The following is a 102,211-nucleotide window of genomic DNA, read 5'->3' on the forward strand; positions in this document are numbered from 1 at the left end:
GAGCTTGTCGACAGTGTTGGTGAAACGCTGGAATCCGTTACCGACCTGGCCGGCGATCTGCTTGGGGAAGGCGGCGTGGTGTTGGAGCTTGTCGACAATGTCGGTGAAACGCTGGAAACGATCACCGACCCGGTTGTCGAAACCGCCTCCACTGTTCTGACCGGTGTTACCGATGCCGTTCTGGGTGATGACGGCGTGGTGGACGGGGTTGTCGAAACGGTGGGCGATACGGTCGAAACGGTTTCCGACACCGTGGTGGATATCGCAGATGGTCTCCTTGGCCAGGGCGGGCTTCTCGGGGGGCTGACCAGCACGCTGGGTGCGCTTGCCGGGGGGCCTTCAGATGATGATGCCAACGAGGCGCCGGTCGATGCCGTCGAGACCGCTTCCACGGCCTTGACCGGCGCAGCGGAGACTGTGGCGGATAACCTGCAAACCGATGTCATGACAGAGGCCGGTAGCAGCGAAGGCCCGGATATCTTCGCCGCGATCGGTCAGACCCTGGAAGCGGGCGAGGGGCTGCTTGGCGGTCTTCTACCCAATATCACATTCATCGGGCAGCCGGAGACGAATGACGATTCCGGGCCTCACGCGGATGACGCAAACGGCTCTCTGCTGCACGGTCTGATCTAGGCGGTTTCCGAATGATGCGACCCATCGGGCCGGTTCACCGTTTCCCGGACGATGTCATCGATCGATCCAAATGACGGTTTCTGGCGGAGTGCCGGGGGCTTTCGCCATGTACCGTGCAACTGAATTGTCGTTGGCACGCCGCATGGCCGAGCCCGGCCCCGGCATCACGGTTCCGCTCTCCTGACTGATTGCGGTCTCGTTACCCTCCTGTCCCGGGGGCATCGTGCTTTCCTGGCCCGCGGCGGTTGGCAATTACATGAATGGTCAGGCCGCGCTCAAGGCCGCGCATGCGCGCGAAGCGGTGCTGGCCGGGCGGAAAGGCTGCCGCTTCGCATCGTAGCGATTGCCGGGATCCGGCGGAAACAGCGGGTGCGCCACATGCTGAAGCGCACCCAGCATCCGCCCGGTCGGTCGGTCGGGGCTGCGTCCTATTCCGCCTCGTCGGCGGGTTTCGCGTTGAGCAGACCGTATTTCTCGGCGCCTATCGTGCCGTGAAGCTCGATCTGGGTTTCGAGGAAGTCGATATGGCCTTCCTCATCGGCGATCAGATCCTCGAAGAGCTGCTTGCTGACGTAATCACCGACCTTTTCGCAATGATCCCGCGCCTCGATATAGAGGGTGCGCGCGTCATGCTCCCCCGCCAGGTCCGATTCGAGCGTTTCCTTGAGGTTCTGACCGATCCTGAGCGGATCCAGCTTTTGCAGATTCGGATGGCCTTCGAGAAAGATGATTCGCTGGATCAGCCGGTCGGCGTGATGCATTTCCTCGATCGATTCGGCCCGCGACTTGTCCGCGATCCGTCCGTAACCCCAGTCTTCTTGCAGGCGATAATGCAGCCAGTACTGGCTGACAGCCGTCAATTCAGACCGCAGTGCGGCGTTGAGATATTCGATGACCTTCTTGTCGCCCTTCATTTCGGGAGCCCTCCATGCTGCCTGTTCTTGCCCGCAAAATCGGCGGGGCTACACCCAGACTATCGCAGTGGCGCATGGTGTCCAGAAACAGCGGCATGCAACTGCCGCAATCTGCACGTTTACCGAGGGCGTGATAGACCTTGCCCGGCGTGATGATCGTCTGCGGATCGGCGGCACGCATCCAGTCGACCGCGGCGTGGATGTCGTGATCCGAGATTTGCATGCAGTGGCAGACGATCATGGGCAAGCTCCTGTCCGGCAACTCCTACCAAAATTGTCGGCCATGTAAAGACCAAGTTTTTCACTTTGGCTTTATGGCGATGGAATCTCCCGTGATTTGATCGACGTCAACTTGACCGGAGAGGTGGGCCAGCGCAAAAGCGCTGCCATGAAACTCTCCGATTTCGATTTCGACCTGCCCGAGCATCTGATCGCGACCCGTCCCGCGCGGCCGCGCAGTTCCGCGCGCCTGCTGCTGGCCGAAGGGCAGGGGATCGTGGACCGGCATGTCTACGATCTGCCACAGATCCTGCGTCCCGGCGATCTTCTGGTGCTGAACGACACCAAGGTGATCCCGGCGCGGCTGACCGGAACCCGGACAAGGCAAACCGGGCAGGGCGAAGCGGTGGCGAAGATAGAGGTGACGCTGCTTGAACCCGCTGCGGATGGCTGGCAGGCGCTGGCCAAACCGCTGCGCAAGCTGCGCGAGGGCGAGGTGATCCGTTTCGGCGAGGCGCTGTCCGCCGAGGTCGCCGCGATCACGGATGGCGGCCTGCGGTTGCGCTTCGATGCCGAGGGTGACGCGTTCGACGCGGCGCTGGCGCAGGTCGGGGCGATGCCGCTGCCGCCCTATATCGCTTCGCTGCGTGCGCCCGACGAACAGGACCGCAAGGATTACCAGACCGTATGGGCCGCCAGGCAGGGCGCCGTCGCCGCCCCGACCGCCAGCCTGCATTTCGACACCCCCTTGTTGGAGGCGCTGGAGGCGCGCGGCGTTGAATTCGTCCATGTCACCCTGCATGTCGGCGCGGGAACCTTCCTGCCGGTCAAGGTCGAGAACGTCGCCACCCACAGGATGCATGCCGAATGGGGCGAGGTGAGCGAAGAGGCCGCCACCCGGATCAACGCTGCGAAGGAGCAGGGGCGCCGGGTCATCCCGGTCGGCACCACGGCGCTGCGGCTGATCGAATCGGCGGCGACGGAAGAGGCGCGGATTCAGCCTTTTGCCGGTACGACCGAGATCTTCATCTATCCCGGCTATCACTTCCGGGTGAGTGACGGGCTGATGACCAATTTCCACTTGCCGAAATCGACCCTGCTCATGCTGGTTTCGGCGCTTATGGGAATGGATAAAATCCAACGCATTTATGCACATGCCGTCGCGGAAGAGTATCGATTCTTCAGTTATGGAGACGCGTCGCTTCTGTTACCCTGAGATCCTATCGGCACTGGAAAGCATCAGTGATCGGGTTTAGGGCAGAACGCTTGACCAAATCTGGTGCAAGAGGACGAAGGACGGGTTTCGATATGAGTTCGGTGATGCGCAGCACATGGCCGCTGTTGCTTGGCGTTCTGTTGCTGATGGTCGGCAACGGGATGCATGGGACGCTGCTGGGTATCCGCGGCGGGATCGAACATATCGCGACCTTCCAGATGTCGGTCGTCATGGCCGGCTATTACGGCGGCTTCCTGCTGGGCAGCCTGACGGTGCCGGGCATCATCCAGAATGTCGGTCATGTCCGCGTCTTCGCGGCGCTCGGCTCGATGATCTCGGCGATCCTGGTGCTGTTCGCCATCGGGCCGAACTGGATTTCCTGGACCATCCTGCGTTTCCTGATCGGTTTCTGCTTTTGCGGCGTCTATGTGACGGCGGAAAGCTGGCTGAACGAGGCCTCGACCAACGAGAACCGCGGCAAGACGCTGGCCGCCTATATGGTCGTGCAGCTTCTGGGCATCGTTTCGGCACAGGCCCTGTTGAATGTCGGCGATCCGGCGGGGTTCCTGCTATTCGCCATCCCCTCGGTGCTGGTCTCGCTGGCCTTCACGCCGATCCTCCTGTCGGCCCGTCCCGCACCGTCATTCGAAACGATCAAGCGGATGTCCTTCCGCCAGCTTTACCTGGCCTCGCCCCTTGGCTGCGTGGGCATCTTCCTGATGGGCGGCGTGTTCGCGGCGCTGTCGGGAATGTCCTCGGTCTGGGGGGCCGAGATCGGGCTGTCCGTGGCCGAGATCTCGTTCTTCGTGGCGGCGATCTATACCGGGGGGCTGGTGCTGCAATACCCGCTTGGCTGGGTGTCGGACCGCATCGACCGGCGCAAGCTGGTGCTGATGTTGGCAGCGATCGGGGCGCTGACGACATTGATCGTGGTGGTGGCGCAACCGGGCTCGCTCGGGCTGGCGCTTGCCGGTGCTGTGCTGGGCGGCGTGTCGCATCCGATCTATGCGATGCTGCTGGCCTATACCAATGATTACCTGGACCAGTCGGACATGGCCGCCGCCTCGGCGGGGCTGCTGTTCATCTATGGCGTCGGCTCGCTTGGCGGTCCGCTGATCACCGGTTGGCTGATGGGTGTGATCGGCCCGGATGGATACTGGATCTATATGGGCGCATTGCTGGCATCGGTGACGCTTTACGCTGGCTGGCGGATGACGCGCCGCCCCGCATTGTCTCCGGAGGAACAGGGCAGCTATGCCGCCATCGGGACCAATGTCACCGCACTGGCGCTTGAGACCGCGCTGGACGAGGCGCAGGCCGACGACATCCCTCCGACCGAAGAGGAGAGGGATGAGGACCGCCCCGACGATGACGAAAAGGCATCGCCGACCGGCTGAGCGCGGGTTGTCGCCCCGGTGCTTGCTGACCTCCGAATAATGGTTTAACGCTGAACTATCTTCAGCAATCGGGGGACCGGATGGCTCAGAATTTCGATATGGTGGTGGTCGGCGCAGGACCGGGCGGTTATGTGGCGGCGATCCGGGGGGCGCAGCTTGGCCTGAAAGTGGCCTGTGTCGAGCGCGAACATCTGGGCGGCATCTGTCTCAACTGGGGCTGTATTCCCACCAAGGCGCTGTTGCGCAGCGCAGAGGTGTTCCACCTGATGGAGCGGGCCAAGGATTTCGGCCTTTCCGCCGACAAGGTGGGTTTTGACCTGGACAAGGTGGTCGACCGCTCCCGCGGGGTGGCCAAGCAATTGTCGGGCGGCATCGGCCATCTGTTCAAGAAGAACAAGGTCACCGTCATCATGGGCGAGGCCAAGCTGACCGGAAAGGGCAAGCTGAGCGTCAAGACCGACAAGGGAACCGAAGAGGTCACCGCGAAATCCATCGTGCTGGCCACCGGCGCGCGGGCGCGGGAATTGCCGGGGCTGGAACCGGACGGCAAGCTGGTCTGGAACTACAAGCACGCGCTGAAACCGCCGCATATGCCCAAGAAGCTGCTGGTGATCGGATCGGGCGCGATCGGCATCGAATTCGCCAGTTTCTTCAACACGCTCGGTGCCGATACCACGGTGGTCGAGGTGATGGACCGGGTGCTGCCCGTCGAGGATGCCGAGATCAGCGCCTTTGCCAAGAAGCAATTCGTCAAGCAGGGCATGAAGATCATGGAGAAGGCGACGGTCAAGAAGCTGGATCGCGCCGGTTCCAAGGTGACCGCCCATGTCGAGACCGGCGGCAAGACCGAGAAGATGGAATTCGACACGGTGATCTCGGCCGTCGGCATCGTCGGCAATGTCGAGGGGCTGGGGCTGGAAGAGATGGGCGTCAAGATCGACCGCACCCATGTCGTGACCGATGAATATTGCCACACCGGGGTCGAGGGGCTTTACGCCATAGGCGATCTCGCCGGGGCGCCCTGGCTGGCGCATAAGGCCAGCCACGAGGGTGTCATGGTGGCCGAGCTGATCGCGGGCCAGCATCCGCATCCGGTCAAGCCGAACTCGATCGCGGGCTGCACCTATTGCCAGCCGCAGGTCGCCAGCGTCGGCTTTACTGAGGCGCAGGCCAAGGAGCAGGGATACGAGATCAAGGTCGGCCGTTTCCCCTTTATCGGCAATGGCAAGGCGATTGCCCTGGGCGAACCCGAGGGGATGATCAAGACCGTGTTCGATGCCAAGACCGGTGAATTGCTGGGCGCGCATATGGTTGGCGCCGAGGTGACCGAACTGATCCAGGGCTATGTCGTGGGCCGCACGCTGGAAACGACAGAGGCCGAGCTGATGGAGACGGTCTTCCCGCATCCGACCCTGTCCGAGATGATGCATGAGGCGGTTCTGGACGCCTATGGACGGGCGATCCATTTCTGATTGCGCTTTGGGCGTGACGGAACTGGTTGGGGGGCTTTGCGCCCCCCATCGTCGTTTTCACGACGATCCCCCCGCAGGATATTGATCTGAAGAAGAAGCCGCGATGTGACGCAAGCCGGGCAGGTCCTTTCTTTCCGGGCGCACCAAAATGAAAGGCCGGGCGAATGCCCGGCCTTTGCCGATTTCGTCGGATGGGCTGCGATTACTCGCGGTTGCCCAGGAACGAGAGCAGGAACATGAACAGGTTCAGGAAGTCCAGGTATAGCTGCAAGGCCCCCATGATCGCGGTCTTGCCCAGGAATTCGCTGTCCGACCCGGCCAGTTGCAGATAGGTATTCTTGATCTTCTGCGTGTCATAGGCGGTCAGACCGGCAAAGATCAGCACCCCGAGGAGCGAGATCGCGAATTGCAGGCCGCTGGACTGGAGGAAGATGTTCACGATCGAGGCGACGATCAGGCCGATCACGCCCATGATCAGGAAGCTGCCCCAGCCCGAGATGTCCTTCTTGGTGGTATAGCCCCACAGCGACAGGCCGGCGAATGCGATGGCCGTCACGAGGAAGGTCTGCACGATCGAGAAGGCCGTGTAGACGAGGAAGATCGAGCTGATCGACAGGCCGATCAGGGCGGCGAAGCCGTAGAAGACCATGGTGGCTCCCTGAACCGACAGGCGGTTCAGCGCGGCGCCGAAGCCGAAGACGACCAGCAGCGGGGCGAACATGATCACCCATTTCAGCGGCGACATGTAGATCGCCGAACCAAGCGCGGTCAGTTGACCGCTGGCATCGACGGCGAGCGTGCTGATACCCCAGGCAAAGACGGCGGTCACAAGCATTCCGACCGACATCAGCCCATATACACGGTTCATATAGGCCCGCAGCCCTTCATCGATCACCGCCGAGCGGGTGCCGACGCCCTGCGCGGTACGGTAAGAGTTGTATTCTGCCATCAATGTCTCCCCTGTAGGAATGGCGTTGCTGTCATGGCCATTATATTGGCGAGAACCCGCAATGTTTCAACTGTCGTTAAGGTCAAATACGCGTGGATCAGAGGGAAATGAGGATCTTTCCGACCGCGCGGCGGCTGCGCAGCATTTCATAGCCCTCGGCAAGGCGCGACAGGGGCAGGGGAGAACTAGCCTCCGGGTTGAGCCTGCCGCTCTCGAACATGCGGAACAGGTCCGACAGGCTGTTGCGGAGGGCGGCGGGCTCCAATTGGTCATAGCCGCCCCAGTAAAGCCCGTGAATGGCGATATTCTTGACCAATGCGTGGTTGAGGGGCAGTTCGGGCCTGCGGCCAGCCGCGAAACCGATGACCAGAAATCGCCCGCCCCGGCGCAGCGCGCCGAATGCCGCCGCGCCCGGCGCGCCGCCCACCGGGTCATATACCACGTCCACCCCACCCAGATCACGCAATGCCGCCTTGAGATCGGGGCAATCGGCGCTGTCAATCACCTCTTCGGCGCCAGCCTCGCGAATGGTCCGCAACTTTTCGGCACCGCGGGCGATTCCGATCACGCGGGCGCCCAGGGCCCGCCCGATCTCGACCGCCGTCAACCCGACGCCGCCCGCCGCGCCAAGAACGGCAAGGGTCTCTCCGGGCCGCAGACCGCGCGCAGGGTGAGTGCAAGGTGACTGGTGCCATAGGCGATCTGGAAGCCCGCCGCCTGCTCGAAGCTCATCCGGTCGGGGATCTTCAGGCAGCTTCCCTGCGGGACCTCGATCACCTGCACCATCGTGCCGGGATGGCGGACCGCTACCCGGTCGCCGCGCGCGAATCCGCTACCCGGCACTGTCTCCAATACCTCGCCGGCACCTTCGAGGCCGGGGATGAATGGCGGCTCCTCCCGTTCCTGGTATTCGCCTCTCGCCTTCAGCAGGTCGGCGAAATTCAGGGCCGCGCAGCGCATGCGCAGCAGCAGGCCAGCCCCGGAATACGGGGGGGCGGGCGATTCGACCACGACGGGATCCTCGCCATATGCGTTCACTTTTGCGAGCCTGATTCTGTCTGGCATTGAACATTCATCTAAAAGGTGAAATTATCCCGCCGGTTTGTAACAGTTTCTCCGGTTTCCACCACCCTTTGAACTTTGTCTGTATTTTTACTCTGGGTTTGGTATGCTTGCGGTGTTGTCACCCGCTGATTGTGAGGCGGAGATAGGTTCAATTTATAATTGTGTAACGAGGTTTGGTATGAAGCACAGTGTGGATGTACATGTCGGGAAGCGGATTCGCCATCGTCGCTGGATGATCGGCGTGACTCAGCAACAGCTTGCCGACAAGGTCGGGATCAAGTTTCAGCAGATCCAGAAATACGAGACCGGGATGAACCGGGTTTCGGCATCGCGCCTGTGGGATATTGCTCATGCTCTTGATGTCCCGGTGAATTTCTTTTTCGAAGGCCTGCATGAACAGGCCATGGGCGAGATCGAGGGGGATATCCTCGCCGACAAGGAGGCCCTGCAATTGGTGCGGGCATATTATGCCATCCCCGAAACGCAACGCCGCCAGATCTTCGAACTCGCGCGTGTCCTGTCGAATGTCGCCTGACATGTGACGCCGACGCGCGGCCTGCTGCGCCGCGCGCGGCCATGGGGGCTGGAAGCTCGCGGCGGTCGGCGCTAGACCTGTCCCTGGCGGACAGGATGGGGGCGGCCATGCGAGACGCGCAGGATATCATCGACACGGCGCATGAGATGGCGGATGCCGCCCGGCGGGCAATTCTGCCGCTGTTTCGCGATGTCTCGCTTGCCACCGACAACAAGCGGCCCGCGGATTTCGACCCGGTGACCGAGGCCGATCGCGCCGCCGAAATGGCGATGCGGGAGGTCCTGGCGCGCCGCCGCCCAAAGGACGCGATCTTCGGCGAGGAATATGGCCGCCAGGAAGGCAGCAGCGGGCTGACCTGGATTCTCGATCCCATCGACGGGACGCGCGCCTTCATCTGCGGCGCCCCGAGCTGGGGTGTGCTGATCGGGCTTGGGGACGGGCAGGGGATACGCTACGGCCTGATCGATCAGCCCTATATCGGCGAGCGTTTCGAAGGTGGGCTCGGCCTGTCCCGGCTGACCGGCCCGATGGGGCAAAGGCCACTGGCAGTGCGAAATGGCGTGGCGCTGGAACAGGCGGTGCTGATGACGACCTTTCCCGAACTTGGCACCGAGGCCGAGGCGGCGGCGTTCCGGCGCGTGGCGGCAAAGGTCCGGTTGACCCGCTACGGGCTGGATTGCTACGCCTATGCCTTGCTGGCCCTGGGGCAGGTGGACCTGGTGATCGAGGCCGGGCTGCAATCCTATGACATCGCCGGACCGCTGGCGGTGATCGAGGCCGCCGGCGGCATCGTGACCGATTGGCAGGGCGGTTCCGCGGCGCAGGGTGGACAGGTCGTCGCCGCGGCCACCGAGCTTCTGCACCGGCAGGCGCTTGATCTGTTGAACGCCTGACCGGCGCGGTCTATTCAGCCCAGATAACCAGTATCGCAGGACAGGAGATCCCGGATGAGTGACGACGAGCGCCCCGAGGCCGAGGATCAGATTGCCGAGATGCCGCCGGAGCGCGAGGAGGACGAGTTCCTGCCGCGGCGTGAATTGCTGGAACAGATCGACACGGCGATCGAGGCCGGGGATGCGGCCCGGCTGAATGAACTTCTCGAACCGATGCATGCCGCCGATATCGCCGACATCATCGAGCGGCTCGACGCTTCCGGACGGCGGGATTTCCTGGCGCTCTATTCCGGCGAGATCGATGGCGAGATCCTTTCGGAGATCGACGAATCGATCCGCGAAGAGGTGCTCGAACAGCTTCCGCCCGAGGTGCTGGCCGAAGCCGTCCGCGAGATGGACAGCGATGATGTCGTCGACCTGGTCGAGGACCTGGACGAGCCCGAGCGCGCCGAGATCCTTGCCGCGCTGGATGATTCCGACCGCGCGGCGGTCCAGCAATCGCTGACCTATCCCGAATATTCGGCCGGCCGGCTGATGCAGTCCGAGGTCGTGACGGCGCCCGAGCACTGGACCGTGGGCGACATGATCGATTTCCTGCGGGCCGAGGAATGGCTGCCCGAGCAGTTCTATCACGTCATCCTCGTCGATCCGCGCCGTCATCCGGTCGGCTATGTCCAGCTTGGGCGGATGCTGGCATCGCGCCGCGATGTCACCCTGAACGAGCTGTCCGAGGAAAGCTTCCGCACCATCAGCGCCTATGCCGACGAGGGCGATGTCGCCTATGCCTTCAACCAGTATCACCTGATCTCCGCCCCGGTCGTGGACAAGGATGACCGGCTGGTGGGGGTGATCACCATCGACGACGCCATGTCGGTCCTGGACGAGGAGCATGAAGAGGACATCCTGCGCCTCGCCGGGGTCGGCGAGGAATCGGCGATCACCGACACGGTGATCGAGACCCTGCGCCAGCGCCTGCCATGGCTGATGGTGAACCTGGTGACCGCGATCGTCGCCTCGCTGGTGATCGCGGTTTTCGAGACGACGATCCAGCAGATCGTGGCGCTGGCGGTGCTGATGCCCATCGTAGCCTCGATGGGCGGCAATGCCGGAACGCAGACCCTGACTGTCGCGGTCAGGGCGCTTGCGACCAAGAGCCTGACCGGCGGCAATGTCTGGCGTGTCGTCAAGCGGGAAGCAGCGGTAGGCGTGCTGAACGGGCTGGCATTCGCCGTTGTCATGGGGGTGGTCGCGTGGATCTGGTTCGACGGCATGTCGCTCGCCGCCGTGATCGGGATCGCGATGATCATCAACCTGGCCATCGCCGCGCTCGCCGGAATTCTGATCCCGCTGACACTGGAGAAGCTGGGGGCCGATCCGGCGCTGGCATCGGGCACTTTCGTGACCACGGTGACCGATGTCGTCGGCTTCTTCGCCTTTCTCGGCCTTGCCTCGGCGGTACTGCTATGAGCGCCGCCGAGAAATCCGCCCTGCGTCAGCAGGCGCTGGCAGCACGGGAAAGGCAGGGGGGCGATCAGGCCGGGATTACCCGGCATCTGGGGGCGGCGCTGGAACCCCATGCCGGAAAGATCCTCTCGGGTTACTGGCCGATGCGGGGGGAGGCCGATCCGATTCCCGCCATGCGGGCGCATTCCGGCCCGCTCTGCCTGCCCGTCGTGACCGGCAAGGCGGTGGCGCTGGTCTTTCGGGCATGGGACGGCGATTCCCTGGAGCCGGGTCCCTTCGGAACCTCGCATCCGCCCGAATCATCGTCGGTGCTATCCCCCCAGATATTGATCGTGCCGCTGGCGGCTTTCGACCGGGCGGGGAATCGCATCGGCTATGGCGGGGGATATTATGACAGAACGCTGGAATTGCTGCGCGGACAGGGGCCTGTGACCGCCATCGGGCTGGCCTTCGCAAGCCAGGAACTGCCCTCGATCCCGGCGGAAGGTTTCGATCAGCCGCTGGATCTGATCGTGACATGCCGCGAAATCATCCGCCCGGTGTCCCCAACGCCTCGATAATCGGTCATTGTGGCTTAACTGCACCAGCTGTGCACAGCTTGTGGATGAGCCAGGGATAACCCTGTGGAAGAAGGCTGAACTTCCATGCGTTTCTTTCTGTATTCATTGTTATAAATTTACATATGGCCGCATTTCCGGTGTTTTCGGGTTCCGGATTGTGTGCGAATCCCGCCAAACGGGTTCACGCGGATGTCAACGGCAATCTGTCCCCAGATTCTCAAAAAAATAAGTTGAAACGATGACAATAACGCGTCACTTTGTGTGATGTGGCCATGGCGGCACAAGATGTGGTGGGGCGACCCGGAAACAGCATCGCGGCCAGGCCCGGAATTTGGTTCATCTCGATTTGGCGGCGATCTGCCTGCCGGGCCCGGTTGTGCGACCGGGTGGCGGCGTCGGCTTGCCTGTCGTGACAGGGCGCAGTTCCGGACGAGGGACAGTAACAAGGCACCAGAGGGGCAGGACATGAAGATCGAACGGCGCTTTACCACCGAAAAGAGTGGCGCATATGGCGAGATCGAATTCACCACCACGGTCAGCGAGATCCGCAATCCGGACGGCAAGATCGTCTTCCGCAATGACAGCGTCGAGATCCCCAAGGGCTGGAGCCAGGTCGCAAGCGACGTGATCGCCCAGAAATATTTCCGCAAGGCCGGCGTTCCCGCAGCGCTGAAGCGGGTAAAGGAAAAGGGCGTGCCCGAATTCCTGTGGCGCAGCGTGGCCGACGAAAAGGCGCTGGAGGGCCTGCCCGAAGAGGCGCGCTATACCGGCGAGACCAGCGCCCGGCAGGTCTTTGACCGGCTGGCGGGTGCCTGGGCCTATTGGGGCTGGAAGGGCGGCTATTTCACCGATGAATCGGATGCCCGCGCCTATTACGACGAGATGCGCCACATGCTGGCCCGGCAGATGGCCGCGCCGAATTCCCCGCAATGGTTCAATACCGGGCTGCACTGGGCTTACGGCATCGACGGGCCGTCGCAGGGGCATTTCTATGTCGATTACAGGACCGGCAAGCTGGTCAAATCCGACAGCGCCTATGAGCATCCGCAGCCGCATGCCTGTTTCATCCAATCCGTCGCCGACGACCTGGTGAATGACGGCGGCATCATGGATTTGTGGGTGCGCGAGGCGCGGCTGTTCAAATACGGCTCGGGCACCGGCACCAATTTCAGCTCGCTGCGCGGCGAGGGAGAGAACCTCTCGGGCGGCGGCAAATCCAGCGGGCTGATGGGTTTCCTCAAGATCGGCGACCGCGCGGCGGGGGCGATCAAGTCGGGCGGCACCACGCGCCGTGCGGCCAAGATGGTGATCTGCGACATGGATCACCCTGATATCGAGCAGTTCATCAACTGGAAGGTGATCGAGGAACAGAAGGTCGCCAGCCTCGTCGCCGGCTCCAAGGCGCATGAGGCGAAGCTGAACGAGATCTTCGCCGCCATCGGCGAATGGGACGGCAGCATCGAGGACGCGACCGACCCCGCGAAGAACGACGCCCTGAAATCCGCGATCCGCGGCGCCAAGAAGGTGATGATCCCGGAAACCTATATCAACCGCGTGCTGCAATATGCGCGGCAGGGCTTCGACAGCATCGAATTCCCGACCTATGACACCGATTGGGATTCCGAGCCTATGTCAGTGTCTCGGGCCAGAACTCGAACAACTCGGTGCGGGTGACGGATGCCTTCCTGCAGGCGGTGCGCGATGACGCCCCCTGGGAATTGCTGCGCCGCACGGATGGCAAGACCGCCAAGACCATATCCGCCCGCGAGCTGTGGGACCAGGTCGGCCATGCCGCATGGGCCTGCGCCGATCCGGGCATCCAGTTCCACGACACGGTGAACGCCTGGCATACCTGCCCTGCGGACGGCCCGATCCGGGGCAGCAACCCGTGCAGCGAATACATGTTCCTCGACGATACCGCCTGCAACCTGGCGTCGATGAACCTGCTGAAATTCTACCACGACGGCCGTTTCGACGCCGATGCCTATGTCCATGCCACCCGGCTGTGGACCGTGACGCTGGAAATCAGCGTGCTGATGGCGCAGTTCCCCTCGAAGGAGATCGCGCAGCGGTCCTATGATTACCGCACGCTCGGGCTTGGCTATGCCAATATCGGCGGCCTGGTGATGAATATGGGCCTTGGCTATGACAGCGACGAGGGCCGGGCGCTTTGCGGTGCGCTGACCGCGATCATGACCGGCGTAGGCTATGCCACCTCGGCCGAGATGGCCTCGGAACTGGGCACATTCCCCGGCTACAAGCGCAATGCCGAGCACATGCTGCGGGTGATCCGCAACCACCGCGCCGCGGCCTTCGGCACCGACGCCTATCACGGGGTCAACGTCAAGCCGGTCGCGCTCGACGCCGACAACTGCCCCGATCAGCGGTTGGTCGCCGTTGCCCGCGAGGCCTGGGACGAGGCGCTGACCCTGGGCGAGGATCACGGTTTCCGCAACGCGCAGGCCACGGTGATCGCGCCGACCGGCACCATCGGACTGGTCATGGATTGCGACACGACCGGGATCGAGCCCGATTTCGCCCTGGTCAAGTTCAAGAAACTGGCCGGTGGCGGTTATTTCAAGATCATCAACCAGTCGGTTCCGGCGGCGCTGGAAATGCTGGGTTATCCCTCTTCGCAGATCGAGGAGATCATCGCCTATGCGGTCGGTCACGGCTCGCTTGGCAATTGCCCCGGCATCAACCACACCGCGCTGACCGGCCACGGTTTCGGCCCGCGCGAAATCGAGAAACTCGAGGCCGCGCTGGCCACTGCATTCGATATCCGCTTCGTCTTCAACCAGTGGACGCTCGGCGAGGAATTCTGCCGCGAAACCCTTGGCATCCCCGCCGACAAGCTGAACGATCCGACCTTCGACCTGCTGCGCCATCTGGGCTTTACCCGTGCGCAGATCGAGGCCGCCAATGACCATGTCTGCGGCACCATGACGCTGGAGGGCGCGCCCTTCCTGAAGGACGAGCATCTGTCGGTCTTCGATTGCGCCAATGCCTGCGGCAAGAAGGGCAAGCGTTACCTCTCGGTCGATAGCCATATCCGGATGATGGCGGCGGCGCAGAGCTTCATCTCGGGCGCGATCAGCAAGACGATCAACATGCCCAACACCGCCACGATTGCCGACGCGCTGGCCGCCTATGAGCTGTCATGGTCGCTCGGCATCAAGGCCAATGCGCTTTACCGCGACGGCTCCAAACTGTCGCAACCGCTGGCCTCGGCGCTGGTCGAGGATGACGAGGAGGCCGAAGAGGTGCTGGCCAATGGCAGCGCGCAGGAAAAGGCCACGGTCATCGCCGAGAAGATCGTCGAGAGGATCATCGTCAAGGAGGCCGTGCGCAGCCATCGAGAGAAACTGCCGCAGCGCCGCAAGGGCTACACCCAGAAGGCCATCGTCGGCGGGCACAAGGTCTATCTGCGCACCGGCGAATATGACGACGGCGCCCTGGGCGAGATCTTCATCGACATGCACAAGGAAGGCGCGGGCTTCCGGGCGATGATGAACAATTTCGCCATCGCGGTCTCGGTCGGCCTGCAATATGGCGTGCCGCTGGAAGAGTTCGTGGACGCCTTCACCTTCACGCGCTTCGAACCGGCAGGCATGGTGCAGGGCAATGACAGCATCAAGAACGCGACCTCGATCCTCGATTACGTGTTCCGGGAACTGGCAGTCTCCTATCTCGACCGCACGGATCTGGCGCATGTGAAACCCGAGGGCGCGAGCTTCGACGATCTCGGCGGCGGCGAGGGCGAGGGCAAGAGCAATGTCGCCCCGGTCAGCGACCAGGGCGAGCTGAAATCCCTGACCATGCTGAAACAGATCAGCAGCGCGGGCTACCTGCGCAAGCGCCTGCCGCAAGAGCTGATGGTGCTGCAGGGCGGGGCCTCGCCCCGGGCGGTCGCCAGCGGCATGACCGAGACCGCGGCATCGTATCAAGTAGCTCCGGTCGCGATTGCGACGAGTGAACCCGACCCCCGCACCAAGGCCCGGATGCAGGGATACGAGGGCGATCCCTGTGGCGAATGCGGCAATTACACGCTGGTGCGCAACGGCACCTGCATGAAGTGCAACACCTGCGGCGGCACCAGCGGGTGTAGTTGATGAAAGGACGGGGCCGGGAGACCGGCCCCTTTCAGTTAAGTCAGGCGAAGGTTGCGGGTTCCACGGTTGCCCGCGCGCCTATCGAAGCAGCCAGCCGCCCGGCAAGAGGCGCAGCCTGACAACAGCCCCCGCGCCGCTGAAACCCGGTGCGGGGGCATTTCCTTGTGCCATGGGCGATAGAAGCGCGCGGGTTTCGCCCAAGCGGCGTTGCGCGCTTCATCACCCGCGTGTATCAGGTCCGGAACGAGGATTTGCTTGAAGGATACGCGCATGCGCAGGGTTGTTGTCACCGGTCTGGGGATGGTCACGCCGCTCGCCTCGGGCGCGAGGCGACATGGGAGCGGCTTTTGGCCGGCAAGTCGGGGGCGGGGCCGATCACGCGCTTCGATCCCAAGGATGTCGTGACGCAATATGCCTGCGAGATCCCCTTTGGCGACGGCAGCGACGGCAGCTTCAATCCCGATGACTGGATGGCGCCCAAGGATCGCCGCAAGGTCGATGACTTCATCCTTTACGGCATGGCCGCTGCCGAACAGGCGGTGAAGGATGCCGGATGGGAGCCCGAGGGTGAAGAGGAACGGCTGCGCACCGGCGTGATGATCGGCTCGGGAATCGGCGGGCTGACCTCGATCGCCGAGACGGCGGTGCTGATCAAGGAGCGTGGGCCGAAGCGGGTCTCGCCCTTCTTCATCCCCGGTGCGCTGATCAACCTGATATCGGGTCAGGTCTCGATCCGCTATGGTTTCAAGGGGCCCAACCATGCGGTGGTCACGGCCTGTTCGACCGGGGCGCACGCGATCGGCGACGCCTCGCGGTTGATCATGCTGGGCGACGCCGATGTGATGGTCGCCGGCGGGGCCGAGGCGCCGATCAGCGAGATCGGAATCGCCGGCTTCAACGCCTGCAAAGCGCTCTCGACCAAGCGTGCCGATGATCCGCAGGCCGCCAGCCGCCCCTATGACGAGGATCGCGACGGTTTCGTGATGGGTGAGGGCGCGGGCGTCGTGGTGCTGGAGGAATATGAACACGCCAAGGCGCGCGGCGCGAAAATCTATGCCGAGGTGATCGGTTACGGCCTGTCGGGCGACGCCTATCACATCACCGCACCGGCCGAGGATGGCGATGGCGGCTACCGGGCGATGCAGAACGCGCTACGCTCTGCCGGGATCGGGCCGGAACAGATCGACTATATCAACGCGCATGGCACCTCGACCATGGCCGACACGATTGAACTCGGCGCGGTCGAGCGGCTGATGGGGGAAAGCGCGAAAGATGCCGTGATGTCCTCGACCAAGTCGAGCATCGGTCATCTGCTGGGTGCGGCGGGCGCGGTCGAGGCGATCTTCTGCGTGCTGGCGATCCGCGACCAGATCTGCCCGCCGACGATCAACCTGGACAACCCGGCCGTCCAGCCGAAGCTGGATCTTGCCGCCAATGCCGCCGTTCGCCGCAAAGTGAACGTGGCCTTGTCGAATTCCTTCGGATTCGGCGGTACCAATGCCAGTCTCGTGCTGCGAAAGGTTGATGGATGATCTGGCGCAATATCGCCTCGAATTTCTTCACGCTGCTGGTCGTGTTGCTGATCGCCGCTGCCGGGGCGGTGGCCTGGGCCAAGCAGCAATTCACCGGGCCGGGCCCAAGCGAGATCGCGCAATGCGTGCAGGTCGCGCCCGGCGCCAGCCTGAACGCGGTCAGCAAGCAACTGGCCGAGCAGGGGGCGATATCGAACGCTTACATCTTCCGTGCAGGTGCCGATTACATGGACGAGGCGCGCAACCTGCGGTTCGGCAGCTACCTGATGCCTCCTCGTGCCAGCATGGAGGATATCGTGGGCGTGATCACCAAGGGCGGGCCTTCGACCTGCGGGACCGAGGTGATCCTGCGCATCGGGGTGCGCGAAAACACGCTGCTGCTGCGCGACATCAATCCCGAGACCGGCACCTACGAGGAGCGCGCACGCTATAATCCGGCGGTCGAGGACGCGCCCGAGGCGATTGCCGCGGCCGAGGAAAAGAAAGACGCCCGGCTGCGCCTGACCATGGCCGAGGGGGTGACGAGCTGGCAGGTGGTCGAAGGACTGAAAGCCGCCGATTTCCTGACCGGCGAGATTAGTGAGCTGCCCGAGGAAGGCAGCCTCGCCCCCGATACCTACGAGGTCGAGAAGGGCGAGGATCGCGGGACCATCCTGACCCGGATGGCCGAACGGCAGGCGGCGATCCTGGCCGAGGAATGGGAGGCGCGGCCCTTCGGTCTGCCCTACGAGACCCCGGAGGAGGCGCTGATCATGGCCTCTATCGTCGAGAAGGAGACCGGGATCGCCGGTGAGCGGCCACAGGTGGCCAGCGTCTTCGTCAACCGGCTGGAGCAGGGCATGCGGCTGGAGACCGACCCGACGGTGATCTATGGCATCACCGATGGGCAGGGGGTTCTGGATCGCGGGCTGCGCCGGTCGGAGCTGAACGAGACCACGCCCTACAACACCTATCGCATCGACGGTCTGCCGCCGACGCCGATCGCCAATCCGGGCCGTGCGGCGATCCGGGCGGCGTTGAACCCGGCACAGACGGATTACCTGTTCTTCGTGGCCGACGGCTCTGGCGGGCATGCCTTCGCACGGACGCTGGACGAGCATAACGCCAATGTCGCCCGCTGGCGCGAGATCGAGCGACAAAGGGGCGAGGCGGCGGACAGTCCGGTGCAGGACGGCGGCTGAGACCGGCCCAGGACCTCGCCATCCGGTTGATCCATATTTGACAAAGCCCGCCTCTCGCAGCAGGCTGAAATCCGAGGGGCGGGCTTTGTCATGGGCGTCTGTCACGCCGGGCCTTTGCTCCGCAGGGAGAAGCGCAATGAAATTGTCCGACATGTTTTCCAGCCTGGCCGAGAATGCCCGCAGTTTCGAGGAACGGGTCAGCGAGTGGCAGGAGCAGATGAATGCCCAGGGCGATGACATGATGGCCAGCGCCCGCAAGTGGCAGGAAGCCGCCATGCAGCGCCAGGAAGAGCTGAACAAGCAGATGCAGGGCTATTTCGAGGAAGCGGGCGAGAATGTGCGCGCGCAATGGGAGACCATGCAGAGCGCTTGGGAAGAGCAGTTCCAGAGCATGCAGAAAAAGGGCGAGGAGATGCGGGCCTCGGCCATGCAAAGCGGCAATTTCGCCGATTGGGCAGAGGCCTATGCGGCGCAGATGGTGTCCTTCGCGCAGAAAATGCAGGATGAGGCCGCCAATGCCATCGCCGCCGCGACCGAGGCGCGTGGCAAGTCGGGGGGCAAGAAAAAGGGCTGAGCGCGGGTTCCGCTACGGCTGCGCCAAGGCGTCGCGATTTCGCGGCTCTCGCCTTGGCGCGTGTGCGGCGACGGCGATACCCGGTTCGAGCGGGGCTGTCATCTTCGCATGACCCGCACCCGGTGGAGCCGGGGTTGTTTTTCTTTGAACAGGGGCATTTCCAATCCCGCGCGTCCGGTCTAGCGTGCCGCCCATGTTCGGCATCGAGGCTTGGCAATTCTGGGGAGCAATCGCGATCACGGCCTTTGCGGGTTTCGTGAAAGGCGCGGTCGGCTTCGCCATGCCGATGATCATGCTCTCGGCCTTCGGCTCGATCCTGCCCGCCACCACGGCGCTGGCGGCGCTGATCCTGCCCACCTTGCTGACCAATATCCAGCAGGCATTCCGGCAGGGTCCGCAAGAGGCCTGGGGATCGATCTGGCGCTTCCGGTTGCATATCTCGATGGTGGTGATCTTCATCTGCGTGTCGGCGGGCTTTGCGCGGGCTCTTCCGCAGCCGGTAATGTATATCCTGCTGGGGGTGCCGATCGTCGGTTTCGCATTGTGGCAACTGGCGGGACGGTCGCTGGCATTGCCCCTGCATCACCGCCGCCGGGCAGAGGCCGTCACCGGAATCGTCGGCGGCCTATATGGCGGCATCTCGGGTATCTGGGGACCGCCACTGATCGTCTACCTGCTGTCCGTCGGGGTGGAAAAGCGCGAGCAGGTGCGGGTGCAGGGCGTGGTGTTCCTGTTGGGGGCAATCGTGCTGACGGCGGCACATCTGACCTCGGGGATACTGAATGCGCAGACCCTGCCGCTGTCGCTGGTCTTATGCGTTCCGGCTTTCGCGGGGATGATGGCCGGCTTTGCCTTGCAGGACCGGCTCGATGTGGTGCAGTTTCGGCGCTGGACATTGGTGCTTCTGGTTCTGACCGGGCTCAACCTTGTCCGCCGTGCATTTGAATTCTGGATCTGAACATATGACCGACGCCGCCGACCTGACCGCCCGATTGATTCGCTGCCCTTCCGTGACGCCCGAAGAGGGCGGGGCGCTGGTGCTGCTTGGCGACATGCTGAGCACTGCGGGGTTCGAAGTTCACCGGGTGGACCGGAACGGCACGCCGAACCTGTTCGCGCGATGGGGTGCGAAGGGTGCGAAGAGCTTCGGCTTCAACGGCCATACGGATGTGGTTCCGCCCGGAGATCTGGGCTCCTGGACGCATCCGCCCTTCAGCGGTCATGTCGAGGATGGGTTCATCTGGGGCAGGGGCGCCACCGACATGAAATCTGGCGTTGCAGCATTTACTGCCGCCGCCATCGATTTCGTCACCCGCACCCCGCCCGATGGTGCCGTGACCCTGACCATCACCGGCGACGAGGAGGGAGCATCGAAGGACGGCACCTGCGCGATCCTGGACTGGATGGCCGCGAATGGCGAGCGGATGGATGTCTGCATCGTCGGCGAGCCCAGCAATCCCGACCAGATGGGCGAGATGATGAAGATCGGCCGCCGTGGTTCGGTCACCTTCCACATCAAAGCGAGGGGCGTGCAGGGGCACGCAGCCTATCCGCATCGCGCGAAGAACCCGCTGCATGCGCTGACCCGCTACCTGGACGGGCTGATCTCCGAGCCGCTCGATCAGGGAACCGATCACTTCGACCCCACCGGCCTGCAGATCACCAGCATCGATTGCGGCAATCCCGCCTCGAATGTCATTCCCGAGACGGCAACGGCGGTGGTCAATATCCGCTTCAACGACCTGCATACGGGCGAGTCTCTGACCCGCGACCTGACCACCCGCGCCGAGGCGATCAGCGCCGAAACCGGCGTTGCGCTGACAATCGAGGCCGACATCTCGGGCGAAGCCTTCCTGACCGAGCCCGGCCCCTTTGTCGATCTGGTCCGGGATGTCGTGGCCGGGGAATGCGGGCGGCAGCCGGAATTATCGACCTCGGGCGGGACTTCGGATGCGCGCTTCGTCAAGGACCATTGCCCGGTGGTCGAGTTCGGCCTTGTCGGCCATTTCATGCATCAGGTCGATGAACGCGTGCCCGCCGCGCAGGTCGAACAGCTCAAGGGAATCTACCAGCGCATCCTGGAGAGGTATTTCGCATGAGGATCGAAGAGACCGGTGATATCGACGCCTGCCGCGCATTGCGCCGCGCCGTGTTCATCGAGGAACAGGGCATTGCCGAGGCCGATGAGTGGGACGATCTGGACGGGCAGGCGATTCATCTTCTGGCCTGGGAAGAGGGCGAGCCGGTCGGCACCGCGCGCATCCTGCAATCCGGCTCGACCGGCAAGATCGGGCGGGTCTGCGTGTTGGCCCAGGCACGCGGCACCGGGCTTGGCACCAAGCTGATCCGGGCGGCGGTGGACGTGCTGCGGGCGCGCCCCGGCGTGACCCATGCCAGGCTTGGCGCACAGGTGCATGCCATCGGGTTCTACGAGAAACTGGGTTTTACGGTGGCGGGCGAGGTTTACGATGACGCGGGCATCCCGCATCGTGACATGATACGCGAGCTTTGAACCCCTGTCGCTCCTTGCCCTTTCCCTGTTAGGCTCATCCCATGACCCAGATTCCCAACAAGCAACAGATCATGGACTGGGTTGCCGAACATCCCGACGCCAGCTCCAAGCGCGACATCGCCAAGCTTTCGGCATCAAGGGCGCGGATAGGATCGAACTCAAGCGGGTGCTGAAGGAGCTTGAGGCCGAAGGCCAACTTGAACGCCGCCGCCGCCATTATCTCGACCCCGAGAAACTGCCCCCGGTCACGGTGCTGGAATTGCTGCCCCCGGACGGTTCCGGCGATCTTTTCGCCCGCCCGCTCGAATGGCGCGGCGAGGGGCCGATGCCGCGTATCCTGTTCACCCCGCGCGAATCCGATCCGGCATTGGGGCAGGGGGAACGCTTCCTCGCCCGGCTGGTCGAGGCGCATGGCGAGGATCATCAATACGAGGCGCGGCTCATGCGGCGTATCACCGCCGCGCCGAACCGGATCGTGGGCGTGTTCCGCAAGGAAACCGAGGGCGGGCGCATCGTGCCCATCGACAAGGGGCAGGACCGCGAATGGCGGGTCCGGCCGGACGCCACGCTCGGGGCGGAATCCGGTGAACTGGTGCAGGCCGAACAGGCGGGGCCGAAAAACCGGCTTGGTCTGCCTCTGGCGCGGATCGTGGAGCGGTTGGGCGATCCATCGGCCCCGCGTGCCGTCAGCCTGATCGCCATCCATCAGCATGGTATCCCCGACGAGTTTCCCGGCAAGGTCATCGCCGAGGCCGAGGCGCAGAAATCCGCGACCATGAAGGGGCGCGAGGATCTGTGCGACCTGCCGCTGGTCACGATCGACCCGGCGGATGCGCGCGACCATGACGACGCCGTGGCAGGCCTGATCGAGGAAGACGGCGGCGCCACCATCTGGGTCGCCATCGCCGATGTGGCGCATTACGTCCGCCCCGGCTCGGCACTGGACCGCGAGGCCTGGAACCGTGGCAACTCGACCTATTTCCCCGACCGCGTGGTGCCGATGCTGCCCGAGGCGCTCTCGGCCGATCTCTGTTCGCTGCACGAGGGCGAGGACCGCCCGGTGATCGCGGTGCGCATGCGGCTGGATGCGCAGGGCAACAAGGTCAGCCACACATTCCATCGCGGCATGATGAACAGCCGGGCCAGCCTGTCATATGGGCAAGCGCAGGCGGCAGCCGACGGCAAGCCCGACGAACAGACCGCCCCATTACTGGATTCGGTGATCAAGCCGCTCTGGCACGCTTATGGCCTGCTGAAATCGGCGCGTGACCGGCGTCAGCCGCTTGATCTGGACCTGCCCGAGCGCCGGATCGAACTGACCGAGGATGGCCGCGTCAAATCGGTGAATTTCCGCGAACGCCTGGACGCGCACCGGCTGATCGAGGAATTCATGGTGCTGGCCAATGTCGCCGCCGCCGAGGAATTGTCCCGCCGTCAGCGCCCGCTCCTGTTCCGGGTGCATGAGGAGCCCTCGCTCGACAAGATCGACGCGCTGCGCGAGGTGGCGCAGGCATCGGGCTTCACGCTGGCCAAGGGGCAGGTCTTGCAGACCAGCCATCTGAACCGGCTGCTGGCCCAATCCGAGGGCACCGATTTCGACGAGTTGATCAATATCACCACGCTGCGCTCGATGACGCAGGCCTATTACCACCCCGAGAATTTCGGCCATTTCGGGCTGGCGCTGAAAAGCTATGCGCATTTCACATCGCCCATCCGCCGCTATTCCGACCTGGTCGTGCATCGGGCGCTGATTACCGGGCATGGCTGGGGCAAGGATGGGCTGTCCGAGGGCGATATCGAGCGCATGCAGGAAACCGCCACCCATATCAGCGAGACCGAGCGCCGCTCGATGGCGGCCGAGCGCGACACGACCGACCGCTATCTTGCCGCCTATCTGGCCGACCGGGTAGGCACGGAAATGACCGGGCGCATCAGCGGCATCCAGCGTTTCGGTGCCTTCATCAAGCTGGACGAGACGGGGGCCGACGGCTTGCTGCCGATCCGCGATATCGGGCAGGAGTATTTCCATTTCGACCCCGACGCGCAGAAGCTGATCGGTGCCGATACCGGGATCGAGGTCGGCGTTGGCCAGCGTGTCACCGTGCGCCTGACCGAGGCGGTGCCTGTCACCGGCGGGCTTACGCTGGAACTGCTTGAACTCGAGGGGGAGGCGCTGCCGCACGTGCCGGGCAGGGGCAAGCGTGGCCGCAGCCCCCGCCGGGTCTCGACGAAATCCCGGCTGGCCGAGATCAAGCGTGCCCAAAAGCGCCGCCGCAAGAAATAGGGCGCTTCAGGACGGGGGCTGAGGCACTGCTTTGCTTTCCTCGAAGCGGCGCAGCTACAGGCTCAGATAATGTTCGGGCATGAAGGGAACATCGGTATCGCCGGGCTTGATCCCTGCCGCTGTCAGCATCGCGTGGATCTGGCCGCGATGATGGGTCTGGTGATTGAACATATGGAGCACCACCGTCGTCTTCGCTTTGCTCAGCTCGCACCCGATCGCGACCGAGAACCAGCTTAGCTCTCCCTCGAACCATTCGGGCGAAACCTCGTGCGCCCATTGCAGGATCCATTCGTCCAGAACCTGCCGCTTCTTGCGAAACGCGGTCCAGTCATCGGCAAGCAAGACCGATTCCGCGAGGCCTCCGGGGGGGCAGGGTGTCCCGGCGAAACGGCTCATCCATATCATGTCGCCCCACATGATATGGGAAAAGGTCTTCTGGATCGAACCGAAGAACGCGCCGCGATCCCGTGCGCGCTCTTCAGCAGAAAGATTATCCGCCGCATTCAGCAGGGTCTCGTTCTGCCAGAGATTGTATCTGGCCATGGTCAATGCATATTCCGGATTCGGCATCTGTCACCTTTGATCAATAGTCGGGATCGGAAATCAGGTCGAGGACCAGGGCAAGCCCCTATGTGTTCGTTTTGCCAGAACCCAGCCCAAGCCCCGCGCGCATCACCATCCGGCGGATCGGGCCGATGCCATAGAACCCGCCAAGCGCGGCAGCCCGCAGGTCGCGCAGCGGGCGGAGCTTGGCCTGGCTGGCCCGGTTCAGCGCGTCGATGCCCAGCAACCGGGCATGGGCATCCGGGCGGCGGCTGCGGTTATAGCGGTCGAGGCTTTCCGCGTTGCCGGGATCGTTCCGTGACAATTCGATCAGTGCGGCAAGATCGGCAAGACTCATGTTCAGGCCTTGCGCGCCGATGGGCGGGACGACATGAGCGGCCTCGGCGATCAGTGCGGTGCGGGGGCCGCTGAAGCGGTCGGCAATCTGGCTGATGATCGGCCATTGTGTCAGTGCGGTGGCCTGGGTCAGGCGGCCAAGAATCCCGGCCGAACGCGCGTTCAGCTCTGCGGCAAAATCCTCTCGCGACAGGGCGCTCAGCCGGGCGATCTCGCGGCCGTTCTCCATCCACACGACAGCCGAAGACGGCAAGCCGTCGCGGTCGGGCAGGGGAACCAGCGTGAAGGGACCGCCCGAGCGGTGGATCTCGGTCGAGATGTTCCCATGCGGGCGCTCATGGGTGACGGCGAAGGCCAGCGCCTTCTGGCCATAACGGAATGTCCGCACTCCGATCCCCAATGCCTGCCGGGTGGGCGAGTTGCGCCCGTCGGCGGCAACGACCAGCCGGGCGCGCAGGCGGCGGCCATCCGACAGGGTTACCGTGGCGCCTTCATCGCGGGGAATCAGGTCGGCGGTGCCGATGCCGGGCTGGAAGCGCACGGTTTGCAGATGTTCGAGCCGGGCGGATATCTCGCGACGCAAGAGCCAGTTCGGAAGGTTCCAGCCAAAGGGCGTATCGCCGATCTCGGCGGCATCGAAATCGCGGGTCAAACGGGCCTCGGGCTGTGCGCCGCCCGCATCGACAATGCGCATGATCTGCAAGGGCGTCGCAAAGGGCAAAAGGCGGTCCCACAACCCGATCCGTTCCAGCAGATCGACCGACGGGGCAAGAAAGGCGGTGCTGCGCAGATCGGCGCCGTGGGCGGCCTCCTCGGTCACCGGGGGGGCGGGATCGACGCAGAGGGTCGAGAACCCCTCGGAGCCGAAAGCCGCCGCTGCGATCAGCCCGGCGACTCCGCCGCCCGAGACCAGGATGTCGATATCTTCGATCTTGGCGGTCATGCTGGCCCTCTCGGCGCGTTTCGGTTCCGTCCTGTTCAGCGGGCGGTCATGATCCCTTGCAGGAATCCGGTCAGGTCCCCGGTGCGGTGCTGGACATGATTGCCGATTGTCCCGGGACCGGCAAGCGCGTTCGGCCCGTCGCGCCCCGGACCGACCAGCACGGTGCGCATCCCCAATTGATGCGGCACGGCAAGATTGCGGGGATCATCCTCGAAGAATGCCGCGCGGGCTGGATCGATGCCGGCCTGTTCGATGACCGCGTCATAGGCCTCGGGCCCCGGCTTGGGATGAAAGCCGGTCTCCTCGACGCCATAGATTGCCTCGAACTGATCGAGGCGCGTGCGGTCAGCACCTTGCGGGCATAGCGGGAATCGGCATTGGTATGGATCAGCTTGCGCCCCGGCAGGGCATCGATCGCGCGGGCCAGATCCGGGGCGGGGGTCAGTTCCGAGAAATCGATGTCATGGACCTCCGCCAGATAGGCGGAAGGATCGATCGCATGCTCGGCCATCAGCCCGGCCAGCGTGGTGCCATAGCGGTGCCAGTAATCGCGGCGCAGCCGGTCGGCATGATCCGGTTCGACCGAAAGCCTGCGCATGACATAGGCGTTCATGCGGGTCTCGATCTGCGGAAACAGCGCCGTCTCGGGCGGGTAGAGCGTATTGTCCAGATCGAAGATCCAGATATCGATATTCATGAAATCCATACTTGTCGCATATCCCGGCGACTGCGCGCTTGCAATTGCCGCGCGCCCGGCCAATCGTGTCGGTCATGAGAGATGATGCCTATTCCCTGATCCTCGCCGCCATCGAATCCGGCACCTATCGCCCCGGCGACCGGCTGGTCGAATCCGAACTGGCCGAGCGTTTCGGCGTGTCGCGGACCCCGGTGCGCGAGGCCTTGCAACGGCTTGAGACGCAGCAGATGCTGGTGCGCGACGGCCGCAGCCTGATCGTCGCTTCGCTCGATCACAATCAACTGGCCGAGCTTTACGTCGTGCGCGCCGAGTTGGAGGCGTTGGCGGCGCGGCTGGCCGCCCGACATGCCACGCCCGAAGAGGTACGGGTGCTGGCGCAGATGGTGGCCGAGGACCAGAAGGCGGTGGGCGATCCCGAGGCATTGGCGCGGGCGAACAAGCGCTTTCATCGGCAGATTCACCTGGCTTCGCATAACCGCTACCTGGTGCAGCAGCTTGACCTCGTGCATCGCAGCATGGCGCTGATGGCCCGCACCTCGCTGGCCGCCGAAGGCCGCAGCGAGACGGCGCTGGCCGAGCACAAGCGGATCGTCGATGCGATCGCGGCGGGCGATGGCGATGCGGCGGACCGGGCGTTGCGCCAGCATATCTCGATGGCCTGGGAGACGCGGCTGAAGCTCGAAGCACAGGCGGATCATGACTGAACGCCGGCCCGAGCCGTCGCGGGGGCCGGGACGGCTGATCGAAACCGAGGCCGATCTGGCCGAGGGCGCCGTGTATCTGGCCCGGATCTGCCCGGTCTGGGCGCGGGTGCTGCCGGAACTCGGCCCCTTGCCCTTGCGCCGCCGTCCTGACGGGTTCGAGGCGATCGCGAGCGCGGTCGTCTCGCAGCAGATATCGATCGCCGCAGCGGCGTCGATATGGGAGCGGATGGTGACGGCGGGCCTGACCTCGCCCGAAGGGATCGTGGCGGCAAGTGACGAGGATATGCGCGGGGCCGGGCTGTCACGGCCCAAGATCCGCTATCTGCGCGGGATTGCCGGGACGGGGCTGGACTGGTCCGGCCTGCGCGGCATGCCCGATGACGAGGCAATCGCCGCGCTGGTCGCACTGCCGGGGATCGGTCTCTGGACCGCCGAGATCTACCTGAAATTCGCGTTGGGGCGGGCGGATGTCCTTGCCGCTGGCGATCTGGCGCTGCAGGAGGCCGCGCGGATGTTGTATGGGCTGGAGGAACGCCCCGGCCCGGCAGCGCTGCGGAAAATGGCCGAGCCGTGGCGGCCATGGCGCTCGGTTGCGGCGCGGGGGCTGTGGGCCTATTACCGGCAGCTCAAGGGACGTGAAGGGATCAGGTGAACATGGAATTGAAATCCGCCCGAAAGGGACCCGAAAAGGCCGATGCGGTTGTCGTGTTCCTGCATGGCTATGGCGCCGATGGTGCCGATCTTCTGGGGCTGGCCGATCCCCTTGCGCCGCATCTGCCGGGCACGGTGTTCTACGCCCCGGACGCGCCCGAGCGCAGCGTCAACAATCCGATGGGTTACCAGTGGTTTCCGATCCCGTGGCTGGACGGCTCGACCGAAGAGCAGGCCAAGGAGGCGATGGCACGCTCGATCAAGGCGCTGAACGCCTATCTGGACAAGGTGCTTGCCGATGAGGGGCTGACGTCCGACCGGATGGTGGTCGTCGGCTTTTCGCAAGGCACGATGATGGCGCTGCATGTCCTGCCGCGCCGGGACCATGAGGTTGCCGGGATCGTCGGTTTCTCGGGCAGGCTTCTGCTGCCCGAGCGGCTGGAGGCCGAGGTGAAGGTGAAACCGCCGGTGCTGCTGATCCATGGCGATGCCGACCCGATGGTTCCCTTCGAGGATATGGGACTGGCCGGCGAGGCGTTGGAAGGCGCGGGTTTCACCGTCTATGGCCATGTGATGAAGGGAACCGGGCACGGCATCGCGCCCGACGGGCTGTCGGTGGCCCTGGGTTTCCTGAAGGACCGTTTGGGCAAGTAGCCGGGCAACCCGATCGAGCCCGGCCAAGGCCGGGCACGCGACAAGCCGGCCCGATCGGCCGGCGAAAGGGGCTGTCTGCCCCCGCCCAGCCTGTTCAGGCCGGGCTCCCCCGAAGATATTTTCATCAAGGAGAAATGATCAGGCCCAGAGTGCCGGATCGGCGAGTTCGATGGAATTTCCGGCCGGGTCGCGGAAATAGATCGAGCGGGCGCCGTTCGGCCAATGGAAGTCGGCCTCGATCCCGATATCATGCGCGGCGAGATGGTCGCGCCAGCCATCGAGCCGGTCCGGGGCCACCGCGAGGCAGACATGCCCGGGCCCGCGAGCGCCATGCGGCGGCACCGGGAGTCTCGCGTCGGGCGCAGGCGGTTTTTCGGTCGCTTCCGCGCGGAAGATCAGCAATACCTGTGGGCGTGGTGTATCGGTCACGCGGAAGAAGACATGGCGGCCGGGCACGGCCACGATTTGCGTGAGGCCCATGACATCCGTCCAGAAGCTGGCCGCGATATCCAGGTCATCCGCGTAAAGGGCGGTTTCCAATGTGCCGAGAACCGGCGGGGCTGATGTCGTCATGACCAACAGACTGCCATCCGGGCGGACCCTGGGCAAGTTGTCATGCTTTGTTCATTCTGATGCGCTATTTGATCCTTGCATCGGATACATCCGGGGGCTTGTCAGATGCGGGCCACGATATATAGTTGGTTCATGGAGTGATGAGCGCCTCGGTCAGGTCGAGACGGGGCAGGCGGGAAAGCGGAATGCTGGATAAATCTCATCAGGCGGAGTTTCGAACCCAGTTCGTGCGGGAACCGGGCAATCTGCGTCATCACCCGGCGCTGGTGCTGAACGCGGATTATCGGCCTCTCAGCTATTACCCGCTTTCGCTCTGGCCCTGGCAGGAGGCCATCAAGGCGGTGTTCCTGGACCGGGTCAGCATCATCGCCGAATATGACGAGGTCGTACGAAGTCAGCGGCAGGCCTTCCGGATACCCTCTGTCGTCGTCCTGAAAGAATATGTGAAACCCCAGAAGCGCGTGGCATTCACGCGCTTCAATCTTTTTCTGAGGGATGAATTCTGTTGCCAGTATTGCGGGGCGAAGGGCGAATTGACCTTCGACCATGTCGTACCGCGCTCGCGGGGCGGAATCACCAGTTGGGAAAATGTCGTCGCGGCCTGCTCGCCCTGCAACCTGCACAAGGCCAATCGCAGCCTGCGCCATTGCGGCATGAGCCTGCGCCGCAGACCGCACCAGCCCTCGCCCGAGGAAATGCACGCGATCGGGCGGCGCTTCCCGCCGAACCATCTGCATGAGAGCTGGATCGATTTTCTCTATTGGGATGCCGAGTTGGAGAGCTGATCCCCGGATCAACGGTCGTGATCGTGCCAGTTCCGCGTCGAGAAATGAAGCAGGGCCGCCCCGGTCAAGCCCACGAGAAGCAGGGCGAATAGCGGCACGCCAGCGGCGAGGCTGGCCCATAACGTGATGGCGGCGGCAAGGATCACCGCAGCGATCAGCAGCAGGAAATGCGGCAGGGGCATTGGGTATCTTCTCCTTGCCTACAATATGGGCCCTGTGGCGGCGGAAGAAAAGGATTCGTCGCAGGCCGGAAGGCAAATTCCCGGCACGGGCTTTGCATCGGTGGAAAATTTCCGATCGGGCAGGCCGGCGGCGGGAAAGCTGCGAGAGCAGGAGACCGGCAGGGCCAATCCGGCCGGTCTGGGATAGCGTCTGGATGAGCTGCCGTTTTTTTCAACCATGTCATGTTTGTTGTTTTGAATGATGGGATAAACCGCCATATCTAGAGGCCATGATCTACGTGTCCGAAAATATCGCGATTGAAGAGTGGGAATTGTCCGAGCATTTCACACGGGCCCAGGGACCGGGCGGCCAGAACGTGAACAAGGTCGAAACCGCGGTGGAGCTGCGTTTCGAGGCCGCGCGGTCACCCAATCTGTCCGATCCGGTCAAGCGGCGGCTGCAGCGGCTTGCGGGGCGGCGCTGGACGTCGGATGGCGCCGTGGTGATCCTGTCGCAGGAAACCCGCAGCCAGTCCCGCAACCGCGAGATTGCCCGCGACCGGCTGGCCGATCTGGTCCGGCGGGCATTGCTGGCGCCCAAGCGGCGGATCGCGACCCGTCCCACGCTTGGCAGCAAGAAACGGCGCCTGAAGGCCAAGGCGGTGCGGGGGCAGGTCAAGGCGCTGCGTGGCCGGGTGGAGTCCGACGAATGAACATGCTGCGCAGATCCATCCGGATGCTTCTGGGAAAGCGGCCCCTGTCCCTGCAGGTGGGGGCATTGTGCCTTGATCCCGGGACGGGGCGGGTGCTGCTGGTCACCAGCCGGGGGACCGGGCGGTGGGTGATTCCCAAGGGCTGGCCGATGGAGGGGCACAGCCTGCCCGGGGCCGCTGCGCGCGAAGCGTGGGAAGAGGCCGGGGTGGAAGGCCGCATCACCCACGAGGAGATTGGCCGCTATAGCTATGACAAGGAACAGGATAGCGGCTTTTCGGTGCCCGTCGAAGTCGCGGTCTTTCCGTTGCATGTCGAAAAATGCAGAAAAAGCTTTCCCGAAGCCGCGGAACGTGAACGTCGCTGGTTCACTCCTGAAGAGGCGATACCTATGGTTGCCGAACCGGGTCTGAAGACTATCTTGCGGGGATTGTCCCAGACACGGGGCTAAGGCACGGGCACCGGCGGAGGGGCATCGGTATGAGGCTTGGCAAACGCGGCTTTCATGTCCTTGACAAGGATCTGGGTCGGATCACCCATGTCGAGACGGCGCAGATCCATGCGTTTCGGCCGGTGCTGCGATTGGGGCTTGCGATCCTGCTATGCGTTGCCGTGCTGATCCTGTCGATGGGGATGATGGGGCGCGATCCGGGCTTTGTCGGCGTGGGGGCGGGTTTGATCGTCGCCTGCTGGCTGGGGCTTGCGATCGGATCGAACGATGTGGCCAATTCCCTGGGGCCGGCCGTGGGCGCGGGGGCCATCGGCCTGCTGCCGGGATTGGCGCTGGTGGCATTGGCCGAGATCGCCGGAGCCAGCCTGGCCGGCGGCGCCGTCACTCATCGCCTTGCCGGGGGGATCTTCGATGCGGGGTTCATTGCATCGGCGGGTCAGGAACAGATGCTGATGCTGGCGGCCCTGATCGGTGCCGCAAGCTGGATCACGCTTGCAAGCGGGGCCGGGCTGCCGGTCAGCACCTCGCATTCCATCGTCGGCGCCATCGCGGGGGCCAGCATGGCGGCGCTCGGAGCCGGGGCCGTGCATTGGAACAGCTTGCTGACCATCGCATCGGCCTGGATCATCTCGCCGTTGTTTGCCGGGGCACTGGCGGCGGTGATCCTTGCCTTCGTCACCGTCTATGTGCGCGAGGCGCCCGATCGTGCGGCAGCGGCGCAACGCTGGCTCCCCGTGCTGATCGGCGCGATGGCGGGGTTGTTCCTGGCTTACCTGGCATTGCTGGTCGCGCGCCGCCTGGATATCTGGCCGCTGCCACCTGTTCTGCTGGCCTTGCTGACGGGTTTTCCGGTGGGGTGGATGATACGCCGGCGTCTTGAGGCCGAGTTTTCCGGGGGGCGGGAAAGGCCGCGCATGAAGCACCTGTTCCGCCCGCCCTTGCTGGCTTCGGTGGTGATCATGGCCTTTGCACATGGAGCCAATGATGTCGGCAATGTCGCCGGCCCGCTGTCGGTATTTCTTCCCCTGGCCGGTACGGGGACGGGGACCGGTTTGCAGGTTCCGCTGCTGGTGCTGCTGATGGCAGGACTGGCGATCGCCCTGGGGACATTGCTGTTCGGGCGGCGATTGGTGGCCATGGTCGGAACCGGGATCACGAGGCTGAACCCGGTGCGCGCCTTCTGCGTTTCGTTGGCGACGGCGGCAACGGTGCTGGGCGCGTCCGGAGCAGGGCTGCCGGTATCGACCACCCATGTCGCAGTAGGGGGAATTTTCGGAGTGGGTTTCATACGCGAGTGGCTTGATCGCCGTCGCAATCGCAACCGCGAGGCACTGCCCGCCGAAGAAACCCGCCGCCGCCTGCTGATCCGCCGCAGCCATGTTGCCACGATCACCGCCGCTTGGGTGGTGACGGTGCCGATGACGGCGGTTCTCGGGGCGGTCGGCTACCTGCTGATCAGGCTGGCGACCGGGATATGAAGTCTCAGACGATCACCTTCTCGGCGACCTGCTGGCCCACATCGAACACGCGCTTGTAACGCTTGATCTCATCGGCGGGACCCATCGCCTTGGCCGGGTTGTCAGACAGCTTGACCGTGGGGTTTCCATTCGCGGCGACCGCCTTGCAGACCAGGCTGAACGGGGCCAGCCCATCGCCCGGGACCAGCCCGCGAAAATCATTGGTCAACAGGGTGCCCCAACCGAAGCTGACCTTGACCCTGCCATGAAACTGCCGGTGCAGTTCGATGATCCTGGCGACATCCAGCCCGTCCGAAAAGATCACCAGCTTCTCGCGGGGATCCTCGCCCCTTTCGCGCCACCAGCTTATCGCGGCCTCGGCCCCCGTCGCCGGATCTCCGCTGTCGATACGGATCCCGGTCCAGCCCGCCAGCCAGTCCGGCGCATGTTCCAGAAATCCCGCGCTGCCATAGGTGTCGGGCAGGATGATGCGCAGATTGCCCTCATGCTCCTCGTGCCAATCGGCCAGGACGTCATAGGGCGCCCGGCGCAGGGCCTGATCGTCCTTGGCCAGCGCGGCATAAACCATGGGCAATTCATGTGCATTGGTGCCGATGGCCTCGATATCGCGATGCATGGCGATCAGGCAGTTCGAGGTGCCGGTAAAGCGTTCGCCCAGCCCTTCGATCATTGCCTGCACGCACCAATCCTGCCACAGGAAACTGTGCCGCCGCCGGGTGCCAAAATCGGCGATCAGCAGGTCGGGCAGTTCCCGAAGCGCCTCGATCTTCTCCCATACGCGGGTCATGGCGCGGGCATAGAGGACCTGCAGTTCGAACCTGCCCATATCCTTGAGCACGGCCCGCGAACGCAATTCCATCAGGATGGCCAGCGCGGGGATTTCCCACAGCATCACCTCGGGCCAGCTTCCCTCGAAGGTCAGCTCATATTGCCCGTCGCGTTTCTCCAGCTGATAGGGTGGCAGTCGCAGCCCTTCCAGGAAACTCATGAAATCGGAGCGGAACATCTGGCGCTTGCCGTAGAAGGTGTTGCCGCGCAGCCAGGTGCTTTCGCCCCGCGACAGGGACAATCCCCGCACATGGTCGAGTTGTTCGCGCAATTCGCCCTCGTCGATGATCTCGGCCAGGCGAATGGATTTGCTGCGGTTGATCAGGCTGAAAGTGACGGTGGTGTCGGGACGATTGCGGAATACCGACTGGCACATCAGCAGCTTGTAGAAATCGTCATCGATCAGCGACCGCACGATCGGGTCGATCTTCCATTTGTGATTATAGACGCGCGTGGCGATATCGGCCATGACCGGGCTCCTGAACAACGATCCTCTTGGTGCCTGTTGGCGGCGGGGCATGCAAGGGTATGCGATGGGCCGTCAACGCAGTGTGACCCCCGCGCCGCGCATCTCGGCCCGCGCCTTTTCAAGGCTGCCATCCAGATCGATGGCGCGCGTGGCCGCTTCGATGACGGTCACCTCAAAGCCCAGCTTCGCGGCGTCGATGGCGCTCCAGGCGACGCAGAAATCATGGGCAAGCCCGACAAGGCTCAGATCGGTCAGGCCGCGTTCGCGCAGATATCCCGCCAGCCCGGTCGGTGTCTCGTGATCATTCTCGAAGAAGGCGGAATAGCTGTCGATCCCTGGCCGAAAGCCCTTGCGCAGCACCAGGTCGGCCCGATCGGTATTCAACCCGGGATGAAATGCCGCCCCCTCGCTACCGATGACGCAATGGCGCGGCCACAGGACCTGCGGGCCATAGGGCATCTCGGTCAGGCTGAACGGGGGGGCGCCCGGATGGTTATCGGCAAAGCTGGCGTGATCGGCGGGGTGCCAGTCCTGGGTCAGCACGACTGCGTCGAATTCACCCATCAGCGCGTTGATAGGTCCGACGATTTGGTCGCCTTCTGCCACGGCCAGCGCGCCGTCGGGGCAGAAATCATTCTGCATGTCGATGACGATCAGGGCCCTGGGCATGATCACCTCCTTTTGCTTCAACCTATGGGTAGAAAGCGCTCACGGTCGCGTCAATGCCTTTGGGTGCGCCCGCAGCCTCTTGCCTTGCCGGGTACAGCTGGCTTATGCCCCGCCCATGCTGATCGTCGCCGCCCTTTACCACTTTACCCGGTTCACGAATCCCGCCGCCTTGCGGGACCCCTTGCTGACGGTTTGCGAGGCGCATGGCATTCGCGGAACGCTGCTTCTGGCAGGTGAGGGGATCAACGGCACCATCGCGGGCAATCGCGCTGGTATCGACAGGGTGCTGGCCCATATCCGGTCGCTGCCCGGCTGCACGGAGCTTGAATGGAAAGAGAGCTCCGCCGAGACCATGCCTTTCGGGCGCATGAAGATACGTCTCAAGCAAGAGATCGTGACCATGGGCCAGCCCGATGTCGATCCGGCCGCCTCCGTGGGGCATTATGTCGATCCGGCAGAGTGGAATGCGCTGATCACCGCGCCGGATGTTGCAGTGATCGATACCCGCAACGACTATGAAACCGGGATCGGCACATTCGAGGGCGCGGTCGATCCGGGTACGAAAACCTTCCGTGAATTCCCTGACTGGTGGCGGCAGAATGCGCATCGCTTTCACAACAAGCGCATTGCCATGTTCTGCACCGGCGGAATCCGTTGCGAGAAATCGACGAATTACCTGTTATCGCAAGGGGTGACAGAGGTCTTTCACCTCAAGGGCGGGATCCTGAAATATCTGGAAGAGATCCCCGAGGAGGAAAGTCTCTGGCAGGGGGAATGCTTTGTCTTCGACCAACGTGTCAGCCTGACCCACGGGCTTGGACAGGGGCGTCACATCCTCTGCCATGCCTGCCGCCGTCCCCTGGCCCCCGAGGATCGTGCCCGCCCGGAATTCGAAGAGGGCGTGAGCTGTCACCGTTGCCTGCACGAATATGACGCCCCGGATCGCGCCCGCTTTCGCGAACGCCAGCGCCAATTCGTCCTGGCCGAAAAACGCGCGGCACAGCGCGAAGACTGAGCCATATTCTCAGGCGTTGAAGAGCGCCCTTCGGCAGATGGCGATACGGCCGCCATCATGTCCTCAGTAACTGCGGATCAGGCCGACCAAGCGCCCCCGCACCTGCACCGCATGATCGGGCAGGACGCGTGTTTCATAGGCAGGGTTTGCAGCTTCCAGCGCGATCATCTTGCCCTTGCGGCGAAAGCGCTTCAGTGTCGCCTCGGTCCCTTCGATCAATGCCACGATGATGTCGCCATTCTCGGCAATGTCCTGGTGACGGATGATCACGACATCGCCGTCATGGATCCCGGCATCGATCATCGAATCGCCCCTCACCTCCAGCGCATAATGATCCCCGGGACCGGTCAGCATGCTGCCGGGAACCGAGACATGTTGCGCCACCTCCGATATCGCCTCGATCGGGACACCGGCTGCGATCCGGCCCATCAGGGGCAGATCGATCGCACCGCTATCGGTGAGCGGCATTGCACCGCGCGGTTGCTTTGGACGTGAATTTCCGACGACTCTGGGAGAAAAACCCGCAGGGGATTTTGCCGATCCGTCATTCGTCTTTGCCTGCGGTCTCGACAATGTGTCTGGCAGGCGAACGATCTCGAGCGCGCGGGCGCGGTGGGGAAGACGGCGGATGAAGCCACGTTCCTCCAGCGCCGTCACCAGCCGGTGAATCCCGGATTTGGATCGCAGATCCAGCGCATCCTTCATTTCGTCGAATGATGGGGGGACGCCATCCCGGTTCATTCTTTGACTAATGAATTCCAGCAGTTGTATCTGCTTTTTCGTCAGCATCTACCCGTCCTCATCCAGCAGGTGTTCTGCTAATGTTCTACCTCATGAATCGAATCGCGTCAATCGGCATACGCATTTGACCGGGTTTTAGATGAATCGTCAGGGGAACAGGGGCAGGTAATCCATGATCTCGCCCGCCTGTCTCGCCGGATCATGTGGCGGACGGATCAGCAGCGCATCCGCTTGCGACAGCACCGACAGGAGCGATGAATCCTGGCGATCGAACGGGCTGATGACGGGCAGATCCCCGCCCTCGGTAAGACGGGCGCGCAGATAGTGCTGGCGCCGTCCTTCCGGCGGCAGCGCATTGGCGAGCCTTGCGTGGAAACGGCGTTTCCCGGTGGGCAAGCCTTGCATCGCGTGAATGAGCGGTTGCATGAAGATCGTCGCGCAAACGATTGCGGATACGGGATTTCCCGGAAGGCCAAGCATCGCGCATTCGCCGATACGCCCGGCCATCAGCGGTTTGCCTGGACGCATCGCGATCTTGTAGAAGGCGCGCTCCATCCCCATGGATTCGGCCACTTTCCCGACCAGGTCGTGATCGCCCACCGAGGCCCCGCCGATGGTGACCAGCAGATCGGCACCCTGCGCACGGGCAAAGCTTTCGCGCAGGCTGTCCTGGCTGTCGCGGGCGATTGGCAGGATCTCGGCTTCGGCCCCGGCCGCGCGGGCAATCGCCGCAACGGCAAGATCGTTGGAGCTGATGATCTGGCCCTCGGACGGTGCTTCACCCGGGCGGACCAGTTCATCCCCGCCCGCCAGAACGGCGACTTTCGGGCGTTTCGCCACGGTCACCTGCGGCAGGTTCATCGCAGCCAGCAGGGCGATATCGGCGGGAGAGAGGCACCGCCCGGGCTCGATCCGGTCGCCTTCGCTGAAATCGCATCCACGGTTGCGGATATAACTGTCCTGCGAAGGGGCGGTCACGGTCAGCCATTCGCCGTCGCGCTGCGTGTTTTCCTGCATCTCGACACGGTCATAGCCGGGCGGGACGGCGCCGCCGGTAAAGATCCGGATCGCGGTTCCGGGCTCGGCCTTACCGGTCCAGGGGTGACCCGCTGCCGCTTCCCCGATCACCCGCAGCCGCTGCCCCAGATCGGCATGGCGCAGCGCATAGCCATCCATCGCCGCCGAGTCGAAGGGCGGTTGCGTCATGCGCGAGATCGCGGGTTCCAGCAATACCCGCCCGGCGGCCTGATCCAGCGCAAGCACCTCGCCCCGCGGAGCGCCCGCCAGTGACAGGACCCGGGCAAGCGCCTCTTCGACCGAAATCATGGCTTTGCCTCGTAATCACCTGACTTGCCGCCGCTTTTCCGCATCAGCCGGATGCCCTCGATCCTCATGCCCTTCTCGGCGCCTTGAGCATGTCATAGATGGTCAGGCAGGCGGTGGAAACGGCGGTCAGCGCCTCCATCTCGACACCGGTGCGGCCGGTCGTGCGCACGGTGGCGGTGACGCGGATCCCGGGCAGGCCGGGATCGGGCCGCAGATCCAGCGTGACCTTGGAGATCGGCAGCGGATGGCAGAGCGGGATCAGGTCAGAGGTGCGCTTGGCCCCCATGATCCCCGCCAGCCGGGCGACGCCCATGACATCGCCTTTCTTCGCCCCGCCCTCGGCCAGCGACAGCGTTTCGGGTGACATGACCACGCAGCCTTCCGCCACCGCCTCGCGCGCGCTTTCCGCCTTGCCCGAGACATCGACCATATGTGCCTGGCCGGATTTGTCGAAATGCGTCAGGCTCATGCGGCGGGCTCCAGGATGGCGCGGGTGGCGGCGGCGACATCGGGCTGCCGCATCAGGCTTTCCCCGATCAGGAAACGATGAGCGCCGACTTGCATCATCGCGGCCAGATCGGCGGGGGTGAAAAGGCCGCTTTCGCAGACTATATCACGATCCCCGGGGATACGCGGCGCAAGCTGTCGCGTGACATCAAGTGTCACGTCGAAGGTCTTGAGATTGCGATTGTTTATGCCGATCAATGGTGATTTCAGCCGCAAGGCGCGGTCCAGTTCCTCGGCGTCATGCACCTCGATCAGCGCATCCATGCCCCAGTGAATCGCGGCGTCCTCCAGTTCCGACGCCAGCATGTCATCGACCGAGGCCATGATGATCAGGATGCAATCGGCGCCCCATGCCCGCGCCTCGGCGACCTGGTAAGGGTCATAGAGGAAATCCTTGCGCAGGGCGGGCAGGTTGCAGGCATCGCGGGCGGCGCCCAGGAATTCGGGCGCGCCCTGGAAACTCGGCGCATCGGTCAGCACCGACAGGCAGGCAGCCCCCCCGGCCTCATAGGCGCGGGCCAGCGCGGGCGGATCGAAATCCTCCCGGATCAGGCCCTTGGACGGGCTGGCCTTCTTGATCTCGGCGATCAGGCCCGGACCGGTCGCGGCCTTGTCCGTCAATGCGCGGGCAAAGCCGCGAGGGGGCGTCGCCGCGCGCGCGGCCGCCTCGATATCGGCCAGCGGGTGCGCGGCCTTGGCGGCGGCGACTTCTTCCAGCTTGTAGGCCTTGATCTTGTCCAGAATATCCATGCCGAAGTTCTAGCGCCGCGCGGGCCGCGAGGGAAGGGGGAGGCTGTCATCCGCATATTTCGACTGGACCCGCAGGCAATGGCTGTGCAATGCCTTCGCCCGGCCCGCAGCAAGGTGAAGATCGGAAGCCCGAGATGGAAACAATAGCGCCAGCGACCGCCCCGGTCCTGCTCGAGAATGTGGGCTATCGCATCGGGGAGATCCCGGTGTTGTCCGGCATTTCGCTTTGCTCTGACGCGATGCGGATCGGTATCATCGGCCGGAACGGATCGGGAAAGAGCACGCTTGCACGCCTGATCGCCGGGCTGCTGGAGCCGGAGCCGGGCCGGATCCGCATCGAGGATGTCGATATGTTCAAGGACCGGCGCGCCGCCATCCGCACCGTGGGAATCCTGTTCCAGAACCCGGAACACCAGATCATTTTCCCCACAGTGGCGGAAGAGATCGGCTTTGGCCTGCGCCAGCTTGGTCAAAACAAGCAGGATGCCGAGACCGGGGCTCTGGCCATGCTGACCGGTTTCGGCAAGGCGCATTGGAAGGACGCACCGATCCACGCGCTGTCGCAGGGGCAGAAACATCTCGTCTGCATGATGTCGGTTCTCGCCATGCGGCCCCGGCTTCTGGTTCTGGACGAACCTTTTGCGGGGCTGGACATTCCGACGCGCATGCAACTGACGCGGCAGTTGAATGCAAGCGGGACGCGGCTCTTGCATATCTCGCATGACACGCGCGATCTTGAAGGTTACGATCAGGTCTACTGGCTCGATGCCGGAAGAATCCGTGCGAGCGGCCCGCCCGCGCAGCTTTTGCGCGATTTTACAAACGAGATGACCCGGATCGGGGGCGGCGATGATCTCTCTCACCTCGCCAGTTAGGACATGGGCGCATGGCTGGCCCGCCGGGGTCAAGCTGGCGGGGCTGTGCCTGGCCACGATGCTGTTATTCGCGATCCAGGACATGGCGATCCAGGTGGCGGCGCTTCTGCTGGTGGCGCTGCTCTATTGCCTGCCGGGACGGGTGTTCCTGCGCAGCGGGCTGACGCATCTGCGCGTCCTTGTCCCCTTTGTCGTCATCCTGCTGGTCTGGCATTCCGTGACGGACGATCTCGTGCTCGGGATCACGGTCATCCTGCGCATGGTGACCGCCGTCGCGCTGGCCAACCTGGTGACCATGACCACCCGGCTGACCGAGTTGATGGACGTGGTGCGCCGCCTGTTGTCCCCCCTGCGCAGAGCGGGAATATCCACCGCGCCGCTGGAGATCGCGATGCCGCTCTTGATCCGCTTTGCCCCGGTGCTGATCGAGCGGGCGGAACTGATGTTTCAATCATGGCGGGCGCGCTCGGTCCGCCGCCAGAACTGGCGGATCGTCCTGCCGATGATGCTCTTGGCGCTTGACGATGCGGATCGCGTCGGCGAAGCCTGAAGGCGCGCGGCGGCGCCCTGCCCAACAAGGAGAGATGAGATGGAAAAAGACCTCGCCCGTATCGCCCTGTTCGCGGCGCTGATCGCGATCCTTGGGGTAATCCCCAAGATCGCACTCGGTTTCGGCGTGCCGATCACCGCGCAGAGCCTTGGCGTGATGCTGGCCGGTGCCGTGCTGGGCGCGCGTCGCGGCGGGTTGGCCGTGTTGCTGTTCGTCTTTGCCGTGGCGCTTGGCCTGCCACTTCTTGCCGGAGGCCGTGGCGGGCTTGGCGTCTTCGCGTCGCCGACGGTCGGTTTTGTCATCGGCTTTCCGGTCGCCGCATTCGTGACCGGCCTCGTGGTCGAGCGTATGCGCATGGTTCCACCCGCGATCAGCGCGGGCCTTGGGGCCGTCATCGGCGGGATCCTGGTGATGTATGCTTTCGGCACCGTCGGCATGGCCATCGTGCTGAAGAAAAGCCTTGTCGAGGCGGCATTGCTGAATACGGCCTTCATACCCGGCGACCTGCTCAAGGCGGGGCTGACCGGCATGCTGGTCGCGGCAGTGGCAAAACTGCGCCCCGAGATGCTGCCCTGGTATCGCGCCTCGGGGCAGCGCATCTGATCGCCGGGAGGATGGCCGGGTTGCTCCCCGATATCCGGGACCGCTGGTTCAGGCGGTCCGGCGACAGCGCCATCCTTTCCTGCGGTGCGCATGGGCAGAACCGGCCCACTGTCGCGGCATTGCTCGAATGTATCGATCAGCGCCTGCCCATCCATGCCAGCCAGGGCGGAGGCGGAGGCATCTCCGCGGCCGGTTTTCCGGATGCCGATGGGCGCCCGCTTCTCTATTGCCAGAGTTCGGGCAGCACTGGTGGAGCCAGGACGATCCGCCGCAGCCAGGCCTCCTGGATTGCCAGTTTCGAGGTCAATCACGCGCGTTACGGGATCGGCACCACGGATCGCTATGCGGTGCTGGGCAGTCTCGGCCATTCGCTGTCGCTCTACGGGATCGTCGAGGCGCTGCATCTCGGGGCGGATCTGCTCGCCCTCGGTGGCGATCTTCCCCGCGCCCAGCTTGCCACGCTGCGCGAGACAAGGGCGAGCGTGCTTTATGCCACACCGTCGCAACTCGGGCTGCTGCAACGCGCTGGCACTGAACCGCTCCCCGATATCCGGCATGTGTTCTGCGGGGGCGGCGCGCTTGGGGGCGATGGGCGTGCCGCTGCCGCGGCGCTTTTCCCGAATGCCGGGATCTACGAGTTCTACGGCGCCTCCGAGACCAGCTTCGTCACGATCAGCGATTCCGATACTCCGTCAGGTTCGGTTGGCCGCGCCTATCCAGGGGTGACACTGAAACTTCAACCGGTCGCCGGGAATGATGCCGAGATATGGGTCAACAGCCCCTATCTCTTCGATGGCTACGAGGGCGAGGGCAGTGGCGACACCCGCCGCGACGGCGATTTCCTGACCGTCGGCGAAATCGGCTGGCTGGATGAACAGGGTAACCTGTTCCTGCGCGGGCGCAGATCGCGCATGGTGACGGTAGCCGATGTGAACGTGTTCCTTGAAGATATCGAACGCGTCATGACCGGCGATTGCGCGGGCCGGGCCTGTGCGGCCATTGCCGTGCCCGATGCCTTGCGGGGACATGCGGTGATTGGCTTTGTCGAAGGTGCGGCGGATAAGGCGCTGGCCGAGAAGATGAAATTCCGCTGTCGGACCTCTCTCGGTCCGTTCGCGGCGCCGCGCCGGATCGGCTTTCTCGATCCCATGCCGATGCTGCCCTCGGGCAAGCCCGATCTCGCCGCCTTGCAGCGCATCGCCGGAGCAGGGTGATGCGCCGCTCCCGTATCGTGGCGGCAAGGCGCAGCGCGGTCACCCCAAGGGGCGGCGCGTTCCGGGCGCTGGAACTGCATCAACTCGCTGCACCGGTCATTCAGGCGGCTCTCGCGGATGCCGGTATCGCGGTGGCGGAGGTGGGCGAGCTGATCCTCGGCAATGCCCTTGGGGCAGGGGGTAATCCCGCCCGCGTTGCTGCCCTGGCCAGCGGCCTGCCCGAGCGCGTCGCGGGGCTGACGCTGGATCGGCAATGCTGTGGCGGGCTGGACGCGATCCTGCTGGGCGATGCGATGATCCGTTCGGGGATGCACGAGGTCGTCATCGCGGGTGGGGTGGAAAGCTATTCCCGCCGCCCCCTGCGGCTGCGCAGCTTTGCGGATGGGCGCGAGCCTCAACCCTATGACCAGCCGCCCTTCACCCCTTGGCCCGAGCGCGACCCGGAGATGTCCGCCGCAGCCGGAGCGCTGGCCGACAGGCTCGGGATCACGCGGGAAGTGCAGGAGAGTTGGGCCATGCGCAGTCATGGCAATGCCCTTGCCGCGATGCCCGTCATGCAGCAGGGCGAGATCGTGCCACTGGCGGGCGTCACCAGCGACAGTTTCGCCCGCAACCTGACCCCACCGATCTGCGCCCGCGCCAAGGTGCTTGCCGGGACCGTCACGACGGCCACGACGGCGGTGGCCGCCGATGGGGTGGCGGTCTGCGTGCTTGTCTCGGACAGGCTGGCCGAGCGCATGGGGCAGGATGGTCCCGAGATCGTCGGCGGCGCCACCATCGGCGGTGATCCAGAATTGCCGGGCCTCGCCCCCATCGCGGCGATCCGCTCCGTTCTGGCGGATCAGCGCCTCGATCCGTCGGCGATCGACCGCGCCGAGATCATGGAGGCTTTCGCGGCACAGGCCATCGCCTGCCAGCAGGGGGCGGGGCTCGACCCCGCAATCGTCAATCGTGGCGGGGGCGCACTCGCCCGCGGCCATCCCATCGGGGCAAGTGGCGCGATCAACGCGGTGCGCTTGATCCGCGACATGCGGCCAGGTGAATACGGCCTTGCCGCGATTGCCGCGGCCGGTGGGCTGGGCACGGCGCTCTTGCTCAGGAGTTGAGGTCGAAGCCGTAGAAGCGGCTGAAAACCGGCAGTTCCTCCCGCTCGGTCCTGACCTGGTTCACTGGCGCATCCCTGTCGGCCACGCCAAGCGCGATCCCGCAAACCACCATTTCCCCCTCGGGCAGGCCGAGATGGCGATGCACGACTGGCCCGTATTGTGCCAGGGCACCGATGCCGGTCGCCGCGTAGCCCTGATCCTCGGCGGCCAGCAGCAGCGCCATCAGCGACATGCCCAGATCCATGAAGCAACCCTTGCCCATGGCCCGGTCGATGGTCACCACGATCCCGACCGGCGCGCCGAAGAACTCGTAATTGCGTTCGAATTGACGCTGCCGCGCCTCGATGTCCCGCCGCTCGATCCCGAGCGCCGCGTAAAGGGCATAGCCTGCCGCGACCTGCCTTGCCTTGAGTTCCCTGGGCATCGGCTCGGGGAAATAGGAATATTCCCGGCTCTGCGGCTCTCCCGCCGCGATGGCTGCCTTGAGCGACTGCACCAATCCTTCCAGCGCCGCCCCGGTCAGGGCATGAAACCGCCCCGGTTGCAGGTTGGCGCCGCTTGGCGCGGTCCGGGCAAGCCGCAGGATATGTTCAATCGCCGCGCGCCCGATCGGTTCCCCTGTGAAGGCCCGGGTCGAGCGCCGCTGCGACAGAAGTTTCTCGAACTCGCTCTCCATGCCGACAGGCACCTCCTGCCCCGAAACCGGCTTCTTCTTCATGAAAATATCCCCGCCGGAGGCGAGAAGGGCCGGGCGATCCGCCCGGCCCGTTTTCATCGCGCCGCCTTATGCCAGCGCCTTGTCCAGATATTCGTCGACCTTTTCCAGGTAACCCATGGTGGTCAGCCATTTCTGGTCCGGGCCGACCAGCAGGGCGAGGTCCTTGGTCATGAAACCGTCCTCGACCGCCTGCACCGTCACCTTCTCCAGCGTTTCGGCGAATGTGGCCAGTTGCGTATTGCCGTCCAGCTTGGCGCGGTGCTTCAGCCCGCCCGTCCATGCGAAGATCGAGGCGATGGAGTTGGTCGAGGTGGCGTTGCCCTTCTGATGCTCGCGGTAATGGCGAGTCACGGTGCCATGCGCGGCCTCGGATTCGACGACTTTCCCGTCCGGGGTCATCAGCACCGAGGTCATCAGCCCAAGCGAGCCAAAGCCCTGCGCGACGGTATCCGACTGCACATCGCCATCGTAGTTCTTGCAGGCCCAGACATAGCCGCCCGACCATTTCAGCGCCGAGGCGACCATGTCGTCGATCAGCCGGTGCTCGTAATGGATGCCCTTTTTCTTGAACTCGGCCTCGAATTCCTGCTCGTAGACTTCCTGGAACAGGTCCTTGAAACGGCCGTCATAGGCCTTGAGGATGGTGTTCTTGGTGGACAGGTAGACCGGCAACCCGCGGTTCAGACCGTAATTCAGCGAGGCGCGGGCGAAATCGCGGATCGATTCATCAAGGTTGTACATCGCCATGGTGACACCCGAGCCCGGAGCCTGGAAAACCTCGTGCTCGATGGTCTCGCCGTCATCGCCGACGAACTTGATCGACAGCTTGCCCTTGCCGGGGAACCTGAAATCGGTGGCGCGGTACTGGTCGCCAAAGGCGTGGCGGCCGACGATGATGGGCTGGGTCCAGCCCGGCACAAGGCGCGGCACGTTCTTGCAGATGATCGGCTCGCGGAAGATCACGCCGCCCAGGATGTTGCGGATCGTGCCATTGGGCGAGCGCCACATCTTCTTGAGGCCGAACTCCTCGACCCGAGCCTCGTCGGGGGTGATGGTGGCGCATTTCACGCCGGCGCCGTATTGCTTGATCGCCTCTGCCGCGTCCACGGTGATCTGGTCGTCGGTGCGGTCGCGCTCTTCGATCCCGAGGTCGTAATATTTCAGGTCGATATCCAGATAGGGCAGGATCAGCTTTTGCTTGATGAAGTCCCAGATGATCCGGGTCATCTCATCGCCGTCGAGCTCGACGACGGGGTTCTCTACCTTGATCTTCGACATGGGTGTTCCCTTCGGCTATAGGATTCGCTCACGGCGTCATAGCCGATAACGGCAGGGAAGGAAAGCGTTGTATGCTATTGCATACCGTTTTACCTAACCGACTGTTACACCCTCTTGGGAACGGGGTGCAGAGCCTTGCCTGCCATCGGTGTCAATCCAGACGCGCCTCGTAGACGAATATCCGGCTTTCGTCATCTTCGGGCATGAACCATGCGCGCAGCCCACCATCGACAGGGGCCATCCAGACCGGATTATGCGTCATCACCAGCCCGTCCTCGGTCCAGAGCGGGACAGGGGCCTGATGAACGGGCCGGTTGCCTTGCAGATCGATCAGTTCAACGCCGCCAAGCGCGAATTCCGCGTCATTGACCTGGTATTTGGCGATCCCGGTGCAGAGCGCCTGTCCCGGCGCCGCAAGCTGGCAATCCTGGTAATCGACGTAATGGCTGGGATTCGGCACGATCAATTCTTCGCGTGGGGTATCGGCATTGGTGACCTTGCCTGCCTCGTCCAGCGTGAAGCCGTAGAAGCGGCGCGATCCCCAACTGACAGCATGCAGAGTGTTGCTGGTCGGATCGCGGAGAATGCCGCCGATATGGTCGGGATAGCGAAAGACCTCCTCTGCCTCCATGGTCTCGGGATCGACGCGATAGACAATGCTGGCCGAGTCGGGGCGGTATTCGGCGACCGGCACCCAGAGATGCTCGCCATCGAAATCCATGCCGCCCGGATGGTAGATGTCACCATCGGCCAGCGTGATGCTGTCGACCAGATTGCCTTCCATGTCCATCTTGAACAGATGTCCCACGCCTTCTCCGGCGCTGCGGTCCATGCCGTCGCGGGGCGTGTCGTATTTCTCGGTCGGGGTGACGATCTCGACCGAGGAGACAAAGATGTGATCGCCGATGATCGCCATTCCCTGCGGGTGGTGGGTGGGGAACTGGACCTCGGTGGTGCTGACCGCTTGCCATTCGGTGCCGCGCGTCAGGGATTTGACCCGGTCGCCCAAATCATCGGCAAAGGCGGAAAATGGGGTGCAAAGCGTGATTGCGATGGCGATATGGCGCATGTCGATCCTCCGAAGCTGTTCGCTGCTGGATAGGCGGATCGTGACAAGGAAATATGACAATTCCCAGCACAGCACCGGGTTTTGTCACATGCTCACTCTGCGAAGTGGTGGCGCAACTCCTGCCAGAGCCAATTCCAGATCTCGGGCGCACCCTGTTCGACCCACGGTCCGACCCGCGCCTCGATATCGGCCAGCGTCACGTCGTATTCGACCCATCCCGCACCGCCGGAGCGCAGGTTCTGGATGGCTGGCTGGCACCGGTCCAGAGCCTTGGCAAAGATGGCGTCGGGGGTCTCGACAGCCTCGAACTCTCGCCAGAGCGACAGGAATTCCGCGGCTTGCGATACGGGCAACAGACCGAATATCCGCTCTGCCGCCGCGGTTTCGGCTGCCTGCACGGCCGCTGAATGATGCGCCTGCCCACCGGCCGAATGCAGCGGCACATCGCCGGTATCGATCTCGACCAGATCATGCAGCAAAAGCATGCGGATGACGCGCCCGGGATCGACCCCGGCCCCGGCATATCCGCCCAGGACCAGCGCATAGAGCGCCAGGTGCCAGCTATGCTCGCCGCTATTCTCGCGGCGCGAGGCGTCGATCAGCGTGTTGGCGCGATGGACCGATTTCAGCAGGTCGGCTTCGGTCAGGAAGCGCAGGCGCGCAGCCAGATCGCCACCGGGCAGGGCTTGCCCGTCCAGCAGGGCATCCGCGGCCTCCATCGCCTCGGGCCACTCACGGCGCAGGCGGGCCGCGCGTCCGCCGGACATGTTGTCCCGCACGATGGCGACGTGATCGGGCAGCGGCTTGCCGGCCATCAGCACCTGGAACAAGGGCTGGCTGTGATCCATCCGCTTGGCCATCCGGGCATCCGGCGTCTCTGCCGCCTCGAATTCGCGCCACAGCGCATGCAGCGCCTCGCCATCCGGGGCAAGGCCGAACAGGCGCGCGGCGGCGCGTGCCTCGGCCTGCGCGACGGCAGAGGCGTCATGGGACAGGTGGATCGGATGATCGCCGGTGTCGATCTCGACCAGGTCATGCAGCAGGGTCATGGCGATGGCGCGATCCGAAGCGCCAAAGACCATAGCGTAAAGGGCGACATGCCAGCTATGCTCGGCGCTGTTCTCCGGGCGGGAGAGATCCATCAGCACATTCGCCCGCTCGACCGATTTCAGCCGGTCGGCTTCGCAGAGGAAGGTGAAATGGCGGGGGAGATTGCCATGCATGGATGTCGTTCTCCCCCAAGTGGTTGGCCCGGCAGGCTGCCCGTCAGCGCGTCGTTTCGGTCAGCCGCCGCCGCACATAGGCCTGCACGGTATCGATCATCGGCTTCATATGCGCCTCGTCGTCGCGGAAGAAGTGATCGGCGCCCTCGATTTCCTCGTGGGTGATGGTGATGCCCTTCTGCTCGCGCAGCTTGCCGACCAGCGAATGGGTGTCCTTGGGAGGCGCCACGCGGTCGGCGGTGCCGTTGATGATCAGCCCGGAATTGGGGCAGGGGGCGAGGAAGCTGAAATCATACATGTTCGCGGGCGGCGCGACCGAAATGAATCCGGTGATCTCGGGCCGCCGCATCAGCAGTTGCATCCCGATCCAGGCGCCAAAGCTGAAACCCGCGACCCAGCAATGCTTGGAATTCGGGTTCATCGCCTGCAGGTAATCCAGCGCCGAGGCCGCATCGGAAAGCTCGCCCACGCCCTGGTCGAACTCACCCTGCGAGCGGCCCACCCCGCGGAAATTGAACCGCATCACGGTAAAGCCCATGTTGTGGAATGCGTAATGCAGGTTATAGACCACCCGGTTGTTCATCGTGCCGCCATATTGCGGATGCGGATGCAGGATGATGGCGATGGGCGCGTCCGGTATGCCGGCCTGCGGATGGTAGCGGCCTTCGAGGCGGCCTTCGGGGCCCGGAAAAATCAACTCTGGCATCGTCTTCCTTCAGCGGCTTGGAGGTTTCTTGACGCATTCGCGCCAGGCTTCTAGACCGAATATCTGGGAAGCCTGCGCAGCGGGCGCAAGAAACGGGCCTTCGGGGCATAACGCAGCCGTGCGGGCGCCGTCAATCTGTGGCGGGAATGCCGCAGGGTGGCAGGGGAGGAACAAGACCGATGAAACTGTCAACCAAGGGCCGCTACGCCATCATCGCGCTGGTCGATCTGGCGATCGCGCGTGGGGACGAACTGACCTCGCTGGCCGAGATCTCGAAACGCCAGGATATCTCGCTGCCTTATCTCGAACAGCTTTTCGTCCGCCTGCGCCGCGCCGAGCTGGTCTCTTCGGTGCGCGGCCCCGGCGGCGGCTATCGCCTTGCCCGCGCCCCGGAAACGATCCGCATCTCCGAGATCCTCGAGGCCGTGGACGAAACCGTCAGCGCCATGCATGTGGGGGCGGGGGCGTCGGGCGGGGTGTCGGGCTCGCGCGCGCAGACGCTGTCGAACCGGCTGTGGGAAAGCCTGTCGGCGCATGTCTATGTGTTCCTGCATAATCACTCGCTGGCGGATGTGGCCAAGAATCAGCTATTGCCATGCCCGGCCCTGCCGCAGCTCCTGAACGTGGTGGATGAATAGGGACGTTCCGCCGCGCCTTGCCGGATCGTTCCCTGTAAACCTTGCCGCCTCTCACGGAATATCCCGCAGTGGCCCGGTGGCGGGGGGCTGCAAAAGGAGATGCCATGAAACCCGAATATCCGGATCACCCCGCGCCAGCCGATGCTGCGGACCGTCGCGCCGTCGCCCCGGTCATCTGCTATCCGGTCGATGCCCTGCCGCGTCCCGATCTGGCCGCCTACCGCGCCGCCCGCGCCGGATGGATCCCTGTTGCACAGGTGACGGTGCCGCCGCGAGACGCGCGTTGCTTCGAGGTCCCTGCCGGGCATTTCTTTCGCATCACAAGCGTCGAGGGGCCGCAGGTCGGCGATCTGAACCTGTGGTCGGCCGACCTGTCCGAGCGCTTCTATTCCGGCAAGAGCCGGGCGCTGCACGGCACCCATCTGGGCACGGGCGATCGAATGTGGTCCTCCTTCCCGACGCTGAGGCCATTGGCCACGATCACCGAGGATACGCTGGACTGGTATGGTTTCGACGAATATGGCGGCGGTGTCCATGACGTGATCGGCACGCGCTGCGATCCCTATACGCATAACCTTTTGTCCGATGGCGGGCAGTATCACCATTGCTGCCATTCGAACCTGACCCGTACCCTGGCCGAACATCGCGGCATGCCGCTGGCCGAGGCGGAAACGCATGTGCATGACGTGCTCAATGTCTTCATGTGCACCGGCTTCACCCGCGACACCGGGCAGTATTTCATGAAGGCCAGCCCGGTGCGCCCCGGCGACTACCTGGAATTCTTCGCCGAGATCGACCTGCTGGGCGCATTGTCGGCCTGTCCCGGCGGCGATTGCGGCAGCGTGCATTCCTCGGACGAGGCGGCCTGCCATCCGCTGCTGGTCGAGATTTTCCGGCCCAAGGCGCCGCCCGCGGGCTGGCTGCCGCCATCGCCGAACGGGTATGATCGCAGCCACGGTGCAGGGTGACGAGCGGCAATGCGCGGCAATGCACAATAGAGAGTGGCGCGGGACGAGGTTTCGCGCTATGCTGCCCCCAGATCCGGATAAACCGGACATGATCGAGGCAGTGACGGCAGTATTCCCATGACCGAGATGGTCTTTGGCACGGCCCCTACGCGGGCAGGTGATCCGATTCTTCCAAGATGGTGGCGTACCATCGACAAATGGTCCCTGGCCTGCGTGCTGGGGCTTTTCGCGATGGGGTTGCTTCTTGGGCTGGCGGCATCGGTTCCGCTGGCCGAAAAGAACAACCTGCCGCGGTTCTATTACGTCGAAAGACAGGCCGCATTCGGCGGGATGGCCCTGATCGTGATGCTGGTCTTCTCGATGATGTCCCCCCGGCAGGTGCGGCGCCTGGGAGTGCTGGGTTTCATCGGCGCTCTTCTGCTGATCCTCGCATTGCCGGTGATCGGGACCGATCACGGCAAGGGTGCGGTCCGCTGGCTCAGTATCGCGGGGTTGTCGCTGCAACCCTCGGAATTCCTGAAACCCGGTTTCGTGGCGCTTTGCGCCTGGTTCATGGCTGCCAGCCAGGAGGTCGGAGGGCCTCCGGGCAAGCTCTATTCCTTCATCACGGCCTGCGTGATCGTGGTGCTGCTGGCGCTGCAACCCGATTTCGGGCAGGCCTCGCTGGTGCTGTTCGCATGGCTGGTGATGTATTTCGTGGCCGGTGCGCCGATGGTGCTCTTGCTCGGGGTGGCCGGGCTGGCCGGTTTCGGCGGCTTTCTTGCCTATGGCGCTTCCGAGCATTTCGCCCGCCGCATCAACGGTTTCCTGTCACCCGATATCGATCCGCGCACGCAGATCGGCTATGCGACCAATGCCATCCAGGAAGGCGGGTTCTTCGGCGTCGGCGTGGGCGAGGGCAGCGTGAAATGGTCGCTGCCCGACGCGCATACCGATTTCATCATCGCCGTGGCGGCCGAGGAATACGGGCTGATCATGGTGCTGGCGATCATCGCGCTCTACTGCACCATCGTCGTGCGCTCGCTGCTGCGCCTGCTGAAAGAGCGCGACCCTTTCGCCCGGATCGCGGGCACCGGTCTGGCCTGCTCCTTCGGGGTGCAGGCGCTGATCAATATGGGCGTCGCGGTGCGATTGCTTCCGGCCAAGGGGATGACACTGCCATTCGTGAGCTATGGCGGCTCTTCGGTCATCGCCTCGGCGGTCGCGATGGGGGCGCTGCTGGCGTTGACGCGGACTCGTCCGCAAGGCGAGATCGCCGAGATCCTGCGGCGGGGGCACTGATGTCCACACCCTTGGCCCTGATCGCCGCCGGTGGGACCGGCGGCCACATGTTTCCCGCGCAGGCGCTGGCCGAATTGCTGCTGGCCGAGGGCTGGCGCGTCAGGCTGTCCACCGACGAGCGCGGCGCGCGCTATGCGGGCGGCTTTCCCGAGGCGGTCGAGCGCTCGGTGGTGCCATCGGCGACAACGGCCCGGGGCGGTATCATCGGCAAGCTGACCGCACCGTTCAAGATTGCGGCCGGGGTGATGGCCGCGCGCAAGGGATTTCGCCGCGACCGTCCCGCGGTGGTGATCGGTTTCGGCGGGTATCCCACGATTCCGGCGCTGGCGGCGGCGGTCAGCATGGGGCTGCCCCGGATGATCCATGAACAGAACGGCGTGATGGGGCGGGTGAACCGGCTCTTCGCGCGCCGGGTAGACCGCATCGCCTGCGGGATATGGCCGACCGAATTGCCCGCGGATGTCGAGGGCATCCATACCGGTAACCCGATCCGCGCCTCGGTGCTGGAACGGGCCGGTGCGGCCTATGCGCTTCCGGCGCAGGGGGATTTGCATCTTCTGGTGATCGGTGGCTCGCAAGGGGCGCGGGTCCTGTCGGATATCGTGCCCGAGGCCATCGCTGCACTGCCCGAGCCGCTGCGCGCACGGCTCCGTGTCAGCCATCAGGCCCGTGCCGAGGATGGCGACAGGGTGATCGAGGCCTATCGGCAGGCGGGTGTCCGGGCCGAGGTGCAGGCCTTTTTCGGCGACGTCCCCGAGCGGCTGGAAAAGGCGCAACTGGTCATCAGCCGGTCCGGCGCATCCTCGATCGCCGATATCACGGCGATCGGACGGCCCGCGATCCTGATCCCGCTGGCCAGCGCAACCGGAGATCACCAGACTGCCAATGCGCGCGCCCTGGCCGAGGGCGGTGCGGCGCTTGTCCGTCCGGAATCCGAGCTTGACGCAGAGAGCCTGATGGGCGACATCCGCGACCTTCTGAGCGACCCCGCGCGGGCGCAGGAGATGGCCGCCGCCGCCTTGCTGCTTGGCCGTCCCGATGCGGCGCGCCGCCTTTATGATATAGTGACGGAGATAGTAGCATGAACGCCGCGACCAAATTGCCATTCGATCTCGGTCCGATCCATTTCACCGGCATCGGCGGCATCGGTATGTCCGGCATCGCCGAGGTGCTGCTGACGCTTGGTTATTCCGTGCAGGGCAGCGACCTGAAGCGGTCCAAGATCACCGACCGGCTGGAAGGGCTGGGCGCGAAGATCTTCGAGGGGCAGGAGGCCGCGAATATCGGCGAGGCCGGTGTCGTGGTCATCTCGACCGCGATCAAGAAGGGCAATCCCGAGCTGGAAGAGGCCCGACGCCGCGGCCTGCCGGTGGTGCGCCGCGCCGAGATGCTGGCCGAGCTGATGCGGATGAAGTCGAATATCGCCGTCGCCGGAACCCATGGCAAGACGACGACCACCACCATGGTCGCCACGCTGCTCGATGCGGGCGGGCTTGATCCGACGGTCATCAATGGCGGGGTGATCCATGCCTATGGCTCGAACGCGCGGGCCGGAGAGGGCGAGTGGATGGTGGTCGAGGCCGATGAGAGCGATGGCAGTTTCAATCGCCTGCCCGCCGATATCGCCATCGTCACCAATATCGATCCCGAACATATGGAGCATTGGGGCAGTTTCGACGCGCTGCGCCAGGGCTTTTACGATTTCACCTCGGGGATTCCCTTCTATGGGCTCGCGGTGTGCTGCACCGATCATCCCGAGGTTCAGGCCCTGGTCGGGCGCCTGACGGATCGCCGGGTGGTGACATTCGGCTTCAATGCGCAGGCGGATGTGCGGGCGGTGAACCTGCATTACGACAAGGGCATTGCGCATTTCGATATCGCCCTGCAGGGCGAGCGCGACGGCTCCGGCGATGAAGGCGGGATGATCGAAGGCTGCACCCTGCCGATGCCGGGTGATCACAATGTCTCGAACTGCCTCGCCGCTGTGGCGGTCGCCCGCCATCTTGGCATGAAGAAATCCGAGATCCGCGGCGCGCTGGCGAATTTCGCCGGGGTCGGGCGGCGCTTCACCCGTGTCGGAGAGGTGGACGGCGTGACCATCATCGACGATTACGGCCATCACCCGGTCGAGATCGCCGCCGTGCTGAAAGCCGCCCGCCAGGCCAGCAGCGGCCGGGTCATCGCCGTGCACCAGCCGCATCGCTATTCCCGCCTCTCGAGCCTCTTCGACGATTTCTGCACCTGTTTCAACGAGGCCGATGTCGTCGCCATCGCCGAGGTCTATGCGGCCGGTGAGGATCCGATCCCCGGCGCCACCCGCGACGATCTGGTTGCCGGGCTGATCGCCCATGGCCATCGTCATGCCCGCGCGATCCTCAGCGAGGGCGATTTGACGCGGCTGGTGCGCGAACAGGCCCGTCCCGGCGACATGGTCGTCTGCCTCGGGGCGGGAACGATCTCGGGCTGGGCGAATGCGCTTCCGGACCGGCTGCGGGACGAGGCCGCATGAATGATCCCCATGTCATTTCCGGTGCGCTGGCGTTGTCCTGGCTGATTCTGGCGGGGCTGCTCCCACGGATCGCGTGGCGCTACAGAAACCCCGCATCCTGGGGAATGATCGTGATAGGAGTGCCGGTGCTGGGTTGGCTGACCCTGCATTGGGGGCCGGGAGTCGGCGTTGCCGCCTTCGCGCTCGGGTTTGGCGTGCTGGTGCTCCAGCCATTGCGCCCAAGGGGCGACAAGGCGGAACGGACCCTGCACGACACGGGGCCGGGAACTACGTGAATCCGCTGCTGATCTCGGCGGCCTGCCTGATCGGTGCGGGGGCCGTCGCGCTCGGCTGTTCCGCGCTGCGGTTGCGCTGGCCACTGACCGCGCTGTCACTGCTGCTGGCGGTGATCGCGTTGCAACTGACTGATGCTGCCCGCGGGCGGAACGGGGTGCATGATCTCGGCGCATGGCTGGCAATGAGACATACGGTCGTTCCCGCCTTGCTGGGCATTGCCTTGGGGGCCGTGATCGGAAAGAGCCGCGGCTGGCACTTGCGACATCATGGCTGGCAGGGCGGAGCGACCGTCGCCGCGCTGATCCTGAGCCTCTTTGCTGCGGGATATACCCTGCTTCTCTGAAAGGGCCTGTGGCATGTCCGCCAAGGCATGCGCGGCATGCGGCAAGGCGCCGAAGATCAGTTCCCGAGCGGGGCCGGGGACCTGAAACCCGGGATTGCTTGGGTCGATGCCTCGTCCGGCTCGATTTCGGGCCAGTTCTCCTCCGCCAGGTCGATATTGCCCGGGATGTCCCTTTCCCAGTAAGCGGCGACTTTCGGGGTGATATTCAGGTAAAGCCTGCCATCGACGATCCGCCACAGGTTCGGATTTCCCGGCACCTTGTTGTTCCTTGAGACGCCATAGGCACAGTGGCCGTCATATTGCGGGGCGAAATAAGCCGGGTTTTCAAGGTACCTGACACGGTTTTCCGTGGTCGCGAAGGCGAAGACCGCCCCGTTATACTCGGCGGTGATACCTGCCTTGCCGGGAATGGCAGCTGGCTGGGGCAAGCCGGGGGCTGCCTGGCCGAGATCGCGATAGGCGACGACGTCGTAGCCAGATACGGCAAAGCCCGTCGGGTCGATGAATTGCTCGCCCGCGAAGGCCGGAAAACCCAGACCGGCGGCAAGGATAACGGCAAGGAAGAGAGGTTTCATCGTGATACCTGGGTTGCGGGTCTGTCATCGCCATTACGTTCCCGGACCGGATGTCTTACAAGGGCTCACGCATCTGTGATCGCCGGGTGGGCGGGAGCGGCAGATTGACCTTCGCGGGAGCCCTGTTTACCAGCATGTCATGACTTTCGATCTGCCCAGCCCTCGTGGCGCCCTGACACCGAACCGTCCCCTGGACAGCCTGACATGGCTGCGCGTGGGCGGGCCTGCCGATTGGCTGTTCCAGCCCGCCGATGCCGGGGACCTGGCCGATTTCCTGCGCCAGCTGGACCCGGCGATACCGGTTTTCCCCATCGGCGTGGGCAGCAACCTGATCGTGCGCGATGGCGGGATCCGGGGCGTGGTGATCCGGCTCGGGCGCGGTTTCAACACGATCACGGCCGAGGACGACCGGGTGATTGCCGGGGCAGGGGCGCTGGATGCCCATGTCGCAAGGCGGGCGGCGGATGCGGGGCTGGACCTGACCTTCCTGCGCACCATTCCCGGCAGTATCGGCGGGGCGGTCAGCATGAATGCCGGATGCTACGGCTCTTACACGGCCGATCACCTGATCGAAGTGAGAGGGGTTACGCGTGACGGGCGAGAAGAGGTGCTGACGCCCGCAGATCTGCGCTTTGCCTATCGCCATTCGGACTTGCCGGAAGGCTGGATCGTCACCGAGGCGGTGCTGCGGGCTGACAGGGGCGAGCCCGATGCCCTGCATCGGAAAATGGCCGATCAACTGGCCAGGCGCGACGCGACACAGCGACCCGGGAGCGCAGCGCCGGTTCGACCTTCCGCAACCCGGCGGGGTTCAGCTCGACCGGGCGGGAAGATGACACGCATGAGTTGAAGGCGTGGTCGCTGATCGACCGGGCGGGGTTGCGCGGCCATAGCTGGGGCGGTGCGCAGATGTCCGAAAAGCACCCGAATTTCCTGCTCAATACCGGCGGGGCGACGGCGGACGACCTTGAGACCCTGGGAGAACTGGTCCGCCGCCGGGTACTGGAGGATAGCGGCTACGAGCTCCAGTGGGAGGTGATCCGCGTGGGTGATCCCTTGCCCGAGAAGGAACAGGGCTGAAAGAGTAACAGGAGCGGGGACGGTATCGCGTTCCCGATGCAACCTGGAAGCAGTTTGAAACCGGAAATGCCGGGTTTCTGGCCGTACGGGCTCGTACACCCTGCATTACACAACCTGCATATGGGGCGGCTACAGGCACGGCTGATTGCCCGGATGATGCCCTGCTACGGATGAATCTCCGATAAGAATTTCGCTTCGCGTGGATGAACCGGCGGTGCCACTGTGGACGTTCGGCCATCTCCGATAGCGCAGCGCAAGATGTTGCGCGAAGCGATCTCCGCGCCTTCCGCCCTCTGCAGGTTTCCACGGATATCCGGAGGGATGCAGGGTGGGTTCCTGCCTGGGCTGCAAAGATGAACCGATACCGTTCCAATCCCCTCTTGGGCGAGCGAAATCTGCCTAGGTAGTTTCGCCTATGGTATACATTTTTATTGTATGCCGACCCTTCTGCCGGTAAACACCACTTGCTGGTGATTCACCACGTCTATTCGGTGAGAATGGCGATGCTGCAATCTTGTGTAGTGCGCTTCTGGCTTGTTTCGTTCTGGCGTTGTTCAGACAGTGAGGGCTTTGAATGATCGATCATATGGATGCGCCGATGCAGGACGGGAGCCTGGGCCGGGACGGTTCGAGGGGGGCTTGCCGATAAGTTGAGCGGCAACATTTTTGGCGTTGATGGCTATGCGGATGACGTTTCCATCGCCGAGAGCATAGCGGCCGCGATCCGCGATAGATCGGGAACAGCCTGTCCATGGGCCTGCGATCTGAACAGCAGCGAGTTTACCAACATAGAGGTTTCGAGATGGCATATCCTACAGAAGACGTTGTCGTTAATGGCACATTCAGCAGTACGGTCCCCGGAACGAGCAGTGGTTCTCAGGGAGATTCTGGTGATCCGTCCGATTGGATAGTCGCTGAGGGTACCGAATACCGGGTGCAGACTGTTGGCGGTCGTGTCTATTTCAACCGAAGCGAGTCACCGGCAACCACCACGACCGGCATCTATCAGGATGTTAATGGGGTCGAGCCAAGCGGCGAGGAGATCACCTTCAGCTTCACCTATGGTGAAAACAAGACTCCTCATGCCAACCAGGGCGATCCCGGCATTCGTTACGTTGTCTATGATCTTGATAACAATAACGCTATCATGGCACAGGGAACCGTCAAAACGCCCGGCAACTATACCGAAACATTCGCCGCAAATTCAACGTCCTATAGAATTTACTTCTATGATGTTTCGAATGGGACAACCTTTGCGGATCCATATTTGGATAACGTGTCGCTTGTTGCGCCTGTCGTGTGCTTTGCCGCGGGCACATTGATCGAAACCTCCTGCGGTCCCATGGCAGTGGAAAAACTGCGGGAAGGCGACATGATCAGAACCCGCGACAATGGCCTTCAGCCGATCCGCTGGATCGGATCGCGCAAACTGTCTGCGGCGGAATTGGCGGCTGCCCCCAATCTGCGCCCGATCCGGATCCGTGCCGGCGCTTTTGGGAACAATACACCCGAAACTAACCTGATAGTTTCGCCGCAGCACCGGGTGCTGGTCCGTTCCAAGATCGCGCAGCGCATGTTCAGTGCCGATGAGGTCCTGGTTGCGGCCAAGCACCTGCTGGAGCTTGATGGAGTCGGGATCGCCGAAGACATGGCGCAAGTGGAATACTTGCACATTCTTTTCGACCGGCACGAGATCATCTTCTCGAACGGTGCGGAAACCGAAAGCCTCTATACCGGCCCCGAGGCGCTGAAGGCGGTCGGCCCGAAGGCGCGCGATGAAATCCTCGCATTGTTCCCCGAGTTGCGCGACATGGATCCGGCGGCGGTTGCGCCACCGGCGCGCCCCTGGTCAAGGGGCGGATGGGGCGGCAACTGGCTGGCCGCCATGCGCGAAACAGGCATGAACTGGTGAGCTGAGCCGGGTTTCCGGTCGCCCGTGACCGGAAGGGGAGGTCACGGCGAATTGCAGTCACGGTGATCGGCGCTCGGGCGGCCCTTGAGGGCGCGGGCGCCGAACGCTTTTCGGAGCCGCGGCTTTCATCCGTTCGGATCAACAGTTTTCGCCGATGCCCCAAAAAGCCCCTTTTGCGATTCGCGATTTGCGGCTATTCTGATCCGACAAGATGCAGGACCGGGACCAACCCGGCCGCATGACATGTAACAAGACCCGGGCCAACCGGGTTTCGAGAGGCAGAAACGTGACGGGCAGGTCGAGCAGGACAGCCCACATCGTAGCCGTTCTGATGGGCGGATCCTCGGCCGAGCGCGAGGTTTCGCTCTCGTCGGGGCGTGAATGCGCGGCGGCGCTGCGCGTCGCGGGCTATGATGTGATCGAGATCGAACTGGATGCAGATCGCGGCGATGACATCATCGCGCGGCTGGCCGGCGCGCGCCCGGATGTGGTCTTCAACGCGCTGCATGGCCGGTGGGGAGAGGATGGCTGCGTGCAGGGGATCCTCGAATGGATGGGGCTGCCCTATACGCATTCCGGCGTGCTCGCCTCGGCCATGGCGATGGACAAGATCGTCGCCAAGCGGATTTTCCGCGAGGCCGGGTTGCCGGTCGTGGAAAGCGTCATCGCCGATGCCACCGAGGTGCGCAGCCGCCATGTGCTGAAACCGCCATATGTGGTCAAACCCTATAACGAAGGCTCCTCGGTCGGGATCTATATCGTGCATGAGGTGGCGAACGGACCGCCGCAGCTTTCCGATGCCATGCCTGCAAGGGTGATGGTCGAGACCTATGTGCCGGGGCGCGAACTGACGGTGGCGGTGCTGGGGGACCGGGCGCTTGCCGTCACCGATATCATCACCGATGGCTGGTATGATTACGATGCGAAATACAAGGAAGGCGGCTCGCGCCACGTGATCCCGGCGGAGATCCCCGAAGAGATCGCGGCGGCTTGCCTGGATTACGCCGTCCGGGCGCATCAGGCGCTTGGCTGCCACGGGCTGACCCGCTCGGATTTTCGGTGGGACGATACGCGCGGGCTGGACGGGCTGGTCCTGCTTGAGGTCAACACCCAGCCAGGCATGACCCCGACATCGCTGGCCCCGGAACAGGCGGCGCATAACGGCGTCGATTTCCCGGCCCTGATGCGCTGGATGGTGGAGGACGCGCTATGTCGGTCGTGATCGATCATCGACCGCAGAGGCAGCCCGCCCCACAACCGCCCCGCGTCAAGCGGGATCCGGCGCCGTCGCGGCTGAAATACCGGCTGGAACGGATGTGGCTTACGCCGCTTTACCGCCGCGTGCTGCGGGTCGGGCTGCCGGCTTTCCTGGCCGCGATGACGGCGGGGATATGGCTGGCCGACGAGGACCGGCGGGCGGCGCTGACCGACGGCATCGCCGGGCTGGTCGAGAAGGTGCAGAGCCGCGAGGCCTTCCAGGTCAAGATGATGACCATCGAGGGCGCGTCTCCGGCGGTGGACAAGGCGTTGCGGGGAATGTTGCCGGTCGATCTGCCGGCCTCCAGCTTCGATATCGACCTGGCGGCGCTGCGATTGCAGGTGCTGCGGCTGGACGCAGTCGAATCGATCGACCTGCGGATCAAGCCGGGCGGGATCCTGTCGGCGGTGGTGACCGAACGCGAGCCGGTTCTGCTGTGGCGGCATGCGCGGGGGATCGACATGCTGGATGCCGGCGGGCACCGGGTCGCCGGTGTTACCTCGCGGGAAATGCGTCCGAACCTGCCGCTGATCGCGGGCGAGGGCGCCGACATGGCGACCGAAGAGGCGCTGGCGCTGATCGATGCGGCCGGGCCGATCCTGCCGCGGCTGCGCGGGCTGGTCCGCAAGGGCGAGCGGCGTTGGGACGTGGTGCTGGACAAGGGACAGCAGATCATGCTGCCCGCCGAGGGTGCAGTGACTGCGCTCGAAGCCGCCATGGCGCTGAACCGGGCGCAGGACATGCTGGGGCGCGATATCTCCGTGGTCGATCTGCGCGACCCGTCGCGGCCGGTCATCCGCCTGGGGCTGGATGCGCGAAATACCATCCGCCTGGCACGGGACATGCTGCCCCTGGGGCCGGACGGCAAGGTAATCGAGAAGAAGAAAGGGGGCTGAAGAATGGCGGAACTGTATCAGACGCAGCGGGCAATGCGGAACATGCGCCGGGCGGCCCTGCAGCGCGGGGTGATCGGGATCCTGGATATCGGCACATCCAAGATCGCCTGCATGGTGCTGAAATTCGACGGCACCGGCACTTTCCGCGAAACCGATGGCGTCGGGCCGATGGCCGGGCAGGCGAATTTCCGGGTGATCGGCGCTGCCTCGACCCGGTCGCGCGGCGTGCGCCGGGGCGAGATCGATACCATGGCCGAGACCGAGCGCGCGATCCGCACCGTGGTTGCCGCCGCGCAGAAACTGGCCGGGGTAAGGGTCGATCACGTCATCGCCTGCATGTCCGGCGGGCGCCCCGCCTCTTACGGGTTGAATGGCGAGGTCGTGCTGCAATCGGGCAAGGTGACCGAGCATGACGTGGCCTCGGTGCTGGCCGCCTGCGATGCACCCGATTTCGGGCGCGGGCGCGAGGTGCTGCATGCGCAGCCGGTGAATTTCGCCGTCGACAACCGCAGCGGGTTGGGCGATCCGCGTGATCACGCGGGCAACCGGCTGGCCTGCGACATGCATGTGCTGACCATCGATGGCGACCTGATCGGTAACCTGGTGCAATGCATCCGCCGCTGCGATCTGGAACTGGCGGGAATCGCATCGGCGTCTTATGCCTCGGCGCGGGCGAGCCTGGTCGAGGATGAGCAGGAACTGGGCGGCGCCTGTATCGATTTCGGCGGAGGTGGCACTGGCGTTTCGATTTTCATAAAGAAACACATGATCTTCGCGGATAATGTTAGAATAGGTGGGAATCTGATCACGCAGGATCTGGCGCAGGGCCTGCGGGTTTCCCTGCCGGTGGCGGAGCGGCTCAAGACCCTGAATGGCGGTGTCGAGGCGACCGGCCGCGACGATCGCGAGATGATCGAGGTGGGCGGCGATACCGGCGATTGGGAATCCGATCGCCGCACCGTCAGCCGTGCCGATGTGATCGGCGTAATGCGTCCCAGGGTCGAGGAAATTCTGGAAAATGTCCGGCAAGTGCTTGATGCGGCGGGATTTGATCATATGCCCAGCCAGCAGATCGTGCTGACCGGCGGCGGCAGCCAGATCCCGGGGCTGGATGGGTTGGCGGCGCGTATCCTGGGGCCGAATATCCGTTGTGGGAGGCCCCTGCGCATCGACGGGCTGGCGCATCAACTGACCGATCCCAGCTTTTCCAGCGCTGTCGGGCTCGCGCTTTTCGCAGCGCATCCGCAGGATGAATGGTGGGATTTCGAGATGCCGGCGGAGGCCTATCCGGCGCGGAGCCTCAAGCGGGCCTATCGCTGGTTCCGCAATAACTGGTAGCCGCTTGCCCTTGAATGGTGGAGGGTCGGGGGCCAACCACTATATTCGGGCAATTTGGCAAGATACCGCCGATAGTTATGGAAAAACCGCCATATTTTGCGGTCGATTCGTGTTTTTCGGGTGACGGGCAGGGGCATGTTCGTTACGATTGGGTTTAATTAAGGGGGATTCGGACGGGTGAATCACGCCCGCCACGACCAGCGATAGACAGGCGGAAACCATGAACCTCAATCTGATGATGAACGACGAACAAGAGCTCAAGCCCCGGATCACCGTGTTCGGTGTTGGCGGGGCGGGCGGCAACGCGGTCAACAACATGATCGAGAAACAGCTCGACGGGGTCGAGTTCGTGGTTGCCAATACCGATGCGCAGGCCCTGGCGCAGTCGCGCTCGACCAGCCGCGTGCAGATGGGCCCGAAAGTGACCGAGGGGCTGGGCGCGGGGGCCAAGCCCTCGATCGGCGCCAAGGCCGCGGAGGAAACCATCGAGGATATCGTCGATCACCTGATGGGCGCGCATATGTGCTTCATCACCGCCGGGATGGGCGGCGGCACCGGCACCGGCGCCGCGCCGATCATCGCCCAGGCTGCGCGCGAAATGGGGATCCTGACGGTCGGCGTCGTGACCAAGCCCTTCCAGTTCGAGGGCACCAAGCGGATGCGCCAGGCCGAAGAGGGTGTCGAATCGCTGCAGAAGGTCGTGGATACGCTGATCATCATTCCCAACCAGAACCTGTTCCGGCTGGCGAATGAGAAGACCACCTTCACCGAGGCCTTCGCCATGGCCGACGACGTTCTCTATCAGGGCGTCAAGGGCGTGACCGACCTGATGGTGCGTCCGGGCCTGATCAATCTCGACTTCGCCGATGTCCGTGCCGTCATGGACGAGATGGGCAAGGCGATGATGGGCACCGGCGAAGCGTCCGGCGACAACCGCGCGCAAGAGGCCGCCGAACGGGCCATCGCCAACCCGCTCCTGGACGAGATCAGCCTGAACGGCGCCCGGGGTGTGCTGATCAACATCACCGGCGGATACGACATGACCCTGTTCGAGTTGGACGAGGCCGCGAATGTCATCCGCGACAAGGTCGATTCGGATGCCAATATCATCGTCGGCTCGACGCTGGATCCCGAGATGGAAGGCACGCTCCGTGTCTCCGTCGTGGCGACCGGCATCGATGCGGCAGCGGTCCAGGAAGAGACGCCCGCCCCGCGTCGCAGCATGGCCGAACCCCTGACCCAGAACCCGCCGGTTGCACGCGGTCAGGAAGAGGCTGCGCCGCAGGAGGACGATATCCCCGTCCCGCCGCGCCGCGCCGCGCCGCCCGCCGTCAATGCTCCCCGCATGGAAGAGCGTGCACCCGCCGCAGCGCAGGATGACGATCTTCCGCCCTCGGCATGGCAGGCCCGTGCGCAGTCCCGCGCCGCAGCCGCGGTGCAGATCGACGACGATGCCAGCGGATTCGTCGCGCCCAAGCCCGCGGGCGGAGATCGCGGGCAACCGCGGCCGGAGGTGCTGGACCGCCTGCGCAAGGCCGTCGAGCATCAGGCGAGCGCCAGGCTGCGCGCCAGCCGCAGGCCCGGGCCGAAACCGAGGCGAGCCGCAACCAGAGCCGGATGAGCGGATTGGGGCGGATGCTGGAGCGTATGGCCGGGCATAACGAGCAGGGCGGGGGACAGGCCAAGCCCGCCGCAGCCTCTATTGCCGAGCGCGTCAATGAACGGGTCGCCATCCGTGCGCGGCAGGAAGAGGTCGATTTTGACGATCTGGCAAGCCCGGAGCAGGGCGACGACAATGTCGAGATTCCGGCCTTCCTGCGCCGTCAGGCGAACTAGGCTCATCACAAAACTGTCGCATTGATTGATCGAAAGGGCCGCAACACGCGGCCTTTTCCTTTTTATATACAGCTTGTTAAGTTTCCTTCTCGTAACGCGGAAGAAGAATCGGCGGTGAATGTTTCACCCGGTTACAATTCGTTAATTGAACGCCTGCCCGCCGCGCCTTAGCTGGAACGATGACAGAATAACCATGTTCTGGTGAACAGAATCCAAGGCAGGCAGACCATGCAGGCGACGCTTAAAACGAATGCGATCTTTGAAGGTGTCGGTTTGCACTCCGGTGCGGCCGCCCGTCTGGAGATTCATCCCGCACCGGCCGGTCACGGTATCCTGTTCCGCCGGACCGACCTGGTTCCGGCTGTCGATATCCCGGCCCGTTGGGACCACGTGACGCCCTCGAAACTGTGCACCTTGCTGGATAACGGCCAGGGACAGACGCTGTCCACGGTCGAGCATGTCATGGCCGCGCTTGCGGGCACCGGGGTCCATAACGCGCTGGTCGAGGTGAACGGCCCGGAAGTGCCGATTCTCGATGGTTCCGCCGCGCCTTTCGTCAAGGGCATCCTGCGTGCAGGTATCCGGATGCAGCCCGAACCGTTGCGTGCCATTCGCGTGCTTCGCCCCGTGGAACTGCGCGAGGGCGAGGCCTATGCCCGGCTGACCCCCGCCGATCACCTGGAGATCGAGTTCGATATCGACTTCACCGACGAGGCCATCGGCCACCAGGAAAAGCGGCTGGACATGGCCAATGGCGCCTTCCTGCGGGAACTGGCCGATAGCCGCACCTTCTGCCGTCAGGCCGATGTTGACGCGATGCGCAAGAACGGCCTGGCGCTTGGCGGAACCTATATGAACGCGGTTGTCGTGGATGGCGCGCAGGTGCTGTCTCCGGGCGGGCTGCGTCATGACGACGAGGCGGTGCGCCACAAGATGCTGGACGCGATGGGCGATCTGGCGCTGGCCGGGGCTCCGCTTCTGGCACGCTATACCGGGCACCGCGCCGGTCACGCGATGACCAACCGGCTGCTGCGGGCCCTGTTCGCCGATCCGACGGCCTGGACCTGGGAAACCTGCTCGCCCGATCTGGCCGACCGTCTGCCGGGGGCGGGGGTCGCCGCCTATTCCTTCCTGGTCAGAGACGAGTTGGTCGCGCAGTAATGCGCGGCCTTTCCGGTTCGCCCGCAGGCCGGGCATTCCGCCGCGTCATCCGGGCGGGCTTTCGCCCCTTAATCAATTCTCATGCAGAATTCAACGGATTGCCATTTTGCGCCCCCTGATGTTCTGTGCTAGGAGATGCCGGCTACCCGGCCAAAAGGGTGGCGGCACAGCAGAATCGTTGGGCAGGTGAAGATGGTGCGCTCGAAAATCTCGGCTTCCTTGATGGCTGCTGTGCTGGCAGGCATGACCCTTTCGGGATGTTCCGCCCTCCGCGGCTCGGATGATGGCGACAAGCGGAACCTGGAACGGTTCACCGCCGAGCAGATCTACAAGCGTGGCGAATACGAGCTGGAAAACAGCCGCAAGCCCGAGGACGCCGTCTTCTATTTCAGCGAGGTCGAGCGGCTTTATCCCTATTCGGAATGGGCCAAGCGGGCGCTGATCATGCAGGCTTACGGCCATCACCGCGCCGGCGAATACGAAGAGGCGCGCGGGGCTGCGCAGCGCTTCATCGACACCTATCCGGGTGATGCCGATGCGGCCTATGCGAAATATCTTCTGGCGCTCTCCTATTACGACCAGATCGACGATGTCGGCCGGGACCAGGGCCTGACCTTCCAGGCGCTGGTGGCGCTGCGCGAGGTGATCGAGGAATATCCCGACAGCGAATATGCCCGCAGCGCGATCCTGAAATTCGATCTCGCCTTCGACCATCTTGCCGCGAAAGAGATGGAAATCGGGCGCTATTACCTCAAGCGCGGCCATTACGCGGCGTCGATCAACCGATTCCGGGTCGTGGTCGAGGAATTCCAGACCACGACCCAGACACCCGAGGCGCTGATGCGGCTGGTCGAGGCATATCTGGCGCTTGGCCTGACCGACGAGGCGCAGACGGCGGGCGCGATCCTGGGCCATAACTTCCAGTCCTCGCCCTTCTACCAGGACGCCTATCGTCAGCTTCGCGGCCGTGGCCTGTCGGCCGAGGCGCGGGGCGACAGCTGGCTGACCAATGTTTATCGCCAGATGATTCAGGGGAGATGGCTGTGACCTTCTCCCGCTTGGGGTAGGGCGCGGCCTGCCGGGGCACGATGCTGCAATCGCTGGAAATCCGCAACATGCTCCTGATCGACCGGCTGGAGCTTTGCTTTGCGCCGGGGCTGAACGTGTTGACCGGCGAAACCGGGGCAGGCAAGTCGATCCTGCTGGATTGCCTGGGTTTCGTGCTTGGCTGGCGCGGCCGTGCCGACCTGGTCCGGCAGGGTGCGGTGCAGGGCGAGGTGACGGCGGTGTTCGATTTGCCGGCGGCTCACCCCGCGCGGGCGGTTCTGGCAGAGGCCGGTATCGAGATCGAGGAGGACGAACTCATCCTGCGCCGCGTGAATGGCGGGGACGGGCGCAAGACCGGTTGGGTGAATGACCGCCGCGTGTCGGGCGAAGTCTTGCGGCAACTCTCCGAGCTATTGGTCGAACTGCATGGGCAGCATGATGACCGCGGACTTCTGAACCCGCGCGGGCATCGGATCCTGCTGGATGCCTTCGGACGTCTCGACCTGTCTCCGGTCAGACAGGCATGGGCCGCGCGCCGCGAGGCCCGGTCGGCCCTGGCGGCGGCGGAGGCTGAACTGGTTGCTGCCCGCGAGGAAGAGGAGTTCCTGCGCCATGCCGTCAGGGAACTGGAGGACCTCGCCCCGCAGCCGGGGGAAGAGGCCGAGCTGGACACGCGCCGCCGCCAGATGCAGGCCGCCGCACGGATCCGCGAGGATGTCGAGCGCGCCCTGCGGATGCTTGGCCCCGAGGGCGCGGAAGGGGCGATGCTGGATGCGAATCGCTGGCTTGAAGGGGCGGCGGATGCTGCGGATGGCCGTCTCGACGAGCCGGTCTCGGCCCTGTCGCGGGCGCTGATCGAACTGGGCGAGGCCCATAGCGGTGTCGAGGCCGCCCTGTCGGCGCTGGATTTCAATCCGTCCGAGCTGGATGCCACGGAAGAACGGCTGTTCGCGCTGCGGGCCCTGGCGCGCAAGCATGATGTGCTGGCCGACGATCTCGCCGGGCTGGCCGATACGCTGCGCGAGCGCCTCGACAGGATCGATGCGGGCGAGGATTCGCTGACGGCTCTGCGTGATCAGGTGGCCGCTGCCGATGGCGCTTATCAGCGGGAGGCGGATGGGCTGGGCGCGGCACGGACCGAGGCGGCCAGGCGTCTGGACAAGGCGGTGATGGCCGAGCTTGCCCCGCTGAGGATGGAGCGGGCGATCTTCGAGACCGGGATCGAGCGCTGCGAGCCGGGGCCGGATGGGCAGGACAGCGTGGCATTCACCGTCGCCACCAATCCCGGCGCGGCGGCAGGTCCGCTGGACAAGATCGCCTCGGGTGGGGAGTTGTCGCGTTTCCTGCTGGCCTTGAAGGTCTGCCTTGCACGGGGAAACAGCGCGCTGGTGATGATCTTCGACGAGATCGACCGTGGCGTGGGTGGAGCCACTGCAGATGCGGTCGGACGGCGGCTGAAGAAGCTGGCGGCGGATGCCCAGATCCTGGTGGTGACGCATTCCCCGCAGGTGGCGGCGCTTGGCGATCAGCATTTCCATGTGTCCAAATCGGTCGAGGACGGCATGACCACCTCGGTCGTGACGGAACTGGCGCCCGGGCCGCGCGTGGACGAGATCGCACGGATGCTGTCGGGGGACAGGATTACCGACGCCGCGACGGCTGCCGCACGGGCATTGCTTGAAGGATAGGCTTGGCGTTGCCTGCGGCGCGGATCGCACTTACAGAAGGCATCCGGAACGAAAAGGAATGAGAAATTCATGGATCAACAGAGCCGTGAGGCTTCCTGCCGTGTTACCGCCGCCGGGTTCCGGCAGTTCATTGCGCTGACCGAAATCCCGGAGACTGACAAGAAGGATATGGCCGACCGCATCAGGGAAACATATGCGCAAGGCAAGGCTTGGGGATATGGGTGTCACCAGCAGGATGTTGTGTGACCGAAAAATCAACAAGCTAAAAGGAAACACTGTCTTGGGGAGTGTTTCCCGTCGGAAGCAGACCACTCAAGCATGCAAGTGAGGCAAACATGACGGACAACGAAGAAGCGATCGACTCCTACAAGGTGACAGCCGGAGAACTGCGGCAGTTCATTGAGCGTATCGAGCGGCTCGAGCAGGAGAAGAAGGACATCGCCGAACAGATCAAGGAGGTCTTCGGGGAATGCCGCGGACGTGGCTACGATGTGAAGGTCATACGCAAGCTGCTGGCTCTCAGGAAGCGTGACAAGGACGATATCGCCGAGGAGGAGGCGGTGTTGGAGATGTACAAGGAAGCACTGGGAATGTGAACCTGGCCCGGGCCCGGGCGGGGATGATATCCCCGCCACCCTTTGGGCAGAGCCTCCTGGAATCATGATAGCCACCAGCGATACGCCGTCTTGGTGGCGTCAGGGTCCACCTTGCGGATGATCTCCCGGACATAGCGGTTGTTCAGCTTTGCCCCCGTTCCGGACATGGAAATGACATCGGCGGGGACGGGGAAGCCCTGTCCATCAGGCGGGCCGTTTGCCGGACTTGGCCTGAAGGCCGGGGAAGCGGAACGATGTTGCCATTTGCCGGCCATGGGAAGATAGCTGCTGCAAATGCAGAATGCGGAGAGAAAAGATGGCCGATGCGGTAAATCTGGCGGCGAAGCTCGCGACTTTCGAGGAAAAGTGGTCGCCGCGGACCGTTGCGACTTTCAATGGTCACGACGTGATGATCGTCAAGGTCGAGGGGGAATTCAACTGGCATTCGCATGCCGATACCGATGACTTCTTCCTTGTTCTTTCCGGCGAAATCGACATCCGGCTTCGGGACCGGGCGGTTACTTTGAAAGCGGGTGAAATCTTCGTGGTCCCCCGGGGCGTTGAACATTGTCCATTTGCCCGGAATGAAGCGCATCTTCTGTTGATCGAACCGACAGGCACGCCCAATACCGGAGACCGCGACACGGCTGCGGAACGCAAGGTTATCTGAGTAGCCGTTCGTTCAGGGCTCCTTGCCGCCTCGTCGTGGCGGTGCGACAAACTGCCCGGGACGTTTCCGATGAGCGAACAGGCAGAATGACCTTCACGTTCACTCTGCCGGACCGGGTGTCTCGCGCGCGAAGCCGGTATGGCTGCGGATCGCCATTCCTAGCGCCAGTATAGCCAGGCCCGCAGCCGCCGCGAAGGTCATTGAAAAGGCATGGGCGACATCTGCGGCAGGGGCCTGCGCGGCATCCCCTGTTCCCAGGATGGTGACGAACAGCGTGGGCATGGCAGAGGCTCCGGTCATCAGTCCGAGGTTGCGCGAAAGACCGAGCAGGCCGGAAAGACGGCCGCGCTGCTCTTTCGAGGCGTTGACGAGGAGCGCCGTATTGTTGGCCGCGAAAAACAGCTGAAAACCCGGTGTCAAAGTGAAGAGCGCGGCGACATATCCGCCAACACCGAAATATCTTGGCAGGAATGCCAGGCACAGCAGGCCGAGCATGGTCTGCGCAAGACTGATAGCCATGGCCCGGTTCACGCCGATCCGATCCGTCAGGCGGCCTGCGGGCACACCGGAAAATGCCGCGACCAGGGGGCCGACCGCCATGACCAGGCCGATGACGGCCTCGTTCAACTCCAGGGCGAAGGCGAGAAAGAACGGACCGACAACCAATGTGGACATCATGGCGGTCGAGACGACAATATTCATGATCAGTCCGGTGCCGATACGCCGATCAAGCAGCAATGCCATCGGCACGAGCGGCGAGGCCGCGCGGGTTTCGATGAAAACGAACAGGATGATCGAGATCACGGCACCTGAGATCAGCAATCCTGTCGGCACCGGGATTCCATTGGCCCCGCCGCTGGTCGCAAGCGCGTAAGCCGCGAGCGCGATCACCAGCATGAAGGTTCCCGGAAAATCCAGATCCCGCACGGCGGCGCCCGTCCGTGTGGAGTTGCGGGCGATGAAACCGACTGACAGGACGAGCGCGACCGTGGCGAAACCGGCAAGAAGCCAGAAGGCCATCCGCCAGTCGCCCCATGTCAGCAATGCTCCTCCAAGGGATGGTCCGAGCGCGGTGCCGGCGGCAGATGTCGTTCCAAGCAGTCCCATCGCCGTGCCAAGCCGCCCTGCCGGAACGATGTCGCGTGCGATCGACATGGGAAGCGCGATCAGGATCGCTCCGCCAAACCCCTGCAACGTCCGCCCGGCGATCAGCAGGCCGAGATTCGGAGCCAGCGCGCACAGAATCGATGCCGTGGTGAAGATGACGAGACCCGAGATCAGCACGTGACGATGTCCGAACAGGTCTCCGAGCCGTCCGGCCGAGACGATGGCGATGGTCACGGAGATGAGATAGGCCAGCACGACCCATTGAACCTCTGACACCGTCGCCGCGAAACTGCGCGTCAATGTCGGAAGCAGAACGGATGCGACGCTGATGCCCAGTGAAGCGGTCAGCGTTGCGGCGGCAAGGGCGATCAGGATGGGAATGGAGATCCGGGCCGCGTCGGTCATGGTGATTTCCCTTGTCATTGACGGTGGTGGACAGCTACTCTGCCACTTCAAGTCAGCTTGAGGTCAACCATGAAATTTCTCGATATCGGGGTCCTGTCGAAACAGAGCGGCGTTCCAGCCTCGACGCTGCGCTATTACGAGGAGATCGGGCTGATCCAATCGGTCGGACGGCACGGATTGAGACGGCAGTTCGATCCGCCGGTGGTGACGCAGCTTGCGCTGATCTCGCTGGGGAAAATGGCGGGTTTCTCGCTTGACGACATCAAGGGGATGTTTGCCAAAGACGGTTCGCCGCAATTGCCGCGCGCCGAGTTGCATCTGCGCGCGGATGCGCTTGACGAACAGATCCGTGGGCTCGAACGGTTGCGCGATGCGCTCCGGCATGTGGCGGACTGTCCCGCAGAGACACATATGGAATGTCCTAAATTCAAACGCCTCATGCATTTCGCGTCGCGCTTGGCTGGCACTCGGAAAGGATGAGATCCTCATGGGCGATCCTGCCCGTCATGCGGTGCGCGGGTGCCGGTTTCGAGGATCATTCGGCTGCCGGATCTCCATCCAGGGCCATGTGCAGCAAGGGTGCGATACGAACCAATGGGCCAATGGGCCAATGGACAGGGAGGCACGGCATTTACCGCGTCCCGCGCCGCATCCTTGCCGCCGACTCATCGTGGGGGCCGCAGCCCGAGGCTTTCCGTCAAGGGGCAGAAGTCGCATTCGGTTGGCAAGGTGCCGCTCATGGCCGATCGACTGGATGCATCGCAATTATCATCGAAGAGAGTGGTTCCCGGAGACGGAACGAACCAGGGAAAGCCGGAACGATGCCAGAGGGGTCGATATCGGCGCGGCTCCCGTAGTCGCAGGCGGGGAGCCGATGCCATTTTCGACTTCAGGGCCGCGGAGCTTCGGGAAGCTCTTGCTTAGGCGGTGAACCGGGAGATTTGCCGCATGACGACCCGGTCGATGGCCGGCCTGGCCGGGAATAAGCCGATGACGGGCTGCCGGTTGCAGGCGGTGCCTTCGGTCATTCGGTGATATGCCTGCTCATATGGTGACGAGGAGCTACGCCATGCCCGATACAAAACAGACTCCGAAGGATGACCGCGTGCATCCCAACGTGCCCTCGGTGGATCAATCGGATCGGATCGTTCCGATCAACCTGCGCCAGTCGGGGCCGACGCCGGTCCAGATGCTCATATCGACCCGCGTGCGAAAATCGCCCTTCTGGCACCTGTCGATCGAGGCAGGCGCATGGCGTGCCACGGTCTATAATCGCATGTATCACCCGCGCGGCTATGTCAGGCCCGAAGATGGCGGCGCGATGGCCGAGTATGACGCCCTGATCAACCGCGTGACACTCTGGAATGTTGCGGTCGAACGGCAGATCCGCGTCAAGGGACCGGATGCCGAGGCCTTCGTCGATTTCGTCATCACCCGCGATGCCACCCGGATCAGGCCCATGCATGGCAAGTACTGCATCCTGTGCAATGACCGGGGCGGTATCCTGAACGACCCGGTGCTTCTCAGGCTGGCGGGGGACGAGTTCTGGTTCTCGATCTCGGATTCCGATCTGATGCTCTGGCTGCAGGGCGTCAATGTCGCGCGCCGCTTCGATGTGGAGATCGACGAGATCGACGTGTCGCCGCTGCAGATCCAGGGGCCGCTGTCAGAGGATCTCATGGCCGACCTTGTCGGCGAGCAGGTGCGCGCCATCCCCTATTACGGCCTGATGGAGACCGAGATCGGCGGACGTCCCGTGGTGGTCAGCCAGACAGGGTTCACCGGTGAAAAGGGCTACGAGGTCTATGTTCGCGACGCCACGCAGAATGCCGAGGCGGTCTGGTACGCGATCCGGGGGCAGGGAGCGCGTTTCGGCCTGCGCGTCATCGCACCCGCCCATCACCGCCGTATCGCCGCCGGCATCCTGTCCTGGGGGCAGGATCTCGACGCTGAAACCTCGCCCTTCCAAGTCAATCTCGCCTATCAGGTGCCGCGCAAGAAGGCCGGCGACTATATCGGCAGGGCCGAGCTGGAGCGCCAGCGCGACATTATCGACAAGGGTGGTTATCCGTTCCGGCAAAAGCTGGTGGGGATGAAGCTGGGCGGCCATCCGATCACCGATTACGCGCCGGATTTCTGGCTGGTGACCGATCCCGGGGGCAATCGCGTGGGTTATCTGACCTCGCCCTGGTGGTCGCCGGAACTGGAGACGAACATCGCCCTTGGCTACGTGCCATGGGAGATGGCGACTCCAGGCACGGCATTGAAGATCGAACTGCCCGAGGCCTATTCCGAGACCTCCGGCCAGCCGGTCGATGCGATGGTCTGCGAGGTGCCTTTCCGACCCTCGGTCAATCCGAGCGCACGCGAACGGGCAAGGGCCGCCGGGCGCGATTCGGCCGACTGAGCCGCGTTTGATGATCGTCCGAACCCGGGACCAGGACGGCCGCATCTGTATTGATCGCGAAACAGGGGCGTGGCCGGGACCATCTGCATGCTTCGTCCGGTTTACAGGATGCTGAAGAAGGAAGGGCGCATGACGAATCTTACCCCGCCTGGAAACGCATCAACGAGGCCGGGCCTTCTTCATGCCGACATCTCGATGGAATTGCCGCCCGAGATGGTCGACGGGTTCGACCCCGATCCCGGGATCCTTCCAAGGGGGACGAAAATCTTCCTTACACATATCGCCGGCAAGGATGTTCGGGCCCAGATACATGCTGCAAAGCGGCTCCTGTCGGTCGGGTATGTTCCTGTCGTGCATATGGGGGCGCATAATTTCGAAACCGAGGAGGAATATGTCAGGCTCGTGCAGGCGCATAGCCGCAATGGCGTTACTCACGGGTTGTTCCTGGGGGGAAATCCCCGAAAGCATGATGGTCCGTTTCACGAGGCACTCGATCTCTTGAACCACGACGTGTTGCGTGACGCAAATTTCACGCATGCGTTGATTGGCGGCTACCCGGAGGGTCATCCGGATATCGGCCTCGACGCATTGGAGAATGCCAGGCGGCGCAAGCTTGAAGCCTGCCATGCGCGTGCGATGTCCCCCGAGATCATCTCGCAATTCGCCTTTGACGGCGATGCGATGGCGGCCTGGGCCAACAGGATCGCTGCCGAAGAGCCAGGCTTGCCAATTCGCCTGGGGCTCGCTGGCGTTACCTCGCTGCCCAATTTGATCAGGTTCGCGGTCCTTTGCGGTGTCGGCCCTTCCACGGCTGTCTTGAAGAAAAACGCGGGGGGATTCATGAAAATCATGGCCGATCATGATCCCGGCGGCATCATCGAGGGGATCGAAACCGGCTATTTCGGGACAAACCCCCTGAATTTGCATTTCTTTCCATTCGGCGGCTGGAAAAAGACCCTGGCCTGGATCGGTGATCGCAGGGCATGCTGACGGTTGTCACCAACAGCCGCCGCATTTGCACGTCCAAAAGCCAGGGCCGATACCGCAAGGATGCCCGGTCATCGAACTGATCGCCATCAGGGCGTTCGCGGGCGGCCCGGGGTGTTTCATATCGGCGGAAATGGATTGCCCATATACAAACCATACGGTATGTATATATTCTGTCGAGATCACTTGACTCTCCCCTTTGAAAACGGCGGTGCATCATGAGCGAAACGATCAAACTGTCCTGCATCTGCGGTGCGGTCGAAATGGAGGCCGAGGGCGCCCCCATCATGAGCACCGAATGCCTGTGCACATCGTGCCGGACTGCGGCGGATCTGCTGGAGGCGCTGCCGGGCGCGCCACGGCTGCGGGAAGCGACGGGCGGCACGCGGACAGAGATGTACCGCAAGGACCGCGTCCGGTGCATCCGCGGGAGCGCCAATCTTCGGGAACATCGCCTGACCGGGAAGACCAAGACCCGCCGGGTGGTCGCGGCCTGCTGCAATACGCCGATATTTCTTGATTTCACCCAGGGTCACTGGGTCGATCTCTACGGCCCTCTCTGGCCCGAAGGCTCTCTTCCGCCCTTGCAGATGCGGACGATGACGGGCGATCTTGACGATGCATCGGCGCTGCCGAGCGACGTGCCCAATCTCAAGACGCATTCGGTGGGTTTTTTCCTCCGCCTGATCGGAGCCTGGGCTGCGATGGGGTTCCGCCGGCCCAAGATCGATTACGTGGAAGGGGTGCTCGACATCCGCGACTGACGGCCAAGTCTAAATCGGAAATATCGACCTGCCTGGAAAGACCGGACCTGCCGGGCCTGCGCAAGACGGCGCCATGCGGGTGGCAGGGCAATCCGTCCTTGCGAATGAAAAGCCGCCCACAACCATTCTGCGCCCAATTCCGGTGCAGTATCGCGGCAACTTGCCCAAATTGACGCCAATTCCCGACTGATCGACGCCCGATCTGCCCGAATCCTGTCCAGCTACGCGGGATTCCGCTCTTGTCATGCCTGAGAAGGCGAGGCCTTCGCGGATAATCACAACAGGGACGCCGGTCAGGGCACCGGTCGGAAAGGGTGATATGAAAACCATCACGAAACTGCTGATGCTGACCGGTGCGATCAGTTTGCCGCCCGGGGCGTGGGCGCAAGAGGGTGAGCCGATCAAGATCGGCGTGCTGCATTCGCTGTCGGGCACCATGGCGATCTCGGAAACCACGCTGAAAGACACCGTCCTGATGATGGTCGAACAGCAGAACGCCAAGGGTGGCGTTCTTGGCCGTCCGCTGGAGGCCGTGGTCGTGGACCCGGCCTCGGACTGGCCTCTATTCGCAGAGAAGGCGCGCGAATTGCTGACCGTCTCGGAAGTTGACGCGATTTTCGGCTGCTGGACCTCGGTATCGCGCAAATCCGTGCTTCCGGTGATCGAGGAGCTGAACGGGCTGCTGTTCTACCCGGTGCAATACGAGGGCGAGGAGAGCTCCAAGAACGTCATCTATACTGGCGCCGCACCGAACCAGCAGGCGATCCCGGCGGTGGAATACATGACCGAGGAACTGGGCGTCGAGAAATGGGCGCTGCTCGGCACCGATTACGTCTATCCGCGCACGACGAACAATATCCTGGAAAGCTATCTCAAGGATCAGGGCGTCGCGGCCGGGGACATCTTCGTCAATTACACGCCCTTCGGTCATTCCGACTGGTCCAAGATCGTCTCGGATGTCGTGGCGCTTGGCGCGGATGGCAAGAAGGTCGGCGTGGTCTCGACCATCAATGGCGACGCCAATGTCGGCTTTTACAAGGAGCTGGCGGCGGCCGGTATTTCGGCGGATGACATCCCCGTCATGGCCTTCTCGGTCGGGGAAGAGGAACTGTCGGGGCTGGATACCGGCAATCTCGTCGGCCATCTGGCGGCATGGAACTATTTCCAGACTGCCGAGACCGACGAAAACGCCGCTTTCATCGAGGAATGGCATAAGTCCACCGGCGACGAGTCCCGCGTGACCAATGATCCGATGGAAGCGACCATGCTGGGCTTCAACCTGTGGGTTCAGGCCGTCGAGAAGGCGGGCAGCACCGAAACCGACGCCGTGCTTGACGCGATCGTCGGGCTGGAGGTGCCGAACCTGACCGGCTCGACCGCGACGGTCCTGCCCAATCACCACCTGACCAAGCCGGTCCTGATCGGCGAGATCCGCGATGACGGGCAATTCGACATCGTCAGCGAGACCGATCCCGTGCCCGGTGATGCCTGGACCGATTTCCTGCCGGAATCGGCGGTGCTGGATGCCGATTGGCCGGGCAAGGAATGCGGCATGTTCAACACCAAGACCGGCTCCTGCGTGCAGGTCCAGTCGAATTACTGATCGTTGAACGGGAGGGCGCGCGCGTCCTCCCCCCTCAAACTCGGGAAAAGCAAACGTGACATCTTCGCTCCGTGCCCTGTCGCTCATCGCGCTTGTGCTGATGCTTCTGGTTCCCGCTCTTCCGGCGCAGGCCAATCCTGAACTGGATGCGTTGATCGCCGAAAATCTGGATCAGATAGAGCGCCCCTCGCGGCGGACGGTGGGGCCGTTGATCGAGCAGATCGCCGCGACCGGGCCTTCAGGCGAGGCGATGCTGGCCGCATGGACCGACCGGCGGCTTGGGCTGACCGATGACGGGCGCGTTGTGATCGTCACCGGCGACGATATGGCCGATGCCGCGACCGGCGAGGCGGTGGCCGGGGCGGATCCGAAGATGCTGCGTCCCAATTCCGGCGTACGCGGGCTGATCGACTCGGCATTGGTCGCCGGCCAGATATCCGATCCCGACCGGAAAATTCGGGTGCAGGCACTGGACTCCATCGCCCGCTCGGGTTCCGAAGAGCATCTGGTGGCGCTGCGTGATGCTCCACCCGATCCGGATCCGGCGTTGCAGGCCCGAAAGGAACGGCTGCTGACCCTGCTGACCATCCAGTATGACAGCGACCCGCAGGCCCGGGTTGCGGCGCTGAAGGAAATGTCGGGCGATGTCGGCCTGGATTTCCGCGGGGTGCTCAACCCGCTGCTGGCGACCCGCCGGATTGCCGCGACCGAAGCGCCGGGGGACGCCAATATTGCCCGCGAGATCAAACCCGGCAGTGACGAACTGTCCCGTGAGGCTGCCTATGATCTGCTGAAATCGCAGGAACTCGCTCAGCCCCGCCTGACCATGGCGGCGCAGCGCGACATCCTGATCGCCAATATCGCGGATGATCAGGTCGGCGGCATTCCGGTGGCGGATCTGGGCGACCCGCAAGCCCGCGACCGCGCCTACAAGGCATTGGAGGCGGCGGGCACCGTTACACCAGCGGCCACCGAGGCCGAGGCGCAAGAGGCCATCGACGCGCATCGCTATTACGAGGTCTATGCCGAACCGAACCCGGATGTCACCGAGGCCGCCAAGGCGCGCAGACGCGGGCGCAGGTGCGACTGGCGGCGATGAAGGGGATCGACCTGGGGCTTGACGCGCTGTCATTCGCCTCGATCTATTTCCTTGCCGCCATCGGGCTTGCCGTGACATTCGGCGTCATGCGGGTCATCAATATGGCGCATGGCGAATTCATCATGATGGGCGCCTATACCGGCTATGTCGTCCAGACCCTGATACCGGACCGCACATTGTCGCTGATCGTCGCCCTGCCTGCCGCTTTCGCCGTCACCTTCGCCGCCGGTGTGGCATTGGAGCGGCTGGTGATCCGGCATCTTGCCAAGCGCCCGCTGGAAACCCTGCTGGCGACCTTTGGCGTCTCCATCGCATTGCAACAGATCGCCAAGAACGTCTTCGGCACCCAGGCCCGCCCGCTGACCGCGCCGGAATGGCTGGAAGGGGCGATCACCTTCAACGATGTGATCTCGATCTCGACGATCCGGGTGGCGATCTTCGTGCTGGCGCTGCTGTTCCTCGGGCTGTTCCTCTTCATCATGAAGCGCACGAGGCTGGGGCTGGAAGTTCGCGCCGTTACCCAGAACCCCGGCATGGCGGCAAGCATGGGCATCAACCCTGACCGTATCGCCATGCTGAGCTTTGGCCTCGGCTCCGGCATCGCCGGTATCGCGGGCGTGGCCATCGGGCTCTTCGCCAAGGTCACGTCAGAGTTGGGGCAGGATTACATCGTGCAAAGCTTCATGACCGTGGTTGTCGGCGGTGTCGGCAATATCTGGGGCACGCTGGCGGGGGCGGGGCTGATCGGCGCGCTCTCCAAGATCATCGAGTCGCTGAACCCCTCGAACACGCTGGCGGCGCAGACCTTCATGATCCTGTTCATCATCATCTTCATCCAGTTCCGGCCGCGCGGGATCATCCCGCAAAAGGGCCGCGCGGCAGAGGCGTAAATGACCCGCAAACCCTTCATCCTGCGCAACCCTTCGGTGCTGGTCATGCTGGCCGCGCTGGCGGTCTTTACCGTCGCCGTCACCCTTATGAGCCAGGCCTATGGCAGCGGCGCGGTCCCGACCTCGATGGTCAAGGTGCTGGGCAAGACGCTGTGCCTTGCCCTTGCCGCCGTGGCGATGGACCTTGTCTGGGGCTATATCGGCATCCTCAGCCTCGGGCAGATGGCCTTCTTCGCGCTTGGCGGCTACATGATCGGCCAATGGCTGATGTATGCAAGGACCGAGGCGATCGTCGCCACCTCGCTGGCGCAGGCACCGATCCCGCCCACGCCGCTGGAACTGCAAGAAGCCACCGCCAGCCAGATTTTCGGCGTGGTCGGCTCGTCGGACCTGCCAATGGTCTGGAGCTTTGCCCATTCGCTGCCGCTCCAATTGCTGCTGGTCGTCGCGGTGCCCGGCCTGCTGGCGCTGCTCTTCGGCTGGCTGGCATTCCGCTCGCGGGTCAACGGGGTCTACCTGTCGATCCTGACGCAGGCCATGACGCTGGCGCTCGCGCTGTGGCTGTTCCAGAACGATTCCGGCTTTCGCGGCAATAACGGGCTGTCGGGCTTGCAGAATATCCCCGGCCTCGACGGCGTGTCGCAGGCGCGGCTGTCGATCTGGTTCCTCTGGGCCTCTGCCGCCGCGCTCGGGCTTGGATATGTGCTGATCGCGTGGCTGGTCGGCGGCAAGTTCGGCTCGGTGATTCGCGCCATCCGCGACGACGAAACCCGCGTGCGCTTCCTTGGCTACCCGGTTGAAGGCTTCAAGCTGGTGGTCTTCACCCTTGCCGCCATGATCACCGCTGTCGCGGGCGCGCTCTATTACCCGCAGGCGGGGATCATCAACCCGGCGGAACTGGCGCCCATCGCCTCGATCTATCTTGCTGTCTGGGTCGCCATCGGCGGACGTGGAAGGCTCTATGGCGCGGTGATCGGCGCGGTTGCCGTCTCGCTGCTGTCAAGCTGGTTCACCGGCGGACGCGCGCCCGATCTCGCCTTGCCGGGCTATGTCGTCAAATGGGTCGATTGGTGGCAGGTGGCGCTTGGCCTGTCATTCGTCCTTGTCACCCTGTTCGCGCCCCGGGGCATCGCCGGGTTCTTCGATCTGTTCACCCGCCGCAGGGAGAGCGGATCATGAGCGCATTACTGGAAGTCTCGGGCGTTTCGGTCAGTTTCGACGGGTTCAGGGCGATCAACAACCTGTCCTTCAATATCGGCGCGGCTGAATTGCGTGCGGTGATCGGCCCCAATGGCGCGGGCAAGACCACCTTCATGGATATCGTCACCGGCAAGACCCGCCCGGATGAGGGCGATGTGCGATGGGGGGAATATTCCCGCTCATTGCTGAAAATGAACGAGGCGCAGATCGCCCGCGCAGGCATCGGTCGCAAGTTCCAGCGGCCCACCGTTTTCGAGGATCAATCCGTTGCCGACAACATGACCATGGCGCTCAGGGCCAATCGCAATCCCTTCAGTGTTCTGGGCTGGCGTCCCTCGCCATCGTCGGATCAGCGTGTCGCGGAACTTGCCGCCGAGGTCGGGCTGGCCGGGCAGGTGAACCGCAAGGCGGGCGAGTTGAGCCATGGCCAGAAACAATGGCTGGAGATCGGCATGCTGCTGGCGCAGGAACCGCGGCTGTTGCTGGTCGATGAGCCGGCGGCGGGCATGACCCTGGCCGAGCGCGAGCAGACCACCACGCTCTTGCGCCGCTTGGCCGAGACACGGGCGGTGGTGGTGGTCGAGCATGACATGGATTTCGTCCGCCGCCTGAATTGCAAGGTGACGGTGCTGCATCAGGGCTCGGTCCTGGCCGAGGGCAGCCTCGATCACGTCACCCGCAATCCGCAAGTCATCGAAGTCTATCTGGGACGCTGATCATGCTGAATGCCACCAACCTGACCCTGCATTACGGCGGCTCGCAAATCCTGCACGGCATCGATATCGCCGCCCATCCCGGGCAGGTGACCTGCGTGATGGGCAATAACGGCGTGGGCAAGACCTCGCTCCTGAACCTGCTGGCCGGGCGGCATCCGCGCTCGGGCGGCGAGATCGAATTCGACGGACGCAAGCTGGATCGCCTGACCGCGCAGGCCATGGCCCGGATGGGCGTGGGATACGTGCCGCAGGGACGCGCGATCTTCCCGATGCTGACGGTGCGCGAGAACTTGGAGACCGGCTTTGCCTGCCTGCCCCGGTCCGAACGCCGGATTTCCGACGAGATATTCGACAGCTTCCCGGTTCTGGCGGAGATGGCGGATCGGCGTGGCGGTGATCTGTCGGGCGGGCAGCAGCAGCAACTGGCCATCGCCCGCGCGCTGATTACCCGCCCCCGCCTGCTGTTGCTGGACGAGCCGACCGAGGGCATCCAGCCCAATATCATCGCCCAGATCGGCCGCGTCATCGCCGCCTTGCGCGACCGGGGAGACATGGCGATCATCCTGGTCGAGCAGTTCTTCGATTTCGCGTGGGAACTGGGTGACGGGTTCCTGGTGCTGGAGCGTGGCCGGGCCATCATGCAGGGGCCGAAATCCGACCTGCGGCGCGAGGATTTGCATGCCCGTTTGGCCGGACATGCCACCGCTGCGGAATGAGCCGGATTGGTTCGGCCCATGTCATCACGTTCCTGTTGATGCCGGTAGGTGATGGATGACCGGACTGATCGAGAGAAGCCGCTTCAACCATCTGCGAGGATATGGACCTCTGAAAACGACGCCCGGTCAATCCCGCGATGCGCTCTGACCGCCGTCAGCCGGACAGTCCCGAAACCGCTTCGCAGCGGCTACCGAGCCGCCGCGCCGCATTTGGTATATCTTTCCCGGCCGCCATGGGCTAATCCCTGCCGGGGCGATGGCCGCAGGGCCGGGAAGCTCGCGAATGACGGGCCGTCATTCCGTTCGTCCGTTGAAAACCACGCTCAAGGGGGGAGAGCAGGACCACATGCGCATGCGCGATACATTCATCAAGCCGATGCACCGGGAGGGCATCCGTTTCGTGGCGATCTTCGCTATCGTGACACTTGGCCTGTTCCTGCTGTCGGATCTACTGGGCTGGATCGGTGTCGGTTTGACCGTCTGGTGCTATTACTTCTTCCGCGATCCGGAGCGAGTCACCCCCGCACGCCCCGGGGTGATCGTCAGCCCGGCGGACGGGGTCGTCTCGCTCATCGAAAAGGCCGTGCCACCTGCCGAGCTTGGCATGCCGGATGTCGCGCTCACCCGGATCAGCGTCTTCATGAGCGTGTTCAACTGCCATGTGAACCGGGCTCCGATCGCGGGCGAGGTCACGTCGGTCGCCTATCGTCCGGGCAAGTTCTTCAACGCCTCGCTGGACAAGGCCAGCGCCGACAACGAGCGCAACGGCCTGTGCATCCGCATGGAGGACGGGCGGGATCTGGCCGTCGTGCAGATCGCCGGCCTGGTGGCGCGGCGCATCCTCTGCTTCGTCAAGCCGGGGGACCGGCTGCGGACCGGGGAGCGTTTTGGCTTGATCCGTTTCGGTTCGCGGCTGGATGTCTATCTTCCGGAGGGGGTAACGCCACTGGTGAGCATCGGGCAGACCATGGTTGCCGGTGAAACCGTCCTGGCCGATTTGCCTTCCCCGCCCCGGGACATGTAAAAGACCCCATGGCGGAACCCTCGAACAAATCCGAAACCGAGTTTTCGCTGATCCAGTTGCTGCCGAATGTGCTGACCATCACGGCCATTTGCGCCGGCATGTCCGCCATTCGCTTCGGGGTGCAGGGGAACTACACGCTCGCCGTCCAGCTGATCATCGCGGCGGGCATCCTCGATGCGATGGACGGGCGGATCGCCCGGCTTCTCGGCAGTTGCAGCAAGATCGGCGCGGAACTCGATTCCCTTGCCGATTTCCTGAATTTCGGGGTCGCCCCGGCGCTCACGCTCTATTTCTGGGCCTTGCAGGACATCCGTGGCCTGGGCTGGATATCCGTGCTGATCTTCGCGATCTGCTGCGTCATGCGGCTGGCACGGTTCAATGTCGGCAACAAATCCGGTGACGAGGATCATGACTGCGCCTATTTCGAGGGCGTGCCCGCCCCCGCCGGTGCCCTGCTTGTCATGTTGCCGATATATATGTCCTTTACCTTCGCCGACGCACCGATGCTGCCGGGACTCGTCATTTGCATCTACATGATCCTCATCGGCTTTCTGCTGATCAGCCGGATTCCGACCTGGTCGTTCAAGACCACCAGGATCTCACGCGGGAATGTGAGGTTCTTCCTCATCGGAGTGGCCATTATCGGGGCCGCGCTTCTGATCTTTGCCTGGATCACGCTGATCGCGCTCTGCCTTGGCTATATCGGGATGGTGATCTGGGCGGGTATCGACAAGAAACGTCCTTCGGGCCGATAAGGAGCAGACATGGATATAGATGCCGTTCAAACCTCTTATTCCCGTTGGGCCCCGGTCTATGACAGCACCTTCGGAGCCGTCACCAATCTTGGCAGGCGCAGGACGGTGGAGCACATCAACAGCCGTCCCGGAAGCGTTCTCGAAGTCGGGGTCGGCACCGGCCTGTCGCTGGAGCATTACAGCCCCGGGATGCGGGTGACCGGAATCGATTTCAGCGAGGATATGCTGCAAAAGGCCGTCGCCAAGGTGGAGCGGATGAAGCTGGATCACGTCGCCGGTCTTCGGCAGATGGATGCGCGCAGCCTCGATTTCCCGGACAATCACTTCGACACGGTCGCGGCGATGCATGTCCTGTCGGTCGTGCCCGAGCCGGAGCGGGTGATGTCCGAGATCGCGCGGGTCTGCAAACCGGGCGGCAAGGTGGTGATCACCAATCACTTCGCCCGGACAGAAGGCGTTATCGCAAGGCTGGAACGGGCTTTCGCCCCGCTCTCGAATACGATCGGCTGGCATTCCGATTTCCAGATGGACAGGGTCCTGCAAGAGGAGGATCTGGTTCTTGAGGAGAAAAGATCGCTTCCACCGCTCGGGATGATGACCTTGCTTGTCCTTGGCAAGGTCGCCGCCGGGTAAATCTTCGTGCCGCTTCTCGTCAGGCGAGCGCGTGTCCCGGGCTGGCCGCGGCTACAGATGGTTACCGAACGGGAAATGAAAGGTGCAGGATTCTGTTGCCAGGCTCCTGCGGGCCCCGCCTGAAGCTGCTAGGCGTCAGGGCTTAAGGTTTCGGTTTGGTTACTGCTTACGCAGCAACGGCCACCGGAGCACGGTTGTCATTGGCAACTGTACATTGAGCACCGATAACGGTGGTAGCTCACCGGGACAAAGCAAACCCCTTTAGACGTTCGTCGATCCTGTTTCGGCCCCATGTTCCCCCAATGAGGGTATTTGGTGGAGCCGCCGGGTACCGCCCCCGGGTCCGATCCGCTTATTACGAGCGCGTTTATGTCCATAGCCCGGCCGAAGCCGAACAGGTCGAATATAGGCATGCAGGCAGGATGCTGCAAGGACGGATCGGGCCGGGCGGGCATAAAGCGATATGTCCGCCCGACGGTGGGACCGGTCTGCGCGGGCCATCTATTTCTCGGGCACCAGCCCGCGCGGCGCGAAGCGCAGCACCAGAAGCAGCACCAGCCCCATGGCGATGAAACGCATATGGGCGGCGCTGGCGAGCAGATGTGCCTTCAGGTTGCCGTCAGGCATGGGCGAGGTCAGCAGCGCGATCAGTTCCGGTCCCCAGATCTCGGCCTTGATCCACAGGAACCAGATCAGCACCGCGCCCAGAACCGCACCCCAGTTGTTGCCGGAGCCGCCGACGATCACCATCACCCAGATCAGGAAGGTATAGCGCAGCGGGTTGTATCCCACCGGCGCCATCAGCCCATCCAGCGTGATCATCATCGCCCCGGCGATCCCGATCACCGCCGAGCCGAGAATGAAGACCTGCAGATGCCGGGCGGTCACATCCTTGCCCATCGCCTCGGCCGCCGTTTCATTGTCGCGGATCGCGCGCATCATCCGGCCCCATGGCGATTTCAGCGCCAGTTCCGCCAAGAGGATGATCGACAGCAGCACGACAAGGAACAGCAGCATGTAGCACAGCTTGACCCAGATCCCCGAGGCAGTGGAGGCGGCCATGCCCCAGCTATTGGCCAGTTCGAGGAATTCGGGGTTGCGCTGCAACTGGATCTCGAAGGGGACGGGGCGGGGGATGGTGGTGACGTTCTTGACGCCGCGGGCGAGCCAGTCCTCGTTCTTTAGTACGGCGACGATGATCTCGCCGATGCCGAGCGTGGCGATGGCAAGATAGTCCGAGCGCAGCCCCAATGCCACCTTGCCCACCGCCCATGCGGCGGCGGCGGCAAAGACACCGCCCACCGCCCAAGACAGCAGCACCGGCAGGCCCAGCCCGCCGATATTGCCATGGCGGGCGGGGTTGTTCGCCTCGATCGCGGTTGCTGCCGGATCGAAAAGCCAGCGATAGATGATGAAGCCACCGATCAACACCGCGGTCACCGCCAGCCCACGCCATTTAGGCAGGCGTTTGCGGACCTGTGCGGCCAGAGCCAGCGTACCGACCGCTGCCGCCAGCGCGATCAATAGGCGGGGGCCCCCGGCCTCCCACGCGCCCTCGACCGGCTGCGTCGAGATCAGCACCGGGGCCAGCCCGCCAAGGGCGAGAAAGCCCACCACGCCGACATTGAACAGCCCGGCATAGCCCCATTGCATGTTGACGCCGAGGGCGGTGATGGCCGAGATCAGCCCCATGTTGAGGATTGCCAGAGAGGTGTTCCAGCTTCCCGAGAACATCCCGTTCCTGACCGTCCCCTCAAGGACGAAAAGAGCAGCGAGGATGGCGAAGAGCACGGGCGCGCGCCAGATGCTGGCGCTTGCGGCTTGACGGTTCGTGGACATGCGCGAGCCCTCCCTTATACCGATTTGCCGCGGAACAGCCCGGTCGGGCGGAACAGCAGCACCACGATCAGAATGACGAAGCTGACGGCGAATTTATATTCCGTTCCCAGCAATTGCAGCAGCCCGCCGGGCTGCCAGTCGGGGAAGAGGTAGCCGGCGATCTTCAGCCATGGATAGGTGACCGCGACTTCCGAGAATGCGACCAGGAAGCCGCCCGCGATCGCGCCCACCGGGTTGCCGAGACCGCCGACGATCGCGGCGGCGAAGATCGGCAGCAGGATCTGGAAATAATTGAAGGGCTTGAAAGCCTTGTCCAAGCCGTAAAGGGTTCCGGCGATGGTCGCCAGCGCAGCGGCGATGATCCAGGTCATGCGCACCACCTTTTCGGGATCGATGCCCGACAACAGCGCCAGATCCTCGTTGTCGGAATAGGCGCGCATGGCCTTGCCCGACTTGGTGCGGTTCAGGAACCAGAACAGCGCCCAGACCACGATTACCGCGATGACGATGGTCAGCCCCTGCGTGGTCTTGAAGGCCAGTCCTTCCTTCAACCCGGTCAATTCACGGAAACTGCGGACATCCATGATGAAACGGGCGCCATCGGCAAAGCGTTGCTCGTCCACGCCGATCAGCAGGCGGGTGAAGCCGTTCATCAGGAACATCACGCCGACCGAGGCCATCACCAGGATGATCGGCTTGGCCTTTTGCGCCCGGTAGAACCGGTAAACCGTGCGGTCGGTGGCAAGGACCATGGCGGCGGTTGCGGCAATGCCCACGGGCAGGGCGAGCAGGGCGGTCGGCAATGGCCCCAGTGAAATGCCAAGCGCCTGCAGCCCCCAAGTCGCAAGGATGGTGACGGCGGTGCCGAAAGCCATGGTGTCGCCATGGGCGAAGTTGGAAAAGCGCAGGATGCCATAGATCAGCGTCACGCCAAGCGCGCCGAGCGCAAGCTGTGCCCCGTAGGCGGCGGCGGGAATGACGACGAAGTTCAGGATCGCGACGACGGCGTTCAGGATATCCATCTCTCAGCCCCCCAGGAATGTGCGGCGGACCTCGGGATCGGCCAAGAGCGCCTGCCCGGTGTCGGTATAGCGGTTGGCGCCCTGCACGAGGACATAGCCGATATCGGCGATCTCCAGCGCCTGCCGGGCGTTTTGCTCGACCATCAGGATCGAGATTCCGCTGCGGGCGATCTCGATGATGCGGTCGAAAAGTTCGTCCATGACGATGGGGCTGACGCCCGCGGTCGGTTCGTCAAGCATCAGCAACCGGGGTTGGGTCATCAGGGCGCGGCCCACGGCCACCTGCTGGCGTTGTCCGCCCGAGAGCTCTCCGGCGGGTTGGCGGCGCTTGTCCTTGAGGACGGGAAAGAGGTCAAAGACCTGCTCCATCGTGGTCCTGATGTCGTTCTCGCGGATGAAGGCGCCCATTTCGAGATTTTCCTCGACCGACATCGAGGGAAAGACATTGTTCACCTGCGGCACGAAGCCCATGCCCTTCTTGACCCGATCCTGCGGGGACAAGGCGGTGATGTCCTCCCCGTCCAGCGTCACGCGCCCCTGGCGCAGATGCAACATGCCGAATACCGCCTTCATCGCGGTGGATTTGCCTGCACCGTTCGGCCCCACGATCACCGCGATCTGGCCCTTGTCCACGGTCAGGGTGCAGTTATCCAGAATATCCGCCTTGCCATAGCCGCCGCGCATGCCGGTTGCGGAAAGATAGTGGCTGTCGCTCATGCTTCGGCCTCTGCTTTTATCTTGTTCTTCAGACCGGTGCCCAGGTAAGCCTCGATCACGGCCTCGTTCTGCATGATCTCGTCGGCCGCGCCCTCGGCCAGCACCTGGCCGGTGGCCATGACGATGACCGGGTTGCAAAGCTTGGCGATGAAATCCATGTCATGCTCGATCACGCAGAAGGTGTAGCCGCGCTCGCGGTTCAGCCGCACGATGGCGTCGCCGATCGTGCCCAGCAGCGTGCGGTTCACGCCGGCGCCGACCTCGTCGAGGAATACCACCTTGGCATCGACCATCATGGTGCGGCCCAGTTCCAGCAGCTTTTTCTGCCCGCCCGACAGGTTGCCCGCCTTTTCATGCGCCAGGTGGCGGATGGTCAGGAAGTCCAGCACCTCGTCGGCCTTCTTGTGCAGTTCCGCCTCTTCGCGCTCGATCCGGGCGCGCTGCAGCCACGTGCTCCAGATCGTCTCGCCGGTCTGTCCGCCCGGAACCATCATCAGGTTCTCGCGCACCGTCATCGAGGCGAATTCATGCGCAAGCTGGAAGGTGCGCAGCAATCCGCGATGGAAAAGCTCATGCGGAGGCAGGCCGGTGATGTCCTGGCCATCCATGAAGACGCGCCCCGAAGTGGGTGGCAAGACGCCTGCTATAACGTTGAATAATGTTGATTTTCCGGCGCCGTTCGGCCCGATCAGCCCGGTGATCGAACCGGATTCGATGCTCAGGCTGGCACCATCGACGGCGCGAAACCCGCCGAAATGCCGGTGAAGGTCTTCGACCCTTATCATGCGTTGTTCCCTGCCTTCACTCTATGCGGTGAAGCTTTTCCGCCAAGGCGGTTGATTATATGTTAATCGGCCCGGCTCCCACGAGGGGATGCCGGGCCTGCTCTTCGTGATCTGCTCAGCGATAGCCGACGACTTCCAGCGCGCCGCCGTTGAAGGCGACTTCGCGATAGACGCCTGCCGATTCGCCAGCGCCGACCAGTTCGACCGAGGTGGCCCCGACATAGTCGATATCGCCGCCGCCATTGATGATTTCCAGCCCCTTGGCCAATTCGCCCGGCAGGATCTTCTCGCCCGGCTCATTGGCGATATCCATGATCTTGTCCTTGTAGCTGCCCGGATCGCTGGAACCGGCAGCGGCCATGGCCAACAGCATCAGCGCGGCTGCATCATAGGCCTCGGCCGAGAAGGCGCCGGTGCCGTCGAAGCCCGCCTCTGTGGCCATCGCGACATAGGTGTCGCGGCCCTCGCCCTCGGCCGCGGGATTCTGGCCGAAGCTGCCGTCGATCTCGGTGCCGAAATTATCGACCAGTGCCTGGCCGACCATGCCGTCGGGGAAGACGAATGTGTCGAAGGCGCCGGTATCCAGCGCGGCGCGCACCACGCCCGAGCCGCCCTGATCGACATAGCCTGCCACGACCAGCGCATCTCCTCCGGCTGCGGCCAGCGCCGCCACCTCGGCCGAATAATCGGCCTTGCCGTCTTCATGGGCGCTGTTGACGGTCACCGTGCCGCCCTTTTCCTCGAACGCGGCCTGGAAGCTTTCGGCAAGGCCCTTGCCGTAGTCGTTGTTGGTATAGGTCACGGCAACGTTCTGGATGCCCTTGTCCATGATGATATTGGCCATCACTTCGCCCTGGCGCGCGTCCGAGGGGGAGGTGCGGAAGAACAGCCCGTTATCCTCGATCTCGGACAGGGCGGGCGAGGTGGCCGAGGGCGAGATCATCACGATGCCATTCGGCACGGCCACGTTTTCCAGCGAGGCGATGGTCTCGCCCGAGCACATGCCGCCGACGATACCCCTGACCTTTTCGGCGGTAATCAGGCGTTCCACGGTGGCGGTCGCGGCAGCGGCATCGGCGCAGGTCGAATCGCCCTTGACCAGCGTCACGGTCGAGCCGTCAAGCAGCAGGCCGGAATCGCTGATCTCCTTGGCGGCGAGTTCGGCCCCGGCCTGCATCGCGGGCGCCATGGATTCCAGAGGTCCGGTGAAGCCGAGCGATGTGCCCAGCTTGATTTCCTCGGCACTCGTGACACCCGCTGCAAGCGCTGTTGCGGCGGTTGCAAGAAGAAGTTTTTTCATCGATTTGTCTCCCTGTTGGAACAACATCCTGTCTTGCAGGTTAAAAGCCCCGTTCACAAAAGGAAAGCGACTTGTCTGGGGGAATTACACGCTTTTGACAAGGAAGTCCGGCGGGCTCAACGCCAGCCGAGGGGGTCCTGACGGCGCCTGAAAGGCAAGGCGGCCAAACCGATTCCCAGCCACCCGAGAACAAGGCCGATGGCGGCCGCGATGAAGCCCGATCCGGTGACCGGAGCCGCAGGGCGAAAATCGCTCCAGGTCGCGCTCAGGGTCTCGGGATCGCGAAGCCGGTGAGGCAGGAGCAGGCGTTCCAGCGGGGCGGCGGCGCGCAGCATCTCCAGATCGTTCCGCGCACGGTTCAGGCGGATGAAGACGCGCTGCATATCGGCCCGGTGCGCATCGCGGAAACCGCTCCCCGAAAGCTCGGCGAGCGCCTGGTCCCGCGTCAGCCCGGCCTTGCGGGCGCTGCCGTCGAAATCCTCGGCCACCCGCGATAATGCATCGACCTGGCCGCCGAGGCGTTGCAGATATTGGTCAGAAAAGGCCGGGAACTGCGACAGGACGGCCGCGCAGAGAACCGCCGCCGCCAGCCGCAGCAGCCGGATCATTTGTCGATCACCGCCGTGTTGAGCACCGGCGCATAGATCGAGCTCAGCCGCGCCACGATATCCTTGGGCGACATTTCCTCGCTTTCGCCACTGCGGCGATTGGTCAGTTCGACCTTGCCATTCGCCAGCCCGCGCGGCCCGACCGTGACCCGCCAGGGCAGGCCGATAAGGTCCATGCCGGCGAATTTCGCGCCCGCCCGTTCGTCGCGGTCGTCGTAAAGCGGATCCAGCCCCGCCGCCCGAAGCTCGGCATAGATCGTCTCGCAGGCGCTGTCGGTGGCGCTGTCGCCCTGTTTCAGGTTGACGATTCCGGCATGGAAGGGCGTCACGCCTTCGGGCCAGATGATACCCTTGTCATCATGGCTGGCCTCGATGATCGCGCCCAGAAGGCGGCTGACACCGATGCCGTGGCTGCCCATGTGGACGGGCACGCGGCTGCCGTCGGGGGTTACGACCGTCGCCCCCATCGGCTCGGAATACTTGGTGCCGAAATAGAAGATCTGGCCGACCTCGATCCCGCGTGCGACGCGGCGGCGGGCCTCGGGGACCTGCTGGAACAGGGCGTCGTCATGGGTCTCGTCGGTGCGGGCATAGCGGCTGGTGAATTCTTCCAGCACGGCCTGGCACTGGTCCTTGCTGTCATAGTCGATCTGCCGGTCGCCAAAGGTCAGGTCGGTGATCTCGCTGTCATAAAAGACCTCGGATTCGCCGGTGTCGGCCAGCACCAGGAATTCATGCGTGTAATCCCCGCCGATCGGCCCGCCATCGGCGCGCATCGGGATCGCCTGCAGGCCCATCCGCTCATAGGTGCGCAGATAGGTCACCAGGTGCCGGTTATAGGCGTGCAACGCGTCTTCCTTGGTCAGGTCGAAATTGTAGCCGTCCTTCATCAGGAACTCGCGGCCACGCATGACGCCGAAACGCGGGCGGATCTCGTCGCGGAACTTCCACTGGATGTGATAGAGCGTCAGCGGCAGATCCTTGTAGCTGCTGATATTGCCGGACCGGAAGATGTCGGTGATCATCTCCTCGTTGGTGGGACCGTATAGCAGATCGCGCTTGTGCCGGTCGCGAATGCGCAGCATTTCCTCGCCATAGTCGTCGTAACGGCCGCTTTCCCGCCACAGGTCGGCCGGCTGCAGGGTCGGCATCAGAAGCGGGATATGTCCGGCGCGCTGCTGTTCCTCGTGCACGATCTGCTCGATCCGGCGCAGCACCTTGTAGCCGAGCGGCAGCCAGGAATAGATCCCCGCTGCCTGCTGCCGGATCATGCCGGCGCGCAGCATCAGCCGGTGGCTGACGATCTGGGCTTCTTTGGGGTCCTCTTTCAGGACGGGCAGGAAATAGCGCGACAGACGCATGGCGTGGTCCTTTGGGTTCGGGTCGGGCCGAGGGTTAGCGGATCGGGATGCGCTTGCCAAGAAGTCGAGAGGGCGATCATCATGCCGCATCTTGCAACCCCCCGCCAAGACCGCCACATTCGCCCCGTATCATTCAAGCGGAGAGACGCGATGAGCGTGCCGGTGCGGAAACAGGTGATGTGGTGGGGTGTCGCGGCGCTGGTGCTGTTCGTGGCCATGTGGCTGCTGGGGCAGGCGATCCTGCCCTTCCTGCTGGGGGCGGGCATCGCCTATATGCTGGATCCCATTGCCGACCGGCTGGAGCGGATGGGCCTGTCGCGGACCATGGCGGTGGTGGTGATCACCGCCGGGGCGGTGTTCATGCTTGCCGCCGTGATCCTGCTGATCGTGCCGACATTGCTGCGCCAGGCCACGGCGCTGATCGAGACGGCCCCCGAGATGATGGACAAGGCGCGCGGCTTCGTCACCACGCATTTCCCCGAACTGGTGCCCGAAGGCGGCACGATCGGCTCGGCCATCAGCGACCTGGGCAAGACCATGGGCGAACAGCTCGGCAAATTCGCGGGCACGCTTCTGGGCTCGGTGCGGGGCGTGTTCGGGGTCATCGCGCTTTTCGTGATCGTGCCGGTGGTCACATTTTACCTGCTGCTGGACTGGGACCGGATGGTCGAGAGGATCGATGCGCTGCTGCCCCGCGAACATGCCGGCACGGTCCGCCGCCTCGCGACCGAGGTCGACGGCGCCTTGTCGGGTTTCCTGCGCGGGCAGGGGCTGGTGATCCTGATCCTCGGAACCTGGTATTCGCTGGCGCTGGCGCTGGTCGGCCTGCCATTCGGCTTTTTCATCGGCATCATGGCGGCGGTGCTGTCCTTCATCCCCTATGTCGGCGTGCTGATCGGCGGGGCCACTGCCATCGGCGTCGCGCTGTTCAGTTTCTGGGGCGATCCGCTCTGGATCGGCGCCGTCGTGGTGATCTTTGCCATCGGGCAGGTGGTCGAGGGCAATTACCTGCAGCCCAAGATCGTCGGCGGGCATGTCGGGCTGCACCCGGTCTGGCTGCTGCTTGCCCTGTCGGTCTTTGGCGCGCTGTTCGGCTTTGTCGGGCTGGTGCTGGCCGTGCCGCTGGCCGCCGCCCTGGGGGTGCTGACCCGGTTCCTGATCGAACGCTACCTGGAAAGCCCGCTCTATACCGGCAAATCGGCCCCGCCCGAACCGGCGCCGCCGGTGCTGGTCGAGCTGGCGCCGCGTGGCACATTGGCGGCGGATCTGCGCGAGACCTATCGGCGCGAGGAAGCGGAAGATGACAAGCGGATCGCCGAGGCAGGCGAGCCGGTGCAGCATGACGCCTCGAACAGGCAGGGCTGAGATATCGGTTTGCCCAGGCAATTGACCCTCGACCTGACCACGCCACCGGCCTTTTCGCGTGGCGATTTCCTGCCCGCCACTGCGAATGAAGCGGCGCTCTTGACCCTGGACGCACCTCAGGACTGGCCGCGGGGACGGATGCTGCTGATCGGGCCGGAAGGCGCGGGCAAGTCGCATATGGCGGCCTTCTGGGCGGCCGAGAACGGCGCGCGCAAGGTCGCGGCGGGTGGGCTGAATCCCGAGATGGCCGATCACCTCGTGGCCGAGGGCGGTGCGCTGGTGGTCGAGGATGCCGACCATGCGGGTTTTGCCGCCGGGGCCGAGCAGGCGTTGTTCCACCTGTGGAATCTCTGCGCCGCGCGCGATTGCCTGTTCCTTCTGACCGCCCGCAGCGCTCCGCGCGATTGGGGGCTGCTGCTGCCCGATCTGCGTTCGCGCATGGATGCGATGGCGCAGGTCAGGCTGGGCCCGCCGGACGAGGCGCTCCTGGCCGCGGTGCTGGTCAAGCTGTTCGCCGACCGGCAATTGACCGTTTCCGCCGGACTGATCGAGTGGCTGGTGCTGCGCATGGATCGCGATCTTGGACTGGCGCGCCGCCTGGTCGCCGCGATGGACCGGGCCGCGATGGCGCGCAAGGGGCCGGTAACCCGCCGGATCGCCGCCGATCTGCTGGACAAACTGTCCCCGGTTGACGCATGATCCGCCGGCGATTTTTCGCCCCTCGAATCTTATCCGGACAGCATGACCCAGGCCAACTTCCTTCGAAATCCCTTCCCGGAACCCAAAGAACTGCCTTCGGGCACCCCCGAGGGGCCTGCGCGGTTCTTCAACCGCGAGCTGAGCTGGCTCAGCTTCAACTGGCGGGTCCTGGACGAGGCGAGGAACGCCCGGGTGCCGTTGTTGGAACGGTTGCGTTTCGTGTCGATCAGCGCGGGCAATCTCGATGAATTCTATACCGTCCGCGTGGCCGGCCTGCGCGAACTGGTGCGCGAAGGCAATACCTCGCCCTCCGATGACGGGCTGACCGCTGCCGAGCAGTTGAAGCTGATCGATGCCGATGCCCGCCGTCTGATGAGCGCGCAGCAGGGCGTCTGGAACCGGTTGCGGCGCGAGATGGAAGAGCAGGGGATCATGATCCTGTCGCGCGGCAATATCACCCGCGCGGAAGAGGAGTTCCTGCGGCAGCATTTCGAGAACAAGGTATTCCCGGTGCTCTCGCCGCTGGCCATCGACCCGGCGCATCCCTTTCCCTTCATTCCGAATGCCGGCTTTTCTCTGGCCCTGGAACTGGCGCGCGAAACCGACGGCCAGCGGATGCAGGCGCTGTTGCCGATCCCGGCACAGTTGCAGCGTTTCATCCCGCTGCCCGGCGGCCAGCGCTTCCTGCGGCTGGAGGATCTGTTGCTGATGCATCTGTCCAGCCTGTTTCCCGGCTACCGCGACACCGGGCATTGCGCCTTCCGGGTGCTGCGCGACAGCGATCTGGAGGTCGAGGAAGAGGCCGAGGACCTGGTCCGCGAATTCGAGACGGCGCTGAAACGGCGCCGCCGGGGCAGCGTGATCCGGCTCAAGATCACCGCCGGGGCGCCTGACCGGCTGCGGCGCCTGATCATGGAGGAACTGGAAGTCACCCGGGACGAGGTGGTCGAGGTCGAGGGGCTTCTGGGCATGGCCGACTTGGGCGAACTCGTGCTGGACCATCGCCGCGACCTGTTATGGCCCGGCTTCACCCCGCGCGTGCCCGAGCGGGTGCAGGACCATCATGGCGACATGTTCGCGGCGATCCGGCAAAAGGACATGCTGCTGCATCACCCATACGAGACTTTCGACATGGTGGTGCGTTTCCTGAACCAGGCAGCGCGCGATCCGAACGTGCTGGCGATCAAGCAGACGCTTTACCGCACCAGCCGCGACAGCCCGATCGTCGAGGCGCTGTGCGAGGCGGCCGAGGCGGGCAAATCCGTCACCGCTCTTGTCGAGTTGAAGGCGCGTTTCGACGAGGCCGCCAATATCCGCCAGTCACGGCGGCTGGAGCGGGCCGGGGCGCATGTCGTCTATGGTTTCGTGAACTACAAGACCCATGCCAAGATCAGCACCGTGGTGCGGCGCGAGGGTGACGCGCTGGTGACCTATACCCATTACGGCACCGGCAATTACCACCCGATCACGGCGCGGATCTACACCGATCTGTCCATGTTCACCTGCGATCCGGCCTTGGGGAGGGACGCGACCAAGGTTTTCAATTACCTGTCGGGATATGTTCAACCGGACGGGCTGGAGAACCTGTCGATCTCGCCCATCGACTTGAAGGAAAACCTGCTGGCCCTGATCGCACGCGAGGCCGAACTGGCCCGGCAGGGACGCCCGGCGGCGATCTGGGCCAAGATGAATTCGATCATCGAGACCGATGTGATCGAGGCGCTCTACGCGGCCAGCAATGCCGGGGTCCAGATCAGTCTCGTGGTGCGTGGGATTTGCGGGATAAGGCCAGGCATCAAGGGTTTGTCCGAAAATATTCGTGTGAAATCGATCATTGGCCGTTATCTCGAACATTCCCGTATCGTCTGCTTTGGCAATGGCCACGGACTGCCGTCGAAAAAGGCGCGGGTGTTCTTTTCCTCGGCCGACTGGATGGGGCGTAACCTGTCGCGGCGGGTGGAGACGCTGGTCGAATGCCATAACGAGACCGTCAAGGCCCAGATCACCAGCCAGATCATGGCCGCGAACATGGCCGACGAGGCGCAGAGCTGGCTCTTGCAGCCGGATGGGCGATTTGTCCGCTACCTGCCCGACGGGCGCGAGGATCTGTTCAACTGTCATCGCTTCTTCATGGAAAACCCGTCGCTTTCGGGGCGTGGCACGGCAGGTGCGCGTGACGTGCCGGCATTGACCCATTCTGCCGATTGACGGGCGATGCGGATCACGCCATTAACGAAGGCGATGCGCAAGCAGGGGGCTTTGCAATGAACGGCGTCCGCATTTCGACCGGGCAGGTGGTAGAGCCTTTCGGCGACAATTTCTATGCCAAGCTGCCAAAGCGCGCCTTGTCACGGGTCGGAGTGGTCGATGTCGGCTCGAACTCGATCCGGCTGGTGGTGTTCGACGGCGCCGCGCGCTCGCCGGCCTATTTCTACAATGAAAAGGTCATGGCCGGGCTGGGGCAGGACATGGCCACGACCGGACGACTGAACCCGGCGGGGGTCGAGCGAGGATTCGCGGCGCTGCGCCGTTTCGCGGCCCTTGCCAAGGGCATGGATATCGAGCCATTGACCTGCGTGGCAACCGCGGCGGTGCGCGAGGCCGAGGACGGGCCGGAATTCCAGGAACGCGTCGAGCGTGAAACCGGCCTCAAGCTCTGGGTCATCGATGGCGAGGAAGAGGCGCGGCTGTCGGCGCAGGGCGTGCTGCTGGGCTGGCCCGAGGCCAAGGGGCTGGTCTGCGATATCGGCGGCAACTCGATGGAACTGGCCGAGGTCGAGGGCGGCAAGGTCGGCCGTCGCGCCACCTCGCAGCTTGGGCCGTTCCGGCTCCAGCAGGTGCAGGGCGGCAAGGACGGGCTGAGGAAACATATCCGCGAGATCATGGCGGAGCTGGCCGCGAAGCTGGGCACCGATCATGAACGGATCTACCTGGTCGGCGGGTCCTGGCGTGCCATTGCCCGGCTGGACATGGAGCGGACCGGCTATCCCATGACCGTGCTGCATGAATACCGCATGACGCCGGATTCGGTGAACGAGACGGTGGACTGGATTTCCGAGAACGATCTGAACCAGTTGCGTGGCCGCGTCGGTATCTCGTCTTCGCGGATGGAACTGGTGCCGCTGGCATCACGGGTGCTGTCTGAACTGATCGCGACATTCAAGCCGACCGAGCTGGCGGTTTCCAGCTACGGTATCCGCGAGGGGCTGCTCTACGAACAGATGTCCGACCGGTTGCGCCAGCGCGATCCGCTGATCGAACTGGCCCGGTTCACCGAAAGGCAAATGGCCCGGATGCCCGGATTCGGCAAGCAGCTATACCAGTTTCTCTTGCCGATCTTCCAGGACGCTCCGCCCGAGCGGGAACGCCTCATCCGTGCCGCCTGCCTGCTGCATGACACGACATGGCGCGCCCATCCCGATTACCGCGCCGAGGTCTGTTTCGATAATGTGACCCGCGCCAATATGGCGGCGCTGAGCCATCAGGAACGGATCTTCCTGGGATTGGCACTGCTGCACCGCTACAAGAACAGCCGCTCGAAATCGCCGATGGCGCCGCTCTTTGAACTGCTGTCCAGGGACGAGTTGCGCGAGGCCGAGATCCTGGGCAAGGCGATGCGCTTCGGCGCGATGTTCTCGATCGACGACCCGTCCGAGGCCGGGGCGCTCAGATATCGGCCCGATGAAGGACAGCTTGAGCTGAAGCTGACGGCGACGGGGCGGAAGCTGGCCGGAGAAGTGGTCGAGTCCCGCTTCAGATCCCTGTGCAACTCGATGGGAGTCGAGCCCGTCGTCAGCGTGTAAGCGGTTCAGGCAGGGGTTTTCCGCAAGGCGGGAAGGCCGACGCCGGTCGATTCGAAACCGCCATCGACGGCAAGGACCTGCCCGGTAATGTAGCTGGCCTTCTCGCTTGCCAGGAAGGTGATCGCCTCGGCCAGCTCTTCCTCGCTGCCATAGCGGTTCAGCGGGATCGCGTCGTGATAGGCGGCGATGATTTCCGGGCTGTGGACGGCCATGGCCAGCTTGGTGCGCACCGGGCCGGGGGCGACGCAATTGGCGCGGATCCCGTATTCGCCGAGTTCCGCGGCCTGCTGGCGGGTCAGCTGGATGACGGCGGCCTTGGAGGTGCCATAGGCCACCCGCAGCGTCGAGCCGCGCAGACCCGAGATCGAGGCGATGTTCACGATGGCGCCACCCTGTTTCCTCAGCGCCGGAATGCAGACCTGGCTGACAAGGAATGTCCCGTCCAGGTTGGTGGCCATGACGGCGCGCCAGCGGGCGAAATCGGTTTGCTCGATGGGGCCGAAATCGGCGATCCCGGCATTGTTTACCAGCGCGTCGATGCGGCCGGTCCGGGCTATGACCTCGGCAACCATCGCCTCGACCTGGTCGGGCTCCGAGATGTCGCAATCGACGGCGAAACCCTGCGCGATCCCCGGTGCGACGCGTGCCAGTTCCTCGCTGTCGCGGTCTACCAATGCGACCTGCCAGCCCTCGGCCGCGAACAGCCTGGCCGTCGCAAGACCGATCCCGCGTGCCGCGCCGGTGACGATTGCCGTTTTCATTGCATTTCCTCCTGCTCGATTGCTGCCATTCATAGCCCGGTCACCGCAAAAGAAAAGGGCGCCCGAAGGCGCCCTTTCCGTATCTGCCAGAGGGCAGGGGGATGATTACATCATGCCGCCCATGCCACCCATTCCGCCCATGGCATCCATGCCGGCGCCACCGCCCTGGCCCTTCGGCTCGGGCTTTTCGGCGATCATGGCTTCCGTGGTGATCAGCAGACCGGCAACCGAGGCCGCGTCTTCCAGCGCAGTGCGGACAACTTTGGCCGGGTCGATCACGCCGAACTTGAACATGTCGCCATATTCCTCGGTCTGGGCGTTGAAGCCAAAGGTCTTGTCTTCGGATTCGCGGATCTTGCCTGCGACCACGGCACCATCGACGCCTGCGTTCTCGGCGATCTGGCGCAGCGGAGCCTCGAGCGCGCGGCGCACGATGGCGATACCGGCGTTCTGGTCCGAGTTATCGCCTTTCATGCCTTCCAGGACCTTGGCGCCCTGGACCAGAGAGACACCGCCGCCGACCACGACACCTTCCTGAACGGCAGCACGGGTGGCGTTCAGCGCGTCATCGACGCGGTCCTTGCGCTCTTTCACCTCGATTTCGGTCATGCCGCCGACACGGATCACGGCAACACCACCGGCCAGCTTGGCCACGCGCTCTTGCAGTTTTTCCTTGTCGTAATCCGAGGTGGTTTCTTCGATCTGCTGACGGATCTGCGAAACGCGGGCCTCGATCTCGGACTTGTCGCCATTACCGTCGATAATGGTGGTGTTGTCCTTGTTGATCTGGATTTTCTTGGCCGTGCCGAGCATGTCGATGGTGACATTCTCTAGCTTCATGCCCAGGTCCTCGCTGATGACCTGACCGCCGGTCAGGATGGCGATGTCCTGCAGCATGGCCTTGCGGCGATCGCCGAAGCCCGGAGCCTTGACGGCAGCGATCTTCAACCCGCCGCGCAGCTTGTTGACGACCAGGGTGGCCAGGGCCTCGCCCTCGACGTCTTCAGCGATGATCAGCAGCGGCTTTTGCGACTGGATCACCGATTCCAGCAGCGGAACCATCGGCTGAAGCGAGGACAGTTTCTTCTCGTGCAGCAGGATGTAGCAATCCTCCAGCTCGGCGACCATCTTGTCGGGGTTGGTCACGAAATAGGGCGACAGGTAGCCGCGGTCGAACTGCATGCCTTCGACGACCTCGACCTCGGTCTCCATGCCCTTGTTCTCTTCGACGGTGATCACACCCTCGTTGCCGACTTTCTGCATCGCGTCGGCGATCTGACGGCCGATCGAGGCTTCGCCGTTGGCCGAGATGGTGCCGACCTGCGCGACTTCGTCACTGTCATTCACCGGGCGCGAAGCGGCCTTGATGGCCTCGACGACCTTGGCGGTGGCGCTGTCGATGCCGCGCTTCAGATCCATCGGGTTCATGCCGGCGGCGACCGCCTTCATGCCTTCGCGGACGATGGCCTGGGCCAGAACCGTCGCGGTGGTGGTGCCGTCACCGGCCTCGTCATTGGTGCGCGAAGCGACTTCGCGGACCATCTGGGCGCCCATGTTCTCGAACTTGTCGGTCAGTTCGATTTCCTTGGCGACCGTCACACCGTCCTTGGTGATGCGCGGCGCGCCGAAGGATTTGTCGATCACCACGTTGCGGCCCTTGGGACCAAGCGTCACCTTCACCGCGTCGGCAAGGATGTTGACGCCTTTCAGCATCCGGTCGCGGGCATCAGTACTGAATTTGACTTCTTTACCAGCCATTTGATTCTCCTGGAATTTCTATCGTGAAGTTGCGTATCCGGGGCGCGGCTGGATCAGCCGATGATGCCCAGGATGTCGCTTTCCTTCATGATCAGCAGCTCTTCGCCGTCAACGGTGACTTCGGTGCCCGACCATTTGCCGAACAGCACACGGTCGCCGGCCTTGACAGCCGGTGCGATCAGCTCGCCCGAATCCTTGCGCGCGCCTTCGCCGACCGAGATGATCTCTCCCTCTGCGGGCTTTTCCTTGGCGCTGTCGGGGATGATAAGACCGCCCTTGGTCTTTTCGTCCGATTCGACGCGGCGGACCAGCACGCGGTCATGCAGCGGTTTGAATGCCATTGGTGAACACTCCGATGTTTCAGGTTGCAGTGTCTTTGTTGGCACTCACTACCGGTGAGTGCCAATGGCGTTGATCTAGGCAAGTGCTGCGCGGCTGTCAACGGGGAGTGCGGACAATTCGACGGACATTTCGCTAGCGGGGGGCGTTGAAACATGCCAGCCTGCCCCGCATATGACAGTTCAAGAGGAAGGCGGGTTTCGGATGCGGGTTTTGCTGGCGGGTTTGTTTGCGCTTTGGGCCGGTGCGGCGGGTGCGATGAGCTGCGAGGGCAGGAACCTCATCGAGGCGCTGCCAAAGGATAGGCAGGACCGGCTGGATGCGGCGGTCGCCGAAACGCCCTATCACAGCGGCATCCTGTGGCGCGCCACCAAGGGTCGGGCATGGATCACGCTGGTCGGCACCTATCATTTTCCCGATCCCAGGCATCAACACATGCTGGAGCGTCTGGCCAAACCGCTGGACGAGGCCGCCGCCCTGTATGTCGAGGCCGGTCCCCGGGAAGAGGCGCGGCTGACCCGGGCATTGACCGAAGATCCTTCGCTGATGGTGAATGAGGATGGGCCCACATTGCCCGAACGGCTGACCAGGGCCGAATGGGAAACGCTGTCCGAGGCCATGGCCGAACGTGGATTGCCCGCCGCCGTGACCGCCAAGCTGCGCCCCTGGTATGTGGCGATGATGATCGGCGTTTCTCCTTGCGTGCTGCAGGGGGCGGCGCAGACAGGTGAAATTCAGGGGCTCGATCACCTGCTGATGGATAAGGCCGAGGAGATGGAATTGCCGATCCGCGCGCTCGAGCCCTGGGACACCGTATTCACCCTGTTCTCGGGCATGACCGCCGAGGAAGAGGAAAACATGATCCGTTCGGCATTGCCCGCCGCAATCTATGCCGACGATTATGCCGTGACCCTGACGGATGCCTATTTCGCGGGGGATATATGGGCGATCTGGGAATTTGGCCGTTTCGACGCCTATGAGAACTCGGGTCTCGACAAGGCAGAGGTGGACGAGCAGTTCACCTTCGCCCAGACCCGGCTGATGGATCGGCGGAATCAAAGCTGGATCGAACGGCTGACAGGCGGGGCAGAAGCCGCGGCGCAAGAGGGCAAGGGGGTCGTCGCGGGCTTCGGCGCCCTGCATCTACCGGGCGAAAGGGGCGTGCTGCGGCTTCTGGAGAACCGGGGCTGGAGGATCGAACGGCTGGATGGATAGCCGCTGATCCATATGCTGCAGAGGGCTGGGAACTTCGAGCGGGAAATTCCGGATTCCTGCCTGGAATCATTGGATGCGGGATGCGTCAGCCAAGGGGCGTGCGTTGGGGCTGGCCACCAAGATCCGCCCCGGTTTCCTGTTGGCTTCCGGAAGGGGATGGCGGATCGTCGGCATTGTCGGCGAAACGATTCATCAATGCGGTTTCAAGCGTGCGGTTCAGTTCCCGGCTGAGCTGGATATATTCGGGGTTCTGCTCCAACGGAACGCCGGGCTTCCAGACCTCGGCCAATTCCCGCAGCGAGGCGCGGTCGAGCCGGTAGAAGATCTTTTCAAGCTCGGCCGCCTCGAAGGCGGAGAGGCCCGCATTCTCCAGCACATAGCGGCCGGCGCGCAGCGAGCTGTCGAACAATTCGCGCACGATGTCATTCGCCCCGGCGGCATAGAGCTGGTAGACATTCACCCGGTCGCGGGCGCGGGCGATGATATGCAGATCGGGGCGGCGTTCGCGCGCATATGTGATCAGCTTCAGATTGGCGGCCGGATCGTCCAGCGCCGCGACAAGGATCCGGGCCTTTTCCAATCCGGCGGCGGCAAGGATCTCGGGCCGCGTCGGATCGCCGAAATAACCCTTGAAGCCAAAGCGGCGCATGACCTGGATCACCTTGAGATCGTGGTCCAGGACCGTGGTTCGAAAGCCCGACATGGTGACCATGCGATTGATGACCTGGCCGAAACGGCCGACGCCGGCGATGATGATCGGCTGTTGCTCGTCGATATCGTCATCGGGTGTATCGGGCTCTGACATCTCGCTGAGGCGGCGCCTGATCTGTGCGTGGATGATGAATAGCAGGGGCGTCACCAGCATGGAGAGCGCGATGACCAGCAGGAAACCCTTGGCGAGATCCTCGGGCAGAATGGCCAGCGCGACCGCGTAGGAGATCAGGACGAAGCCGAATTCCCCCGCCTGTGCGAGTGACAGGGTGAAGAGCGAGCGATCCTTTCGCCCCATTCTTGCCCGGTAGGCGATCAGCCAGAGCACCGCGGCCTTGGTGCCGATCAGCGCGGTGGTGACGCCAAGCACCGGGACCGGCTTGTCGAACAAGAGCTGGAAATCCATTCCCGCGCCGACGGTGATGAAGAACAGGCCGAGAAGCAGGCCCTTGAAGGGCTCGATCTGCGATTCCAATTCGTGCCGGAATTCGGACCCGGCCAGCATCACCCCGGCCAGAAATGTCCCCAGGGCGGGGGACAGGCCGACGAGGATCATCAGCGAGGCGATCCCGACGACGATCAGCAGCGCCATCGCCGTTTCCATCTCGCGCAGATGGGACGAGACGACGAAGCGGAAGACCGGGCGGATCAGGTATTGCCCGATCAGGATTACCGCGCCGACCGCGGCCAGCGTGGCCAATGTCGCGGCCCAGCCCGGCAGGTTCGCCATCAGCGCTTCGCCGATATGGTCCTCGCCATGCCCCGCCTCGCCATGCGGAGCGGCGGGGGCCAGCAGCGGCATCAGCGCGATCATCGGGATCACGGCGATGTCCTGCGTCAGCAATACGGAAAAGGCCGAGCGCCCGCCGCCCGTCTGCATCAGTCCCTTCTCTGTCAGCGTCTGCAGCACGATCGCGGTCGAGCTGAGCGACAGGATCATCCCGACCGTCAATGCCACCGGCCAGTCGAGGCCGAGCCCGACCCCGATCAGCGCGATGAGCAGGATCGTGCTCAGGATTTGCGTGCCGCCAAGCCCGATCAGCTTGCGGCGCATGTTCCACAGGCTGCGGGGCTCCAGTTCCAGCCCGATCAGGAACAGCATCATGACCACGCCGAATTCCGCGAAATGCTGCAGATCGCTCATTTCCGAGCCGGTCAGGTTCAGGACCGGGCCGATCAGGATGCCGCAGATCAGGTAACCCAGGACCGAACCGAGCCCCAAGCGCGCCGATAGCGGCACGGCGATCACCATCGTGATCAGATAGACGGTGGCCAGCAGCAGGAAATTTTCCATTACTGTCCGCTTAGCACCGAAAGCTGCTTTGTCCGCCCGCCCGCGACATAGGTGATCCGGCTGTTTCCGATCTCGGTGATCTTGCCGCCATTGATCTTGTCGCCAAGGCGCAGGGTGATGACCTTGCCGTTGGACAGGCGGATCAGGGCGCGGCTGGCCTTGCCGGCGCCGATCGTGCCGATGATCTGGGTGCGGTTGATCCTGATACCGTCCTTGACCGTCGCCGCAGAGGCGACCGAGGACGGGGTCCGTCCAGCGGAGATCTGTTTGGCAACCTCTGGTTCCTTCTCTGCCTCGGGCGGGGTGTATTGCTGCTGACGCGCGGCGGCGGCGCGGGCCTCGGCCTCTGCCTGGGCACGGGCGCGGGCCTCGGCGGCGGCACGGGCCTG

Annotated in this window: 92 protein-coding genes, 1 other RNA gene and 9 pseudogenes; 65 read left to right on the plus strand and 37 right to left on the minus strand. The window is 63.8% G+C overall.

Annotation, left to right across the window (positions count from 1 at the left end):
- Positions 1–633, plus strand: a pseudogene (locus A7A09_RS20900) (hypothetical protein); the annotation flags it as partial.
- Between the two features lie 428 nt (positions 634–1,061).
- Here the strand turns inward: A7A09_RS20900 and bfr are convergent.
- Both bfr and A7A09_RS18640 read right to left on the minus strand, forming a co-directional pair.
- Positions 1,062–1,547: a bacterioferritin gene (gene bfr, locus A7A09_RS18635; protein ID WP_106692798.1), complete on the minus strand. Its 486-nt coding sequence runs from the start codon at positions 1,545–1,547 to the stop codon at positions 1,062–1,064.
- Positions 1,495–1,788, minus strand: coding sequence for a (2Fe-2S)-binding protein (locus A7A09_RS18640; RefSeq protein ID WP_106692799.1), 294 nt, complete (start codon positions 1,786–1,788; stop codon positions 1,495–1,497). The genes bfr and A7A09_RS18640 overlap by 53 nt, the downstream gene beginning before the upstream one ends.
- Positions 1,789–1,935: 147 nt before the next feature.
- Here A7A09_RS18640 and queA point away from each other — a divergent pair, with 147 nt between their 5' ends.
- The 3 genes from queA to lpdA all read left to right on the plus strand — a co-directional run bounded on the left by queA (position 1,936) and on the right by lpdA (position 5,851).
- On the plus strand, positions 1,936–2,982 hold the full coding sequence (queA, locus tag A7A09_RS18645; RefSeq protein ID WP_106692874.1) for a tRNA preQ1(34) S-adenosylmethionine ribosyltransferase-isomerase QueA: 1,047 nt from the start codon (positions 1,936–1,938) through the stop codon (positions 2,980–2,982).
- Positions 2,983–3,074: 92 nt separating this feature from the next.
- On the plus strand, positions 3,075–4,379 hold the full coding sequence (locus A7A09_RS18650) for an MFS transporter (protein WP_106692800.1): 1,305 nt from the start codon (positions 3,075–3,077) through the stop codon (positions 4,377–4,379).
- An 80-nt stretch (positions 4,380–4,459) separates the two neighbouring features.
- The gene (gene lpdA, locus A7A09_RS18655) at positions 4,460–5,851 is read left to right on the plus strand and encodes a dihydrolipoyl dehydrogenase (protein ID WP_106692801.1); all 1,392 of its coding nucleotides are present in this window, start codon (positions 4,460–4,462) and stop codon (positions 5,849–5,851) included.
- Positions 5,852–6,053: 202 nt separating this feature from the next.
- Here the strand turns inward: lpdA and A7A09_RS18660 are convergent, their stop codons facing one another.
- The 3 genes from A7A09_RS18660 to A7A09_RS22200 all read right to left on the minus strand — a co-directional run bounded on the left by A7A09_RS18660 (position 6,054) and on the right by A7A09_RS22200 (position 7,865).
- A complete protein-coding gene (locus tag A7A09_RS18660) occupies positions 6,054–6,800 on the minus strand; it encodes a Bax inhibitor-1/YccA family protein (RefSeq protein WP_106692802.1) in 747 nt (248 codons plus the stop codon).
- Between the two features lie 97 nt (positions 6,801–6,897).
- The gene (locus A7A09_RS22195; RefSeq protein WP_366466318.1) at positions 6,898–7,407 is read right to left on the minus strand and encodes a zinc-binding dehydrogenase; all 510 of its coding nucleotides are present in this window, start codon (positions 7,405–7,407) and stop codon (positions 6,898–6,900) included.
- Positions 7,404–7,865 (minus strand): alcohol dehydrogenase catalytic domain-containing protein, encoded by a 462-nt coding sequence (locus A7A09_RS22200; protein WP_366466320.1) that lies wholly within the window; start codon positions 7,863–7,865, stop codon positions 7,404–7,406. The genes A7A09_RS22195 and A7A09_RS22200 overlap by 4 nt, the downstream gene beginning before the upstream one ends.
- 178 nt (positions 7,866–8,043) lie before the next feature.
- Here A7A09_RS22200 and A7A09_RS18670 point away from each other — a divergent pair, with 178 nt between their 5' ends.
- From A7A09_RS18670 to rnr, 12 genes and pseudogenes are all read left to right on the plus strand, one after another.
- A complete protein-coding gene (locus tag A7A09_RS18670) occupies positions 8,044–8,400 on the plus strand; it encodes a helix-turn-helix domain-containing protein (RefSeq protein ID WP_106692803.1) in 357 nt (118 codons plus the stop codon).
- A 107-nt stretch (positions 8,401–8,507) separates the two neighbouring features.
- Positions 8,508–9,293 carry a histidinol-phosphatase gene (gene hisN / locus A7A09_RS18675; RefSeq protein ID WP_245999467.1) on the plus strand — a complete coding sequence of 262 codons (786 nt, stop codon included), beginning with the start codon at positions 8,508–8,510 and terminating at the stop codon, positions 9,291–9,293.
- Between the two features lie 54 nt (positions 9,294–9,347).
- Positions 9,348–10,760, plus strand: a complete 1,413-nt coding sequence (mgtE, locus tag A7A09_RS18680) for a magnesium transporter (RefSeq protein ID WP_436277810.1) — start codon at positions 9,348–9,350, stop codon at positions 10,758–10,760.
- Entirely contained in the window at positions 10,757–11,317 is a 561-nt protein-coding gene (locus A7A09_RS18685; RefSeq protein WP_106692805.1) for a 5-formyltetrahydrofolate cyclo-ligase, read from the plus strand. Before mgtE ends, A7A09_RS18685 begins: the two co-directional genes overlap by 4 nt.
- A gap of 465 nt (positions 11,318–11,782) precedes the next feature.
- Positions 11,783–15,429: pseudogene (locus A7A09_RS18690) on the plus strand (vitamin B12-dependent ribonucleotide reductase).
- 270 nt (positions 15,430–15,699) lie between these two features.
- Positions 15,700–16,961 (plus strand): annotated as a pseudogene (gene fabF / locus A7A09_RS18695) (beta-ketoacyl-ACP synthase II).
- Positions 16,961–18,142 carry an endolytic transglycosylase MltG gene (gene mltG / locus A7A09_RS18700; protein WP_211341186.1) on the plus strand — a complete coding sequence of 394 codons (1,182 nt, stop codon included), beginning with the start codon at positions 16,961–16,963 and terminating at the stop codon, positions 18,140–18,142. Before fabF ends, mltG begins: the two are co-directional and overlap by 1 nt.
- Before the next feature lie 136 nt (positions 18,143–18,278).
- Positions 18,279–18,716 carry a hypothetical protein gene (locus tag A7A09_RS18705; protein WP_106692807.1) on the plus strand — a complete coding sequence of 146 codons (438 nt, stop codon included), beginning with the start codon at positions 18,279–18,281 and terminating at the stop codon, positions 18,714–18,716.
- Positions 18,717–18,909: 193 nt separating this feature from the next.
- Positions 18,910–19,674, plus strand: a complete 765-nt coding sequence (locus A7A09_RS18710) for a sulfite exporter TauE/SafE family protein (RefSeq protein WP_106692808.1) — start codon at positions 18,910–18,912, stop codon at positions 19,672–19,674.
- A 4-nt stretch (positions 19,675–19,678) separates the two neighbouring features.
- On the plus strand, positions 19,679–20,815 hold the full coding sequence (gene dapE / locus A7A09_RS18715) for a succinyl-diaminopimelate desuccinylase (protein ID WP_106692809.1): 1,137 nt from the start codon (positions 19,679–19,681) through the stop codon (positions 20,813–20,815).
- Positions 20,812–21,228 (plus strand): GNAT family N-acetyltransferase, encoded by a 417-nt coding sequence (locus A7A09_RS18720; RefSeq protein WP_106692810.1) that lies wholly within the window; start codon positions 20,812–20,814, stop codon positions 21,226–21,228. The genes dapE and A7A09_RS18720 overlap by 4 nt, the downstream gene beginning before the upstream one ends.
- Before the next feature lie 41 nt (positions 21,229–21,269).
- Positions 21,270–23,512 (plus strand): annotated as a pseudogene (gene rnr, locus A7A09_RS18725) (ribonuclease R).
- Between the two features lie 54 nt (positions 23,513–23,566).
- Here the strand turns inward: rnr and A7A09_RS18730 are convergent.
- From A7A09_RS18730 to A7A09_RS22205, 3 genes are read right to left on the minus strand one after another with little or no spacing between them, the layout of a single operon-like run.
- Positions 23,567–24,082, minus strand: a complete 516-nt coding sequence (locus A7A09_RS18730; RefSeq protein WP_106692811.1) for a DinB family protein — start codon at positions 24,080–24,082, stop codon at positions 23,567–23,569.
- A 58-nt stretch (positions 24,083–24,140) separates the two neighbouring features.
- Positions 24,141–25,355 carry a UbiH/UbiF family hydroxylase gene (locus A7A09_RS18735; RefSeq protein ID WP_106692812.1) on the minus strand — a complete coding sequence of 405 codons (1,215 nt, stop codon included), beginning with the start codon at positions 25,353–25,355 and terminating at the stop codon, positions 24,141–24,143.
- A gap of 35 nt (positions 25,356–25,390) precedes the next feature.
- Complete coding sequence (locus tag A7A09_RS22205; RefSeq protein ID WP_366466346.1) at positions 25,391–25,672, minus strand: HAD-IA family hydrolase; 282 nt, start codon at positions 25,670–25,672, stop codon at positions 25,391–25,393.
- Positions 25,673–26,126: 454 nt separating this feature from the next.
- Here A7A09_RS22205 and A7A09_RS18745 point away from each other — a divergent pair, with 454 nt between their 5' ends.
- The 3 genes from A7A09_RS18745 to A7A09_RS18755 are packed head-to-tail and all read left to right on the plus strand — an operon-like array spanning position 26,127 to position 28,061.
- Positions 26,127–26,756 carry a GntR family transcriptional regulator gene (locus tag A7A09_RS18745; protein ID WP_106692876.1) on the plus strand — a complete coding sequence of 210 codons (630 nt, stop codon included), beginning with the start codon at positions 26,127–26,129 and terminating at the stop codon, positions 26,754–26,756.
- A complete protein-coding gene (locus A7A09_RS18750) occupies positions 26,749–27,408 on the plus strand; it encodes a DNA-3-methyladenine glycosylase family protein (protein WP_106692813.1) in 660 nt (219 codons plus the stop codon). The genes A7A09_RS18745 and A7A09_RS18750 overlap by 8 nt, the downstream gene beginning before the upstream one ends.
- 2 nt (positions 27,409–27,410) lie before the next feature.
- On the plus strand, positions 27,411–28,061 hold the full coding sequence (locus A7A09_RS18755; protein WP_106692814.1) for an alpha/beta hydrolase: 651 nt from the start codon (positions 27,411–27,413) through the stop codon (positions 28,059–28,061).
- 138 nt (positions 28,062–28,199) lie between these two features.
- Here the strand turns inward: A7A09_RS18755 and A7A09_RS18760 are convergent, their stop codons facing one another.
- Positions 28,200–28,634, minus strand: coding sequence for a VOC family protein (locus tag A7A09_RS18760; RefSeq protein ID WP_106692815.1), 435 nt, complete (start codon positions 28,632–28,634; stop codon positions 28,200–28,202).
- 185 nt (positions 28,635–28,819) lie between these two features.
- Between A7A09_RS18760 and A7A09_RS18765 the strand changes: the two genes are divergently transcribed.
- Positions 28,820–29,419, plus strand: a complete 600-nt coding sequence (locus A7A09_RS18765; protein ID WP_106692816.1) for an HNH endonuclease — start codon at positions 28,820–28,822, stop codon at positions 29,417–29,419.
- 8 nt (positions 29,420–29,427) lie between these two features.
- Here A7A09_RS18765 and A7A09_RS20905 read toward each other — a convergent pair whose 3' ends face one another.
- A complete protein-coding gene (locus A7A09_RS20905) occupies positions 29,428–29,601 on the minus strand; it encodes a hypothetical protein (RefSeq protein WP_170167158.1) in 174 nt (57 codons plus the stop codon).
- Between the two features lie 269 nt (positions 29,602–29,870).
- Here A7A09_RS20905 and arfB point away from each other — a divergent pair, with 269 nt between their 5' ends.
- The 3 genes from arfB to A7A09_RS18780 are packed head-to-tail and all read left to right on the plus strand — an operon-like array spanning position 29,871 to position 32,220.
- Positions 29,871–30,293 (plus strand): alternative ribosome rescue aminoacyl-tRNA hydrolase ArfB, encoded by a 423-nt coding sequence (arfB, locus tag A7A09_RS18770; RefSeq protein ID WP_106692817.1) that lies wholly within the window; start codon positions 29,871–29,873, stop codon positions 30,291–30,293.
- 2 nt (positions 30,294–30,295) lie between these two features.
- Entirely contained in the window at positions 30,296–30,742 is a 447-nt protein-coding gene (locus A7A09_RS18775; RefSeq protein WP_245999468.1) for an NUDIX hydrolase, read from the plus strand.
- A gap of 29 nt (positions 30,743–30,771) precedes the next feature.
- Positions 30,772–32,220, plus strand: coding sequence for an inorganic phosphate transporter (locus A7A09_RS18780; RefSeq protein WP_106692819.1), 1,449 nt, complete (start codon positions 30,772–30,774; stop codon positions 32,218–32,220).
- 4 nt (positions 32,221–32,224) lie between these two features.
- Here A7A09_RS18780 and pncB read toward each other — a convergent pair whose 3' ends face one another.
- Together pncB and pncA are read right to left on the minus strand one after the other, a co-directional pair.
- Positions 32,225–33,517, minus strand: a complete 1,293-nt coding sequence (pncB, locus tag A7A09_RS18785) for a nicotinate phosphoribosyltransferase (protein WP_106692820.1) — start codon at positions 33,515–33,517, stop codon at positions 32,225–32,227.
- 72 nt (positions 33,518–33,589) lie between these two features.
- Positions 33,590–34,186, minus strand: a complete 597-nt coding sequence (gene pncA, locus A7A09_RS18790) for a bifunctional nicotinamidase/pyrazinamidase (RefSeq protein ID WP_106692877.1) — start codon at positions 34,184–34,186, stop codon at positions 33,590–33,592.
- 115 nt (positions 34,187–34,301) lie between these two features.
- Here pncA and trhO point away from each other — a divergent pair, with 115 nt between their 5' ends.
- A complete protein-coding gene (gene trhO / locus A7A09_RS18795; protein ID WP_106692821.1) occupies positions 34,302–35,201 on the plus strand; it encodes an oxygen-dependent tRNA uridine(34) hydroxylase TrhO in 900 nt (299 codons plus the stop codon).
- Positions 35,202–35,264: 63 nt separating this feature from the next.
- On the opposite strand, the gene lexA is transcribed toward trhO, so the two are convergent.
- The 4 genes and pseudogenes from lexA to trpC all read right to left on the minus strand — a co-directional run bounded on the left by lexA (position 35,265) and on the right by trpC (position 38,525).
- Complete coding sequence (lexA, locus tag A7A09_RS18800) at positions 35,265–35,990, minus strand: transcriptional repressor LexA (RefSeq protein WP_106692822.1); 726 nt, start codon at positions 35,988–35,990, stop codon at positions 35,265–35,267.
- Positions 35,991–36,089: 99 nt separating this feature from the next.
- A complete protein-coding gene (locus tag A7A09_RS18805) occupies positions 36,090–37,268 on the minus strand; it encodes a molybdopterin molybdotransferase MoeA (RefSeq protein ID WP_106692823.1) in 1,179 nt (392 codons plus the stop codon).
- A pseudogene (gene moaC, locus A7A09_RS18810) lies at positions 37,265–37,737 on the minus strand (cyclic pyranopterin monophosphate synthase MoaC). Before moaC ends, A7A09_RS18805 begins: the two are co-directional and overlap by 4 nt.
- Positions 37,734–38,525: an indole-3-glycerol phosphate synthase TrpC gene (gene trpC / locus A7A09_RS18815; protein ID WP_106692824.1), complete on the minus strand. Its 792-nt coding sequence runs from the start codon at positions 38,523–38,525 to the stop codon at positions 37,734–37,736. Before trpC ends, moaC begins: the two are co-directional and overlap by 4 nt.
- Positions 38,526–38,659: 134 nt before the next feature.
- Here trpC and A7A09_RS18820 point away from each other — a divergent pair, with 134 nt between their 5' ends.
- The 5 genes from A7A09_RS18820 to A7A09_RS18840 are packed head-to-tail and all read left to right on the plus strand — an operon-like array spanning position 38,660 to position 42,873.
- On the plus strand, positions 38,660–39,400 hold the full coding sequence (locus tag A7A09_RS18820; protein ID WP_170167160.1) for an energy-coupling factor ABC transporter ATP-binding protein: 741 nt from the start codon (positions 38,660–38,662) through the stop codon (positions 39,398–39,400).
- Positions 39,375–39,950: a CbiQ family ECF transporter T component gene (locus tag A7A09_RS18825; protein ID WP_106692826.1), complete on the plus strand. Its 576-nt coding sequence runs from the start codon at positions 39,375–39,377 to the stop codon at positions 39,948–39,950. The genes A7A09_RS18820 and A7A09_RS18825 overlap by 26 nt, the downstream gene beginning before the upstream one ends.
- A gap of 39 nt (positions 39,951–39,989) precedes the next feature.
- Positions 39,990–40,553: a biotin transporter BioY gene (locus A7A09_RS18830; RefSeq protein ID WP_106692827.1), complete on the plus strand. Its 564-nt coding sequence runs from the start codon at positions 39,990–39,992 to the stop codon at positions 40,551–40,553.
- Positions 40,554–40,573: 20 nt separating this feature from the next.
- The gene (locus A7A09_RS18835) at positions 40,574–41,767 is read left to right on the plus strand and encodes an AMP-binding protein (protein WP_245999469.1); all 1,194 of its coding nucleotides are present in this window, start codon (positions 40,574–40,576) and stop codon (positions 41,765–41,767) included.
- Positions 41,767–42,873, plus strand: coding sequence for a thiolase family protein (locus A7A09_RS18840; RefSeq protein WP_106692829.1), 1,107 nt, complete (start codon positions 41,767–41,769; stop codon positions 42,871–42,873). Before A7A09_RS18835 ends, A7A09_RS18840 begins: the two co-directional genes overlap by 1 nt.
- On the opposite strand, the gene A7A09_RS18845 is transcribed toward A7A09_RS18840, so the two are convergent.
- The 5 genes from A7A09_RS18845 to A7A09_RS18865 all read right to left on the minus strand — a co-directional run bounded on the left by A7A09_RS18845 (position 42,863) and on the right by A7A09_RS18865 (position 47,867).
- Complete coding sequence (locus A7A09_RS18845; RefSeq protein ID WP_366466329.1) at positions 42,863–43,591, minus strand: nitroreductase; 729 nt, start codon at positions 43,589–43,591, stop codon at positions 42,863–42,865. The genes A7A09_RS18840 and A7A09_RS18845 overlap by 11 nt on opposite strands.
- A gap of 66 nt (positions 43,592–43,657) precedes the next feature.
- A complete protein-coding gene (locus A7A09_RS18850; RefSeq protein WP_106692830.1) occupies positions 43,658–44,869 on the minus strand; it encodes an NADP-dependent isocitrate dehydrogenase in 1,212 nt (403 codons plus the stop codon).
- 151 nt (positions 44,870–45,020) lie between these two features.
- On the minus strand, positions 45,021–45,938 hold the full coding sequence (locus tag A7A09_RS18855) for a DUF6454 family protein (RefSeq protein WP_148043718.1): 918 nt from the start codon (positions 45,936–45,938) through the stop codon (positions 45,021–45,023).
- Between the two features lie 92 nt (positions 45,939–46,030).
- Positions 46,031–47,161, minus strand: coding sequence for an HD domain-containing protein (locus A7A09_RS18860; protein ID WP_106692832.1), 1,131 nt, complete (start codon positions 47,159–47,161; stop codon positions 46,031–46,033).
- A 43-nt stretch (positions 47,162–47,204) separates the two neighbouring features.
- On the minus strand, positions 47,205–47,867 hold the full coding sequence (locus A7A09_RS18865; protein WP_106692833.1) for an alpha/beta hydrolase: 663 nt from the start codon (positions 47,865–47,867) through the stop codon (positions 47,205–47,207).
- 179 nt (positions 47,868–48,046) lie between these two features.
- Between A7A09_RS18865 and iscR the strand changes: the two genes are divergently transcribed.
- From iscR to A7A09_RS18900, 7 genes are all read left to right on the plus strand, one after another.
- Positions 48,047–48,505, plus strand: a complete 459-nt coding sequence (gene iscR / locus A7A09_RS18870) for a Fe-S cluster assembly transcriptional regulator IscR (RefSeq protein ID WP_106692834.1) — start codon at positions 48,047–48,049, stop codon at positions 48,503–48,505.
- A 104-nt stretch (positions 48,506–48,609) separates the two neighbouring features.
- Positions 48,610–49,473: an urea carboxylase-associated family protein gene (locus tag A7A09_RS18875; protein WP_106692835.1), complete on the plus strand. Its 864-nt coding sequence runs from the start codon at positions 48,610–48,612 to the stop codon at positions 49,471–49,473.
- Positions 49,474–49,590: 117 nt separating this feature from the next.
- Entirely contained in the window at positions 49,591–50,754 is a 1,164-nt protein-coding gene (gene ftsW / locus A7A09_RS18880; protein ID WP_106692836.1) for a putative lipid II flippase FtsW, read from the plus strand.
- Entirely contained in the window at positions 50,754–51,839 is a 1,086-nt protein-coding gene (locus tag A7A09_RS18885; protein ID WP_106692837.1) for a UDP-N-acetylglucosamine--N-acetylmuramyl-(pentapeptide) pyrophosphoryl-undecaprenol N-acetylglucosamine transferase, read from the plus strand. Before ftsW ends, A7A09_RS18885 begins: the two co-directional genes overlap by 1 nt.
- Entirely contained in the window at positions 51,836–53,263 is a 1,428-nt protein-coding gene (gene murC, locus A7A09_RS18890; RefSeq protein WP_106692838.1) for a UDP-N-acetylmuramate--L-alanine ligase, read from the plus strand. The genes A7A09_RS18885 and murC overlap by 4 nt, the downstream gene beginning before the upstream one ends.
- Positions 53,260–53,538, plus strand: coding sequence for a DUF2484 family protein (locus tag A7A09_RS18895; RefSeq protein WP_106692839.1), 279 nt, complete (start codon positions 53,260–53,262; stop codon positions 53,536–53,538). Before murC ends, A7A09_RS18895 begins: the two co-directional genes overlap by 4 nt.
- Entirely contained in the window at positions 53,535–53,882 is a 348-nt protein-coding gene (locus tag A7A09_RS18900) for a hypothetical protein (RefSeq protein ID WP_106692840.1), read from the plus strand. Before A7A09_RS18895 ends, A7A09_RS18900 begins: the two co-directional genes overlap by 4 nt.
- Before the next feature lie 56 nt (positions 53,883–53,938).
- Here the strand turns inward: A7A09_RS18900 and A7A09_RS18905 are convergent, their stop codons facing one another.
- Entirely contained in the window at positions 53,939–54,457 is a 519-nt protein-coding gene (locus A7A09_RS18905) for a YHS domain-containing (seleno)protein (protein ID WP_106692841.1), read from the minus strand.
- A gap of 139 nt (positions 54,458–54,596) precedes the next feature.
- Here A7A09_RS18905 and murB point away from each other — a divergent pair.
- The 11 genes and pseudogenes from murB to A7A09_RS18955 all read left to right on the plus strand — a co-directional run bounded on the left by murB (position 54,597) and on the right by A7A09_RS18955 (position 67,269).
- A pseudogene (murB, locus tag A7A09_RS18910) lies at positions 54,597–55,537 on the plus strand (UDP-N-acetylmuramate dehydrogenase).
- A gap of 802 nt (positions 55,538–56,339) precedes the next feature.
- The gene (locus A7A09_RS18915; protein ID WP_245999470.1) at positions 56,340–57,449 is read left to right on the plus strand and encodes a Hint domain-containing protein; all 1,110 of its coding nucleotides are present in this window, start codon (positions 56,340–56,342) and stop codon (positions 57,447–57,449) included.
- A gap of 331 nt (positions 57,450–57,780) precedes the next feature.
- Entirely contained in the window at positions 57,781–58,671 is an 891-nt protein-coding gene (locus A7A09_RS18920) for a D-alanine--D-alanine ligase (RefSeq protein WP_245999471.1), read from the plus strand.
- Positions 58,659–59,603 carry a cell division protein FtsQ/DivIB gene (locus A7A09_RS18925; protein ID WP_106692842.1) on the plus strand — a complete coding sequence of 315 codons (945 nt, stop codon included), beginning with the start codon at positions 58,659–58,661 and terminating at the stop codon, positions 59,601–59,603. Before A7A09_RS18920 ends, A7A09_RS18925 begins: the two co-directional genes overlap by 13 nt.
- A 3-nt stretch (positions 59,604–59,606) precedes the next feature.
- Entirely contained in the window at positions 59,607–60,941 is a 1,335-nt protein-coding gene (ftsA, locus tag A7A09_RS18930) for a cell division protein FtsA (protein ID WP_106692843.1), read from the plus strand.
- A gap of 220 nt (positions 60,942–61,161) precedes the next feature.
- Positions 61,162–62,777, plus strand: a pseudogene (gene ftsZ / locus A7A09_RS18935) (cell division protein FtsZ).
- A 228-nt stretch (positions 62,778–63,005) separates the two neighbouring features.
- On the plus strand, positions 63,006–63,938 hold the full coding sequence (lpxC, locus tag A7A09_RS18940) for a UDP-3-O-acyl-N-acetylglucosamine deacetylase (RefSeq protein ID WP_106692844.1): 933 nt from the start codon (positions 63,006–63,008) through the stop codon (positions 63,936–63,938).
- A 192-nt stretch (positions 63,939–64,130) separates the two neighbouring features.
- On the plus strand, positions 64,131–64,985 hold the full coding sequence (locus A7A09_RS18945; RefSeq protein ID WP_170167161.1) for an outer membrane protein assembly factor BamD: 855 nt from the start codon (positions 64,131–64,133) through the stop codon (positions 64,983–64,985).
- 41 nt (positions 64,986–65,026) lie between these two features.
- On the plus strand, positions 65,027–66,673 hold the full coding sequence (gene recN, locus A7A09_RS18950; protein WP_106692845.1) for a DNA repair protein RecN: 1,647 nt from the start codon (positions 65,027–65,029) through the stop codon (positions 66,671–66,673).
- Positions 66,674–66,742: 69 nt separating this feature from the next.
- The gene (locus A7A09_RS20915; protein ID WP_170167162.1) at positions 66,743–66,919 is read left to right on the plus strand and encodes a GapR family DNA-binding domain-containing protein; all 177 of its coding nucleotides are present in this window, start codon (positions 66,743–66,745) and stop codon (positions 66,917–66,919) included.
- A gap of 89 nt (positions 66,920–67,008) precedes the next feature.
- Positions 67,009–67,269, plus strand: a complete 261-nt coding sequence (locus A7A09_RS18955) for a DUF2312 domain-containing protein (RefSeq protein ID WP_106692846.1) — start codon at positions 67,009–67,011, stop codon at positions 67,267–67,269.
- Positions 67,270–67,331: 62 nt separating this feature from the next.
- On the opposite strand, the gene A7A09_RS18960 is transcribed toward A7A09_RS18955, so the two are convergent.
- Positions 67,332–67,544 carry a hypothetical protein gene (locus tag A7A09_RS18960; RefSeq protein ID WP_106692847.1) on the minus strand — a complete coding sequence of 71 codons (213 nt, stop codon included), beginning with the start codon at positions 67,542–67,544 and terminating at the stop codon, positions 67,332–67,334.
- A 41-nt stretch (positions 67,545–67,585) separates the two neighbouring features.
- On the opposite strand from A7A09_RS18960, the gene A7A09_RS18965 reads away from it, so the two are divergent.
- A complete protein-coding gene (locus A7A09_RS18965; protein WP_106692848.1) occupies positions 67,586–67,939 on the plus strand; it encodes a cupin domain-containing protein in 354 nt (117 codons plus the stop codon).
- A gap of 99 nt (positions 67,940–68,038) precedes the next feature.
- On the opposite strand, the gene A7A09_RS18970 is transcribed toward A7A09_RS18965, so the two are convergent.
- A complete protein-coding gene (locus tag A7A09_RS18970) occupies positions 68,039–69,451 on the minus strand; it encodes an MFS transporter (protein ID WP_106692849.1) in 1,413 nt (470 codons plus the stop codon).
- Positions 69,452–69,520: 69 nt separating this feature from the next.
- On the opposite strand from A7A09_RS18970, the gene A7A09_RS18975 reads away from it, so the two are divergent.
- The 12 genes and pseudogenes from A7A09_RS18975 (at position 69,521) to A7A09_RS19030 (ending at position 82,245) form a co-directional block, all read left to right on the plus strand.
- Positions 69,521–69,931, plus strand: coding sequence for a helix-turn-helix domain-containing protein (locus A7A09_RS18975; RefSeq protein ID WP_106692850.1), 411 nt, complete (start codon positions 69,521–69,523; stop codon positions 69,929–69,931).
- A gap of 589 nt (positions 69,932–70,520) precedes the next feature.
- Positions 70,521–71,858, plus strand: a complete 1,338-nt coding sequence (locus A7A09_RS18980) for a glycine cleavage T C-terminal barrel domain-containing protein (protein ID WP_245999472.1) — start codon at positions 70,521–70,523, stop codon at positions 71,856–71,858.
- A 129-nt stretch (positions 71,859–71,987) separates the two neighbouring features.
- Positions 71,988–72,848: a methylenetetrahydrofolate reductase gene (locus A7A09_RS18985; RefSeq protein WP_170167163.1), complete on the plus strand. Its 861-nt coding sequence runs from the start codon at positions 71,988–71,990 to the stop codon at positions 72,846–72,848.
- A 215-nt stretch (positions 72,849–73,063) separates the two neighbouring features.
- Positions 73,064–73,609: a GFA family protein gene (locus tag A7A09_RS18990; protein ID WP_170167164.1), complete on the plus strand. Its 546-nt coding sequence runs from the start codon at positions 73,064–73,066 to the stop codon at positions 73,607–73,609.
- A gap of 319 nt (positions 73,610–73,928) precedes the next feature.
- Positions 73,929–75,212, plus strand: coding sequence for an urea ABC transporter substrate-binding protein (gene urtA / locus A7A09_RS18995; RefSeq protein WP_106692852.1), 1,284 nt, complete (start codon positions 73,929–73,931; stop codon positions 75,210–75,212).
- A gap of 76 nt (positions 75,213–75,288) precedes the next feature.
- Positions 75,289–77,201 (plus strand): annotated as a pseudogene (gene urtB / locus A7A09_RS19000) (urea ABC transporter permease subunit UrtB).
- Positions 77,202–78,380 (plus strand): urea ABC transporter permease subunit UrtC, encoded by a 1,179-nt coding sequence (urtC, locus tag A7A09_RS19005; protein ID WP_106692853.1) that lies wholly within the window; start codon positions 77,202–77,204, stop codon positions 78,378–78,380.
- Positions 78,377–79,117 carry an urea ABC transporter ATP-binding protein UrtD gene (gene urtD, locus A7A09_RS19010; protein WP_106692854.1) on the plus strand — a complete coding sequence of 247 codons (741 nt, stop codon included), beginning with the start codon at positions 78,377–78,379 and terminating at the stop codon, positions 79,115–79,117. Before urtC ends, urtD begins: the two co-directional genes overlap by 4 nt.
- Before the next feature lie 2 nt (positions 79,118–79,119).
- Positions 79,120–79,833 carry an urea ABC transporter ATP-binding subunit UrtE gene (urtE, locus tag A7A09_RS19015; RefSeq protein ID WP_106692855.1) on the plus strand — a complete coding sequence of 238 codons (714 nt, stop codon included), beginning with the start codon at positions 79,120–79,122 and terminating at the stop codon, positions 79,831–79,833.
- Positions 79,834–80,116: 283 nt separating this feature from the next.
- On the plus strand, positions 80,117–80,857 hold the full coding sequence (locus A7A09_RS19020; RefSeq protein ID WP_106692856.1) for a phosphatidylserine decarboxylase: 741 nt from the start codon (positions 80,117–80,119) through the stop codon (positions 80,855–80,857).
- A gap of 8 nt (positions 80,858–80,865) precedes the next feature.
- Complete coding sequence (pssA, locus tag A7A09_RS19025; RefSeq protein WP_106692857.1) at positions 80,866–81,612, plus strand: CDP-diacylglycerol--serine O-phosphatidyltransferase; 747 nt, start codon at positions 80,866–80,868, stop codon at positions 81,610–81,612.
- 9 nt (positions 81,613–81,621) lie between these two features.
- Positions 81,622–82,245 carry a class I SAM-dependent methyltransferase gene (locus A7A09_RS19030; RefSeq protein ID WP_106692858.1) on the plus strand — a complete coding sequence of 208 codons (624 nt, stop codon included), beginning with the start codon at positions 81,622–81,624 and terminating at the stop codon, positions 82,243–82,245.
- 81 nt (positions 82,246–82,326) lie between these two features.
- Here the strand turns inward: A7A09_RS19030 and ssrA are convergent.
- The 8 genes from ssrA to proS form a co-directional block, all read right to left on the minus strand.
- Positions 82,327–82,680, minus strand: a transfer-messenger RNA (tmRNA) gene (ssrA, locus tag A7A09_RS19035).
- A gap of 66 nt (positions 82,681–82,746) precedes the next feature.
- Positions 82,747–84,084 carry a branched-chain amino acid ABC transporter permease gene (locus tag A7A09_RS19040; RefSeq protein ID WP_106692859.1) on the minus strand — a complete coding sequence of 446 codons (1,338 nt, stop codon included), beginning with the start codon at positions 84,082–84,084 and terminating at the stop codon, positions 82,747–82,749.
- 14 nt (positions 84,085–84,098) lie between these two features.
- Positions 84,099–85,106 carry a branched-chain amino acid ABC transporter permease gene (locus tag A7A09_RS19045; RefSeq protein WP_106692860.1) on the minus strand — a complete coding sequence of 336 codons (1,008 nt, stop codon included), beginning with the start codon at positions 85,104–85,106 and terminating at the stop codon, positions 84,099–84,101.
- A gap of 3 nt (positions 85,107–85,109) precedes the next feature.
- Complete coding sequence (locus A7A09_RS19050; protein WP_106692861.1) at positions 85,110–85,823, minus strand: ABC transporter ATP-binding protein; 714 nt, start codon at positions 85,821–85,823, stop codon at positions 85,110–85,112.
- Positions 85,820–86,608, minus strand: a complete 789-nt coding sequence (locus A7A09_RS19055; RefSeq protein WP_106692862.1) for an ABC transporter ATP-binding protein — start codon at positions 86,606–86,608, stop codon at positions 85,820–85,822. The genes A7A09_RS19050 and A7A09_RS19055 overlap by 4 nt, the downstream gene beginning before the upstream one ends.
- Before the next feature lie 115 nt (positions 86,609–86,723).
- On the minus strand, positions 86,724–87,908 hold the full coding sequence (locus tag A7A09_RS19060) for an ABC transporter substrate-binding protein (protein ID WP_106692883.1): 1,185 nt from the start codon (positions 87,906–87,908) through the stop codon (positions 86,724–86,726).
- Between the two features lie 116 nt (positions 87,909–88,024).
- A complete protein-coding gene (locus A7A09_RS19065) occupies positions 88,025–88,516 on the minus strand; it encodes a DUF2937 family protein (protein WP_106692863.1) in 492 nt (163 codons plus the stop codon).
- Positions 88,513–89,877, minus strand: coding sequence for a proline--tRNA ligase (gene proS / locus A7A09_RS19070; RefSeq protein ID WP_106692864.1), 1,365 nt, complete (start codon positions 89,875–89,877; stop codon positions 88,513–88,515). The genes A7A09_RS19065 and proS overlap by 4 nt, the downstream gene beginning before the upstream one ends.
- A 150-nt stretch (positions 89,878–90,027) precedes the next feature.
- Between proS and A7A09_RS19075 the strand changes: the two genes are divergently transcribed.
- From A7A09_RS19075 to A7A09_RS19090, 4 genes are read left to right on the plus strand one after another with little or no spacing between them, the layout of a single operon-like run.
- Complete coding sequence (locus tag A7A09_RS19075; protein ID WP_106692865.1) at positions 90,028–91,242, plus strand: AI-2E family transporter; 1,215 nt, start codon at positions 90,028–90,030, stop codon at positions 91,240–91,242.
- A 9-nt stretch (positions 91,243–91,251) separates the two neighbouring features.
- Positions 91,252–91,941: a P-loop NTPase family protein gene (locus tag A7A09_RS19080; protein WP_106692866.1), complete on the plus strand. Its 690-nt coding sequence runs from the start codon at positions 91,252–91,254 to the stop codon at positions 91,939–91,941.
- A gap of 42 nt (positions 91,942–91,983) precedes the next feature.
- Complete coding sequence (locus tag A7A09_RS19085) at positions 91,984–94,149, plus strand: RNA degradosome polyphosphate kinase (protein ID WP_106692867.1); 2,166 nt, start codon at positions 91,984–91,986, stop codon at positions 94,147–94,149.
- Between the two features lie 56 nt (positions 94,150–94,205).
- Complete coding sequence (locus A7A09_RS19090) at positions 94,206–95,744, plus strand: Ppx/GppA family phosphatase (protein WP_106692868.1); 1,539 nt, start codon at positions 94,206–94,208, stop codon at positions 95,742–95,744.
- 5 nt (positions 95,745–95,749) lie between these two features.
- Here the strand turns inward: A7A09_RS19090 and A7A09_RS19095 are convergent, their stop codons facing one another.
- The 3 genes from A7A09_RS19095 to A7A09_RS19105 form a co-directional block, all read right to left on the minus strand.
- On the minus strand, positions 95,750–96,505 hold the full coding sequence (locus A7A09_RS19095) for an SDR family NAD(P)-dependent oxidoreductase (protein WP_106692869.1): 756 nt from the start codon (positions 96,503–96,505) through the stop codon (positions 95,750–95,752).
- A 105-nt stretch (positions 96,506–96,610) separates the two neighbouring features.
- Positions 96,611–98,263, minus strand: a complete 1,653-nt coding sequence (gene groL / locus A7A09_RS19100) for a chaperonin GroEL (RefSeq protein ID WP_106692870.1) — start codon at positions 98,261–98,263, stop codon at positions 96,611–96,613.
- A 53-nt stretch (positions 98,264–98,316) separates the two neighbouring features.
- Complete coding sequence (locus A7A09_RS19105; protein ID WP_106692871.1) at positions 98,317–98,604, minus strand: co-chaperone GroES; 288 nt, start codon at positions 98,602–98,604, stop codon at positions 98,317–98,319.
- Positions 98,605–98,806: 202 nt separating this feature from the next.
- On the opposite strand from A7A09_RS19105, the gene A7A09_RS19110 reads away from it, so the two are divergent.
- Complete coding sequence (locus A7A09_RS19110; protein ID WP_106692872.1) at positions 98,807–99,817, plus strand: TraB/GumN family protein; 1,011 nt, start codon at positions 98,807–98,809, stop codon at positions 99,815–99,817.
- Positions 99,818–99,902: 85 nt separating this feature from the next.
- On the opposite strand, the gene A7A09_RS19115 is transcribed toward A7A09_RS19110, so the two are convergent.
- Together A7A09_RS19115 and A7A09_RS20920 are read right to left on the minus strand one after the other, a co-directional pair.
- Positions 99,903–101,822 carry a monovalent cation:proton antiporter-2 (CPA2) family protein gene (locus A7A09_RS19115; RefSeq protein WP_106692873.1) on the minus strand — a complete coding sequence of 640 codons (1,920 nt, stop codon included), beginning with the start codon at positions 101,820–101,822 and terminating at the stop codon, positions 99,903–99,905.
- Positions 101,822–102,211 (minus strand): annotated as a pseudogene (locus tag A7A09_RS20920) (pilus assembly protein PilP); the annotation flags it as partial. The pseudogene A7A09_RS20920 and the gene A7A09_RS19115, both read right to left, overlap by 1 nt.

It is taken from the genome of Paracoccus methylarcula (assembly GCF_003007735.2).
GTDB classification, from domain to species: domain Bacteria; phylum Pseudomonadota; class Alphaproteobacteria; order Rhodobacterales; family Rhodobacteraceae; genus Paracoccus; species Paracoccus methylarcula.

Bases quoted from the DNA above. Each gene is read 5' to 3' on its own strand.
- bfr (WP_106692798.1), bottom strand. From the start codon at position 1,547: ATGAAGGGCGACAAGAAGGTCATCGAATATCTCAACGCCGCACTGCGG.
- A7A09_RS18640 (WP_106692799.1), bottom strand. From the start codon at position 1,788: ATGATCGTCTGCCACTGCATGCAAATCTCGGATCACGACATCCACGCC.
- queA (WP_106692874.1), top strand. From the start codon at position 1,936: ATGAAACTCTCCGATTTCGATTTCGACCTGCCCGAGCATCTGATCGCG.
- A7A09_RS18650 (WP_106692800.1), top strand. From the start codon at position 3,075: ATGAGTTCGGTGATGCGCAGCACATGGCCGCTGTTGCTTGGCGTTCTG.
- lpdA (WP_106692801.1), top strand. From the start codon at position 4,460: ATGGCTCAGAATTTCGATATGGTGGTGGTCGGCGCAGGACCGGGCGGT.
- A7A09_RS18660 (WP_106692802.1), bottom strand. From the start codon at position 6,800: ATGGCAGAATACAACTCTTACCGTACCGCGCAGGGCGTCGGCACCCGC.
- A7A09_RS22200 (WP_366466320.1), bottom strand. From the start codon at position 7,865: ATGCCAGACAGAATCAGGCTCGCAAAAGTGAACGCATATGGCGAGGAT.
- A7A09_RS18670 (WP_106692803.1), top strand. From the start codon at position 8,044: ATGAAGCACAGTGTGGATGTACATGTCGGGAAGCGGATTCGCCATCGT.
- hisN (WP_245999467.1), top strand. From the start codon at position 8,508: ATGCGAGACGCGCAGGATATCATCGACACGGCGCATGAGATGGCGGAT.
- mgtE (WP_436277810.1), top strand. From the start codon at position 9,348: ATGAGTGACGACGAGCGCCCCGAGGCCGAGGATCAGATTGCCGAGATG.
- A7A09_RS18685 (WP_106692805.1), top strand. From the start codon at position 10,757: ATGAGCGCCGCCGAGAAATCCGCCCTGCGTCAGCAGGCGCTGGCAGCA.
- A7A09_RS18705 (WP_106692807.1), top strand. From the start codon at position 18,279: ATGAAATTGTCCGACATGTTTTCCAGCCTGGCCGAGAATGCCCGCAGT.
- A7A09_RS18710 (WP_106692808.1), top strand. From the start codon at position 18,910: ATGTTCGGCATCGAGGCTTGGCAATTCTGGGGAGCAATCGCGATCACG.
- dapE (WP_106692809.1), top strand. From the start codon at position 19,679: ATGACCGACGCCGCCGACCTGACCGCCCGATTGATTCGCTGCCCTTCC.
- A7A09_RS18720 (WP_106692810.1), top strand. From the start codon at position 20,812: ATGAGGATCGAAGAGACCGGTGATATCGACGCCTGCCGCGCATTGCGC.
- A7A09_RS18730 (WP_106692811.1), bottom strand. From the start codon at position 24,082: ATGCCGAATCCGGAATATGCATTGACCATGGCCAGATACAATCTCTGG.
- A7A09_RS18735 (WP_106692812.1), bottom strand. From the start codon at position 25,355: ATGACCGCCAAGATCGAAGATATCGACATCCTGGTCTCGGGCGGCGGA.
- A7A09_RS18745 (WP_106692876.1), top strand. From the start codon at position 26,127: ATGAGAGATGATGCCTATTCCCTGATCCTCGCCGCCATCGAATCCGGC.
- A7A09_RS18750 (WP_106692813.1), top strand. From the start codon at position 26,749: ATGACTGAACGCCGGCCCGAGCCGTCGCGGGGGCCGGGACGGCTGATC.
- A7A09_RS18755 (WP_106692814.1), top strand. From the start codon at position 27,411: ATGGAATTGAAATCCGCCCGAAAGGGACCCGAAAAGGCCGATGCGGTT.
- A7A09_RS18760 (WP_106692815.1), bottom strand. From the start codon at position 28,634: ATGACGACATCAGCCCCGCCGGTTCTCGGCACATTGGAAACCGCCCTT.
- A7A09_RS18765 (WP_106692816.1), top strand. From the start codon at position 28,820: ATGCTGGATAAATCTCATCAGGCGGAGTTTCGAACCCAGTTCGTGCGG.
- A7A09_RS20905 (WP_170167158.1), bottom strand. From the start codon at position 29,601: ATGCCCCTGCCGCATTTCCTGCTGCTGATCGCTGCGGTGATCCTTGCC.
- arfB (WP_106692817.1), top strand. From the start codon at position 29,871: ATGATCTACGTGTCCGAAAATATCGCGATTGAAGAGTGGGAATTGTCC.
- A7A09_RS18775 (WP_245999468.1), top strand. From the start codon at position 30,296: ATGCTGCGCAGATCCATCCGGATGCTTCTGGGAAAGCGGCCCCTGTCC.
- A7A09_RS18780 (WP_106692819.1), top strand. From the start codon at position 30,772: ATGAGGCTTGGCAAACGCGGCTTTCATGTCCTTGACAAGGATCTGGGT.
- pncB (WP_106692820.1), bottom strand. From the start codon at position 33,517: ATGGCCGATATCGCCACGCGCGTCTATAATCACAAATGGAAGATCGAC.
- pncA (WP_106692877.1), bottom strand. From the start codon at position 34,186: ATGCCCAGGGCCCTGATCGTCATCGACATGCAGAATGATTTCTGCCCC.
- trhO (WP_106692821.1), top strand. From the start codon at position 34,302: ATGCTGATCGTCGCCGCCCTTTACCACTTTACCCGGTTCACGAATCCC.
- lexA (WP_106692822.1), bottom strand. From the start codon at position 35,990: ATGCTGACGAAAAAGCAGATACAACTGCTGGAATTCATTAGTCAAAGA.
- A7A09_RS18805 (WP_106692823.1), bottom strand. From the start codon at position 37,268: ATGATTTCGGTCGAAGAGGCGCTTGCCCGGGTCCTGTCACTGGCGGGC.
- trpC (WP_106692824.1), bottom strand. From the start codon at position 38,525: ATGGATATTCTGGACAAGATCAAGGCCTACAAGCTGGAAGAAGTCGCC.
- A7A09_RS18820 (WP_170167160.1), top strand. From the start codon at position 38,660: ATGGAAACAATAGCGCCAGCGACCGCCCCGGTCCTGCTCGAGAATGTG.
- A7A09_RS18825 (WP_106692826.1), top strand. From the start codon at position 39,375: ATGATCTCTCTCACCTCGCCAGTTAGGACATGGGCGCATGGCTGGCCC.
- A7A09_RS18830 (WP_106692827.1), top strand. From the start codon at position 39,990: ATGGAAAAAGACCTCGCCCGTATCGCCCTGTTCGCGGCGCTGATCGCG.
- A7A09_RS18840 (WP_106692829.1), top strand. From the start codon at position 41,767: ATGCGCCGCTCCCGTATCGTGGCGGCAAGGCGCAGCGCGGTCACCCCA.
- A7A09_RS18845 (WP_366466329.1), bottom strand. From the start codon at position 43,591: ATGAAGAAGAAGCCGGTTTCGGGGCAGGAGGTGCCTGTCGGCATGGAG.
- A7A09_RS18850 (WP_106692830.1), bottom strand. From the start codon at position 44,869: ATGTCGAAGATCAAGGTAGAGAACCCCGTCGTCGAGCTCGACGGCGAT.
- A7A09_RS18855 (WP_148043718.1), bottom strand. From the start codon at position 45,938: ATGCGCCATATCGCCATCGCAATCACGCTTTGCACCCCATTTTCCGCC.
- A7A09_RS18860 (WP_106692832.1), bottom strand. From the start codon at position 47,161: ATGCATGGCAATCTCCCCCGCCATTTCACCTTCCTCTGCGAAGCCGAC.
- A7A09_RS18865 (WP_106692833.1), bottom strand. From the start codon at position 47,867: ATGCCAGAGTTGATTTTTCCGGGCCCCGAAGGCCGCCTCGAAGGCCGC.
- iscR (WP_106692834.1), top strand. From the start codon at position 48,047: ATGAAACTGTCAACCAAGGGCCGCTACGCCATCATCGCGCTGGTCGAT.
- A7A09_RS18875 (WP_106692835.1), top strand. From the start codon at position 48,610: ATGAAACCCGAATATCCGGATCACCCCGCGCCAGCCGATGCTGCGGAC.
- ftsW (WP_106692836.1), top strand. From the start codon at position 49,591: ATGACCGAGATGGTCTTTGGCACGGCCCCTACGCGGGCAGGTGATCCG.
- A7A09_RS18885 (WP_106692837.1), top strand. From the start codon at position 50,754: ATGTCCACACCCTTGGCCCTGATCGCCGCCGGTGGGACCGGCGGCCAC.
- murC (WP_106692838.1), top strand. From the start codon at position 51,836: ATGAACGCCGCGACCAAATTGCCATTCGATCTCGGTCCGATCCATTTC.
- A7A09_RS18895 (WP_106692839.1), top strand. From the start codon at position 53,260: ATGAATGATCCCCATGTCATTTCCGGTGCGCTGGCGTTGTCCTGGCTG.
- A7A09_RS18905 (WP_106692841.1), bottom strand. From the start codon at position 54,457: ATGAAACCTCTCTTCCTTGCCGTTATCCTTGCCGCCGGTCTGGGTTTT.
- A7A09_RS18915 (WP_245999470.1), top strand. From the start codon at position 56,340: ATGGCATATCCTACAGAAGACGTTGTCGTTAATGGCACATTCAGCAGT.
- A7A09_RS18920 (WP_245999471.1), top strand. From the start codon at position 57,781: ATGGGCGGATCCTCGGCCGAGCGCGAGGTTTCGCTCTCGTCGGGGCGT.
- A7A09_RS18925 (WP_106692842.1), top strand. From the start codon at position 58,659: ATGTCGGTCGTGATCGATCATCGACCGCAGAGGCAGCCCGCCCCACAA.
- ftsA (WP_106692843.1), top strand. From the start codon at position 59,607: ATGGCGGAACTGTATCAGACGCAGCGGGCAATGCGGAACATGCGCCGG.
- lpxC (WP_106692844.1), top strand. From the start codon at position 63,006: ATGCAGGCGACGCTTAAAACGAATGCGATCTTTGAAGGTGTCGGTTTG.
- A7A09_RS18945 (WP_170167161.1), top strand. From the start codon at position 64,131: ATGGTGCGCTCGAAAATCTCGGCTTCCTTGATGGCTGCTGTGCTGGCA.
- recN (WP_106692845.1), top strand. From the start codon at position 65,027: ATGCTGCAATCGCTGGAAATCCGCAACATGCTCCTGATCGACCGGCTG.
- A7A09_RS20915 (WP_170167162.1), top strand. From the start codon at position 66,743: ATGGATCAACAGAGCCGTGAGGCTTCCTGCCGTGTTACCGCCGCCGGG.
- A7A09_RS18955 (WP_106692846.1), top strand. From the start codon at position 67,009: ATGACGGACAACGAAGAAGCGATCGACTCCTACAAGGTGACAGCCGGA.
- A7A09_RS18960 (WP_106692847.1), bottom strand. From the start codon at position 67,544: ATGGCCGGCAAATGGCAACATCGTTCCGCTTCCCCGGCCTTCAGGCCA.
- A7A09_RS18965 (WP_106692848.1), top strand. From the start codon at position 67,586: ATGGCCGATGCGGTAAATCTGGCGGCGAAGCTCGCGACTTTCGAGGAA.
- A7A09_RS18970 (WP_106692849.1), bottom strand. From the start codon at position 69,451: ATGACCGACGCGGCCCGGATCTCCATTCCCATCCTGATCGCCCTTGCC.
- A7A09_RS18975 (WP_106692850.1), top strand. From the start codon at position 69,521: ATGAAATTTCTCGATATCGGGGTCCTGTCGAAACAGAGCGGCGTTCCA.
- A7A09_RS18980 (WP_245999472.1), top strand. From the start codon at position 70,521: ATGCCCGATACAAAACAGACTCCGAAGGATGACCGCGTGCATCCCAAC.
- A7A09_RS18985 (WP_170167163.1), top strand. From the start codon at position 71,988: ATGACGAATCTTACCCCGCCTGGAAACGCATCAACGAGGCCGGGCCTT.
- A7A09_RS18990 (WP_170167164.1), top strand. From the start codon at position 73,064: ATGAGCGAAACGATCAAACTGTCCTGCATCTGCGGTGCGGTCGAAATG.
- urtA (WP_106692852.1), top strand. From the start codon at position 73,929: ATGAAAACCATCACGAAACTGCTGATGCTGACCGGTGCGATCAGTTTG.
- urtC (WP_106692853.1), top strand. From the start codon at position 77,202: ATGACCCGCAAACCCTTCATCCTGCGCAACCCTTCGGTGCTGGTCATG.
- urtD (WP_106692854.1), top strand. From the start codon at position 78,377: ATGAGCGCATTACTGGAAGTCTCGGGCGTTTCGGTCAGTTTCGACGGG.
- urtE (WP_106692855.1), top strand. From the start codon at position 79,120: ATGCTGAATGCCACCAACCTGACCCTGCATTACGGCGGCTCGCAAATC.
- A7A09_RS19020 (WP_106692856.1), top strand. From the start codon at position 80,117: ATGACGGGCCGTCATTCCGTTCGTCCGTTGAAAACCACGCTCAAGGGG.
- pssA (WP_106692857.1), top strand. From the start codon at position 80,866: ATGGCGGAACCCTCGAACAAATCCGAAACCGAGTTTTCGCTGATCCAG.
- A7A09_RS19030 (WP_106692858.1), top strand. From the start codon at position 81,622: ATGGATATAGATGCCGTTCAAACCTCTTATTCCCGTTGGGCCCCGGTC.
- A7A09_RS19040 (WP_106692859.1), bottom strand. From the start codon at position 84,084: ATGTCCACGAACCGTCAAGCCGCAAGCGCCAGCATCTGGCGCGCGCCC.
- A7A09_RS19045 (WP_106692860.1), bottom strand. From the start codon at position 85,106: ATGGATATCCTGAACGCCGTCGTCGCGATCCTGAACTTCGTCGTCATT.
- A7A09_RS19050 (WP_106692861.1), bottom strand. From the start codon at position 85,823: ATGAGCGACAGCCACTATCTTTCCGCAACCGGCATGCGCGGCGGCTAT.
- A7A09_RS19055 (WP_106692862.1), bottom strand. From the start codon at position 86,608: ATGATAAGGGTCGAAGACCTTCACCGGCATTTCGGCGGGTTTCGCGCC.
- A7A09_RS19060 (WP_106692883.1), bottom strand. From the start codon at position 87,908: ATGAAAAAACTTCTTCTTGCAACCGCCGCAACAGCGCTTGCAGCGGGT.
- A7A09_RS19065 (WP_106692863.1), bottom strand. From the start codon at position 88,516: ATGATCCGGCTGCTGCGGCTGGCGGCGGCGGTTCTCTGCGCGGCCGTC.
- proS (WP_106692864.1), bottom strand. From the start codon at position 89,877: ATGCGTCTGTCGCGCTATTTCCTGCCCGTCCTGAAAGAGGACCCCAAA.
- A7A09_RS19075 (WP_106692865.1), top strand. From the start codon at position 90,028: ATGAGCGTGCCGGTGCGGAAACAGGTGATGTGGTGGGGTGTCGCGGCG.
- A7A09_RS19085 (WP_106692867.1), top strand. From the start codon at position 91,984: ATGACCCAGGCCAACTTCCTTCGAAATCCCTTCCCGGAACCCAAAGAA.
- A7A09_RS19090 (WP_106692868.1), top strand. From the start codon at position 94,206: ATGAACGGCGTCCGCATTTCGACCGGGCAGGTGGTAGAGCCTTTCGGC.
- A7A09_RS19095 (WP_106692869.1), bottom strand. From the start codon at position 96,505: ATGAAAACGGCAATCGTCACCGGCGCGGCACGCGGGATCGGTCTTGCG.
- groL (WP_106692870.1), bottom strand. From the start codon at position 98,263: ATGGCTGGTAAAGAAGTCAAATTCAGTACTGATGCCCGCGACCGGATG.
- A7A09_RS19105 (WP_106692871.1), bottom strand. From the start codon at position 98,604: ATGGCATTCAAACCGCTGCATGACCGCGTGCTGGTCCGCCGCGTCGAA.
- A7A09_RS19110 (WP_106692872.1), top strand. From the start codon at position 98,807: ATGCGGGTTTTGCTGGCGGGTTTGTTTGCGCTTTGGGCCGGTGCGGCG.
- A7A09_RS19115 (WP_106692873.1), bottom strand. From the start codon at position 101,822: ATGGAAAATTTCCTGCTGCTGGCCACCGTCTATCTGATCACGATGGTG.